This window comes from Pseudomonas putida, assembly GCF_030159595.1.
In the GTDB taxonomy this organism is placed as follows: Bacteria; Pseudomonadota; Gammaproteobacteria; order Pseudomonadales; family Pseudomonadaceae; genus Aquipseudomonas; species Aquipseudomonas putida_AC.
Genome location: NZ_BSKJ01000005.1, coordinates 269,797 through 381,524, shown reverse-complemented (window position 1 = coordinate 381,524; position 111,728 = coordinate 269,797). Strand labels below are relative to the sequence as shown.

The 111,728-nt window shown below is 62.6% G+C and carries 109 protein-coding genes and 1 pseudogene (2 of these 110 only partly in view); 71 read left to right on the top strand and 39 right to left on the bottom strand.

Annotated elements, in window-relative coordinates:
• The 3 genes in view from QQL85_RS14130 to QQL85_RS14120 are tightly spaced (at most 10 nt apart) and all read left to right on the top strand, a layout consistent with a single transcriptional unit that may run on beyond the window.
• A protein-coding gene (locus tag QQL85_RS14130; RefSeq protein WP_284354171.1) for an SH3 domain-containing protein crosses the window boundary here: on the top strand, positions 1–37 show its end. The gene continues 824 nt to the left of window position 1, outside the view; 37 of the gene's 861 nt are visible here — the last part of the coding sequence; its start codon lies off the left edge, out of view; its stop codon occupies positions 35–37.
• A gap of 8 nt (positions 38–45) precedes the next feature.
• Positions 46–1,941, top strand: a complete 1,896-nt coding sequence (locus tag QQL85_RS14125) for a hypothetical protein (RefSeq protein WP_284354170.1) — start codon at positions 46–48, stop codon at positions 1,939–1,941.
• A gap of 10 nt (positions 1,942–1,951) precedes the next feature.
• Positions 1,952–3,160, top strand: a complete 1,209-nt coding sequence (locus QQL85_RS14120) for a hypothetical protein (protein ID WP_284354169.1) — start codon at positions 1,952–1,954, stop codon at positions 3,158–3,160.
• Positions 3,161–3,238: 78 nt separating this feature from the next.
• On the opposite strand, the gene QQL85_RS14115 is transcribed toward QQL85_RS14120, so the two are convergent.
• A complete protein-coding gene (locus tag QQL85_RS14115; RefSeq protein ID WP_284354168.1) occupies positions 3,239–3,856 on the bottom strand; it encodes a LysE family transporter in 618 nt (205 codons plus the stop codon).
• A 190-nt stretch (positions 3,857–4,046) separates the two neighbouring features.
• Here QQL85_RS14115 and QQL85_RS14110 point away from each other — a divergent pair, with 190 nt between their 5' ends.
• The 4 genes from QQL85_RS14110 to QQL85_RS14095 all read left to right on the top strand — a co-directional run bounded on the left by QQL85_RS14110 (position 4,047) and on the right by QQL85_RS14095 (position 7,615).
• On the top strand, positions 4,047–4,238 hold the full coding sequence (locus QQL85_RS14110) for a YhfL family protein (RefSeq protein ID WP_003254720.1): 192 nt from the start codon (positions 4,047–4,049) through the stop codon (positions 4,236–4,238).
• A 327-nt stretch (positions 4,239–4,565) separates the two neighbouring features.
• Positions 4,566–6,203, top strand: a complete 1,638-nt coding sequence (gene mqo / locus QQL85_RS14105) for a malate dehydrogenase (quinone) (protein WP_284354167.1) — start codon at positions 4,566–4,568, stop codon at positions 6,201–6,203.
• Positions 6,204–6,365: 162 nt separating this feature from the next.
• A complete protein-coding gene (locus QQL85_RS14100; protein ID WP_284354166.1) occupies positions 6,366–7,004 on the top strand; it encodes a hypothetical protein in 639 nt (212 codons plus the stop codon).
• Positions 7,004–7,615, top strand: a complete 612-nt coding sequence (locus tag QQL85_RS14095; RefSeq protein ID WP_284354165.1) for a helix-turn-helix transcriptional regulator — start codon at positions 7,004–7,006, stop codon at positions 7,613–7,615. Before QQL85_RS14100 ends, QQL85_RS14095 begins: the two co-directional genes overlap by 1 nt.
• Before the next feature lie 3 nt (positions 7,616–7,618).
• Here the strand turns inward: QQL85_RS14095 and QQL85_RS14090 are convergent, their stop codons facing one another.
• Positions 7,619–7,954: an ArsR/SmtB family transcription factor gene (locus QQL85_RS14090; protein WP_284354164.1), complete on the bottom strand. Its 336-nt coding sequence runs from the start codon at positions 7,952–7,954 to the stop codon at positions 7,619–7,621.
• Positions 7,955–8,003: 49 nt separating this feature from the next.
• On the opposite strand from QQL85_RS14090, the gene xenA reads away from it, so the two are divergent.
• A complete protein-coding gene (gene xenA / locus QQL85_RS14085) occupies positions 8,004–9,095 on the top strand; it encodes a xenobiotic reductase XenA (RefSeq protein ID WP_284354163.1) in 1,092 nt (363 codons plus the stop codon).
• 33 nt (positions 9,096–9,128) lie between these two features.
• On the opposite strand, the gene QQL85_RS14080 is transcribed toward xenA, so the two are convergent.
• The 5 genes from QQL85_RS14080 to QQL85_RS14060 form a co-directional block, all read right to left on the bottom strand.
• Positions 9,129–10,376, bottom strand: a complete 1,248-nt coding sequence (locus tag QQL85_RS14080) for an NAD(P)/FAD-dependent oxidoreductase (RefSeq protein ID WP_284354162.1) — start codon at positions 10,374–10,376, stop codon at positions 9,129–9,131.
• 2 nt (positions 10,377–10,378) lie between these two features.
• Entirely contained in the window at positions 10,379–11,956 is a 1,578-nt protein-coding gene (locus QQL85_RS14075; RefSeq protein WP_284354161.1) for an aldehyde dehydrogenase (NADP(+)), read from the bottom strand.
• Between the two features lie 108 nt (positions 11,957–12,064).
• Positions 12,065–13,012 carry a dihydrodipicolinate synthase family protein gene (locus QQL85_RS14070; protein WP_284354160.1) on the bottom strand — a complete coding sequence of 316 codons (948 nt, stop codon included), beginning with the start codon at positions 13,010–13,012 and terminating at the stop codon, positions 12,065–12,067.
• A 45-nt stretch (positions 13,013–13,057) separates the two neighbouring features.
• On the bottom strand, positions 13,058–13,984 hold the full coding sequence (locus QQL85_RS14065; RefSeq protein ID WP_284354159.1) for a 4-hydroxyproline epimerase: 927 nt from the start codon (positions 13,982–13,984) through the stop codon (positions 13,058–13,060).
• 23 nt (positions 13,985–14,007) lie between these two features.
• A complete protein-coding gene (locus QQL85_RS14060) occupies positions 14,008–15,621 on the bottom strand; it encodes an APC family permease (protein ID WP_284354158.1) in 1,614 nt (537 codons plus the stop codon).
• Between the two features lie 377 nt (positions 15,622–15,998).
• Here QQL85_RS14060 and QQL85_RS14055 point away from each other — a divergent pair, with 377 nt between their 5' ends.
• Positions 15,999–16,781: an AraC family transcriptional regulator gene (locus tag QQL85_RS14055; protein ID WP_284354157.1), complete on the top strand. Its 783-nt coding sequence runs from the start codon at positions 15,999–16,001 to the stop codon at positions 16,779–16,781.
• Here QQL85_RS14055 and QQL85_RS14050 read toward each other — a convergent pair.
• Complete coding sequence (locus QQL85_RS14050; protein ID WP_284354156.1) at positions 16,769–17,656, bottom strand: LysR family transcriptional regulator; 888 nt, start codon at positions 17,654–17,656, stop codon at positions 16,769–16,771. The genes QQL85_RS14055 and QQL85_RS14050 overlap by 13 nt on opposite strands.
• 141 nt (positions 17,657–17,797) lie before the next feature.
• On the opposite strand from QQL85_RS14050, the gene moaB reads away from it, so the two are divergent.
• Entirely contained in the window at positions 17,798–18,337 is a 540-nt protein-coding gene (moaB, locus tag QQL85_RS14045) for a molybdenum cofactor biosynthesis protein B (protein ID WP_119369119.1), read from the top strand.
• A 130-nt stretch (positions 18,338–18,467) separates the two neighbouring features.
• On the opposite strand, the gene QQL85_RS14040 is transcribed toward moaB, so the two are convergent.
• Both QQL85_RS14040 and moaA read right to left on the bottom strand, forming a co-directional pair.
• Complete coding sequence (locus QQL85_RS14040; protein ID WP_284354155.1) at positions 18,468–19,367, bottom strand: bestrophin family protein; 900 nt, start codon at positions 19,365–19,367, stop codon at positions 18,468–18,470.
• A 20-nt stretch (positions 19,368–19,387) separates the two neighbouring features.
• A complete protein-coding gene (gene moaA, locus QQL85_RS14035; protein ID WP_016711953.1) occupies positions 19,388–20,392 on the bottom strand; it encodes a GTP 3',8-cyclase MoaA in 1,005 nt (334 codons plus the stop codon).
• Between the two features lie 346 nt (positions 20,393–20,738).
• Between moaA and QQL85_RS14030 the strand changes: the two genes are divergently transcribed.
• Positions 20,739–23,069 (top strand): FdhF/YdeP family oxidoreductase, encoded by a 2,331-nt coding sequence (locus QQL85_RS14030; protein WP_284354154.1) that lies wholly within the window; start codon positions 20,739–20,741, stop codon positions 23,067–23,069.
• A 117-nt stretch (positions 23,070–23,186) separates the two neighbouring features.
• On the opposite strand, the gene QQL85_RS14025 is transcribed toward QQL85_RS14030, so the two are convergent.
• The gene (locus QQL85_RS14025; protein ID WP_016498365.1) at positions 23,187–23,648 is read right to left on the bottom strand and encodes an Lrp/AsnC family transcriptional regulator; all 462 of its coding nucleotides are present in this window, start codon (positions 23,646–23,648) and stop codon (positions 23,187–23,189) included.
• A 91-nt stretch (positions 23,649–23,739) separates the two neighbouring features.
• On the opposite strand from QQL85_RS14025, the gene QQL85_RS14020 reads away from it, so the two are divergent.
• Positions 23,740–24,921: a trans-sulfuration enzyme family protein gene (locus QQL85_RS14020; protein WP_284354153.1), complete on the top strand. Its 1,182-nt coding sequence runs from the start codon at positions 23,740–23,742 to the stop codon at positions 24,919–24,921.
• A 61-nt stretch (positions 24,922–24,982) separates the two neighbouring features.
• Here QQL85_RS14020 and QQL85_RS14015 read toward each other — a convergent pair whose 3' ends face one another.
• A complete protein-coding gene (locus tag QQL85_RS14015) occupies positions 24,983–25,219 on the bottom strand; it encodes a YdcH family protein (RefSeq protein ID WP_284354152.1) in 237 nt (78 codons plus the stop codon).
• A 252-nt stretch (positions 25,220–25,471) separates the two neighbouring features.
• Between QQL85_RS14015 and QQL85_RS14010 the strand changes: the two genes are divergently transcribed.
• The 4 genes from QQL85_RS14010 to QQL85_RS13995 all read left to right on the top strand — a co-directional run bounded on the left by QQL85_RS14010 (position 25,472) and on the right by QQL85_RS13995 (position 29,602).
• Entirely contained in the window at positions 25,472–27,109 is a 1,638-nt protein-coding gene (locus tag QQL85_RS14010; RefSeq protein ID WP_284354151.1) for a phosphoethanolamine transferase, read from the top strand.
• Positions 27,110–27,243: 134 nt separating this feature from the next.
• Positions 27,244–28,377, top strand: a complete 1,134-nt coding sequence (gene rnd, locus QQL85_RS14005) for a ribonuclease D (RefSeq protein ID WP_284354150.1) — start codon at positions 27,244–27,246, stop codon at positions 28,375–28,377.
• Positions 28,374–28,667 (top strand): YcgL domain-containing protein, encoded by a 294-nt coding sequence (locus QQL85_RS14000; RefSeq protein ID WP_284354149.1) that lies wholly within the window; start codon positions 28,374–28,376, stop codon positions 28,665–28,667. The genes rnd and QQL85_RS14000 overlap by 4 nt, the downstream gene beginning before the upstream one ends.
• 2 nt (positions 28,668–28,669) lie before the next feature.
• Positions 28,670–29,602, top strand: a complete 933-nt coding sequence (locus tag QQL85_RS13995) for a D-2-hydroxyacid dehydrogenase (protein ID WP_284354148.1) — start codon at positions 28,670–28,672, stop codon at positions 29,600–29,602.
• Between the two features lie 130 nt (positions 29,603–29,732).
• Here the strand turns inward: QQL85_RS13995 and QQL85_RS13990 are convergent, their stop codons facing one another.
• Positions 29,733–30,326 carry a nitroreductase family protein gene (locus QQL85_RS13990; protein ID WP_284354147.1) on the bottom strand — a complete coding sequence of 198 codons (594 nt, stop codon included), beginning with the start codon at positions 30,324–30,326 and terminating at the stop codon, positions 29,733–29,735.
• 143 nt (positions 30,327–30,469) lie between these two features.
• Between QQL85_RS13990 and QQL85_RS13985 the strand changes: the two genes are divergently transcribed.
• The 8 genes from QQL85_RS13985 (at position 30,470) to QQL85_RS13950 (ending at position 40,170) form a co-directional block, all read left to right on the top strand.
• Positions 30,470–30,919, top strand: coding sequence for a YcgN family cysteine cluster protein (locus QQL85_RS13985; protein WP_284354146.1), 450 nt, complete (start codon positions 30,470–30,472; stop codon positions 30,917–30,919).
• Between the two features lie 41 nt (positions 30,920–30,960).
• The gene (locus QQL85_RS13980) at positions 30,961–32,169 is read left to right on the top strand and encodes a hypothetical protein (protein ID WP_284354145.1); all 1,209 of its coding nucleotides are present in this window, start codon (positions 30,961–30,963) and stop codon (positions 32,167–32,169) included.
• 253 nt (positions 32,170–32,422) lie between these two features.
• Complete coding sequence (gabP, locus tag QQL85_RS13975; protein WP_284354144.1) at positions 32,423–33,820, top strand: GABA permease; 1,398 nt, start codon at positions 32,423–32,425, stop codon at positions 33,818–33,820.
• Positions 33,821–34,090: 270 nt separating this feature from the next.
• Positions 34,091–34,807 carry a GntR family transcriptional regulator gene (locus QQL85_RS13970; RefSeq protein ID WP_284354143.1) on the top strand — a complete coding sequence of 239 codons (717 nt, stop codon included), beginning with the start codon at positions 34,091–34,093 and terminating at the stop codon, positions 34,805–34,807.
• 60 nt (positions 34,808–34,867) lie between these two features.
• Positions 34,868–36,187 (top strand): NAD(P)/FAD-dependent oxidoreductase, encoded by a 1,320-nt coding sequence (locus QQL85_RS13965; protein WP_284354142.1) that lies wholly within the window; start codon positions 34,868–34,870, stop codon positions 36,185–36,187.
• Between the two features lie 183 nt (positions 36,188–36,370).
• Positions 36,371–37,699, top strand: coding sequence for an MFS transporter (locus QQL85_RS13960; protein WP_284354141.1), 1,329 nt, complete (start codon positions 36,371–36,373; stop codon positions 37,697–37,699).
• A 73-nt stretch (positions 37,700–37,772) separates the two neighbouring features.
• Entirely contained in the window at positions 37,773–38,666 is an 894-nt protein-coding gene (locus QQL85_RS13955; RefSeq protein ID WP_284354140.1) for a dihydrodipicolinate synthase family protein, read from the top strand.
• Positions 38,667–38,679: 13 nt separating this feature from the next.
• Positions 38,680–40,170, top strand: coding sequence for an aldehyde dehydrogenase (locus QQL85_RS13950; RefSeq protein ID WP_284354139.1), 1,491 nt, complete (start codon positions 38,680–38,682; stop codon positions 40,168–40,170).
• Between the two features lie 74 nt (positions 40,171–40,244).
• Here QQL85_RS13950 and QQL85_RS13945 read toward each other — a convergent pair whose 3' ends face one another.
• The gene (locus tag QQL85_RS13945; RefSeq protein WP_016711941.1) at positions 40,245–40,715 is read right to left on the bottom strand and encodes an RNA methyltransferase; all 471 of its coding nucleotides are present in this window, start codon (positions 40,713–40,715) and stop codon (positions 40,245–40,247) included.
• A gap of 71 nt (positions 40,716–40,786) precedes the next feature.
• A complete protein-coding gene (locus QQL85_RS13940) occupies positions 40,787–41,158 on the bottom strand; it encodes a YajD family HNH nuclease (RefSeq protein WP_016488597.1) in 372 nt (123 codons plus the stop codon).
• A gap of 132 nt (positions 41,159–41,290) precedes the next feature.
• On the opposite strand from QQL85_RS13940, the gene QQL85_RS13935 reads away from it, so the two are divergent.
• Complete coding sequence (locus QQL85_RS13935; protein ID WP_284354138.1) at positions 41,291–41,569, top strand: hypothetical protein; 279 nt, start codon at positions 41,291–41,293, stop codon at positions 41,567–41,569.
• Positions 41,570–41,614: 45 nt separating this feature from the next.
• Here the strand turns inward: QQL85_RS13935 and QQL85_RS13930 are convergent, their stop codons facing one another.
• A complete protein-coding gene (locus tag QQL85_RS13930) occupies positions 41,615–43,657 on the bottom strand; it encodes a S9 family peptidase (RefSeq protein ID WP_284354137.1) in 2,043 nt (680 codons plus the stop codon).
• 92 nt (positions 43,658–43,749) lie between these two features.
• Between QQL85_RS13930 and QQL85_RS13925 the strand changes: the two genes are divergently transcribed.
• The 3 genes from QQL85_RS13925 to QQL85_RS13915 are packed head-to-tail and all read left to right on the top strand — an operon-like array spanning position 43,750 to position 45,566.
• Complete coding sequence (locus tag QQL85_RS13925; RefSeq protein WP_284354136.1) at positions 43,750–44,247, top strand: MFS transporter; 498 nt, start codon at positions 43,750–43,752, stop codon at positions 44,245–44,247.
• A 14-nt stretch (positions 44,248–44,261) separates the two neighbouring features.
• The gene (locus QQL85_RS13920) at positions 44,262–45,035 is read left to right on the top strand and encodes a class II glutamine amidotransferase (protein ID WP_284354135.1); all 774 of its coding nucleotides are present in this window, start codon (positions 44,262–44,264) and stop codon (positions 45,033–45,035) included.
• A gap of 9 nt (positions 45,036–45,044) precedes the next feature.
• Complete coding sequence (locus QQL85_RS13915; protein WP_284354134.1) at positions 45,045–45,566, top strand: DUF2937 family protein; 522 nt, start codon at positions 45,045–45,047, stop codon at positions 45,564–45,566.
• Positions 45,567–45,700: 134 nt separating this feature from the next.
• Here QQL85_RS13915 and QQL85_RS13910 read toward each other — a convergent pair whose 3' ends face one another.
• Positions 45,701–46,612, bottom strand: a complete 912-nt coding sequence (locus QQL85_RS13910) for a LysR family transcriptional regulator (protein ID WP_284354133.1) — start codon at positions 46,610–46,612, stop codon at positions 45,701–45,703.
• 130 nt (positions 46,613–46,742) lie between these two features.
• On the opposite strand from QQL85_RS13910, the gene QQL85_RS13905 reads away from it, so the two are divergent.
• From QQL85_RS13905 to QQL85_RS13890, 4 genes are read left to right on the top strand one after another with little or no spacing between them, the layout of a single operon-like run.
• Entirely contained in the window at positions 46,743–48,029 is a 1,287-nt protein-coding gene (locus QQL85_RS13905; protein WP_284354132.1) for an MFS transporter, read from the top strand.
• 9 nt (positions 48,030–48,038) lie between these two features.
• A complete protein-coding gene (locus QQL85_RS13900; RefSeq protein ID WP_284354131.1) occupies positions 48,039–48,818 on the top strand; it encodes a 5-oxoprolinase subunit PxpA in 780 nt (259 codons plus the stop codon).
• Positions 48,815–49,501: a 5-oxoprolinase subunit PxpB gene (gene pxpB / locus QQL85_RS13895; protein WP_284354130.1), complete on the top strand. Its 687-nt coding sequence runs from the start codon at positions 48,815–48,817 to the stop codon at positions 49,499–49,501. Before QQL85_RS13900 ends, pxpB begins: the two co-directional genes overlap by 4 nt.
• Positions 49,498–50,415, top strand: a complete 918-nt coding sequence (locus QQL85_RS13890; protein ID WP_284354129.1) for a biotin-dependent carboxyltransferase family protein — start codon at positions 49,498–49,500, stop codon at positions 50,413–50,415. The genes pxpB and QQL85_RS13890 overlap by 4 nt, the downstream gene beginning before the upstream one ends.
• Positions 50,416–50,529: 114 nt before the next feature.
• Here QQL85_RS13890 and QQL85_RS13885 read toward each other — a convergent pair whose 3' ends face one another.
• Positions 50,530–51,708, bottom strand: a complete 1,179-nt coding sequence (locus QQL85_RS13885) for a vWA domain-containing protein (protein WP_284354128.1) — start codon at positions 51,706–51,708, stop codon at positions 50,530–50,532.
• 12 nt (positions 51,709–51,720) lie between these two features.
• Positions 51,721–52,566, bottom strand: a complete 846-nt coding sequence (locus QQL85_RS13880; RefSeq protein ID WP_012273667.1) for an AAA family ATPase — start codon at positions 52,564–52,566, stop codon at positions 51,721–51,723.
• 222 nt (positions 52,567–52,788) lie between these two features.
• On the opposite strand from QQL85_RS13880, the gene cysK reads away from it, so the two are divergent.
• The 4 genes from cysK to QQL85_RS13860 all read left to right on the top strand — a co-directional run bounded on the left by cysK (position 52,789) and on the right by QQL85_RS13860 (position 56,187).
• Positions 52,789–53,763 (top strand): cysteine synthase A, encoded by a 975-nt coding sequence (gene cysK, locus QQL85_RS13875; protein WP_284354127.1) that lies wholly within the window; start codon positions 52,789–52,791, stop codon positions 53,761–53,763.
• 173 nt (positions 53,764–53,936) lie between these two features.
• Positions 53,937–54,872: an aspartyl/asparaginyl beta-hydroxylase domain-containing protein gene (locus QQL85_RS13870; protein WP_284354126.1), complete on the top strand. Its 936-nt coding sequence runs from the start codon at positions 53,937–53,939 to the stop codon at positions 54,870–54,872.
• Positions 54,873–55,029: 157 nt separating this feature from the next.
• Positions 55,030–55,191, top strand: coding sequence for a hypothetical protein (locus QQL85_RS13865; RefSeq protein WP_284354125.1), 162 nt, complete (start codon positions 55,030–55,032; stop codon positions 55,189–55,191).
• A 114-nt stretch (positions 55,192–55,305) separates the two neighbouring features.
• Positions 55,306–56,187, top strand: a complete 882-nt coding sequence (locus tag QQL85_RS13860; RefSeq protein WP_284354124.1) for a DMT family transporter — start codon at positions 55,306–55,308, stop codon at positions 56,185–56,187.
• Positions 56,188–56,190: 3 nt separating this feature from the next.
• On the opposite strand, the gene QQL85_RS13855 is transcribed toward QQL85_RS13860, so the two are convergent.
• Positions 56,191–56,649 carry a DUF4265 domain-containing protein gene (locus QQL85_RS13855; RefSeq protein WP_284354123.1) on the bottom strand — a complete coding sequence of 153 codons (459 nt, stop codon included), beginning with the start codon at positions 56,647–56,649 and terminating at the stop codon, positions 56,191–56,193.
• 13 nt (positions 56,650–56,662) lie between these two features.
• Positions 56,663–57,538 (bottom strand): DMT family transporter, encoded by an 876-nt coding sequence (locus QQL85_RS13850; protein ID WP_284354122.1) that lies wholly within the window; start codon positions 57,536–57,538, stop codon positions 56,663–56,665.
• A 126-nt stretch (positions 57,539–57,664) separates the two neighbouring features.
• On the opposite strand from QQL85_RS13850, the gene aceK reads away from it, so the two are divergent.
• On the top strand, positions 57,665–59,374 hold the full coding sequence (aceK, locus tag QQL85_RS13845; protein ID WP_284354121.1) for a bifunctional isocitrate dehydrogenase kinase/phosphatase: 1,710 nt from the start codon (positions 57,665–57,667) through the stop codon (positions 59,372–59,374).
• A gap of 129 nt (positions 59,375–59,503) precedes the next feature.
• Here the strand turns inward: aceK and QQL85_RS13840 are convergent, their stop codons facing one another.
• Positions 59,504–60,364 (bottom strand): DUF6279 family lipoprotein, encoded by an 861-nt coding sequence (locus QQL85_RS13840; protein ID WP_284354120.1) that lies wholly within the window; start codon positions 60,362–60,364, stop codon positions 59,504–59,506.
• A gap of 147 nt (positions 60,365–60,511) precedes the next feature.
• Here QQL85_RS13840 and QQL85_RS13835 point away from each other — a divergent pair, with 147 nt between their 5' ends.
• The 4 genes from QQL85_RS13835 to QQL85_RS13820 all read left to right on the top strand — a co-directional run bounded on the left by QQL85_RS13835 (position 60,512) and on the right by QQL85_RS13820 (position 65,475).
• Positions 60,512–61,030 (top strand): sigma-70 family RNA polymerase sigma factor, encoded by a 519-nt coding sequence (locus tag QQL85_RS13835; protein WP_284354119.1) that lies wholly within the window; start codon positions 60,512–60,514, stop codon positions 61,028–61,030.
• Entirely contained in the window at positions 61,027–61,968 is a 942-nt protein-coding gene (locus QQL85_RS13830; RefSeq protein WP_284354118.1) for a FecR domain-containing protein, read from the top strand. The genes QQL85_RS13835 and QQL85_RS13830 overlap by 4 nt, the downstream gene beginning before the upstream one ends.
• A gap of 108 nt (positions 61,969–62,076) precedes the next feature.
• The gene (locus tag QQL85_RS13825) at positions 62,077–64,530 is read left to right on the top strand and encodes a TonB-dependent siderophore receptor (protein WP_284354117.1); all 2,454 of its coding nucleotides are present in this window, start codon (positions 62,077–62,079) and stop codon (positions 64,528–64,530) included.
• Positions 64,531–64,638: 108 nt separating this feature from the next.
• Positions 64,639–65,475, top strand: a complete 837-nt coding sequence (locus QQL85_RS13820; protein ID WP_284354116.1) for a CvfB family protein — start codon at positions 64,639–64,641, stop codon at positions 65,473–65,475.
• Between the two features lie 5 nt (positions 65,476–65,480).
• Here the strand turns inward: QQL85_RS13820 and QQL85_RS13815 are convergent, their stop codons facing one another.
• Together QQL85_RS13815 and QQL85_RS13810 are read right to left on the bottom strand one after the other, a co-directional pair.
• Positions 65,481–65,861, bottom strand: coding sequence for a hypothetical protein (locus tag QQL85_RS13815; protein ID WP_060498687.1), 381 nt, complete (start codon positions 65,859–65,861; stop codon positions 65,481–65,483).
• A gap of 117 nt (positions 65,862–65,978) precedes the next feature.
• A complete protein-coding gene (locus tag QQL85_RS13810) occupies positions 65,979–67,451 on the bottom strand; it encodes a NosD domain-containing protein (RefSeq protein WP_284354115.1) in 1,473 nt (490 codons plus the stop codon).
• Positions 67,452–67,694: 243 nt separating this feature from the next.
• On the opposite strand from QQL85_RS13810, the gene QQL85_RS13805 reads away from it, so the two are divergent.
• The 3 genes from QQL85_RS13805 (at position 67,695) to def (ending at position 69,523) form a co-directional block, all read left to right on the top strand.
• On the top strand, positions 67,695–67,874 hold the full coding sequence (locus QQL85_RS13805) for a CsbD family protein (protein WP_284354114.1): 180 nt from the start codon (positions 67,695–67,697) through the stop codon (positions 67,872–67,874).
• A 156-nt stretch (positions 67,875–68,030) separates the two neighbouring features.
• Positions 68,031–68,990 (top strand): YihY/virulence factor BrkB family protein, encoded by a 960-nt coding sequence (locus QQL85_RS13800; RefSeq protein ID WP_284354113.1) that lies wholly within the window; start codon positions 68,031–68,033, stop codon positions 68,988–68,990.
• Complete coding sequence (def, locus tag QQL85_RS13795; protein ID WP_284354112.1) at positions 68,987–69,523, top strand: peptide deformylase; 537 nt, start codon at positions 68,987–68,989, stop codon at positions 69,521–69,523. Before QQL85_RS13800 ends, def begins: the two co-directional genes overlap by 4 nt.
• Here the strand turns inward: def and QQL85_RS13790 are convergent.
• Positions 69,478–69,846, bottom strand: a complete 369-nt coding sequence (locus QQL85_RS13790; RefSeq protein WP_284354111.1) for a GNAT family N-acetyltransferase — start codon at positions 69,844–69,846, stop codon at positions 69,478–69,480. The genes def and QQL85_RS13790 overlap by 46 nt on opposite strands.
• 357 nt (positions 69,847–70,203) lie before the next feature.
• Between QQL85_RS13790 and QQL85_RS13785 the strand changes: the two genes are divergently transcribed.
• From QQL85_RS13785 to QQL85_RS13755, 7 genes are all read left to right on the top strand, one after another.
• The gene (locus QQL85_RS13785; protein WP_016711914.1) at positions 70,204–70,461 is read left to right on the top strand and encodes a DUF2790 domain-containing protein; all 258 of its coding nucleotides are present in this window, start codon (positions 70,204–70,206) and stop codon (positions 70,459–70,461) included.
• A 139-nt stretch (positions 70,462–70,600) separates the two neighbouring features.
• On the top strand, positions 70,601–70,855 hold the full coding sequence (locus tag QQL85_RS13780) for a type II toxin-antitoxin system HicA family toxin (RefSeq protein ID WP_284354110.1): 255 nt from the start codon (positions 70,601–70,603) through the stop codon (positions 70,853–70,855).
• Positions 70,852–71,184 carry a type II toxin-antitoxin system HicB family antitoxin gene (locus QQL85_RS13775; RefSeq protein WP_284354109.1) on the top strand — a complete coding sequence of 111 codons (333 nt, stop codon included), beginning with the start codon at positions 70,852–70,854 and terminating at the stop codon, positions 71,182–71,184. The genes QQL85_RS13780 and QQL85_RS13775 overlap by 4 nt, the downstream gene beginning before the upstream one ends.
• A gap of 154 nt (positions 71,185–71,338) precedes the next feature.
• Positions 71,339–71,764 (top strand): YybH family protein, encoded by a 426-nt coding sequence (locus QQL85_RS13770; protein WP_104835366.1) that lies wholly within the window; start codon positions 71,339–71,341, stop codon positions 71,762–71,764.
• A gap of 44 nt (positions 71,765–71,808) precedes the next feature.
• On the top strand, positions 71,809–72,153 hold the full coding sequence (locus QQL85_RS13765) for a YciI family protein (RefSeq protein ID WP_284354108.1): 345 nt from the start codon (positions 71,809–71,811) through the stop codon (positions 72,151–72,153).
• A gap of 20 nt (positions 72,154–72,173) precedes the next feature.
• Positions 72,174–72,659, top strand: coding sequence for an SRPBCC family protein (locus tag QQL85_RS13760; RefSeq protein WP_284354107.1), 486 nt, complete (start codon positions 72,174–72,176; stop codon positions 72,657–72,659).
• Entirely contained in the window at positions 72,659–73,897 is a 1,239-nt protein-coding gene (locus tag QQL85_RS13755; protein WP_284354106.1) for an RNA polymerase sigma factor, read from the top strand. The genes QQL85_RS13760 and QQL85_RS13755 overlap by 1 nt, the downstream gene beginning before the upstream one ends.
• A gap of 126 nt (positions 73,898–74,023) precedes the next feature.
• Here QQL85_RS13755 and QQL85_RS13750 read toward each other — a convergent pair whose 3' ends face one another.
• Together QQL85_RS13750 and QQL85_RS13745 are read right to left on the bottom strand one after the other, a co-directional pair.
• Positions 74,024–74,494 (bottom strand): MaoC family dehydratase, encoded by a 471-nt coding sequence (locus tag QQL85_RS13750; RefSeq protein WP_016711909.1) that lies wholly within the window; start codon positions 74,492–74,494, stop codon positions 74,024–74,026.
• A gap of 34 nt (positions 74,495–74,528) precedes the next feature.
• On the bottom strand, positions 74,529–75,473 hold the full coding sequence (locus QQL85_RS13745; protein WP_284354105.1) for an alpha/beta hydrolase: 945 nt from the start codon (positions 75,471–75,473) through the stop codon (positions 74,529–74,531).
• A gap of 218 nt (positions 75,474–75,691) precedes the next feature.
• On the opposite strand from QQL85_RS13745, the gene fadD2 reads away from it, so the two are divergent.
• Complete coding sequence (gene fadD2, locus QQL85_RS13740; RefSeq protein WP_284354104.1) at positions 75,692–77,380, top strand: long-chain-fatty-acid--CoA ligase FadD2; 1,689 nt, start codon at positions 75,692–75,694, stop codon at positions 77,378–77,380.
• Between the two features lie 297 nt (positions 77,381–77,677).
• On the top strand, positions 77,678–79,375 hold the full coding sequence (fadD1, locus tag QQL85_RS13735) for a long-chain-fatty-acid--CoA ligase FadD1 (RefSeq protein ID WP_284354103.1): 1,698 nt from the start codon (positions 77,678–77,680) through the stop codon (positions 79,373–79,375).
• Positions 79,376–79,501: 126 nt separating this feature from the next.
• Here the strand turns inward: fadD1 and QQL85_RS13730 are convergent, their stop codons facing one another.
• Positions 79,502–80,809 (bottom strand): NAD(P)/FAD-dependent oxidoreductase, encoded by a 1,308-nt coding sequence (locus QQL85_RS13730; protein WP_284354102.1) that lies wholly within the window; start codon positions 80,807–80,809, stop codon positions 79,502–79,504.
• Positions 80,810–80,833: 24 nt separating this feature from the next.
• Positions 80,834–82,198, bottom strand: coding sequence for a glutamine synthetase family protein (locus tag QQL85_RS13725; protein WP_284354101.1), 1,365 nt, complete (start codon positions 82,196–82,198; stop codon positions 80,834–80,836).
• Positions 82,199–82,735: 537 nt separating this feature from the next.
• Between QQL85_RS13725 and hrpA the strand changes: the two genes are divergently transcribed.
• Both hrpA and QQL85_RS13715 read left to right on the top strand, forming a co-directional pair.
• Positions 82,736–86,641, top strand: coding sequence for an ATP-dependent RNA helicase HrpA (hrpA, locus tag QQL85_RS13720; protein ID WP_284354100.1), 3,906 nt, complete (start codon positions 82,736–82,738; stop codon positions 86,639–86,641).
• Positions 86,642–86,814: 173 nt separating this feature from the next.
• A complete protein-coding gene (locus QQL85_RS13715; RefSeq protein ID WP_284354099.1) occupies positions 86,815–87,936 on the top strand; it encodes a beta-ketoacyl-ACP synthase III in 1,122 nt (373 codons plus the stop codon).
• A gap of 200 nt (positions 87,937–88,136) precedes the next feature.
• On the opposite strand, the gene QQL85_RS13710 is transcribed toward QQL85_RS13715, so the two are convergent.
• On the bottom strand, positions 88,137–89,381 hold the full coding sequence (locus QQL85_RS13710) for a putative porin (protein ID WP_284354098.1): 1,245 nt from the start codon (positions 89,379–89,381) through the stop codon (positions 88,137–88,139).
• A 262-nt stretch (positions 89,382–89,643) separates the two neighbouring features.
• On the opposite strand from QQL85_RS13710, the gene QQL85_RS13705 reads away from it, so the two are divergent.
• Positions 89,644–90,771 (top strand): GNAT family N-acetyltransferase, encoded by a 1,128-nt coding sequence (locus QQL85_RS13705; protein WP_284354097.1) that lies wholly within the window; start codon positions 89,644–89,646, stop codon positions 90,769–90,771.
• Positions 90,772–90,895: 124 nt separating this feature from the next.
• On the opposite strand, the gene QQL85_RS13700 is transcribed toward QQL85_RS13705, so the two are convergent.
• The 4 genes from QQL85_RS13700 to QQL85_RS13685 all read right to left on the bottom strand — a co-directional run bounded on the left by QQL85_RS13700 (position 90,896) and on the right by QQL85_RS13685 (position 95,092).
• A complete protein-coding gene (locus QQL85_RS13700; protein WP_284354096.1) occupies positions 90,896–92,728 on the bottom strand; it encodes an ABC transporter ATP-binding protein in 1,833 nt (610 codons plus the stop codon).
• A 63-nt stretch (positions 92,729–92,791) separates the two neighbouring features.
• Entirely contained in the window at positions 92,792–93,349 is a 558-nt protein-coding gene (locus QQL85_RS13695) for a peptidylprolyl isomerase (protein ID WP_284354095.1), read from the bottom strand.
• Positions 93,343–94,155, bottom strand: a complete 813-nt coding sequence (locus QQL85_RS13690) for an alpha/beta fold hydrolase (RefSeq protein WP_284354094.1) — start codon at positions 94,153–94,155, stop codon at positions 93,343–93,345. Before QQL85_RS13690 ends, QQL85_RS13695 begins: the two co-directional genes overlap by 7 nt.
• 13 nt (positions 94,156–94,168) lie before the next feature.
• Complete coding sequence (locus QQL85_RS13685; protein ID WP_284354093.1) at positions 94,169–95,092, bottom strand: LysR family transcriptional regulator; 924 nt, start codon at positions 95,090–95,092, stop codon at positions 94,169–94,171.
• Between the two features lie 48 nt (positions 95,093–95,140).
• On the opposite strand from QQL85_RS13685, the gene QQL85_RS13680 reads away from it, so the two are divergent.
• From QQL85_RS13680 to QQL85_RS13665, 4 genes are all read left to right on the top strand, one after another.
• Complete coding sequence (locus QQL85_RS13680) at positions 95,141–95,455, top strand: 3-phosphoglycerate kinase (RefSeq protein WP_284354092.1); 315 nt, start codon at positions 95,141–95,143, stop codon at positions 95,453–95,455.
• A 109-nt stretch (positions 95,456–95,564) separates the two neighbouring features.
• Positions 95,565–96,164, top strand: coding sequence for an FMN-dependent NADH-azoreductase (locus QQL85_RS13675; protein ID WP_284354091.1), 600 nt, complete (start codon positions 95,565–95,567; stop codon positions 96,162–96,164).
• 183 nt (positions 96,165–96,347) lie between these two features.
• Entirely contained in the window at positions 96,348–97,223 is an 876-nt protein-coding gene (locus tag QQL85_RS13670) for a carboxylate/amino acid/amine transporter (RefSeq protein ID WP_284354090.1), read from the top strand.
• A 1-nt stretch (position 97,224) separates the two neighbouring features.
• A complete protein-coding gene (locus QQL85_RS13665) occupies positions 97,225–98,160 on the top strand; it encodes an AEC family transporter (protein ID WP_284354089.1) in 936 nt (311 codons plus the stop codon).
• A 124-nt stretch (positions 98,161–98,284) separates the two neighbouring features.
• On the opposite strand, the gene QQL85_RS13660 is transcribed toward QQL85_RS13665, so the two are convergent.
• The gene (locus tag QQL85_RS13660) at positions 98,285–99,583 is read right to left on the bottom strand and encodes a mechanosensitive ion channel family protein (RefSeq protein WP_284354088.1); all 1,299 of its coding nucleotides are present in this window, start codon (positions 99,581–99,583) and stop codon (positions 98,285–98,287) included.
• A 103-nt stretch (positions 99,584–99,686) separates the two neighbouring features.
• Between QQL85_RS13660 and QQL85_RS13655 the strand changes: the two genes are divergently transcribed.
• The gene (locus QQL85_RS13655) at positions 99,687–101,048 is read left to right on the top strand and encodes a DEAD/DEAH box helicase (protein ID WP_284354087.1); all 1,362 of its coding nucleotides are present in this window, start codon (positions 99,687–99,689) and stop codon (positions 101,046–101,048) included.
• Between the two features lie 63 nt (positions 101,049–101,111).
• On the opposite strand, the gene QQL85_RS13650 is transcribed toward QQL85_RS13655, so the two are convergent.
• On the bottom strand, positions 101,112–101,384 hold the full coding sequence (locus QQL85_RS13650; RefSeq protein WP_284354086.1) for a hypothetical protein: 273 nt from the start codon (positions 101,382–101,384) through the stop codon (positions 101,112–101,114).
• Positions 101,385–101,540: 156 nt separating this feature from the next.
• Here QQL85_RS13650 and QQL85_RS13645 point away from each other — a divergent pair, with 156 nt between their 5' ends.
• From QQL85_RS13645 to QQL85_RS13615, 7 genes and pseudogenes are all read left to right on the top strand, one after another.
• A complete protein-coding gene (locus tag QQL85_RS13645; RefSeq protein WP_284354085.1) occupies positions 101,541–102,305 on the top strand; it encodes an SDR family NAD(P)-dependent oxidoreductase in 765 nt (254 codons plus the stop codon).
• 98 nt (positions 102,306–102,403) lie between these two features.
• Entirely contained in the window at positions 102,404–103,636 is a 1,233-nt protein-coding gene (gene eutH / locus QQL85_RS13640; RefSeq protein ID WP_284354084.1) for an ethanolamine utilization protein EutH, read from the top strand.
• An 86-nt stretch (positions 103,637–103,722) separates the two neighbouring features.
• The gene (locus QQL85_RS13635) at positions 103,723–104,523 is read left to right on the top strand and encodes a helix-turn-helix transcriptional regulator (RefSeq protein WP_284354083.1); all 801 of its coding nucleotides are present in this window, start codon (positions 103,723–103,725) and stop codon (positions 104,521–104,523) included.
• A gap of 56 nt (positions 104,524–104,579) precedes the next feature.
• Positions 104,580–104,768, top strand: a pseudogene (locus tag QQL85_RS13630) (BrnT family toxin); the annotation flags it as partial.
• Positions 104,746–105,000 (top strand): BrnA antitoxin family protein, encoded by a 255-nt coding sequence (locus QQL85_RS13625; protein ID WP_284354243.1) that lies wholly within the window; start codon positions 104,746–104,748, stop codon positions 104,998–105,000. The pseudogene QQL85_RS13630 and the gene QQL85_RS13625, both read left to right, overlap by 23 nt.
• A 112-nt stretch (positions 105,001–105,112) precedes the next feature.
• On the top strand, positions 105,113–105,508 hold the full coding sequence (locus QQL85_RS13620) for a transcriptional regulator (protein ID WP_284354082.1): 396 nt from the start codon (positions 105,113–105,115) through the stop codon (positions 105,506–105,508).
• A gap of 105 nt (positions 105,509–105,613) precedes the next feature.
• A complete protein-coding gene (locus QQL85_RS13615; protein WP_284354081.1) occupies positions 105,614–106,540 on the top strand; it encodes a DMT family transporter in 927 nt (308 codons plus the stop codon).
• On the opposite strand, the gene QQL85_RS13610 is transcribed toward QQL85_RS13615, so the two are convergent.
• Positions 106,537–107,697, bottom strand: coding sequence for an MFS transporter (locus tag QQL85_RS13610; RefSeq protein ID WP_284354080.1), 1,161 nt, complete (start codon positions 107,695–107,697; stop codon positions 106,537–106,539). The genes QQL85_RS13615 and QQL85_RS13610 overlap by 4 nt on opposite strands.
• Positions 107,698–107,803: 106 nt before the next feature.
• Between QQL85_RS13610 and ptrR the strand changes: the two genes are divergently transcribed.
• Both ptrR and QQL85_RS13600 read left to right on the top strand, forming a co-directional pair.
• Positions 107,804–108,697, top strand: coding sequence for a putrescine utilization regulator PtrR (gene ptrR, locus QQL85_RS13605; RefSeq protein ID WP_284354079.1), 894 nt, complete (start codon positions 107,804–107,806; stop codon positions 108,695–108,697).
• A 124-nt stretch (positions 108,698–108,821) separates the two neighbouring features.
• Positions 108,822–108,950, top strand: a complete 129-nt coding sequence (locus QQL85_RS13600; RefSeq protein ID WP_009683677.1) for a PA1414 family protein — start codon at positions 108,822–108,824, stop codon at positions 108,948–108,950.
• A gap of 63 nt (positions 108,951–109,013) precedes the next feature.
• Here the strand turns inward: QQL85_RS13600 and QQL85_RS13595 are convergent, their stop codons facing one another.
• Together QQL85_RS13595 and speB are read right to left on the bottom strand one after the other, a co-directional pair.
• Complete coding sequence (locus QQL85_RS13595; RefSeq protein ID WP_284354078.1) at positions 109,014–110,393, bottom strand: sodium:solute symporter; 1,380 nt, start codon at positions 110,391–110,393, stop codon at positions 109,014–109,016.
• Positions 110,394–110,525: 132 nt separating this feature from the next.
• Positions 110,526–111,476 carry an agmatinase gene (speB, locus tag QQL85_RS13590; protein WP_003254586.1) on the bottom strand — a complete coding sequence of 317 codons (951 nt, stop codon included), beginning with the start codon at positions 111,474–111,476 and terminating at the stop codon, positions 110,526–110,528.
• 226 nt (positions 111,477–111,702) lie between these two features.
• Here speB and QQL85_RS13585 point away from each other — a divergent pair, with 226 nt between their 5' ends.
• Positions 111,703–111,728, top strand: the beginning of a protein-coding gene (locus QQL85_RS13585; RefSeq protein ID WP_284354077.1) for a LysR family transcriptional regulator. The gene runs 868 nt beyond the window's last position; only the first 26 of its 894 coding nucleotides appear in the window; the start codon lies at positions 111,703–111,705; its stop codon lies off the right edge, out of view.

Genomic DNA, 111,728 nt, shown 5'->3' with positions numbered 1-111,728 from the left:
CTGCAAACAAGCCAACGGCACCTGGGAACTGATCTGAGGAACTCCATGAAAAAGCACGCGCTCGCGCTGGCTGTGATCGGCGCTTGTGGTCTGGTACCGCAGGCGTTCGCCCACGAGCTGGCCTTCTCGAAAAAAGAAAACATCAAGGTCGAAGTACCTGGGGACGCCACCACCTGGTGCAAACCCGAGGTCGAGCTGACCATCACCCGTCCGGCCTGGGACAAACAGGAGCTGCTGTCTGGCCTGCTGACCAAGCTGCCGTTCGTGTTCGCCAAGGACTGCTCGACCGCCAAGGTGAGCTGGAAAGCCGTGGATGCCAAAGGCAACCTCTACGCCAGCGGTTCGGGCAATGCCAGCAATCTGGGCCTGGTGACCCTGGCCGCCGCGCCTGCCGCTGTCGCTGCTGCTCCGGCACCTGCTCCCGCTGCGCCAGCCCCGGCACCTGCAGATGCACCGGCTGAAGCCCCGGCGGCCGTTGCTCCAGCCCCAGCGCCTGAGCCAGCGCCTGCGGTAGTTGAATCAGCACCCGCGAAAGTAGAAGCAGCTCCTGCTCCTGCTCCTGCTCCTGCTCCAGCCCCGGCCGTTGCCGCAGAGCCCGCACCAGCACCAGCAACCGAAACCCCGGCCGCAGCGCCTGCTGCTCCGCCCGTCGCAGCGCCTGCCGCCGCAGTAGCCGCAACCCCCACCTCGGATTTCGGCCGCGCCGTGGTCCTGGAGAACCGCAACCTGATGCAGGTCACGGACGGTTCAGGCTGTAAATGGGTACTCAGCCGAGAGATCATCAGCAACGGTGACACCCTGTCGTTCGGCACCACCCCGGCCATGCCGTGCCCGGCGTCCGGCTTTGGCGAAGGCAACTTCGAAAAAATCAGCTGGAAGGCCGTGGGCACCTACCGTGGCGATAACTGGAACCGCGTATACGTTCACCCGAGCGGCTTGATCTTCAACAAGACCTTCGAGCCCGCGGTCAAGGACAAGGCTGTTTCCTACCTCACGGCGGACGCTGGCCAGGCTGCATTCCTGGTTGGCGAGATCCCCGGCCGGCAGATGAAGGTGTACCTGACCTTCACCCGCGGCAGCTACGGCGTGCTGCGCCCGTTCGGCAGCGACCCCTACTATGTGGCAGTAACCCCGGACGAGTCGTTCGCCCTGGACGCGGCCAAGTACAAGGAAGCCGCGCTGGAAATCTTTGACCTGATCAAGACCACCTCGCCGACCACCACCGATGTGGCCAACCTGCTCATTGTCAAAGACCTCTCGGCGATTACGAACAACATGTGGGGCAACGACGCTCAGAAAATCACCCGCAACCGCATTGGCATCAACCGCCAGGGCTTGTTCTTCGATGTGCGCGATGGTGCGAACTGGGCCGTTCAGCGTGAAGAGCAGCGCGTGCGTGAGGCGCGTCAGCGTCAACAGGAACTGGCCCGCGTCCACACGCGTGTGCTGGAGCGCTACCAGCAACTGCAAGACGGCATGAGCGAGTTCAAGGGGCGCGAAACCGAAGCCCTGGCACAAATGGCCGGCATCAAGGTGCGCTTCGCTTCGCCGTTGGAGCAGCAAAACCCGGCGACCTCGGCCCGCGTGGCGCCGATGATGGTGCATGTCACCGGCAAGCAGGGCGACTTCTACGCCATCGACTTCCCGAGCAAGGGCCGCCTGGTGGCGGACGAGGAATACAGCGAAGGCTGGTATGTGGCCCAAGTGGCCAACGCCACGCCGTACTACCCGCTGGACGATGGCCGCGCCGTGCCGACTTACCGTGCCTACAACGCGGGCGAGCCCCAGGCGTGCAAGCAGGACAAGTGTGCCGACCTCGTGTCGTTCGGCGCCGTGCTGGCCAAGGAATTCCCCAACGCCGGTATCGATTTCAGCTGGACCCCCGAGGTCTCCCAAAAGTATGTGAACGACTGGAACAACGCTTCCGCGATGGTCCAGTGAGGCAAACACCATGATCAAACAGATGAACAAGAAGCAGCTGCTGATTGGCGGTGTGGCCGCAGCGGTGCTGGTGCTCGGCGGTGGCTACGCGATGCTGTCCAGCTCGGGCAAGAAGGCTGCGATGGCCTACTACGATGACTTCAAGGAGCGCTACTTCCTTGAGGACGTGCTGTCTGAAGGTGACATTTCCTACTCGGCGTTCTCTGGCAACCTCACCGTCGCTGACCCTGAGATCCGCGTGGCGGCCGCGCAGACCAACGGTGCCCAGCAGTTCATGCGTGGCCTGACGGGCCTGATGGAGTCGGTTCGCGGTAGCTCGGTGGAAGAAGGCCTGGCCGGCTGGGCCAAGTACCAGCTCAACGCCAGCGGCAACGTTGCAGGCGTCTACCTGAAGGCCGATGCGCTGAAGCTGGCGCACGATGGTGACAGCAAGGACGGCACGATCCACATCCAGCTGCTTGGTATGCAGATGGGCAACCCTTTCGTGGCCAGCAAGGGTGCCGAAGTGGTGCTGGTGTCTGATGTCAGCGACGAGATCCAGCCGCGTGCCGAACTGGCCGCCAATGGCCGGGCCACCCAGTCCGACTTCGACTGGGGTAGCAACATGGCGGTGCGTCAGCCAATGACCGGCGCGTTTCTGGTCAGCAGCACGGGTGATTTCGGCACCACGGTAGACGTGGACTTCACCCTCAAGCGCTCCAGCGACGGTGAAGGCTCGATGGAGTTCGTCGTGACCCACCGCAACGACGGCTCCAAGGTAGGTGAGATCGTGCGCAAGGCCGAGTTCCAGTCACTGCCGGAGCTCGACGATGTCGAAACCCAGCTCAAGAGTGCACTGAGCGCCATGCTGATCGGGGCGTACAGCTCGTACAGCGGCCAGGCTGTACTGGTCGAGGCGGTGAGTGGTTTTGCACGCAAGGCCAAGGTGGAGAACTACACCGTGAGCTACAAGGGCTTCAAACCGCTAAAAGAGGCTTACAGCGACTACCAGCAGAATGTACCGAAGGCGAAGTTCGCCGCCTTCTGTGAACAGGTCGGGCTGTCGACGTGGAGCAGTGACTTCGGTGCCAAGGGCAAGAACCACAGCGACTCGGAATGTGCCATCGGGCAGAGGCTGGTCGAGGATGGCAAGTTTGAAGAGCAGTACACCTTCAAGGAAGGCAAGAGCCTGTTTGCGGCGTTGTTCGTGAGCAAGGCGTATCAACTGGAAACCAATTGATGGGTTGATCGTTGATAAACAAAGCCCCCGGGAACGATAAGTTGCCGGGGGCTTTTTCAATTCTGCGAGTCAGCGGTGTCAGCGCATTGCCGCCAGCTTGATGCCGAACCCTACCAGGCAAGCGCCGGCGAGCCGCTCGAACATATTGGTAATCCGAGGGTTGGCGCGCATGCGTTCGGCCAGCCGGTGGGTCAGCACCACGGCAATCAACCCGTACAGGAAAGTCACCACCGCCACAGTGGCGGCCATGAAGCCGAAGGTCACCAGCCCCTGATGCTTCACCGGGTCGATGAACAGCGGGAAGAATGCCATGTAGAACATGATCGCCTTGGGGTTGAGCAGGGTGATCAACATGGTCTGGCGCAGGTACTGGCCGTTGTCCATGCGGCTGGCGCGCGGTGCGTCACCCGGTTTGCTCAGCAGCATGCGCAGGCCCAGGTAGGCCAGGTACGCGGCGCCGGCCCATTGCACGATGTGGAAGGCCGCAGGGTAGGTGGCCAGCAAGGTGGCGACGCCGGCTACCGCCAGCCATAACAGCACCTGGTCGCCTACGATCACCCCACAGGTCGCGGCCAGTCCTGCCTTGATACCGCCCTTGCCGGTGGCGGTAATCAGCGCGAAATTGCCCGGGCCGGGGATGGCCAGAAGAATGATGAAGGCGATGACGAATGCGCCGTAGTCGGTGACGCCGAGCATGGTGAACTCCTGTTGGGCAGTGCAAAGGCGGAGTTCATGACTATCGTCGCCAACTGCATGCTTTACAACCTGTTGTTGCACATTCGCAATTCATCATTGCCCAGCGCGACTTGGATCCAATGCCCGATTTCTGTATCATCCCGCCGCCATCAGACGATGGCCGAAGATGATTTATTTAAAGGACTTAGTAATGAAAAAGCTGTTCAAGGCCACCGTAGCCGTTGCTGTTGTTTCGGGTGTTGCCCTGCTGTCGGGTTGCACTGGCCAGGTTTACAACCAGCCTAAAAACTGCACCTACGACTACCTGTTCCACCCTTCGGTTTCGATCTCCAAGATCATCGGTGGCTGCGGCCCGATCGATAAACTGCCTCAGCAGCAGTAATCTTGGCGGTACCCTGATCGCGACGCTTGCGGCGTGATCCAAGGCCCCCGGTCATGTACATGGCCGGGGGCTTTTGTTTTTGGCGTGACAATCTGCCGCTGGGGCAAACCGTCGTCTTGACGCCTGGGCGGGCAATTTGTTTGTGCTGGCATTTCATATACAATCAGAAAAACGATTCAGCGTTGTCGGTCAATTCGACAAAGGGCTGGGTCGTTTTCTGGTTCTCTGGCTGCTGAACAATGATCAACAACAAGCCTGCGCTGAAGAACATGTGACACCTGGGCCAGCCACAGGCCCGCCCTCTGTTCTCCTCACTGGAATTGATCAATGTTCAAGAAAGCTGGCAAGACCTTGCTGGGTCTGGCTGTCGCTGCAAGCGTCATGCAAGCGCACGCCGCAGAAACCAAGAAAGTAGACGTGCTGCTGGTCGGCGGCGGCATCATGAGCTCCACGTTGGCCGTGTGGCTGCACGAGCTGGAGCCAAGCTGGTCGATGGAAATGGTCGAGCGCCTGGATGGCGTGGCTGAAGAAAGCTCCAACGGCTGGAACAACGCCGGTACCGGCCACTCCGCGCTGGCCGAGCTGAACTACACCCCGGAAGACAAAGACGGCAACGTCAACATCGCCAAGGCCATCGAAATCAACGAAGCCTTCCAGATTTCCCGCCAGTTCTGGTCGTGGCAGGTACGCCAGGGCGTGCTGAAGAACCCGCACTCGTTCATCAACACCACCCCGCACATGAGCTTCGTGTGGGGCGATGACAACATCAAGTTCCTGAAGAAGCGCTACGACGCGCTGCAGGCCAGCCCGCTGTTCCGCCCGATGCAGTACTCCGAGGACCACGCGCAGATCGCCAAGTGGGTCCCGCTGATGATGGAAGGCCGCGACCCGAACCAGAAGCTGGCCGTGACCTGGACGCCGATCGGCACCGACGTGAACTTCGGCGAGATCACCCGCCAGTTCGTTGGCCACCTGCAAACCCAGAAAGGCTTCGACCTGAAGCTGTCCAGCGAAGTGCAGGACATCACCCGCAACAAGGACGGCTCCTGGCACGTCGAGTACAAGAACCTGAAGGACGGTACCGAGTCGGCCACCGACGCCAAGTTCCTGTTCATCGGTGCCGGCGGCGGCGCACTGAAGCTGCTGCAGAAGTCGGGCATTCCGGAAGCCAAGGAATATGCCGGTTTCCCGGTGGGTGGTTCGTTCCTTGTGACCGAGAACCCGACCGTGGCCATGCAGCACATGGCCAAGGCCTACGGTATTGCTTCGACCGGTGCACCGCCCATGTCGGTACCGCACCTGGACACCCGCGTGCTGGACGGCAAGCGCGTGATCCTGTTTGGCCCGTTCGCCACCTTCTCGACCAAGTTCCTGAAGAACGGCTCGTACCTGGACCTGCTGAGCAGCACCACTACCCACAACGTGTGGCCAATGACCAAGGTCGGTATCGAGCAGTACCCGCTGGTCGAGTACCTCGCTGGCCAGCTGATGCTGTCGGATGATGACCGCTTCGAAGCCCTGCGCACCTACTTCCCGAATGCCAAGAAGGAAGACTGGCGCCTGTGGCAGGCCGGCCAGCGTGTGCAGATCATCAAGCGTGATGCCGAGAAGGGCGGTGTGCTGAAGCTGGGCACTGAAGTGGTGGCATCGCAAGACCGCACCATCGCCGGCCTGCTGGGTGCATCGCCAGGCGCCTCGACGGCTGCGCCGATCATGCTGAACGTGCTGGAAACCGTGTTCAAGGAGAAGGTTGCTACTCCTGAGTGGCAGGCCAAGATCAAAGAGATCGTACCGAGCTACGGCACCAAGCTGAACGATTCGGCGGCGGCCACCCAGAAAGAGTGGAATTACACCGCTGAAATGTTGCAGCTGGAGAAGCCGCCGGTGATCGACGCCAGCGTTGACTTCGGTGGCGATGTGAGCAAACCGGTTGAGAGCAAGCCCGAGAACGACATGGCGCTGTAACTGGCCATAGTTGTGACAGAAAAGCCACGCGGGAGACCTCGTGGCTTTTTTGTTGCCTGCACAGGAGAGCCATTGATCGGAAACCCGATGAGAGACCAATAAAAACATATTTTGATGCTTAAATTAATCTTGTCAGTCGATCCCCTCCAGGAGGGTGCTGTCATGAACATCAAGATTGCCGCACTACTGCTGCTCGCGCTGTGCGCCCAGCCGGCATGGAGCCAGAGCTACTCAACCCCACCCACCGCCGCCAAACCTGCAGATTCCGCTTCAATGACCACGCGCATGGCCCTGCGCGACCTGTGGGTCGAGCATATCTTCTGGGTTCGTAACTATGCCGTAGCCAACCAGGCCGGCAACGCCAAACAAGCTGAAGTCGCCGCCAATGAGGTGGTCAGCGACGCCACCCGAATCGCCAACAGCATCGCGCCGTTGTATGGGCAACCCGCTGCTGACCAGTTGCTGAAACTGCTGGCCGGCCACTGGGGTGCGATCAAGCACTACAGCGATGCCACCGTGGCCAAGGACAAGAAGGGTCAGCAAGCCGCCGTCGATGAGCTGACCAGCAATGCCAAGGCTATCGCCGCGTTCCTGGCCAACGCCAACCCGAACCTGCCCGAGCCGACCCTGCTGACGCTGCTCAGCGCCCATGGCGGCCACCATGTGGCGCAGATCGATCAGCTGGCTGCCGGTGATTACGCAGGTGAGGCGCGTACCTGGGGGATGATGCGCGAGCATATCCTGACCCTCTCCGACGCCCTGGCCGCGGCGTTGGTCAAGCAGTTCCCGGGCAAGTTCTGATGCTCGAAGGCCTGGGCCGTACCCAACAGGACCTGCTCCACGCGTTATTGCACCAGCCAGCCGGCATGAGCATCGACGACCTGGCGCAGGCCCTGGCCATCACCCGCACGGCGGTGCGCCAGCACCTGGCCGCGCTGGAGCGTGATGGCCTGGTCAAGCGGGGCGCTACCCGGCCTACCCGGCGGCGCCCGGAACAGCTGCACGAACTGACCGATCTGGCGCGTGAGCAATTCCCCCGCCAGTACCCGCTGCTGGCCAACCTGCTGATTGGTGAAGTGGCTGGCTTGCTCGGGCAAGAAGCGCTACTCGCGCTGATGCGTCAGTTGGGGCGCAAGCTGGCCGCAGACCTGGAACATGAGGTGGTGGATGAAGCGCGCATTGTCGAGCACATGAACACTGCCGGTTACGAGGCGCAGGTGTTCTTCCGCTCGTCAGGTGAACCCGAGATCGTCGCGCACAATTGTGTATTCCATCATTTGGCCAAGGCGCATCCGGTGGTCTGTGAGCTGGACCTGGCGCTGATCGGGGCCTTGGGCGGGGCTGATGTCAGCCATGAGGAATGCATGCTTAGGGGAGGGCAGGTGTGCCGGTTTGCCCTGCTCAAGGAGTAGGCATTACCGCTGCTGCAGGATGCACCCCAACAATCCCGGAAACCGCTCGTCCAGTATGTCGCTACGCAGCGAATTCATATGGGTCGTCCCCACATTACGCGTATGCACCAGCCCCGCATCACGCAAAACTCGAAAGTGATGGGACATGCTTGACTTCGGCCGGCCCCCGTCCAGCTCGCCGCAGCTGGCTTCGGCCACGCCTGCCAGGTGGCGGACGATTTCCAGGCGTACAGGGTCGCTGAGCGCATACAGCAAGCGTTCAAGGATCAGGTCTTCAGGGTTGGGATGTTTATAGGCTCGCATGACCGACATGATAACGGGGGTTTCATTAATTGCCATAGTTCGATTATGATCGAACAACAGTATTCAGATGAATCCGGAGTTTCCCATGTCCGCATTGTTCGAACCGTACACCCTCAAGGACGTCACCCTGCGTAACCGTATTGCCATTCCGCCGATGTGCCAGTACATGGCCGAGGATGGCATGGTCAACGACTGGCACCATGTGCACTACGCTGGGCTGGCCCGTGGCGGTGCCGGCCTGCTGGTGGTCGAAGCCACGGCGGTGGCACCGGAAGGGCGCATCTCCCCCGGTTGCGCCGGTATCTGGAGCGATGCCCACGCGCAGGCCTTCGTGCCGGTGGTGCAGGCGATCAAGGCTGCAGGCTCTGTGCCGGGCATCCAGATCGCCCACGCCGGGCGCAAGGCCAGCGCCAACCGCCCATGGGAGGGCGACGACCACATTGCCGCCGACGACGTGCGCGGCTGGGACACCATCGCCCCGTCTGCCATTGCCTTTGGCGCGCACCTGCCGAAAGTGCCACGCGAAATGACCTTGGACGACATCGCCCGAGTCAAGCAGGACTTCGTCGATGCCGCCCGCCGTGCGCGTGATGCCGGCTTCGAGTGGATCGAACTGCACTTCGCCCATGGCTACCTGGGCCAGAGCTTTTTCTCCGAGCACTCCAACAAGCGTACCGACGCCTACGGTGGCAGCTTCGACAACCGCAGTCGCTTCCTGCTGGAAACCCTGGCAGCGGTACGTGAGGTGTGGCCAGAAAACCTGCCGCTGACCGCACGCTTTGGTGTGCTGGAATACGACGGCCGCGACGAGCAGACCCTGGAAGAGTCGATCGAGCTGGCACGCCGCTTCAAGGCGGGTGGCCTGGACCTGCTGAGCGTGAGTGTCGGTTTCACCATTCCCGAGACCAACATCCCGTGGGGCCCAGCGTTCATGGGGCCGATTGCCGAGCGTGTGCGCCGTGAGGCGAAGCTGCCGGTGACCTCGGCGTGGGGCTTTGGTACGCCGCAACTGGCTGAAGCCGCGTTGCAGGCCAACCAGTTGGACCTGGTGTCGGTAGGGCGTGCGCATTTGGCTGATCCGCACTGGGCGTACTTTGCGGCCAAGGAGCTGGGGGTGGAGAAAGCGTCCTGGACCTTGCCGGCGCCGTATGCGCACTGGCTTGAGCGCTATCGCTGAGTGATGCCGGGGGCCGCAAAGCGGCCCTCGAATCTAAAACCGATCCAACCGGTAGGCCCCCCTCTCAGGCTCACTGGCCAGCTCAGCCAACCGCCCCACCCACTCCGCCGTCACCGCTGCCTGGGTCAGCCCTAAATGCTGATGCCCAAACGCCAACAGCACCCGCCCATCACACACCCTGTCGATCACCGGCAACGAGTCTGGCAACGAAGGCCTGAAGCCCATCCACGGCGTAGCCCCTTCGGCATTCAAGTCTTGCCGGAACAACCCCTTGCTCAAATGGTGCAACTGCCAGGCGCGTTGCATGCTCGGCGGTGCCTCCAGCCCGGCGAATTCCACCGTGCCGGCCAGGCGCAATCCGTCGGCCATGGGCGTCATGATGAACTTGCGTTCCAGCGACGTGACCGCAAACGGCAGGCGCTGATGCTCCCCCGGCAGCATCAGGTGGTAACCGCGCTCCGTGTCCAGCGGCACCCGTTTGCCCGTCAGAGCGGCGGTCAGTTTCGCAGAGTGCGCACCACAGCTGATCAGCACCTGACGGGAATTGAACGTGCCATGGTCGCTGACCAGGGTGACCCCGCCGCTGTGCAACCGGCCACCCTCGACCTGCGCCTGGGCAAACCGTACGCCACTGGCTTTGGCCGCTTCGAACAGCTCGCACACCACTCGGTACGGATCGATGAAATGACCAGTCTTCGGAAAGAACAGCCCACCCAGCAATGACGGGTTCAACTGCGGTGCCGCTTCGCGTACGGCCTCAGCCGACCAGAAGTCCACCGGCACCGCCTGCTGTTGCATGCGTGCGCGCAAGGCCTCCAGGGCCTGGCGTGATTCAGGCTTCTCGAACACCAGCAACGAGCCATCTTCATGGAACAGCTCGCTGCGCCCGATCGAGCCCAGTAGTCGCCGCCAGGCACCCAGGCTGCCTTCGTTCAGTGTGCGGATGCCGGCCACGCTGCGCTGGAACGGCGCCGGGCGCAGGTTGAGCAGCAGGCGAGTGAACCACGGCATGGCCTTGGGCAGGTACTTCCAGTCCAGGCGCAACGGGCCCATCGGGTCCAGCAGCATGCGCGGCAAGCGCTTGAGGATCGACAGGTCGGCGATCGGGAACACCTGCTCGGTCGCCAGGTGCCCGGCATTGCCATAGGATGCGCCCTGGCCGGGCGCCTGACGGTCGACCAGCAGCACTCGGCGGCCCTGACGGGCCAGTTGCAGGGCGCAAGCGACGCCGACAATGCCGGCGCCAACCACCGCGATATCGGTTTCAGCGGTTTCGAGCATGCTCAGCCTTCCCGTTTACCGTCAAGCAGGCGCCGCAGCTGCAGCGGGTTGCCGTGCTGCAACGCCGACGGCAGCAGGGTCTCGGGGAAGTCCTGGTAGCACACCGGGCGCAGGAAGCGCAGGATCGCCGCCGTGCCCACCGAGGTGGTGCGGGCATCGGAGGTGGCCGGGAACGGTCCGCCGTGGACCATCGCATCGCACACCTCAACGCCCGTCGGCCAGCCATTGACCAGAATGCGCCCGGCCTTGCGTTCAAGGGTCGGCAGCAGGGCGCGGGCGCTGGTGATGTCGGCATCGTCCAGTTGCAGCGTAGCGGTCAGCTGGCCTTCCAGATGCTCGGCCACCTGGCGTACCTGTTCATCGTTCGCGCAGGCCACGACCAACGATGCAGCACCGAACACTTCGGCCTGCAACGCCGGGTCGGCCAGGAAGGCTTCGGCCTGGGTCACGAACAACTGTGCCTGGCATTGGTTGGGGCCTTGCCCGGCTTGACCACTGGCTGCCGCCTTGGCATTGGCGTTTTTCGCCAGGGCACCGACACCGGCCTGGTAAGCACTGAAGATGCCCGGGGTGAGCATGGTCTGCGCGGCGGCCTGTTGTACATGTTCGCAGGCGGCAGCGATGAAGCGCTGCAACGCGGGCCCTTGCCGGGCGATCACCAGGCCGGGGTTGGTGCAGAACTGGCCAGCACCTTGGATCAACGAGGCGACGAAGCCTTGCGCCAGCGCTTCGGCGCGGGCCTGCAGAGCGGCCTCGAAGAGGAATACCGGGTTGATCGAGCTCATTTCGGCGTACACCGGGATCGGCTCCGGGCGTACCTGAGCGGCTTGGCACAGTGCGACACCACCGCTACGCGAGCCGGTAAAACCTACTGCCTTGATACGCGGGTCGCTGACCAGGGCGATGCCCACTTCTCGGCCAGCGCCGTACAACAGCGAGAACACGCCGGCCGGCAAACCGCACAGCTTCACTGCTTGCGCCACGGCCTGGCCGACCAGTTCGCTGGTGCCAGGGTGGGCGCTGTGGGCCTTGACCACCACCGGGCAGCCAGCGGCCAATGCCGACGCGGTGTCGCCACCGGCTACCGAAAATGCCAGCGGAAAATTGCTGGCGCCGAACACGGCCACCGGCCCCAGGGCCACCTGGCGCTGACGCAGGTCGGCGCGGGGCAGGGGCTGGCGTTCGGGCTGGGCATTGTCGACCCGCACATCCAGCCATTCACCAGCCCGCACCACCCGGGCGAAGGTGCGCAACTGGGTGCAGGTACGGCCCCGTTCACCCTGGATGCGCGCTTTGGGCAGGCCGGTTTCGGCCACGGCGCGGTCGATCAGGGCATCGCCGAGGGCTTCGATCTGCGCGGCGATGGTTTCGAGAAATTGTGCCCGTTGTTCGAGCGAGGTTTCGCGGTAGGCATCGAACGCCGCCCAGGCCAGGGCGCAGGCTTGGGCCACATGTTCGCCGGTGCCGCCGAGGTAGGCCGGCTCCAGCGTTTGGCAGGTAGCCGGGTTGATGGCGCGGATGGCTTCGCGGCTGCCGGTTACCGGCGTCTGGCCGATCAGCAGGTTGCCTGTGAGGGGCATGTAGCCTCCTTGGAATCAAATACGGGTATCAAGGGAAACCGCAGCCCCTGTAGGAGCGGCCTTGTGTCGCGAAAGGCCGCTCCTACAAGAGTCCGCGCAGGACTAAAGTCAGGCAACGTTCTGTTCGGCCGACCAGTTGGCATACCAGCTACGGAACAGCGCGTACTGCTGTTCGGCATAGTTGCGCTGGGCATCGGTCAGCACGTCGGTCTCGTTGAAGTGCAGGCTGTATTCGCGGTCACCGTTCAGCACCATCAGGTGCTTGTAGTACAGCACCAGGTCGCAACCTTCATCGAACGACGACAACACCGCCAGTGCCGCTTCCAGCTCGCGTGCCAGGCGGCGGGCCTTGGCGTCACCCTTGGCCGCCTGCTTGCTCAGGCTCACCAGGTGCAGCACCTCACGCGGCAGGGCGTTGCCGATGCCGGTGATGGCACCGGTGGCGTTGCAGTTGACGAAGCCATGCACCACCTGGGTGTCCACGCCAACCATCAGGGTTACGTCGTCATCCTTGGAGGTGATGTGCTCGGCGGCATAGCGCAGGTCGGCGCCACCGCCAAACTCCTTGAAGCCGATCAGGTTGGAGAATTCGCGGCGCAGTTCGAAGAACAGGTCGGCACGGGTGGCGAAGCCGTAGTAAGGGCTGTTGTAGATCACTGCCGGCAGTTTCGGCGCGGCGGCCAGAATGGCCGAGAAGTGGTGCTTCTGGGCGATCAGCGAAGCGCCACGGCTAAGCACGCGGGGGATGACCATAAGGCCAGCGGCGCCGACCTTGGCCGCATGGGCAGCGTGGGAAACGGCTTCGCGGGTGTTCACCGCGCCGGTGCCGACGATGGTCGGAATGCCAGCGGCCACCAGGCGTGCCACGCCTTCCTGGCGCTCGGCCTCGGTCAGCAGCGGCCAGTCGCCCATCGAGCCGCAGTACACCACGGCGCTCATGCCGGCCTCGATCAGTTCGCGGCCCTTGCGCACCAGGGCGTCGAAGTCCGGTTTGCGCTCGGCGGTGCACGGGGTCATCAGGGCGGGCATGGTGCCGGTGAAGATGTTGTCAGTCATTGTTGTTACTCCTGGCGCTATTAAATTTTTCGAATAAGCCGAGGGTCAGATGCCCCAGGCGAACGGGTCTTGTTCGTCGATCAGCAGGGTGCTGTCGGCGGTCATGTAGGCGCGGCCGGTGATGAACGGGCGAATGTGGTCGCCGTCGCGCTCGTAGCGGCCATGGAACTGGCTGCCGGTGATGCTGGCCTGCACCCAGGTCTGGCCTTCGGCAAGCTTGCCGTCGGCGGCCAGGCAAGCCTGCTTGGCGCTGGTGCCGGTGCCGCAGGGCGAGCGGTCGTAGGCTTTGCCGGGGCACATCACGAAGTTGCGGCTGTCGGCGTTGGCGTCGTCGGCGAACAGCTCGATGTGGTCGATGGGCGCGCCGTTTTCACCCGTGATGCCCTGGGCTCCGAGGGCCTTGAGCATGGCCCAGGTGTACTCGGTCAGCGCTTCTCGGTTATCCAGCTCGATGCGCTGGCCGTGTTCGGAAACCAGAAAGAACCAGTTGCCGCCCCAGGCAATGTCGCCGCGCACTACGCCGTGCCCGGGCACATCCACCGCCACCTGCTGGCGGTAGCGGTAAGAGGGCACATTGCCGACGGTGATGGCCCCGTCGTCATGCAGGGTGGCGCTGACCTGACCGACCGGGGTGTCTATCTTGTGCACGCCGGGCGCGATCAGGCCCAGGTGCTGCAACGAGGCGACCAGGCCGATGGTGCCGTGGCCGCACATGTTCAGGTAGCCGGCATTGTTGAAGAAAATCACCCCGCAGGTGGCGTCGGCAGACACGGGTGGGCAGTACAGCGCGCCAACCAGTACATCGTTACCGCGTGGCTCCAGCAGGCAGGCGCGGCGCCAGTGATCGTGCAGCTCGCGCAGTTCGTCGCGCTGCTCGGCCATGCTGCGGCCATGCAGTTGCGGGAAGCCCTTCATCACCAGGCGGGTCGGTTCGCCGCCAGTGTGGGAATCGATGACGTGAATCTGTTTCATGGGCTTGTCCCTTGCGTAAAAGATCAGGAGGCGACGGCGGCAGGGCGGCCGGCATAGGTGTCAGCGGTGGTTTCGCTTTCGTCCTCGCCTTCCAGGCGCACCAGGTGGGCAGGCACGCCAGTGGCCGCTCCCCAGTAGTAGATGCCCAGGGCACAGGCAGCCACGGCCACGGTGTCGAGCGGGTGGCCGATGACTCCCAGGCCGCCGAAGCTGCCCAGCCACGACAGCAGGATGGTTACTGCGTAGAAGCCGATCAGCCATGCCGACGAGCGCACTTGCTGGGCCAGCGACAGGTGCTGGGTGGGCACGAAGCGACCGCACAGCAGGTACAGCACGAACATCACGATCTGCAGGGCCAATAGCCACGACACGGTATTCCAGCCGGACCAGTACACGATCAGCGCGGCGATGATGAACGACAGCGGGCCGAGCACGCCCATGCCCTTGACCCGGAACGGGCGCGGCATGTCTGGCGCATTGCGGCGCAGGGCGGCGACGGTGACCGGGGCCACGGCGTAGCTCAGTACCAGGGCAGCGGATACCACGTTGATCAGTGCTTCCCACGATGGGAATGGCAGGGTCCAGAACACCGACAGGCCAAACGTCAGCCACAGCGCTGGGCGCGGGATGCCGGACTCTGCATCGATGCGGGTGAAGTACTTGAAGAAGGTGCCGGTCTGCGCCCAACCGTAGATCACGCGCGGGGTGGCGTTCATGTAGATGTTGCCGCAGCCGCTGGGCGAGATCACCGCGTCGGCCACCACCAGGTAGGCCAGCCAGCCCACACCCAGTGCAAGGGCGATGTCACGGTAAGGCAGGGCCAGTTCCTTGGTCACGCTGGCCCAGCCGTTGGCGAGCATCTCGGTTGGAATGCTGCCGAGGAAGGCCAGTTGCAGCAGGGCGTAGATGGCGGTGGACAGCAGCACCGAAAGAATCAGCGCAATCGGGATAGTGCGCTGCGGGTTCTTCACTTCGCTGGCCACCGAAATGATCGGCGTCAGGCCCAGGTAGGCGAAGATGATGCCGCCCGCCGACACGGCCATTTCCACCCCGGACAGGCCGAACGGGGCAAAACCGTGGACCTCGAAGTTTTCTGGCTTGAAGAAGGTGAACAGCACACCAATCACCAGCAGCGGCACGATGAACTTGAACACGCTGACCAGGTTGTTGGCCTTGGCGAAGGTTTTCACGCTGCGGTAATTGAGGAAGAAGAACAGCCCCAGCAGGGCGAACTGCACCAGCCAGCCGAGCACGGTCGGGTCGCTTGAACCGGTTTTGGTCAGCCCGGGGAACCAGGCGGCGGCGTACTGGCGTGACGCGACCACTTCGATGGCGATCAGGCTGGAAAAGGCGATCAGGGTGATGAAGCCCATCAGGTAGCCCAGCAGCGGGCCGTGCGAGTACACCGGGTAGCGCACTACACCACCTGCGCGGGGCAGGGCGGCGCCCAGTTCGCAGTAGACGATGCCCAGCAGCAGTACGGCGAAACCGCCGAGGAACCAGGACAGGATGCCCGCCGGGCCGGCGATGGCCGAGACGTGGCTGGCGGCGAACAGCCAGCCGGAGCCGAAAATGGCCCCTAGGCCGATGAAGGTGAGGTCCAGCAATGACAACTGTTTCTTGAATTTGCCTGACATGGGTTCGCCTTTTTGTTGGTTATTGGATAGGCAGGTCTGATGTCACGAGATGCGGCTTTTTGGGCCGCGCTCTTGTAGGACTTGGGCGGCTTGCGTGGGGCATAGAGTGAACCGGTCGGGGCGACGGTTCTTGATGGTTTTCTGCAGGGGGGATGACGAAATCGGCACAGTTGCAAAAAATGCTGGCGGCGAGGGTGGAGTGCTGGATAGGCTGTAGGCCTTAGCGAATAAGGGCTGTAGAGATGTGTTGGTAGTGCTGGCCTCTTCGCGGGCATGCCCGCTCCCACAGGTACAGCGCACGATTCGGCATGTGTGGAGGACCTGTGGGAGCGGGCGAGCCCGCGAAGAGGCCGGCACAGCCAGCAGAGAACCGACAGATGACAGACAATCCCCTGGCAACGCTTTACCAATCTCTGGACCAGCACCGCCCCGCCACCCTGGAGGCCCTGCTGGCCAGCGTTTCCCTGCTGCTGCCGATCCTCGACGCTATCCCCAACGCTGCAATATTCATCAAGGACCCGGCCGCCCGCTATGTGCTGGCCAACAACACCCTGGTCCAGCGTTGCGGCCTCAAGCGCTTGCAGCCGTTGCTGGGCAAGACCAGTGCCGAAGTGTTCCCGGCGCAGCTTGGCCCCGGCTACACCGAGCAGGACCGTCGTGTGCTCAAGGAAGGCTTGGTGCTGGCAGACCAGTTGGAGCTGCACCTGTACGGCAGCCGCGAGCCCGGCTGGTGCCTGACCCACAAGCGCCCGCTGTACAACCAGGCGGGTGAGATCATTGGCCTGGTCGGCATTTCGGTCGACCTTCAATCAGCCGCCGACACCCACCCCGCCTATCAACGGCTGGCTGCGGTGGACGAGCACATTCGCCAGTATTTCCACCAGCCGATCAGCATGGGTGAACTGACCCGCATCGCCGGCATTTCCGTGGCTCAACTGGAGCGCTACTGCAAGCGGGTGTTCCACCTGACGCCCCGGCAGATGATCCACAAGGCACGCCTGGAGCACGCCCACCGCCTGCTGCATTCGGACCTGCCGATCACTGACGTGGCGATGCGTTGCGGCTACACCGACCACAGCGCCTTCAGCCGCCAGTTCAAGCAACTGACCGGCTTTACCCCGCGTCAGTACCGGCAGGCAACCAGCGATCAGGTGGCTTGAAACAATGCCCGCGCCTCGGCAAAGCACTGCTCTGCAATCGCCGAACGCGGCTCGCTGCGGCGCAGCAGCAGGCCGACCGGGCTGTGGATGGCGGCGTCGGCCACCGGCAGGATGCGCAGGTGCTCGCTGAGGTCTTCCAGGCCGCAGCCCAACGGCATGATCGCGCAGCACATGCCGGTGTTGATGGCCTGGATCAGCTGGAAGGTCGAGTCGCTTTCCAGCACGGCATTCGGCTCCAGGCCGCGGCTGCGGAAACTCAGGTCCAGCGATTGGCGGTAGTGCATGCCCTTGCTCAGCAGGCCCAGCGGAATGTCGCTGAGCGCGTCCCAGCGCAGGGTGTCGCTGGCGAACTGGAAGTGCCGGGTATCGTGCAGCAGGCCCATGGTGGTGGTGCCCAGTTCCAGGACTTCGAAGAAGCTGGTGTTGACCTGGTCCAGGTAGCAGATACCCAGGTCGAGCTGGTTGCGGCTGAGCCCGTCGATGACCTGCTCCGAGCTCAGCGAGCTGAGCTGGAAGTGCAGTTCGGGGTATTTTTCGCGCAGCGGCAGCAGCAGGTGCATGGGGTTGAAACTGGCCAGCGGCACCGTGCCCAGGCGCAGGCTGCCAACCACCTGGCCACGGCAGCTGGCGGCCTCGGCCTGCAGGCCGTCATGGGCGGCGAGCAAGGTGCGGGCCCAGGCCAGTATGCGTTCGCCAGCCTCGGTGAAGCCTTCGAAGCGCTGGCCGCGTTTGACCAGTACCAGGTCCAGCTCGTCCTCCAGGTTACGCAGGCGCATGGACAGCGTAGGCTGGGTAATATGGCACAGCGCCGCCGCCTGGCCGAAGTGGCGGGTCTGGTCGAGGGCGATGAGGAACTTGAGCTGCTTGATGTCCATGGAGGTGCCTGGCGTCTGGTTGTGCAGACCTTAACCCACGTCTGCGATAGATGTCATTGATCGGCCGGTAAGCCATAACGATTGGACGCCCCCGAGCCACGCCTCTAGCGTGGTGACAATGCCATTCAAGGAGCTTTTACCGTGCGCGTCCAACCCGATGCGGTCTTCGTACCGCTCAACATCGCCGTGCTGACCGTCAGCGACACCCGTACCTACGACAACGATACCTCCGGCGAGCTGCTGGCCAGCCGGTCGGTCGAGATCGGCCACCGGCTGGTGGCGCGGGCGTTGCTCAAGGACGACCTGTACAAGATCCGCGCCCAGGTCGCCACCTGGATTGCCGACGAGCAGGTGCAGGTGGTGCTGATTACCGGCGGTACCGGCTTTACCGGGCGTGACAGCACACCCGAGGCGGTCGAGTGCCTGCTGGACAAGCGCATCGATGGCTTTGGTGAACTGTTCCGGGCGTTGTCGATTCTGGATATTGGCAGCTCGACCGTGCAGAGCCGGGCGCTGGCCGGGTTGTCCAACCGCACGTTGGTGTGCTGCTTGCCGGGCTCTACCGGGGCCTGCCGCACGGCGTGGGAGGGGATTCTGGCGGAGCAGCTGGATGCGCGGCACCGGCCGTGTAACTTCGTCAAACACCTGTTGCCGATAGAGGCCTGTGCAACCCGGGGTTGATCTTCAGCCTGTACCGGCCTCTTCGCGGGCAAGCCCGCTCCCACAGGTACAGCACAGGATTCGAAGTGTGTGAGGTCTCTGTGGGAGCGGGCTTGCCCGCGAAGAGGCCAGAACTGGCAACCTCACACTGTCAGCTCAACACATACCCCACCGGCAACAATGCCGGCGGCAACTGCGTCTCCCCCAACCCCGCCAGCACATCCCGCTCCACCGTCCGCACCATGGCATCGGTCGGCAGGTCGTTCTCATCCCGCCCGAACGGGTCTTCCAGCTCGTTGCCAATCGCATCCAGCCCAAAGAAGGTGTACCCCACGATGGTGGTGAACAGCGGCGCCAGCCAGCCCAGCGGCTCGGCCAGGGCAAACGGCAGCAGCAGGCAGAAGATGTAGATGGTGCGGTGCAGCAACAGCGTGTAGGGGAACGGCAAAGGTGTGAACTTGATCCGCTCACAGGTAGCCTGCACCTCGGTCAGGCCTACCAGCCGCTGTTCCAGCAGGCTGTAGCGCCAATCGCTGATGTGCTGTTGCTCTGCCAACCGCGAGCAATGCTGGCCAATGTCGCGCAGGATGCCATCGCACACGTTATGCGGGCTGATCGCCTCTGGCCGGGCCAGCCAGGGCCGGGCGGCCGCCAGGTCGTCCTCGTTACGCAGACGGGCATTCAGCGCATGGGCATAGCCACACAGGCTGCGCAGCAGCTCTGCGCGCAGCGCTTGGTCGGCAATCACCACGCTTTCGCGCACGAACGAGCGGGTTTCGATGATCAGCTTGCCCCAGGCCTTGCGGCCCTCCCACCAGCGGTCGTAGCAGGCGTTGTTGCGAAAGCTCATGAAGATCGACAGCGACAGGCCCAGCAACGTAAACGGCGTGGCACTGACCGGGTAGAAAAACGCGGGGAAATGGCGCTCGACCAGCACGATCAGCGCGGCCAGCAGGGTCACCATCAGGCAGCGCAGGGCGATGCGCTTGACGATCGACCCCTTGAGGGTGAACAGCACACGCAGTACATCGGGGTTTGGGTGGACAATCATGGAAATCCAGAGACGGCCGTTCAGCCGCCGGTCATGTTCATGAAGCGCAGGATCTGCACATCGCCACCCACTTCGAAGTGGTGGCGGTAGGGCTTGAGGTGCAGGGAGTCGCGGATGGCCTTTTCCAGGCGCTCGCGGTTGCCTGGGTGAGCACGCAGCACATGCTTCAGGTCTACCGAGTGTTCGTTGCCCAGGCACAGCAACAGGCGGCCTTCGACCGTCAGGCGCACGCGGTTGCAGGTGGCGCAAAAGTTGTGGCTGTGCGGCGAGATGAAACCGACCCGGGTGTTGGCGGCTTCGGCCAGGCGCCAGTAGCGGGCAGGGCCCTGTGATGATTCGGTGGACTCCACCAGGGTGAACTGTTCTGCCAGGCGCTCGCGTACTTCGTCGCTGGAGCAGAACGACTCGCCGCGCTCGTGTTCGCTGATTACCCCCAGCGGCATTTCTTCGATGAAGGTGATGTCCAGCTCGCGATCGATGGCAAAGCGCACCAGGTCGACCAGTTCGTGGTCGTTGCGGCCTTTGAGTACTACACAGTTGAGCTTGATGCGTTTGAAGCCGGCCTGGCGTGCGGCGTCGATACCGGCGATGACCTGGTGCAGGTCGCCGGTACGGGTCAGCTGCTTGAAGCGTTCGGTATCCAGGCTGTCGAGGCTGATGTTCAGGCGCGACAGCCCTGCGTCGAACAGAGGCTGCGCCAGGCGCCCGAGTTGCGAGCCGTTGCTGGTCATGCACAGCTCGCGCAGGCCAGGCAGGGCGGCAATCCGCCCGCACAGCTCGACGATGCCCTGGCGTACCAGCGGCTCGCCGCCGGTCAGGCGGATCTTGCGGGTGCCCAGGGCGACGAAGCGCTCGGCTACCTGGAACAGTTCTTCGAGGCTGAGGATTTGCTGGCGCGGCAAAAACTGCATGTCTTCGGCCATGCAGTACACGCAACGGAAGTCACAGCGGTCGGTGACCGACATCCGCAGGTAGTCGATTTTCCGGTTGAAGCCGTCGATCAGGGCCCGGCTGTTCTGTTCCACGTTCGCGCTCGAATGGGGTGGGTTCACTCCAAGCTATAACCTGGCCGCAGGGCCGTCAAATTGCTTTGCCCGACTGGTTGATCGATGGTTTCTATCACGGCTGCAGGCCAGGAATTTCAAAGCCGGACCGCGTCGCCTCATTCGCGGGTAAACCCGCTCCCACAGGTACTGCGCAGGCTTCTAGACCTGTGTGATCCCTGTGGGAGCGGGTTCACCCGCGAAGGCTACAACGCGGTTTCAGCCCATGATCGAAACCGCTTATCACGCCGTAAGATCTTTCGATTGGACGCCCCACCCCCACGCTCAATAGGCTGGAAAAAAGCATCGAAGCGTGAGGATTCATCGCATGAGCCAGGACGAACACATCAGGGACTACAAGGGCGCCGCCGCCGGCTGGGGGGCGCTCAAGAGCGTCACCAAAAGCTGGCTGGGCAGCGAAAACGCCTTCAAGAACCTGCGGGCCATGCTCAAGACCAACCAGAACGGCGGCTTCGACTGCCCCGGCTGCGCGTGGGGCGAGTCGCCGGAAAGCGACATGGTCAAGTTCTGCGAAAACGGCGCCAAGGCAGTCAACTGGGAAGCGACAGGCCGCTCGGTGGACCCGGCGTTCTTTGCCAGGTACAGCGTCAGTGCGCTGAAGGACCAGACCGACTACTGGCTCGAATACCAAGGCCGCCTCACGCACCCGATGCGCTACGACGCTGCCACCGACCACTATGTCGAAACCACCTGGCAGGAGGCCTTCGAGCTGGTCGCCAGGCACCTGCGTGCGCTGCAGTCGCCCGACGAGGCCGAGTTCTACACCTCGGGCCGGGCCAGCAACGAGGCGGCGTTCCTCTATCAGCTGTTCGTGCGCGCTTACGGCACCAACAACTTCCCCGATTGCTCGAACATGTGCCACGAAGCCAGCGGGGCAGGCATGTCGGAAACCCTCGGGGTGGGCAAAGGCACTGTCGTGTTTCACGACCTGGAGCTGGCCGACGCGATCTTCGTCATCGGTCAGAACCCAGGCACCAACCACCCACGCATGCTTGAACCACTGCGCGAAGCGGTGAAGCGCGGGGCTCAGGTGGTGTGCTTCAACCCGCTGAAAGAGCGTGGCCTGGAGCGCTTCCAGCACCCGCAGCACCCGTTCGAAATGCTCAGCAACGGCTCCGAGCCGACGTCCAGCGCCTACTTCCGCCCGGCCTTGGGCGGCGACATGGCGGCCATGCGTGGCATTGCCAAATTCCTGTTGCAGTGGGAGCGCGAAGCCCAGGCCAACGGTGAGCCGGCGGTGTTCGACCATGCCTTCATCGCCGAGCACACCAGCGGCGTCGATGACTACCTGGCAGCGGTGGACGCCACCTCCTGGGAACACATCGTCAAACAGTCGGGCCTGACCCTGGCCGAGATCGAGCTGGCCGCACGCATGTACCGTAAGGCCGAGCGGGTAATCATGTGCTGGGCCATGGGCGTCACCCAGCACCGTCATTCGGTGCCGACCGTGCAGGAAATCGTCAATCTGCAGCTGCTGCGCGGCAATGTCGGCAAACCCGGCGCTGGCCTGTCGCCGGTGCGTGGCCACAGCAACGTGCAGGGCGACCGCACCATGGGCATTGACGAGAAGCCTAAGGCGGCACTGCTCGATGCCATCGAAAAACGCTTCCAGTTCCGTGTGCCGCGTGCCCATGGGCACAACGCGGTGCTGGCGATCAAGGCCATGGAAGAGGGGCGGGCCAAGGTGTTCGTCGCCCTGGGTGGCAACTTTGCCCAAGCCACCCCGGATACCCCGCGCACCCACGCGGCGCTGCAGAACTGCGCGTTGACCGTGCAAATTTCCACCAAACTCAATCGCTCGCACCTGGTCACCGGCCGCGATGCGTTGATCCTGCCATGCCTGGGGCGTACCGAAATCGACCTGCAGGCCGAAGGGCCGCAAGGCGTGACCGTGGAAGACACCTTCAGCATGGTGCACATCTCCAACGGCCAGTTGCGCCCGCGTTCGCCGCACATGCGCTCGGAGCCGTGGATCATCGCCGGCATGGCCAAGGCCACGCTGGGCAATCAGCCGATCGATTGGGAGTATGCGGTGGCCGACTACAACCGCATTCGTGACATGATTGCCGACGTGATCCCTGGTTTCACCGGCTTCAACGAACGCCTGCATAGCCCGGGCGGTTTCCACCTGGGCAACACTGCCGCCGATCGCAACTTCCGCACGGCCACGGGCAAGGCACGGTTCATGCCCCACGCACTGCCAGAGGAACTGATCAACGCCAAAGTGCTGGCGCGGGGTGACAAGCCCGACCTGATCCTGCAGACCCTGCGTTCGCACGACCAGTACAACACCACCCTGTATGGCCTGGACGACCGCTACCGTGGGGTGTTCGGCCTGCGTGAAGTGGTGTTCGTGAACGAGGTCGACATCCGCCGCCTGGGCTTCGAGCCGGGTGAGCAGGTGGACCTGGTGTCGCTGTGGGAGGATGGCGTCGAGCGGCGGGTGTCGGGGTTCCGCCTGGTGGCGTATGACGTGCCTGAAGGGCAGGCGGCGGCGTATTACCCGGAGACCAATCCGCTGGTGCCGTTGGAGAGCTATGGCGTGGGCACCTATACGCCGACGTCGAAGTTTGTGGCGATCAAGGTCGAGAAAGCCAAGGCGGGGAACCGGATTGCGGCGGTGTTGGCCTCGGATTGATGGGTTGCCTGTGCCGGCCTCTTCGCGGGCAAGCCCGCTTCCACAGGGACCCCACAGCTCTTGAGTTTGTGGTGATCCTGTGGGAGCGGGCTTGCCCGCGAAGAATCCAGCACCGATTCAGGATCGATGCACCGGGTACGCCGTGGTGTACTTCATCTGCTCCATGGCAAAACTGGACGTAATGTTAGACAGCCCGTCGGTACGGGTAATCAGCTTTTTGTAGAACCGGTCATACGCCGCAATATCCCCCACCACTACCCGCAGCATGTAATCCCAGTCGCCGGACATGCGGTAGAACTCCATCACTTCCTCGAACCCGGTCACGGTCGCGGCAAACTGCTCAAGCCAGGCGCTGTCATGGCGCTGGGTCTTGAGCTGGACGAACACCGTCAGCCCCAGGCCAAGCCGTTCGGGGTCGAGCAGGGCGACGCGGCCAAGAATGTAGCCTTCTTCTTCCAGGCGCTTGACCCGTTTCCAGCAGGGCGTGGTGGACAGGTTGACGGCCTCGGCCAGGTCCTTGAGCGATATCGAGGCATCGCGCTGAAGCAAGGTAAGAATGTGCTGGTCGAAACTGTCCATATCGCGCGTGGGCCGTGAAGAAAATTTTTCACAGATTACCCCAAGGCCAGAACATTTGGGTTGTGCGATAGTTGCAGCCTTCACTCTGCCAATGGGCCTGACCATGTCCGACAAGCCGCGCAATTTCGCCACCCGTACCATTCACGCCGGCGAGCAGTTCAGCGTCGCTGAAAATGCCATTTTCCCGGCCATCGTCACCGCCAGCTCGTTCACCAAACGCAGCCTGGACGACAAACCGGAATACTCCTACAGCCGCGTTGGCAACCCCACACGGCATGCCTACGAAACCTGTGTCGCCGCGCTGGAAGAGGGCGTGGGCGCGGTTGCCTGTGCCTCGGGCGTGAACGCTACAGCGACGGTGCTGGAGCTGCTGCCCAAGGATGCCCATGTCGTGGTGATGAACGGCGTGTACGGCGGCACCTTCCGCATCATGGAAGACTACCGCAGCCGCACCTCGGGCCTGACCACCACCTATGTCGACCTCAACGACCTGGAGGCCGTGGCCGCCGCCATCAAGCCCCAAACCCAGCTGATCTGGATCGAATCGCCGACCAACCCGCTGCTGCACCTGGTCGACATCAAGGCCGTGTGCGACCTGGCCAAGGCCCGGGGCATCCTCACCTGCATCGACAATACCTTCTGCTCGCCGTGGAACCAGCGCCCGATCACCTTGGGCGTGGACCTGGTGATGCACTCGGCCAGCAAGTACATCGGTGGCCACTCCGACCTCACCGGTGGTGTGGTGGTGGCGGCCAACGATGCACTGCTGGCGCGCCTTCGCCGCATCAGCATGGCAATTGGCGCGGTGCAGGGGCCGTTCGACTGCTACCTGGCCCTGCGTGGCCTGAAAACCCTGGATGTGCGCATGGAGCGCCAGTGTGCCAATGCCCTGCAGGTGGCGCGCTTCCTCGAAAGCCACGCGCAGATCGAGCAGGTGTATTACCCAGGGCTGGAAAGCCACCCGCAACACGAATTGTGCAAACGCCAGATGCGCAGTGGCGGGGCGGTGGTGGCGATGAAGGTCAAGGGCGACCGGGCCGCGCTCAACCGCCTGGTGGAGGCGCTGCAGATCTTTGTGCTGGCCGACTCGCTGGGCGGGGTGGAGAGCATGATCAACCACTCATGGAGCATGTCGCACTGCTCACTGAACCCAGAGCAGAAAGGGGAGATGGGGATCAGCGAGAACCTGCTGCGGTTGTCGATGGGGATCGAGGATTACCGCGACCTGATCGAAGATCTGGATGGCGCATTGAAGGCTTTGGCAACTGTGTAAGGGCTGCTGGCCTCTTCGCGGGCTTGCCCGCGAAGAGGCCAGTGAATTCAGTACATTTCCATCAGGATTTCGGCGGATGAATGATCCGTTCAATCTTGTCCTTGATCAGCAACCTTTCCTTGCGCAGGCGGTTGACGGCCTCGTCGTTGGTACCGTTGCCTTCGGCGGCGACCACCTCCTTGTCCTTGGCGTTGTAGTCCTTGTGCAGCGCGTGCAGCGTCTGGTCCTTGTCAATGAGCGCCTGGAATGCGTCAGCGGTAACGTGCAGGTCAGCGAGCAGATCATGCGGAACTGGCATTTCTTCACCTCTGTCAGGGTTGTCGGTAAGGTCCTGACCTCTGAGAATAGTCGCCTTTGCGCAGGCCGGTGACGGCGTCCAGGCTGAATGGCAGCTGAATGAAGCGCAGTTGATCACCGAAAGACGCATCCTCACGAAATTGTTACCAACTTTTTCACAAAAAATTGATGCCGCGCTTTCTAGAGTTCGCCCAACTTTCCCACAGTGCCATCCGGCCTGGGGGTTGATAATCACTCTTGATTGTGAACGCTGATGCTCAACTTCAAATCCCTGCGGACTGAATGGGTCACGCTGCTGGCCAGCCTTTACCTGCTGATCGGCCTGAACATGTTCCTTTGGGGGCACTTGCAAGAGGTGGTGCCCGCCGGCCTGTCAGGGCTTTGGCTGACCCTGGCGTTTGCCGTGCTGATGCTGTTCGCTTTCAACCTCATCCTCACGTTAGTTGCTTTCCGTTATGTATTGAAGCCAATACTTATCGTGTTGTTCATGAGTGGCGCGGGCGTGGCTTACTTCATGAACCAGTATGGCGTGCTTATCGACTCGGGCATGTTCCGCAATATTGCAGAAACCAACGTGACCGAAGTACGCGACTTGCTCTCGCTGAAGTTTGCCTTGTATATCCTGGGCTTGGGCGTGGTGCCTTCGGTGCTGCTGTGGAAGGCGCCCATCGCCTACCGTGCCTGGCACCGCGAACTGCTGGGCAAGCTGGTGGTCAGTGGCGCCTGCGTGGTAGCCCTGGGGTCGGTGGCGCTGGTCAACTATCAAGGCTTGTCGTCGCTCTTTCGCAACCACCACGAACTGCGCCTGATGCTTACCCCCAGCAATATCGTCGGTGCGTCCATCGGTTATGTCAGCGAACGCGTCGGTACAGCGTCGCGTCCTTTCCAGCACTATGGCGAAGATGCCAAGCGTGATGCCGCCTGGCAGAAGCATGAGCGCAAGTCGTTGACCGTGCTGGTGGTGGGTGAAAGTGCGCGGGCAGATCACTTCGGGGTACTGGGCTATGACCGCGATACCACGCCGAACCTGGCCAAGGAGCAGGGCCTGGTGGCGTTTTCCGATGTGCATTCGTGCGGCACGGAAACGGCTGTCTCGGTGCCGTGCATGTTTTCTGGCATGACGCGCAAGGAGTACGATGCCCGCGTAGCCAAGAACCGCGAAGGGCTGCTGGATATCCTTCAGCGTGCCGGCCTGGCCGTGCAGTGGCGCGACAACCAGTCTGGCTGCAAGGGCACCTGCGACCGCGTGCAGTTTGTCGATGTCAGCAACCTCAACGACCCGCAGTTGTGTGCCAATGGCGAATGCCATGACCAGATCCTGCTGCAAGGCCTGGACGCGCTGATCGACAATCTCGACAAGGACACCGTGCTGGTGTTGCACCAGATGGGCAGCCACGGCCCTGAGTACTTCAAACGTTACCCAAGTGACAGTGAGCGCTTCACCCCTGTGTGCCAGAGCAATGCGCTGAACCAGTGCAGCGAGCAGGACATCATCAACGGCTACGACAACACGCTGGCCTATACCGACAAGGTGCTGGCTTCGCTGATCGACACCCTGCGCAGCAAGCAGGACAAGGTCGACACCGCGATGATCTACCTGTCCGACCATGGCGAGTCGCTGGGCGAGTACAACCTGTTCCTGCACGGCACGCCTTACGCCATTGCCCCGGAGCAGCAGAAGCATGTACCGCTGCTGACCTGGTTCTCCGACAGCTACAAGGAGGACTTCGGCGTCGACACCGACTGCCTGGCCAAGCTCAGCGATGCCCCGTTGTCGCAGGACAACCTTTTCCACTCGATGCTCGGTCTGCTGCAAGTGCATACCGAGGTGTACCAGCAGTCTCTGGACATGTTCGCCAGCTGCCGGCCGTGGTTGGCGGCCAAGCGCTGACCTTGTCAAACCCATTCGCGGGCTTGCCCGCGAATGGCCAATACTCACCGTTTATCTATTCCAGGGATGGCGCAGGTTTCACCCGCAGTGCCCGCGCCGTATATACTGCGCGCCAATGTTAGTGGGAGAGCCTTGTGGCCATCGAAATTCACTGGATCCGTGACGACCAGAGCCTGGCCGAACACTGCCGCGACTGGCACCAACTGCCGTTCGTCGCCGTCGATACCGAATTCATGCGGGTCGACACCTTCTACCCGAAAGCCGGGCTGATCCAGATCGGCGACGGACAGCGGGCCTTCCTGATCGACCCGCTGCTGATCGGCAACTGGCAACCCTTGGCCGACCTGCTGGACGACAGTGGCGTGGTCAAGGTGCTGCACGCCTGTAGCGAAGACCTCGAAGTGCTGCTGCGCCTGACCGGCAAGCTGCCGCAGCCGCTGTTCGACACCCAGCTGGCTGCCGGTTACCTGAACCTGGGCTTCTCCATGGGCTATTCGCGCCTGGTGCAGGAAGTGCTGGGCATCGAGTTGCCCAAGGGCGAAACCCGTTCCGACTGGCTGCAACGCCCGCTCTCCGATACTCAGGTCAGCTATGCCGCCGAGGATGCCGTGCACCTGGCCGAGCTGTTCACCGTCTTGCGCCCGCGCCTGAGCGACGACAAGTACGCCTGGGTGCTGGAAGACGGCGCCGAGCTGGTGGCCGCGCTGCGCCGTGAAGTCGAGCCCGAAACCCTGTACCGCGACGTCAAGCTCGCCTGGAAGCTGGCCCCCCAGCAACTGGCGGTGCTGCGTGAGTTGTGCGCCTGGCGTGAACGTGAAGCGCGTAGCCGCGACGTGCCGCGTAACCGCATCCTCAAGGAGCACTCGCTGTGGCCCATGGCCAAGAGCCAGCCGAACAACCTGTCGGCGTTGGCCAAGATCGACGAGATGCACCCGCGCACCATTCGTCAGGATGGCGAGTTCCTTCTCCAGCTGATCCAGCGCGCTGCCAGCCAGCCTGCCGAGCAATGGCCCCAGACGTTGCCTGAGCCGCTGCCGATCGAGGCCGCAGGCATCCTCAAGCAGCTGCGTGCAATCGGCCAGGCCGAAGGCGAGCGCCTGGGGATTGCCCCTGAACTTATGCTGCGCAAGAAAGCCCTGGAGGCGCTGCTCAAGAGCGGCTACCCCAACGGCCCATATCAACTGCCCGATTCGCTGCGCGGCTGGCGCCGTGAGCGCATGGGCCAGGCCCTGCTGGATAACCTGGCAGGTGCCGGAGAGACCCGATGAAACGCATTTGCTCGATCTACAAGAGCCCTCGCAAGAACGAAATGTACCTGTATGTGCTCAAGGCCGATGGCCTGGAGCGCGTGCCCGAAGGCCTGCTGCCGTTCTTCGGCACCCCCATGCACGCTTTCGACCTGGTGCTCAGCCCTGAGCGCAAACTGGCCCGCGAGGACATCGCCAAGGTGCTGGAGAACCTCGATAACCAGGGCTACCACCTGCAGATGCCGCCGGTGGAAGACGAGTACATCGAGCACCTGCCGGAAGAGTTGCTGCGCCGTAACGACCCGGTCTGACCATGCGAGTACTGATTGCTGAGCATGACCATGCTCGATATGCAGGGCTTGTGCGCGAAGCGGCGCCGGAAGTGGAAATCCTGACCAGCGGTGACTCCGCCGAACTGGCCCGTCATGCAGCGCAGTGCCCGGTGTGGCTGGGCCAGCCGGACCTGTTGGCAAGCTTGCTGCGCCAAGGCCACAAGCCGGACTGGATGCAATCGACCTGGGCCGGCATCACGCCGTTGCTGGCCGACGGGCTGCCGCGTGACTATCGCCTGACCCGAGCGGTAGGCATTTTCGGCCAGGTGATGGCCGAGTACATGCTCACCTACATGCTTGGCCATGAGCGCGAGGTGCTGTCGCGCCTGGTCAGTCAGGTCGAGCGGCGCTGGGATGACCGCCCGGGGCGCACGCTGGAAGGACGCAAGGTGCTGATTGTCGGCACCGGCGACATTGGCCAGCGTGTGGCCGAGTTCCTGCAACCATTTGGTGTGGTGCTGTACGGGGTTGCCAGCAGTGCCCGTGAACAGGCACCGTTCGTCGAGGTGGCGGCGTTAGCCGACCTGCCGCGCATGGTTGGCCAGGTCGACTATGTACTCAACCTGCTGCCGGATACCCCGGCTACTCATGACCTGTATGACGCGGCGCTGTTCAAGTGCTTCCAGGCCACGGCGTTGTTCATCAATGCCGGGCGTGGCGCGGCCGTGGTCGATGCCGACCTGGTAGAGGCGCTGAAAGAAGGCCATCTGGCCGGTGCGGTGATTGATGTGTGCCGCCAGGAACCACTGCCTAAACAGCACCCGTTCTGGACCGCCTGGGGCTTGCTGCTGACCGGACACAGCTCGGCACCCACCTCGCCGGCGGCGATGGTGCGGCTGTTTGTCGAGAATATGCAGGCGTATGAAGCGGGGCGGGGCTTGCGGGGTGAAGTGGACTTTGCCAAGGGCTACTGATTTGTAGTGCCTGCACTGGCCCAATCGCCGGCAAGCCAGCTCCCACAAGTACCCCACAGTTTTCAGATTCTGTGCAGTACCTGTGGGAGCTGGCTTGCCGGCGATTGGGCCGGTACAGGCGACACAAGGCTTACAGGCTGAAATCACCCTCGGCAGCCAGCTCGCTCAGCGGCTTGCGCGGGCTCGGCACTTCACGCGACTGTAGCGCCTCGTCCAGGCTGGCCTTGTCACCCAGCTTGCCGATCGCAACCATGGCATGCAGCACATAGCCTTCAGGCACTTTCAGTTCCTGCCGCGCCAGGTCCTGGTCAAAACCGGCCATGCCATGGGTATGCCAGCCGCTGATGCTGGCCTGCAGGGCCAGGTGGCCCCAGGCGGAGCCGGTGTCGAAGGTGTGCCACAGCGCCGGTTTTTCTTCCGTGGCGCCCGGGGCGGCGAAGGTGGTCTTGGAAATAACCAGCACCAGTGCCGAGGCCTGTTGCGCCCAGCTGCGGTTGAATGGCACCAGCAGGTTCAGGTAACGCTCCCAGTTTGGCGTGTCGCGGCGGGCATACAGGAAGCGCCAAGGCTGCGAGTTGTACGCCGACGGTGCCCAACGGGCGGCTTCCAGGAAGCTCAGCAGGGTTTCTTCGCTGATCGGCTCGGCGGTGAAGGCGCGTGGCGACCAGCGGTTGATGAACTGCTCGTTGATGGCGTAATCGGCAATGCGAGGGTTGGCGCTCATGACAGCTCCTGCAAAAGGACGGGAAACCCGCACGCTACTGCGTCCCGTCGCGACTGACAAGCGGTCTGGCTTTGCGCAAGGTCAGGCTCTAGACTGGCGCCGCCGCGCGCCGTGGCCCAAAGATGAATGCAGGAAACCGTGTGATGATCGCTGAAAACGCGCCGTTCTGGCGGCGCAAGACCCTCGAACAACTCAGCCCGCAAGAGTGGGAGTCGCTGTGCGACGGCTGCGGCTTGTGCTGCCTGCAAAAGCTTGAAGACGAGGACGACAACAGCGTCTATTACACGCGTATCGCCTGCAAGCTGCTGGACCTGCAAACCTGCCAGTGCAGCGACTACCCCAACCGCTTCGCTCATGTACCGGACTGCATCCAGCTCACCCCGGGCAAGGCCGACCAGTTCACATGGCTGCCGAGCACCTGCGGTTATCGCCTGGTCAGCGAGGGCAAGGACCTGCCGGCCTGGCATCACCTGGTCTGTGGCGATCGCCAGCAGGTCCATGAACAGCGCATTTCCCAGTCGGGGCGTATGCTCAGGGAGCAAGATGTGCACGAAGATGACTGGGAAGACCACCTGATCTTCCGCGCCAGCTGAACGGCGCGGCCCGCTGCCACGGGGAAACAAGGAGTTTCTGTATGCGTTGCCAGCTGTTTTTGCTGTTGGGCCTGATGGCCAGTTCGCCAGCCTGGGCGAAAAAGGTCGACCTTGACTACCAGGTGCGCCTGTTGCCCGCCAGTGGCCAGGCGGAAGTGCGCCTCACCTTGGCTGAAGGCAGTGCCGTGCGCAGCCTCGACTTCGACCTGGGCAAGGCCGGAGCCTTCAGCGGCTTCCAGGCCGATGGCCAATGGCAACTCAAGGGCCAGCGTGGCGTGTGGCAGCCGGCGGCCGGCAAGACCAGCCTCAGCTACCGCGTGCAACTGGACCAGAAGCTTGTCAGCGGTGCCTACTCTTCGCGTATCACCCCGCACTGGGCGCTGTTCCTTGGCGACCAGCTGGTACCGCCTGCACGGCTTGACCAGCAGGATGGCACCGAGCTGGTGGCGCGCCTTGCGTTCGACCTGCCTGAGGGCTGGAAGAGTATCGAAACCTCGTGGCCGCGCATCGGCAAGGACAAGTTCCGCATCGACAACGTTTCGCGCCTGTTCGATCGCCCGACCGGCTGGATGCTGGCCGGTGACCTGGGTAGCCGCCGTGCTCGCCTGGGCGATACCGAGGTGACCGTAGCCGCACCGGTGGGGCAGGGCATGCGGCGCATGGACAGCCTGACCCTGCTGACGTTCGTGTGGCCGCAGTTGCAGGCGGTGTTCCCGCGCAACCCGCCAAAACTGTTGTTGGTGGGGGCGCGTGACGGCATGTGGCGCGGTGCAATGGCTGCACAGGGGTCGCTGTACCTGCACAGCGCCCGGCCAATGGTGAGCGAGAACGGCAGCAGTCCGTTGCTGCGCGAAGTGGTGCAGCTGTTCGCGCAGATCCATGGGCGTGACGGCAGCGATTGGCTGGTAGAAAGCCTGACCGACTATTACGCCAGCGAGCTGCTGCGCCGTTCGGGCGGGGTGAGCGATGACCGTTACCAGGCCTGGCAGGCACGCCTGAGCAAACAGGGCGCCAAGGTCACCCGGCTCAAGGGTGAACGCGCCAGCCCTGCCCAGGTGGCGCGCGGGGTGATGTTGCTGCAGGCACTGGACAAGGAAATACGCATCCACACCCAGGCCAAGCGTTCACTGGACGATGTGGTTCGCGGGCTGATGCGCCTGCCCAGTGTGAACACCGAAGATTTCGTGCAGATCAGCGAGAACGTGCTGGGGCGCAAATCCGAGGTGTTGCAGAGCAAGACGTTGCGCTAGGCATCCCTGTCGCCCGTGCTGGCCACTTCGCGGGTGAGCTTGCTCCTTCGGACACGGCGAGGTTTACCTCGAAGGCTCTGCCGTGCGTCTTTCAACAGTCCCAATGTCATTTATGGTCAAGTCCGTGGCGGATTCAGGCAACTTGACTGCCCCCTCGCTGGCGTACCGTGACCGGGCGCGAAGCTCATCCACGCTGGGTTTCGATCCAGGAGCTTCACGTCCCCCCACAAAGAAAACAAAAGCAGGGATCAGGATGACAATGACAAGCGCGAGTGGCGCCGGCAATCAGCTGGCGCAAGGCTTCAAGCAACGCCATGTGACCATGCTCTCCATCGCCGGGGTAATCGGTGCCGGGTTGTTCATCGGCTCCGGGCACGCCATCGCGGCAGCTGGCCCTTCGGCCATCGTTGCCTACGCACTGGCCGGCGCGCTGGTGGTACTGGTGATGCGCATGCTCGGGGAAATGGCCGTTGCCAGCCCCGATACCGGCTCCTTCTCCACCTATGCCGACCGCGCCATTGGCCGTTGGGCCGGCTTTACCATCGGCTGGCTGTACTGGTGGTTCTGGGTGCTGGTGATTCCCATCGAAGCCATCGCCGCTGGCGTGGTGCTCAACAACTGGTTCCCGCACATCGATGCCTGGTTCTTCGCCCTGAGCATGACCGTGCTGCTGACCGCCACCAACCTGTTCAGCGTGGCCAAGTACGGCGAGTTCGAGTTCTGGTTCGCCATGCTCAAGGTGATCGCCATCGTTGCCTTCATCGCCCTGGGCGCGGCGGCCTTGGCCGGTGTGTTGCCGGGCCGTGAAGTCAGTGGCCTGCCGCTGTTGCTGGAACAGCAGGGCGGCTTCATGCCCAATGGCTGGACGGCGATCATCGGCGCCTTGCTCACCACCATGTTCAGCTACCTGGGTACCGAAGCGGTGACCATTGCCGCCTCCGAGTCGAAAGACCCGGCGCGCAACATCGCCAAGGCCACCCGCTCGGTGATCTGGCGCATCAGCGTGTTCTACCTGCTGTCGATCTTCGTGATCATTTCGGTGGTGTCGTGGAATGACCCGCTGTTGCCGGTGCAAGGTTCGTATCAACGGGCACTGGAAATCATGAACATCCCTTACGCCAAGCAACTGGTGGACATCGTCGTCCTGGTGGCGGTAGCCAGTTGCCTGAACTCTTCGATCTACATTTCCTCGCGCATGCTCTACTCGCTGAGCAAGCGTGGTGATGCACCGGGTTTCATCCAGCGCACCTCGAAAGTGGGTGTGCCGCGCGCGGCGGTCATCGGCAGCACGTTGATCGGCATGCTGGCGACCATCGTCAACTATTTTGCCCCGGCCGAGGTGTTTGCCTTCCTGCTGGCCAGCTCCGGCTCGATCGCCTTGCTGGTGTACCTGGCAATCGCCTTCTCACAACTGCGCATGCGCGCCATCCTGCAGAAGCAGAATGTCGAGATCGCCTTCCGTATGTGGCTGTACCCTTGGCTGACCTATGCGGTGATCGGCTTCATCATCTTTGCCCTGGGCACCATGTTCGTCATGCCCAAGCACCGTATGGAGGTGTCGCTGACCCTGGCGTTGGCGCTGGTGATCCTGGTGTTGGGGGTGATCACCAGCAAGCGGCATGCGCGGCGGGAGGCGCTGGCAACTGCTTAGAGCGCTTTGTGTGAATGAAAGGGAGCCACCTGCCTGCAGGTGGCTTTTTTGTTTGTGCTTTTGTCAGGTCTGGATAATTACCTGTCCGGTTTGGCAATGCAGCCTCAAGGGTGTTTAATTCCACCCCTGTAACCCGCTAGAACCCTTTAAAACAGGGGCCTAAACAGATTTCACCGTTCATCGAAAATGCTGTAGACACATTGTCTAACAGTGCCCTATAGTCGTTATACAAATAGTAGACATAGCGCTATGACAACAAAGAAGGCCGCCATGAAAGCCACCGTTCAACCACTCGCTGCAGACGTGCCGCCGGACCGCAAAGCCGTCCTGGCCGAAGCGCTGCGCCGCCGGATCCTCAGCATGGAACTGGCCCCGGGCGCGGTGGTGGACGAACTGGCCCTGTGTGACGAATTTGGCCTCTCGCGCCCTCCGGTCCGTGAGCTACTGCGCCAGATTGCCGCCGAAGGCTACATCGAGCTGGAAGCCAACCGCGCGCCACGTGTCGCCGCCATGAACCACGAGTCGCTGCACAGCTTCTACGTTGCCGCGCCGCTTATCTATGTGGCCACCACCCAGTTGGCCGCCACCTACGCCAGCACTGAAGAAATCGAAGTGCTCAAAGGCATCCAGGCCCAATTCCGCCAGGCCATCGAAGAGCGCGACGTGGAAAACCGCGTGCTCTACAACGACGCCTTCCACCTGGAAATCGGCAAGATGGCGCACAACGACTACCTGCTGCCAAGCCTGCGCCGTCTGCTGATCGACCACACCCGGCTGGGCAAGATCTTCTATCGCCACCCGACGACCGATGACATGCAGCGCGACCTCGAAATCGCCTGCGAGCAGCACGAGCAGATGATCCAGGCCATCGAGCGCCGCGACCCGCAAGCTGCCGGCCAGCTGGTGCGCGACCACTTCGAGCTGTCGCGTCGGCGCATGGCCGAGTACGCCGCACCGCAAGGGCTGGATGTACCGATCCAGATATGAATGACCAAGGTCAGGCCGCCGGCATTGACCACCCTCGACAACAAGATCCAGGTTAGTGACATGACAAGAATAAGTTCGTTACCTGCCGATGATGCCACCTGTGGTTGGTACCACCTGAGCACACCGCGTACGCCAAGGCCGGCCCACAGTGGGCACAGCCAGGCGCGCTGGGTAGTGGTGGGTGCAGGCTTCACCGGCCTGGCTGCTGCACGGCAGCTGGCAACGAACTTTCCGCATGACGAGATCGTGCTGGTCGAGGCCCAGGAGGTCGGTTACGGCACCTCCGGGCGCAACGCCGGCTTTGCCATCGACCTGCCGCACGATATCGGCGCCGAGGATTACATTGGCGACATCGACATCGCCAAGACCGTTCTCAAGCTCAACCTGGGCGGCCAGCAGTACCTCAAGGACCTGATCGAGCGCTACGACATCGAGTGCCAGTTCCGCCACTGCGGCAAGTATCAGGCGGCCATCGAAGACCGCGGCATTGCCGTGCTGGATGCCTACCGCCGGGGCCTGGACAAGCTTGGCCAGCCGTACGAAGTGATCGAAGGCCGAGACCTGCCCGATCACATCGGCACCCCGTTCTACCGCAAGGGCCTGTTCACCCCGGGCACGGCCTTGCTGCAACCCTCGGCACTGGTCAAAGGCCTGGCCGACAGCTTGCCGTCGAACGTTTCGCTGTATGAACGCACACCGATCACCGACGTCGAGTACGGCGACAAGGTGGTGCTGCGCCACGCCAATGGTTCGATCACCGCCGACAAGCTGGTGCTCACCACCAATGCCTTCGGCATGAGCTTCGGTTTCCTCAAGGGCCGTATGTTGCCTGTCTTCACCTACGGCAGCATCACTCGCCCGCTGACTGAAGAAGAGCAGGCGCGCCTGGGCGGCAAACCTTACTGGGGCGTCATCCCTGCCGACCCGTTCGGCACCACCATGCGCCGCACCGTCGACAACCGCCTGCTGATCCGCAACAGCTTCAGCTACAACCCCGATGGCCGCAGTAACCGCAAATACCTGGAGCGCTTTGTCGAGCGCCACCGCGATTCGTTCGCCCGGCGCTTCCCGATGTTGCCGGGTGTGAACTTCGAATATACCTGGGGCGGTGCACTGGCACTGTCGCGCAACCACATGGGTTTCTTCGGCAAGTTGGCACCCAATGTGGTGGGTGCACTGTGTTGTAACGGCCTGGGTGTAACCCGTGGCACCGTCACCGGCAAGTTGCTGGCCGACTGGCTGGCCGGCGACAAGAACGAACTGATCGAATTCTTGCTCAATGCCCCCGGGCCTTGTGCGAACCCGCCGCAGCCCCTGGTTTCCCTGGGGTTGAACGCCAACCTGATGTGGGGGCAGTTCCGCGCTGGCAAAGAGAGCTGATCGTTACCTGAGTTAGGCCATAGAACATTTTTCGTCGGCGTAAGTTGGCCGGCACGGGCGCGGCTTGCCCGAATTTGATGATCGAGATGCGTCGTCCGGTCACCCGGGGCTGAAGGCGGTTTTCAGTTTCGCGGACGCGCTCGCCTTGAAAATGTGCATGTAGCAGACGTGGTAGGAACAACAATGACAAATCCGAATGTTTCGATTGAAGATGTACCGATCAACAACTTTCACCAGTTGCTGACCCTGCGTTCCGGTGGTGGTTCGTTCGTCGATGGCTATGTACTGAGCATCATCGGCGTGGCCATGGTGCAGATGTCCGCAGGCCTGGGCCTGACCAGTTTCTGGCAGGGCATGATCGCCGCTTCTGCGTTGATCGGCATTTTCTTCGGTGGCTTCTTCGGCGGTTGGTTGACCGACCGTTTCGGCCGCAAGCGCGTGTTCTTCGTTGGCCCGACCCTGTTCATCCTGGCCTCGGTCGCGCAGTTCTGGGTCGAATCGGCGCTGGCGTTGTTCCTGCTGCGGTTCGCCATCGGTATCGCCGTGGGCATCGAATACCCGGTTGCCACCTCGCTGCTGGTGGAGTTCTTGCCCAAGAAGAACCGCGGCCCGCGCCTGGCTACCTTGACGGTATTGTGGTTCGCCGGTGCCGCCACCGCCTATCTGGCCGGTGAAGCCATCCTGCGCCACGGTGGCGACGATGCCTGGCGCCTGGTGCTGGCCAGTGCTGCGGTCATCGGTGCGTTGCTGTTCGCCATTCGCCTGGGTACCCCGGAGTCGCCACGCTGGCTGATCAGCAAAGGCCGTTCGGCCGAGGCTGAACAGGTAATCAAGCGCGTCTACGGCAACGGCTTCTCGTTGAAGAACCTGCCGGAAGAGCCCAAGACACGCAAGCTGTCGTTCCTCAGCCTGCTGCACTCTGGCTACGGTAAACGCATGTTGTTCGTCACCATGTTCTGGACCTGCTCGGTCATCCCGGTATTTGCCGTGTACGCGTTCGCCCCGAAGGTGCTGGGCGCGCTGAACCTTAAAGGTGACTGGGCATCGATCGGTTCCATCGCCATCACCTTCCTGTTCGTGGTCGGCTGCATCGTCGGCACCCGCCTGCTCAACACCATCGGCCGTCGCACCACGCTGCTGCACAGCTTCTTCTGGTCAGGGCTGGCGCTGCTGGGCCTGGGCGCCTTCAGCAACGGCAACGAGATGCTCATCCTGGTGCTGTTCGGGGCCTATGCGTTGTTCATCGGTGGCGCCCAGGTGCTGCAACTGGTGTACCCCAACGAACTGTTCCCCACCGAGATCCGCGCTGGCGCCGTAGGCGTGGGCACTTCCATGTCGCGGGTCGGTGCCGCAGTCGGCACCTGGCTGGTGCCCATCGCCCTCGACAGCTACGGCATCGGCGCCACCATGTATGCCGCTGCCGCCGTGACCTTCGTCGGCCTGGCCTTCTCGGTCGCCCTGGCCCCGGAAACCCGTTCGCTGAATCTGCAACAAGCTGCTTCGCTTGGCTGAAGCCTTACAACCCACCGCCGCGTCGTTGCGCGGCGGCCTTTACAACACTGAGCAACGCACTGGAGAACCTACCGTGAAATTCGAAGGCATCTACACCCCGGCAATCACTCCGCTGGCTGCGGACGGCTCGATCGACAAGGCAGCGTTTGCCGAGGTCCTCGAATACCTGGTCGAGTCGAAAATCCACGGTGTCATCATTGGTGGCTCTACCGGCGAGTACTACGCCCACACCACCCAGGAGCGCATCGAACTGGCCGCCCAGGCCAAGGACGTGCTCAACGGCCGCCTGCCGCTGATCGTCGGCACTGGTGGCATCCGCACCGAAGACGCGGTGGCCTTCGCCCAGCACGCCAAGGAAATCAAGGCCGACGCGCTGCTGGTGGGCACCCCGCCGTACGCGCTGCCGACCCAGCAGGAAATCGCCCTGCACGTCAAAGCGGTCGACGCCGCCGCCGGCCTGCCGATCATGCTGTACAACTACCCAGGCCGCATGAGCGTAAGCATGGGCGAAGAATTCTTCGATGCCGTGGCTGATGTGAAAAACATCGTCGCCATCAAGGAAAGCTCCGGTGACATGGCCCAGCTGCACCGCCTGGCCATCAAGCGCCCGAACATCCAGCTGTCGTGCGGCTGGGACGACCAGGCCCTGGAGTTCTTCGCCTGGGGCGCCCAGAGCTGGGTGTGCGCCGGTTCCAACTTCATCCCGCGCGAGCATGTGGCCCTGTACGAGGCCTGCGTGATCGAGAAGGACTTTGCCAAAGGTCGCAAGATCATGGCTGCCATGATGCCGCTGATGGACTTCCTGGAGGGTGGCAAGTTCGTCCAGGCCATCAAGAACGGCGTGGCCCTGAATGGCCTGAAAACCGGCGGCGTGCGCAAGCCGCTGTACGACCTGGACGACGCCGAGAAAGCAGAACTCAAGCGCGTGGTCACCGAACTGAAGGCCACCATCGCCCTGATCAAATAAGGAGGCTGGAAAAATGGCTGAATTGCTGAGCAAGGAACAATACGCGGCCATCGCCGCCGAACTGCAACTGCGGACCAAGGCCTTCATCGACGGTGAGTTCCGCGATGCCATCTCCGGCCGCACGTTCGTCACCACCAACCCGGCCACCGGCAAGCAACTGGCCGAAGTGGCGGCCTGCGACGTCAACGACGTCAACGTGGCTGTGGCGGCTGCCAAGCGCGTGTTCGAAGCAGGCACCTGGTCGAAGATGCAACCGAACGACCGCAAGCATGTGCTGCAGAAGTTCGCCCAGTTGCTGGAAGACAACGCCCATGAACTGGCCGTGCTGGAAGCGCTGGACAGCGGCAAGCCGGTCAGCGAGTGCCAGAACGTCGACGTGCCGGAAACCATCCACACCATCCGCTGGCACGCCGAGCTGATCGACAAGATCTACGATGCCACGGCCCCGACCGGCAACGCTGCCGTGACCATGGTGGTGCGTGAAGCCATCGGCGTGGTCGGCCTGGTGCTACCGTGGAACTTCCCGCTGCTGATGCTGGCCTGGAAGATCGCCCCGTCGCTGGCCGCTGGTTGCTCGATCGTGGTCAAGCCGGCCAAGGAAACCACCCTCAGCGCCCTGCGCGTGGCCGAACTGGCCCATGAAGCCGGCATCCCGGCCGGTGTGTTCAACCTGGTACCAGGCGGTGGCCGCGAAGTGGGCGAGGCCATCGGCCGCCACATGGACATCCCGATGGTCAGCTTCACTGGCTCGACCGACACCGGTCGCCTGTTCCTGAAGTACGCCGCCGAGTCCAACCTCAAGCGCATCGTGCTGGAGCTGGGGGGCAAGAACCCGGCCGTGGTCATGAATGACTGCGAAGACCTGGACGAAGTGGCCCAGTTCGTTACCGCCGGTGCGTTCTGGAACATGGGCGAGAACTGCTCGGCTTCTTCGCGTCTGATCGTGCACAAGGACGTGAAGGACGAGCTGCTGGGCTTGATGGCCAAGCACCTGAAGGACTGGAAGCTGGGCGACCCGATGGACCCGGACAACCGCCTGGGCGCCATGGTCAGCAAGTCGCACTTCGAGAAGGTCAAGTCGTACCTGGAATACGCTGCCGAGCAGAAGCTCAGTATCGTCCAGGGTGGCGAGACCGAGGAAGGCGTGTTCGTGCAGCCGACCATCGTCGACAACGTAGGCCGCGACAACAAGCTGTTCGTGGAGGAAATCTTTGGCCCGGTGCTGAGCGTGACCAGCTTCGAGACCCTCGATGAAGCCATCGAACTGGCCAACGACACCGTCTACGGCCTTGCGGCTTCTGCCTACACCGGCAGCCTGCGCAATGCGCTGCGCCTGTCGCGTGAAATCCGCGCGGGTGTGGTCACGGTCAACTGCTTCGGCGAAGGTGATGTCACCACGCCGTTCGGTGGCTACAAGGAGTCTGGCTTTGGTGGACGCGACAAGTCCATCTGGGCACACGACCAGTACACGGAGCTGAAGACCATCTGGATCAACGCTTCGTGATCTGAGCAAGACCGGTGCTGTTCTGACGGAGTTCGGCACCTGGCCGCCCTGCTATCGCAGTGGCGGCCTTTTTATTACTTGAACTTGGGCCCTGACCGGGTGTTCAGCCCCTTGGCCATGCGGTCATACAGCACCACATTCACCGTCGCCGCCAGGTTCATGCAACCTTCGGTCGGTATGTAGATGGTTTCTTCACACCACCCCCGCACATCCTCGCTCAACGAGCCATCCTCAGGCCCGAAGATATAGATAGCCCGGTCCGGGTGGGTGTATTCCGGCAATGGCCGCGCCCCTTCCACCAGCTCCACCGCCACCGGCGTGCAGCCCAGCGGGATGATGCGTTGCAGGTCATCGATGCCGATCAGCGGAATGTCGTAATGCACGCGCTTGGTGTCGGTGACGAAGTCACGCGCGCGTTCGTAGCGTTTACCTGTGTAGAACACCGAATTGACGCCATAGCAGCCCGCCGCGCGCATCACCGAGCCGACGTTTTCTGGCGACTTGGGGTTGAACAGGCCGATGCAGCTGTATCGTTTGTTTGCCACGTACCGGGGCCCTTCGCGAAAAAAGCGCGATTATACGGGCTGCCCGGTAGCAGCGGGGGGCGAATCGATGGTCAGTCTTTCTTCAACATGCCTGCCAGTGCGGCGAACGGGTTGTGGGTGGCCTTGGCGATGCTCGGCGTGCTGGTGGAGCCTTCGCTGAAGTACTGCTGGTCGGTGTAGCGCGAGTGCTCGTTGTCGTGGCAGTACAGGCACAGCAGTTCCCAGTTGGAGCCGTCCTGCGGGTTGTTGTCGTGGTTGTGGTCACGGTGGTGCACGGTCAGCTCGCTCAGGCGCTTGCCGGCGAATTCGCGGGCGCAGCGGCCGCAGACGTGCGGGTACATTCTCAGGGCCTTGTCGCGGTAGCCCATTTCCTTGTCACGCTTGGCATCGGCCAGGATGCGATCGAGGCGCGCGGTGGCGGCGGCGGAAGAGGTGGAGCTCATGGTGTTTCCTTTGTTCTGATCAGGCAAATGACGGTTATGCCATTGAGTCTAGCGCGCTTGCAGGGCAGGCGGACAGGCGAAAGCTTTGATTTAGGCGTAGCCTGTAGGAAGGTTCCCGACAGGAGGTTGCTGATGTTTCACGCGATCCTCACCGCGCTGTTGCTGGCTGGTTTGCCCATGGCCGAAGCTGCCAGCACGCCACCCCGACTCACTACACCGGTACCCGGTGCACCCGGTACGCCCACGCCCACGCCATACCCGCAGATAACCCCTAGTACGCCGCCCAAGGCCTACGACAACCAGCCTGGGGCGCCGTTGCTACCGCCCATGCCTGTGCCGGGGCCACCGAAGGACCAGCCACTGCCGGGGCTGCGGCAGGACCCTCCGAAGCCGGTGGTGGATGATGATTGAGCACTGGCGGCTTGCACCGGCCCTGTGGGGGCTTGAAACTGGGCTTTACGCCACCCCCAGCTCGCCAAACACGAACGCATATTCCAGGGCCACATCCTTCAACCCCTGATACCGCCCGCTCATCCCGCCATGCCCAGCCCCCATCTCGGTCTTGAGCAGCAGCAGGTTGCTGTCGGTCTTGCGCGTGCGCAGCCGCGCCACCCACTTGGCCGCTTCCCAATACTGCACGCGGCTGTCGTTGTAGCCCGCCACCACCAGCATCGCCGGGTAGGCCTGCGCTTTCACGTTCTCATACGGCGCATAGGCCTTGATCCGCTCATACACCTCCGGCTCCTCGGGGTTACCCCATTCGTCGTACTCGGTCACGGTCAGCGGCAGGTCGGGGTCGAGCATGGTGTTGAGCACGTCGACGAACGGCACCTCGGCAATCGCGCAGCGGAACAGCTCGGGGCGCAGGTTGAGTACCGCGCCCATCAGCAGGCCGCCGGCGCTGCCGCCACTGATGGCCAATCGGTCAGAGGCGGTCACGCCTTCGGCGATCAGGTGCTCGGCGCAGGCGATGAAGTCGCTGAAGGTGTTGGGCTTGTGCTCCTGCTTGCCGGCGCGGTACCAGGCTTCGCCCAGTTCGCCGCCGCCACGCACATGCGCGATGGCAAAGGCCACGCCGCGATCCAGCAGGCTCAGGCGGGCATGGGAGAACCACGGGTCCAGGCTTTCGCCATAGGCGCCGTAACCGTACAGGTACAGCGGCACGGTCTTGCCCAGGTCCTGACGGCGACGCACCAGGCTGATCGGCACCCGGGTGCCGTCCGCTGCGGTTGCCCACAGGCGCTCACTCACATAGTCATCGGCATCGAATGCACCCAGGACTGGGGTTTGCTTGAGCACGGCCTGGGCACCCGTGGCCAGCTCCAGCTGGCGCACCTGGGCCGGGCGGTTGAGCGCTTCGTAACGCAGGCGTATGCGGGTGCTGGCGAACTCCAGGCTGTCCTGCACATACAGGCTGTAGGCCGCGTCGGGGAGTTCCACGCGGTAGGCTGGCAGCCCTTGCGGGCGGACTTCGATGATCGGCAGGCCGCCTTCGCGCAGACTCAGGGTCAGGGCGCTGGCGTTCAGGCTGAGGCCTTCGAGCATGATCGCATCGCGGTGCGCCACCAGCACCTGCCATTGCTCACGGCTTGGCACCGGCGCAACCGGCGCGTGGTACAGGGCGAAGTTGATGCCGTCCTGGTTGGTGCGGATGAACCAGCGCCATTCGCCGTCCAGCTGGCCATGGTCGGGGAAGTACTCGTGGCCTTCGACACGCGGTGCCAAGCAGGTGAACGGCGCCTGCGGTGTTTCGGCGTCCAGTACCCAGGCCTCGCTGGTGGTCTTGCTGTTGAGCAGCAGCACCAGCTGGCGCTCGGAACTGGTGCGGTAGCAGTGCAGGAAGAAGCGCCCGTCGGGCTCTTCGAAAACGGTCTGTGCATCGTCGCCACCCAGCGTGTGGCGCCGCAGCCTCCAGGGTCGGTGAGTGTCGTCCAGTTCGGTGAAAAACAGCGTCTGGCTGTCGTTGGCCCAGGTCAGGCTGCCGTCGCAGTCGTCGAAGGGCAGGGCAGTGACGTTGCCGCTGGCCAGGTCCTTGACGTACAGGGTGTAGATTTCGTCACCGCTGGTGTCGAGGCTGTAGGCCAGCAGACGATGGTCGGGGCTGACGTTGAAGGCGCCCAGCGACAGGAAGCCGCCATTGGCCAAGGCGTTGGGGTCGAGCAGCAGTTGTTCCTGGCTTTCATCGACGGTATTGGCGTCGTCGGCCGGGCGCGGGCAGCGGTAGTGGCGCGGGTACTCGTCGCCCGCCGTGGTGCGGGTGTAGTACAGGTAGGGGCCCCAGGGTGCCGGCAGCGACAGGTCGGTTTCCTGGATGCGGCCCTTGATCTCTTCGAACAGTTGTTCGCGCAGGCGCGCCTGCTCGGCCAGACAAGCTTCCTGGTAGGCGTTTTCGGCTTGCAGGTAGGCGAGGACCTCGGGGGTGTCGCGTTGTTGCAGCCAGGCGTACGGGTCGGCGGCGTTGTCGGCGTGGGCGATGGGCGGCTGGGGCTTGTTGGACATTGGTGATCTCTTGGCTAGGGACAGGCAAACACTGTCTGCGCCCGGAAAAGTGTTTATCATAGGCATCTCTTTGCCTGGCTTGCACGAACACCATGACCGAGAACGACTACACCCTTCTCTGGGGCCTATACGCTGTGGCCGCCCTGGGCTGCCTGCTGGTGGGCTTCAAGCTGACCGGCTGGATGTGGCGCTGGCTGCGCGAACCGCTGCGGGTAGTGCTGGCGGTACTGCTGCTGACCCCGACCGTGGTCGACCCGGTCAAGGACAGCTTCGCCCCGGCCATCGCCATCACCGCCCTGGATGTCGCCTTCAAGGTCGGCAACAACGCCTGGCGCGCGGTGTCCGACTTCGCCATGTACGGCATGATCGCCTTTGGCCTGTATTTCCTCTTCGTGTTGCTGCGCTGGCCACTGGAGAAGCGCGCCCGCGAGCGCCGCGAGCAAGCCGAGGCCGCCGCCCAGCGCCAGGCTGCCGAAGATGACCAGCTCGCCGCCCGGGCGCCCTTGGCCGCCGAACGCGGTGACCGTTACCGTGACGACCCACGCCCTGCCGCACCGCGCGGCAATGGCCGGGTCGAGCCCCGTCTGTAAACGGAGACACGCCTATGTGCGAACTGCTGGGCATGAGTGCCAACGTCCCCACCGATATCGTTTTCAGCTTCACTGGCCTGATGCAACGCGGCGGGCGTACAGGCCCGCACCGTGATGGCTGGGGCATCGGCTTTTACGAAGGCCGTGGCCTGCGCCTGTTCCAGGACCCGGCAGCCAGCAGCGAGTCGGAAGTGGCCAACCTGGTGCAGCGCTACCCGATCAAGAGCGAAGTGGTGATTGGCCATATCCGCCAGGCCAACGTCGGCCGGGTGTGCCTGTCCAACACCCACCCGTTCGTACGCGAAATGTGGGGCCGTAACTGGTGCTTCGCGCACAACGGCCAGCTGGGCGACTTCACGGGGCAGGCCAGTTTCTACCGACCCGTGGGCGACACGGACAGCGAAGCGGCCTTCTGCGACCTGCTCAACCGCATCCGCAGCGCCTTCCCCGAGCCGGTGCCCGTGGAACAGCTGCTGCCGGTGCTGGTCGAAGCCTGCGCCGGCTACCGTAGCCAGGGCGTGTTCAACTGCATGCTCAGCGATGGCGACTGGCTGTTCTGTTTCTGCTCGACCAAGCTGGTGCACATTACCCGGCGCGCGCCATTTGGTGCCGCACGCTTGAAGGATGTCGACTTGATCGTCGATTTTCATACCGAAACCACCCCCAACGACGTAGTCACGGTGATTGCCACCGAGGCCCTGACCGAGAACGAGACCTGGCACCGTTACGAGCCAGGTCAATGGGGCCTGTGGCGGCACGGCGAGTGCGTGGCGCACGGCCAGAGCTAAGGACGCTGCATGTTCAGAAGTTACCTGCGGTTGCTGTTGTTCACCTTCGGCCTGCTGGCCGGTATCCAGGTCCCGGGGCTGGTCAAGGATTACAGTCAGCGGGTCGAGGCGCACCTGTTCGAATCACGCGAGGCGCTGGATGGCTTCCGGCAAACGGCCGAGCGCTTTTTCAAGGGCGACTTGCAGGCATTGCTGCAGCATTACCGCAGCAGTGACGACCTGGTGTTCAACAGTGATGCCAACAGCATCGAAAGCCTGATGATCCGCAATGAACTGCTGGAAAGCGAATGGCAGGCGCTGCAAGGGCCGTGGGCCCAGCGAACCTGGCATGTGCTGGTGCAGGCTGATCCGCAGCTGCGCGAAGAAACCCTCAATGGTTACAGCTACCAGATTCTGCTGGTGCCCGAAGCCGTTGGCTGGGGCGTTGGTGCCGGTTTTGTGCTGGCCTTTGTGGTTGAAAGCCTGTTGCTGGGGATTGGCTGGGTGATCCTGGGCGGGCGGCGCAGGGCGGTCAAAGAGAGCTGGCGCTGATTTTCGTAGTGCCTGTACCGGCCCTTTCGCGGGCAAGCCCGCTCCCACAGGATTACCACAGGCCTTGAGGGCTGCGCTGTACCTGTGGGAGCGGGCTTGCCCGCGAAAGGGCCGGTACTGGTACAGCTAGCCAGTCAGACCAACACAATCCGTTGCCCACCCACATCTCGGCCATACCCCTCCAGCACCTGCCGGCAAACCCCGACCACTTCATCCACCAGCGCCACCCCGGTCTGCCAGGCCACCACCAGCTCCAGGCTGGGCGGGGGTTGTAGCCCTTCCAGCAACACCAATTCACCCCGGCCCAACTCGGCATCCACCAACGCTGGCGGTAACGCGCCAATACCAAACCCATCGCGCAACAGCCGGGTAATCGCCGCCACCGAGTTCACGCAGTTCAGCCGCGGTGCCTCAGCCCCCGCAGCTTGCAGCAGGCTCAGTACCTCCTGGTGTGGTCGCGAATTTTTTGAAAAGGTGATGATACGCTCGCGCCCAAGCTCGGCCAGCGACGCATAGTCCCGGTGCTGGTGCGAGCCTGCAGCCACCACCCAGCCCATCGGGTAACGCGCCAGGTCGAGGCTGCGGATGGACTGCTCGCGCAGCAGGTCGGTCTGCAGGATCACGTCGAGAAAGCCCTTCTGCAACTGCTCGCGCAGGTTAAGCGCGGTGTCGGCCACCAGTTCGATTTCAACCTGCGGGTAGCGCTCGGTCAGCTCCGCTACCAGCGCGCTCATCCAGGTGTGAATCACCGTGTCCATCACCCCGATGCGTATGCGTCCGACCTTGGTCCGGTCGCTGTCCAGCGACTGCTTCATGGCCTTGGCGGTTTCCAGCATGCGTTCGGCATATTCCAGCACCTTGCCGCCTTCCGGGGTCAGGCTCACCCCGCGTGAGTCACGCAGCAACAGCTTCACGCCAAGGTCTGCCTCCAGCGCGGCAATGCGGCTGGACACCGAGGCTTGGGTGGTAAACAGCTTTTCTGCCGTCAGGCGGAAGCTTTTCAGCCGGGCGACCCAGACGAAGGTTTCGAGGAAGCGAAGGTTCATGATCAGTTTTTCTTGTTCCAGACCGGCGGTTTTTATCGTTGGACTCAATCCTCGCGGGCTCTGAACAATGGCGCCCAGGCCGCGACGCTTTATGTCGCCCATAAAACAATACCAACAAGCCGAGGCATCCATGAACCCCACCGGCGTGCAGCAGCAGGTCAGTTCTCCACCTTCGTCCGGGCCTTTCGCCTGGTACCGCGATATCGACAAACAGCAACGGCGCACCTTCTGGAGCTGCAAGATCGGCTATGGCCTGGACGGCATGGACACGCAGATGCTCAGCTTCGTCATCCCCACGCTGATCATGCTGTGGGGTATCACCACCACCGAAGCCGGGTTGATCCATACCAGCACGTTGATCGCCTCGGCCGTGGGTGGCTGGGTGGCCGGTATCCTCTCCGACCGTATCGGCCGCGTGCGCACCCTGCAACTGACGGTGCTGTGGTTCGCCTTTTTCACCTTCCTGTGCGGCTTCGCCCAGAACTACGAACAACTGCTGATCGCCCGCACCCTGATGGGCTTTGGCTTCGGCGGTGAATGGACCGCCGGCGCGGTGCTGATCGGCGAGGTGATCCGCGCCCAGGACCGTGGCAAGGCGGTGGGCATGGTGCAATCCGGCTGGGCCATCGGCTGGGGCCTTACGGCGATTCTCTACGCGCTGCTGTTCTCCTGGCTGCCGCCAGAGCAGGCATGGCGCGCCTTGTTCCTGCTGGGGCTGGTGCCGGCGGTGTTCGTGATCTTCGTTCGCCGCCTGGTCAAGGACCCTGAGGTCTATCGCGAAGCCAAGGCAGTAGAAAACGCCGAGGCACCCTCGCGCTTCTACGAAATCTTCGCCCCGGGCATGCTCTGGACCACCGTGCGGGCGTCCCTGCTGACCACCGGCGCGCTGGGTGGCTACTACGCCATCACCTCGTGGCTGCCGACGTTCCTGAAGAATGAGCGAGGCCTGAGCGTGCTGGGCACGGGTGGCTACCTGGCCATGGTGATCGTTGGTTCTTATGTGGGCTATGTGGTCAGCGCGTACCTGTCCGACCTGCTGGGGCGCAAGAAGAACTTCATCCTGTTCGCCGTGGGCTCGTTCGTCATCGTGCTGCTGTACACGCAGATGCAGGTCAGCGATGGCGTGATGCTGTGGCTGGGCTTCCCGCTGGGTTTCTTCGCCTCGGGCATCTTCAGCGGCATGGGGGCGTTCCTGACCGAACTGTTCCCTACGCGCATTCGCGGTTCGGGGCAGGGCTTCTGCTACAACATCGGCAAGGTCATTGCGGCACTGTTCCCGTTGCTGATCGGCATGCTCGGCCAGAACATGCCGCTGGGCCTGAGTATCGGCATGTTCTCTGCGGTGTCCTACGGGATTGTGATCGTGGCGGCCTTGAGCCTGCCGGAAACGCGCGGCAAACAGCTGCAGGCGCGGTAAGGTAGGCCTATGAACAACAACAAGGGAGACCGCGTGGTGGAACGCCTGCTACTCAATTGCGACATGGGCGAGAGTTTTGGCAGCTGGCGCATGGGCCTGGACGCCGAGGTGATGCCCTACATCGACTGCGCCAACATCGCCTGCGGCTACCACGCCGGCGACCCCGGCATCATGCGCCGCACCGTGGCCCTGGCGCTGGAACACGGGGTGACCATCGGCGCGCACCCGGCCTACCCGGACCTGGTCGGCTTTGGCCGCCGCTCCATGGCGTGCAGCCCAGAGGAAATCCGTGACCTGCTGCACTATCAGATCGGTGCGCTGGACGGCATCTGCAAAGTGCTGGGTGGCCGCGTGGCGTATGTGAAGCCCCATGGTGCGCTGTACAACGACATGATGGCCGACCCGCTCAAGCTGCGCACGGTGCTGGAGGCCGTGGCAGCCTACGACAGCAACCTGCCGTTGATGCTGATGGCCACTGCCGACAACCGTGCCGCTCAGGCCTTGGGCGATGAAGTCGGTGTGCGGCTGTGGTTCGAGGCATTCGCTGACCGCGCCTACACCGCCAGTGGCCACCTGGTGTCGCGGCGCCTGCCCGGTGCGGTGCACCACGACCCGGCACTGGTGGTGGACCAGGCCGTGCGTCTGGCCCGGGGCGACACCCTGGTGGCGGACGATGGCAGTGCCCTGCGCCTGCAGGCCGGCACCCTCTGCGTACATGGCGACAACGACAGTTCGGTGGCGGCAGTGCGGCAGATACGCCAGGCCCTCGACGCTTTGGAGGCACGATGAAGCCGCGCATCGAAGTGGTGGCCATCGACAGCCTGATGGTGCGCCTGTTCGACTGTATCGACGAGGCCAACATGCCGTGGATGCTCGCCGCCAGCCAGCGTCTGAGCACCGCGTTCGGTGAGCACCTGCTGGATCTGGTGCCGTCCTACACCACATTGATGGTGCAATTCGCCCTGCCGCCAGGCGAGGCGAGGGCGCTGATCGCCCAAGCGCTGGAGGGTTTGCAGGCAGATACCGGCAACGCTGGCCGGCGCCATGAAATCCCGGTGTGGTATGACGCCAGCGTCGGCCCTGAACTGCCTGTGCTGGCGGCCCGAAGCGGCTTGAGTGAAGCGGAAGTCATCCGCTTGCACAGCGAGCGCGACTACCCAGTATTTGCCCTGGGCTTTGCCCCCGGTTTCGGCTTCATGGGCCTGGTGGATGAGCGCCTGGCCTGCCCGCGTCTGAGCACCCCGCGCAAGCGCGTGGCCGCCGGAAGCGTCGGTATTGCCGAACGCCAGACGGCGGCCTATCCGGCCGTATCTCCGGGCGGCTGGAACCTGATTGGTCGTACGCCGTTGCGCCTGTTTGATCGTGATCGTGAAGGCTACAGCCTGTTGCAACCTGGTGACCGGGTGCGCTTCGTGCCGGTTTCGCGCAGCGAGTTCGTGGCCTTGGGTGGTGATGTGGAGGCGCAGGGATGAAGCAGTTGAAGATCGAGGCCAGTACGCCGTTGTGCCAGTTGCAGGACGCCGGGCGCTTTGGCGTGCGTCACCTGGGCGTGACACAGGGCGGTGCGCTGGACTGGGTGGCGATGCACTGGGCCAACTGGCTGCTGGGCAACCCGTTGGCGGCGCCGGTGGTTGAAGTGGCGCTGGGAGGGTTCTGCGTGGTGGCCGAACAGGATTGTGTGCTGGCCCTGGCCGGTGCCGACCTGGATGCGCGGGTTGACGATCAGCCTGTCGCGCCTTGGCGCAGCTTTGCCCTGGCCAAGGGGCAGCGCTTGACCCTGAAACAACCCAAGCAGGGCGTACGGGCCTACCTGGCGGCACCAGGTGGATTTGTAGGCGAAGATGTACTGGGCAGTTGTGCCACCGTGGTATGTGAAGCGCTGGGTGGCATCGATGGCCAGGGTACTACGCTCGGTAAAGGTCAGTTGCTGGCATTTGCCGGTGCTTCGGCATCCCTGCGCGAGATGCCGCAAGCGTTGCGCCCGCAGTACGCGCAAAAGCCTGTGCTCGACCTGGTGATCGGCGCGCAGATTGGCGACTTCAGCGGTACCAGCCTGTTCGAGGCCTTCAACAGTGACTGGACGCTGGACAGCCGTGCCGACCGCATGGGCATACGTCTGTTGGGACCTCAGTTGGTCTACCAGGGCGCGCCGATGATTTCCGAAGGTATACCGCTGGGGGCGGTGCAGGTACCGCCGGATGGGCAGCCGATCGTGTTGCTCAATGACCGGCAGACCATTGGCGGCTATCCGCGGCTGGGGGCGTTGACGCCGTTGGCGCTGGCGCAACTGGCGCAGTGCATGCCGGGGGCGGTGGTGCGGTTCAGGGCGGTGGTGCAGGATGAGGCCTGGCGGGAGCACCAGGTTTACCTGGGCCGTTGGTTATAGGGCTGCTGGCCTTTTCGCGGGCAAGCCCGCTCCCACAGGTCCGCCACAGGCCTTAAGGCTTGCGCAGTACCTGTGGGAGCGGGCTTGCCCGCGAAGAGGCCGGTACAGGCCACATCACTTGGACAGATACCGCATCCCTTCCTCCAACCCCTGCAAGGTCAGCGGGTACATCTTGTCCTCGATCAAATCCCGCACCAGATGGGTTGAAGCGGTGTAGTCCCAGGCCTGCTTCGGATACGGGTTGATCCAGATGATCTTCCTGAACTTCTCCATGAAGCGCTGTATCCACACATATCCGGCCTCTTCATTCCAGTGCTCCACGCTGCCACCCGGCTGGGTGATTTCGTAAGGTGCCATGGCTGCGTCGCCGACAAACACCACTTTGTAGTCGTCGCCATACTTGTGCAGCAGGTCGAAGGTGGAATACCGCTCCGAGGTGCGGCGCAGGTTGTTCTTCCACACCGATTCGTACACGAAATTGTGGAAGTAGTAGTACTCCAGGTGCTTGAACTCGGTCTTGCACGCCGAGAACAGCTCCTCGCAAACTTTGATGTGCGCGTCCATCGAGCCGCCGATGTCGAACAGCAACAGCAGCTTCACCGTGTTGCGCCGCTCGGGGCGCATCTGGATGTTCAGCAACCCGGCGTCACGCGCGGTGTGGTCGATGGTGCCGTCGATGTCCAGCTCTTCGGCGGCGCCTTCGCGTGCGAACTTGCGCAGCCGGCGCAGGGCCAGCTTGATGTTGCGCGTGCCGAGTTCCACCTGGTCGTCCAGGTTCTTGTACTCGCGCTGGTCCCACACCTTCACCGCCTTGCCCTGGCGTTTGCCGGCTTCGCCTACGCGAATGCCCTCGGGGTTGAAGCCACCCGAGCCGAACGGGCTGGTGCCGCCAGTGCCGATCCACTTGTTGCCACCGGCGTGGCGCTCCTTCTGCTCTTCAAGGCGTTTCTTGAATTCTTCGATCAGCTTGTCCAGTCCGCCAAGGGACTGGATCTGCGCACGCTCTTCGTCAGTGAGCGAGCGCTCGAATTCCTTGCGCAGCCAATCTTCGGGGATCAGTGCCTCGATGTGCCGGTCGAGGTTTTCCAGGCCCTTGAAGTAGGCGGCAAAAGCCCGGTCGAACTTGTCGAAATGGCGTTCGTCTTTCACCAGGATGGCGCGGGCGAGGTAGTAGAATTCGTCCATGTCGGCGAACACCACATGCTTTTGCAGGGCCTGGTGCAGGTCCAGCAGCTCGCGCACCGATACCGGTACCTTGGCCGCGCGCATTTCATTGAACAGGTTGAGCAGCATGGCCGGCTCCTGTCAGCGGTTGCCGCGCCGGCTCATGAAGGCCAGGCGCTCCAGCAGCTGCACGTCCTGCTCGTTTTTCACCAGCGCGCCGGCCAGCGGCGGGATGGCCTTGGTCGGGTCGCGTTCGCGCAGCACCGCTTCACCAATGTTGTCGGCCATCAGCAGTTTGAGCCAGTCGACCAGTTCGGAGGTTGAAGGCTTTTTCTTCAAGCCTGGCACCTTGCGCACGTCGAAGAACACATCCAGTGCCTCGCTGACCAGCGACTGGCTGATGTTCGGGTAGTGCACGTCGACGATCTGCTGCAGCGTGGTGCGGTCGGGGAAGGCGATGTAGTGGAAGAAGCAGCGGCGCAGGAAGGCATCCGGCAGTTCTTTTTCGTTGTTGGAGGTAATGATGATGATCGGGCGTTGCTTGGCCTTGATGGTCTCGTCGATTTCGTAGACGTAGAACTCCATCTTGTCCAACTCTTGCAGCAGGTCGTTGGGGAACTCGATGTCGGCCTTGTCGATTTCATCGATCAGCAGGATGACCCGCTCTTCGGCCTCGAAAGCCTCCCACAGCTTGCCCTTTTTCAGGTAGTTGCGCACATCGTGCACCTTGTCCACGCCCAGTTGCGAGTCACGCAGGCGGCTCACCGCGTCGTACTCGTACAGGCCCTGATGGGCCTTGGTGGTGGATTTGATGTGCCAGGTGATCAGGCGCGCGCCGAACGAGGCAGCCAGCTGCTCGGCGAGCATGGTCTTGCCGGTGCCGGGCTCGCCCTTGACCAGCAGCGGGCGTTCGAGGGTGATGGCCGCGTTCACCGCCAGTTTCAGGTCGTCTGTGGCGACGTAGTCGCGGGTGCCTTCGAACTTCATGGGGTTGTCCTCTGTTGTAAGCCTGTACTGGCCGCTTGGCCGGTACAGGCAACACCTGTTTGTAAGTTGTTACCGACTATAACGCGGGGTCAGGCAGCTGCAAACGCAGACCGGGTATTCAGTCCCTGAATGCCCCGTCACATCTGCAGGCTTTACGGGCCTCGGGGGCAGGCTTACCCTTGAGGTCTTTCCCTGCTCTTTTTCATGCCAAGGACCCCTGCCATGAGCCGTATCTTTGCAGACAACGCCCACTCCATCGGTAACACGCCGCTGGTGCAGATCAACCGCATCGCCCCACGTGGCGTGACCATCCTGGCCAAGATCGAAGGGCGCAACCCGGGCTACTCGGTCAAGTGCCGCATCGGTGCGAACATGGTCTGGGACGCCGAGAGCAGCGGCAAGCTCAAGCCGGGTATGACGATTGTCGAGCCCACCTCGGGCAACACCGGTATCGGCCTGGCCTTCGTCGCCGCTGCCCGTGGTTACAAACTGATGCTGACCATGCCCGCTTCCATGAGCCTGGAGCGCCGCAAGGTGCTGAAGGCACTGGGTGCCGAACTGGTGCTGACCGAGCCGGCCAAGGGCATGAAGGGCGCCATCGAGAAGGCCAACGAAATCGTCGCGTCCGACCCGGCCCAGTACTTCCTGCCGGGCCAGTTCGAAAACCCGGCCAATCCGGCCATCCACGAGAAAACCACCGGCCCGGAAATCTGGAACGACACCGACGGCGCAGTCGATGTACTGGTCGCAGGTGTGGGCACCGGCGGCACCATCACCGGCGTATCGCGCTATATCAAGCACACCCAGGGCAAGGCCATTCTGTCGGTGGCCGTTGAGCCCGTTTCGTCGCCGCTGATTACCCAGACCTTGGCCGGCGAAGAACTCAAACCCAGCCCGCACAAGATCCAGGGCATCGGCGCCGGTTTTGTGCCAAAAAACCTTGACCTGTCCATCGTCGACCAGGTGGAAACGGTAACCGATGAAGAATCCAAGGCCATGGCCATCCGCTTGATGCAGGAAGAGGGCATCCTCTGCGGTATCTCCTGTGGCGCAGCCATGGCTGCCGCTGTGCGCCTTGCCGAAAAACCGGAAATGCAGGGTAAGACCATCGTCGTAGTCCTGCCGGATTCGGGCGAGCGTTACCTGTCCAGCATGTTGTTCAGCGACATGTTCAGCGAGCAGGAAAACCAGCAGTAATCGGCCTTGCCGCTGACCCGGCGCAACGATCGGTGGCCTGGTTTATTGCAAAATCTTCATGAATGCGATCCTGCTCGGGTTGTTTTTACCTCGGCGGGATCGGTTTATGATGGCAGGATGATTTTCAGGAGAGCAGGACGCGCAGCCCTGGCTCTTCCCCAAGGAGTGAAAGCATGACCTTTTCCTTTGCAGCCAAGGCGGGTGTCTTGCTGGTGTTTTTTGGCAGCGTGCTGTTCGTGCACTTGCGCGGCAAGGCTCGCTTGCCGGTGTTGCGCCAGTTCGTCAACCATTCGGCGCTGTTTGCCCCTTACAACGCGTTGATGTACCTGTTCTCTGGTGTGCCGTCCAAGCCCTACCTGGACCGCCAGCGCTTCCCTGAGCTGGACGTGTTGAAGGACAACTGGCAGGAAATCCGCGAAGAGGCCATGCGCCTGTTCGACGAGGGCTACATCCGCGCCGCCGAGAAGGACAACGACGCCGGTTTCGGCTCGTTCTTCAAGAAAGGCTGGAAGCGTTTTTACCTGAAGTGGTACGACAAACCCCTGCCTTCGGCCGAAGCCCTGTGCCCGCGCACCGTCGAGTTGGTCAGCAGCATCCCCAACGTCAAGGGCGCGATGTTCGCCCTGTTGCCCGGCGGCAGCCACCTGAACCCGCACCGCGACCCGTTCGCCGGTTCCCTGCGCTACCACCTGGGCCTGTCCACCCCCAACTCCGATGCTTGCCGCATCTACGTCGATGGCGAGGAATATGCCTGGCGTGATGGCGAAGACGTGATGTTCGACGAAACCTATGTGCACTGGGTCAAGAACGAGACCGACGTTACCCGCGTTATCCTGTTCTGCGACATCGAGCGCCCGCTGAGCAGCTCGCTGATGACCCGCGTCAACCGCCAGGTCAGTGCCTTCCTCGGTCGCGCCACCGCGCCACAGAATACCGATGACGAGCGCGTGGGCGGGATCAACCAGGCGTATGCCTGGAGCAAGCGCTTCAGCAACAAGATCAGCGGCCATGTGAAGCAGTTCAAGCGCGCCAACCCCAAGGCCTACCGCGTGCTGCGGCCGGTACTGGCGGTGGTGGTGGCTTATTTGCTGTACCGCTGGTTGTTCTGATTTTTTGTTGCCTGACCCGGCCTCTTCGCGGGGCAAGCCCGCCCCCACAAGTTCTCCTCATCCTTCGAGGACGATGGCGCTCTTGTGGGAGCGGGCTTGTCCCGCGAAGAATCTCCCGCTATATTCCAGTGCATTCACTTCCTCGAAGACCCTGTTCATGCCTGCCATCCCTTCCACCACACGCTTTGCCATCGCGCCAGTCGCGGGCATGGTCGTGCGTGGCAGCCAGCAGCCGGTCATGATCAGTCATTACCCACCACCTGTCAGTGGCGTTGTAGGCGGCGTAGCGCCGCCTCCTTGCGTGGTCGTGCTGGGCTGATCGGCTTCTGGCCGCATTCCTTCGCACACGCAACCTACTGAACACGGTCGGCTACTTCCCCAACTGAAGTCTACGCCCACCGTTCGGCTTATTTGCCCGAATACAGGTGCCTACATGTCTGTCTTTTCCAAAGCTTCCGTGGCCTCGGCGGCCACTACCAGCCTGTTCGTCCTGCTGTGGAGCAGCGGAGCGATCGTCTCCAAGCTGGGCCTGGCACATGCCAGCCCGTTTGCCTTCCTGCTGTTGCGCTCGGCGCTGGCGCTGACGGGCCTGCTGTTGATCGGCCCGTTGCTGGGGCTGCGCTGGCCGCGTAGCCGTGGGGCCATTCTGCGTGCCCTGGGCACCGGGTGTGTGCTGCTCGGCGCCTACCAGATCTTCTATTTGCTGGCGCTCAATACCCATGTCACCCCGGGCGTCATGGCCACGGTGATGGGGGTTCAACCCATCCTTACCGTGGTGCTGATGGAGCGGCAACGTTCCTGGAGCCGTCTGTTCGGCCTGGGGCTGGGCTTGGCTGGCTTGATCATGGTGGTCTACCAGGGCATCAACCTGGGCGGCGTGTCGCTGGCGGGGATGCTGTTCGCCCTGCTGGCGCTGGCCAGCATGACCTTGGGTTCGATCCTGCAGAAGCGCATCACCGACAACCCCATGGGCACGCTGCCGCTGCAGTACTTGGCCGGTTTTGCCATGTGTGCGCTGTTCGCACCTTTGCAACCGCTGCAGGTCGAGTGGACTGGCGGCTTCATCGGCGCGCTGCTGTGGATGGGCCTGGTGGTCTCGTTGCTGGCGACCCTGCTGCTGTACCGGCTGATCGCCAAGGGTAACCTGGTCAATGTCACCAGCCTGTTCTACCTGGTGCCGGCAGTGACCGCAGTGATGGACTTCCTGATCTTCGGTAACCGCCTGGCACCGCTCAGCCTGCTGGGCATGGGGCTGATCGTGGTCGGCCTGCTGTTCGTGTTTCGCAAGCCCGCTGCGCGGCTGGCCGAGGCGTAAGCCTTAGCGGAACTCTTCGGGGATGGCATGGCGCAGTACGCCTTCCTCGAAGTCCAGCAGGCCGGCTTCGCGCTGGGTGAGCAGGTAGTAGAGGAGGGTATCGAGTGACCGCTGCGATGGGACCTCGACCGCCAGCATCTTCACGGCCTGCTCGGTTTCGCAGTTGCAGCCGAAGTCCTGCAGGGCCGTGCGTACTTGGTCGAGGGTTTCTGGTGGCTTTACCAGCACCCGGAATACCGAGCTGCCGCTGCTGCTGCGCAGTGTATCGAACCAGGTTTCGCCGCCTTCTTCACGGGTCGCGATCACATCACCTGGGGCGATGCCGTAGACATGGAAGGGGATGTTGTCGACGGCATAGCCCCCTTCCACGGCCTTGACCCACAGGCCCTCGACCGAGGCCGGTGGGTAGCCGGTCTCGTCCTGTTCCAGGCGGAACAGGACTTTCTTGTACGCGTCGCTCATCGTCTACCCCGCTTCAGCTGCGCGCCGGGCGCAGCACCAGCCACAGTGCCACGCCAATCAGCAAGCCGCCGTACAGGTGTGCCATCGACAGCGGCTCGTCCAGCAACCACGCTCCCCACAATACGCCGAATACCGGGATCAGGAAGGTCACGGTGCTGGCCTTGACCGGGCCGATTTCCTCGAGCAGGCGGAAGTACAGGATGTAGGCGAACGCCGTGCACAGCAGACCCAGGCCCAGCAGCGACAGCCACACCTGCCAGCCACCCCAACTGGCAGGCGGCTGACTGATCGCGCTCCAGGCGAACAGCGGGCTCAGCATCAGGGTAGCGCCGAGCATGCTGCCCAGTGCCGACAGGCGGCTGTCCAGGCCGGTGACCCAGCGGCGGGCGAGAAAGCCCGCAAAGCCGTAACAGGTGGTGGCTGCCAGGCAGGCGAGGGCGCCTTGCAGCAGGGCCATGTCCAGTGCCACCGGGCCGGCGCCGCTGAGGATGCCGACGCCGAACAGGCCCAGGAAGATGCCGCAGAGCTTGGGCAGTGTCATGGGTTCACGGAAGAACAGCACGCCGATCAGTACGCCCATCAGTGGCGTGGTGGCGTTGAAAATTGCCGAATAGCCGGCCGGCAATACCTGGGCCGCTACGGAGTAGAAGGTGGCGGGGATGCCGGAGTTGATCATGCCCAGCACCAGGCAGGCGCCGAGCTTGCCTTGGAAGTCCCAGCGCACGCGGGCGGCGGCGACGATGGCCACCAGGCCCAGGCAAGCGATGGACACGCGGAAGAACGCGGTCGGCACTGTGCCCAGCTCGGGGGCGATGATACGCATGAACAGGAAACTCGCCCCCCAGACGGCGGCAAGGGTTAGCAGGCGGGCTAGGGCGATGGGGCTCACGACGGTCTCCGGAGGCAGGGCAGGGGCGCGAGTTTACGCGAGGGGGCGGGGAGATTCTTGTGCTTTCTTGCGGTGTAATCCTGTGCGGCTAAGCTGTCTATCTCACCCCGCACCGAGGTGTCCTGCATGACCCAGCACTGGCCTGCCGGCGAGATCGCCCGGATGATCCTCGATGGCTTTGACGACTATCGCGAGCATTTTCGCCGCATCACCCTCGGTGCCCGTGAGCGTTTCGAACAGGCGCGCTGGCAAGCGTGCCAGCGCGCCGCCGCCGCACGGATCAACCTGTATGAACAGAAGGTCGGCGAGGTCAACGGCTGGTTGCGGGATGCGTTCGATGACGAGGTGCTGCTGGAGGTCGGCCAGTGGCCCTTGGTGAAAAGTGCCTACATAGGCCTGATTGACCCGCGCCTGGACGATGAACTGTCGGAAACCTGGTACAACTCGCTGTTCTGCAGCCTGTTCAGCCATGACCAGATCAGCGACGGCTGCATGTTCATCCACACCACCCGGCCGTCGATCCGCAGCCACCAGCGCGCTGCACAAACCCGTACCTATTGCCCCGATGGCAGCCTCAAGGGCCTGTTGCGGGCGATCTTCGCCGACTATGCATTCGTCTATGGCGACCTGGAAAGCGACCTGTCACGCCTTGAGGAGCAGCTGCGCGAATGCCTGCCGGACTGGGTCTGCAAGGACGCGACGCTTGCGGTGGAGCTGTTTTCACCAGTGTTGTACCGCAACAAGGGGGCCTACCTGGTCGGTCGGCTTTACAACAGCGACGAGCAGTGGCCCCTGGTGATCCCGCTGCTGCACCGCGAAGGGCATGGCATCGAGGCCGATGCGCTGATTACCGACGAGGCCGAGGTGTCGATCATCTTTTCCTTCACCCGCTCGTACTTCATGGTCGATGTGCCGGTGCCGGCGGAGTTCGTCAACTTCCTCAAGCGCATCCTGCCCGGCAAGCACATTGCCGAGCTGTACACTTCAATCGGCTTCTACAAACACGGCAAGTCGGAGTTCTACCGGGCGCTGATCAACCACCTGGCGGGCAGCGACGACCGCTTCGTCATGGCGCCCGGCGTGCGTGGCATGGTCATGAGCGTGTTCACCCTGCCGGGCTTCAATACGGTGTTCAAGATCATCAAGGACCGTTTTTCACCCTCGAAAACCGTTGACCGCGCCACGGTGATCGACAAGTACCGGTTGGTAAAAAGCGTTGATCGGGTCGGGCGCCTAGCCGATACCCAGGAGTTTGCCGATTTTCGCTTCCCGCGTGACAAGTTCGAGCCGGAGTGCCTGGCTGAACTGCTGGAGGTGGCGCCGTCGACCGTGGCGCTGGAGGGGGACACGGTGCTGATCCGCCACTGCTGGACCGAGCGGCGCATGACGCCGCTGAACCTGTACCTGGAGCATGCCAGTGAAGGTCAGGTGCATGAGGCGCTGGAAGACTATGGCCTGGCGATCAAGCAGCTGGCGGCGGCGAACATCTTCCCGGGTGACATGCTGCTGAAGAACTTTGGCGTTACCCGCCATGGCCGGGTGGTGTTCTACGACTATGACGAAATCAGCTTTTTGACCGAGGTGAACTTTCGCCATATCCCGCCGCCGCGTTACCCGGAGGACGAAATGTCGGGCGAGCCGTGGTACTCGATCGGCCCGCATGATGTGTTTCCCGAAGAGTTTCCACCGTTTCTGTTTGCCGATATCGGCCAGCGGCGGTTGTTCAGCCGCTTGCACGGGGAGTTGTATGACGCGGATTACTGGAAGGGGTTGCAGGCGGCGATTCGTGAGGGGAAGGTGATTGATGTGTTTCCGTACCGGCGCAAGGCCCGGTAATCGTGCTTTACCAGGACCGGCTTCTTCGCGGGCAAGCCCGCTCCCACAAGTACAGCGCTGTGCCTGAGGGCAACTCATTACCTGTGGGAGCGGGCTTGCCCGCGAAGAGGCCAGGCCTGCTGAGCACAATTATCCCCTCAAACACTTCAACTCACTGAAATCCGTCCGCACCTTGCCCAACCTATCCTGCAAAAACCGCCGCTGTTGCGGCGTGCTTTGCTGCACCAGGTCCACCAGTAAACTCCGGGCTTGCCGCTCGGTATTCTGAAACGCCGCACGATACGCCGGCGTCCACAAACTTTCCTTGCGCTGCAACAGCGTCGCCAGGCGCGGTTCGAAGCTGGCGTCGTTGCGCTGGTTCATCGCCAGCATCAATTGCTGTTGCCAGTGGGCGCGGTTGGCGATCCATTCGCGGTTCTGGTCGCCCAGCGCCTGCGACCAGGCCTGCACCCGCTGCTTCTGCACTGGCGTCAATTCCCCCAGCCATGGCGTCAGGCGCTTTTCCATGCGTTCGGTACGGCGGTCGATCTGTTTGGCCAGCGGTGTATCCACATACTGCTTCTGCCGTTCGCTGATGTCGTTGCGCAAGGCATCGCGCATCTCCGCCACCTGGGTGTCGCTCATGCCACGCAGCAGTTCTGTGGCCGACGGGGTGATTTCTTCAGCCACCCGGCCAATCGCCTCGCGGGCCTCACGGGTGCGTTGCTGCAGGGCCTGGTCGGTGACCTGGTCATCGGCCACCATGCCGCGCACCCGGTCCAGCCAGTCGAGGTAGCCGGGTAGCTGGGTCTTGCAATGCCAGGCCAGGTGCTCGCGCAACCGGTCGTCGAGCAAGGCCTTCTGCTCGCGGTTCATGTCCAGGTAATCGCCCAGCGACCACGGCACCAGGCGGTCGAGGTTGCGGTAGGCCAGGTCGATACGGCTGCAGGCGGCCAGGGCCAGGGCGAAGCCGATGGCGATGAGCAGGGCTTTGGACAGGCGTGCAGGCATGTGCTGTTCCTTGCAGTGGCGGCCAATCGGTAGAAGTAAGGGTAGCCGCAGGGTTCCATTGCATCGCGGCAATGGCGGTTTCCTTCCATCGGCAATGCCACTATTATTGCGACTAATTCTTATCCGCATCGTTACAAGGATGATCGCGTGTACAAGGTTCCGCCTGCACCGCACGATGACATGCACTGCCTGTACCGCGACCACAGCGGCTGGCTGCAAGGCTGGCTGCGCCGTCGCCTGGGCGACCGGGAGCGGGCGGCGGACCTGACCCAGGACACCTTCGTACGCCTGATCGCCAGCACGGTGGCCCATCCCCTGCGGGAACCGCGCAACTTTCTGGCGACGGTGGCCAAGCGGGTGATGGTCGACCATTTGCGTCGTCGTTCGCTGGAGCAGGCTTATCTGGAAGCCATGGCCCTGGAGCCAGCGCTTGTAGAGGCCTCCCCAGAACATCGGGTCGTGCTGTTGGAAACGCTGCTGCAGCTTGATGCCATGCTGGATGGCCTGAACCACAAGGTTCGCCAGGCGCTGTTTCTTTCTCACCTCGAAGGCTTGAGCTACGCCGAAATCGCCGAGCGCCTGGGCGTGTCTGTCAGTTCGGTGACCAAATACATCGCCAAGGCCACCGAGCAGTGCCTGCTGTTTGCGCTGGATGCCGAACTGTGAGCGCCGCACAGCAACGCCAGGCGCTGCGTGATGCGGCGCAGTGGCATGCCCGCTTGAGTGCGGGGGCAGACTACCCGGCGCTGTATCAGCGTTGGCAGGCCTGGCATCAGGGCGACCCGGTTCATCAATGGGCCTGGCAGCGTTTGGAGGCCTTTCACGCCGAGTTGCGCAGTGTGCCGGCGGCCGTGGCGCAACGGACGCTGGTGGTGGAGCCGCCATTGGCAGGCAGGCGTACCGTGCTCAAGGGCCTGGTGCTGGGCCTTGGTGTGTCGGGCCTGGCCTGGACCGGCTACCGGCAGACGCCGTTGTGGCTGGCCGATGTGCGCACCGCCACGGGTGAGCGGCGCCAGCTGCGGCTGGAGGATGGCACACAACTGACGCTGAACACGGCCAGTGCCGTGGACATTCGCTATGACCACTTGCAACGCCTGATCATCCTGCGCGCGGGGGAGATCATGGTGACCACAGCCAAGGATGCCCGGCCACTCAGCGTGCGCAGCCAGCAGGGCGAGATGCGTGCGCTGGGTACGCGCTTTGTCGTGCGCCAGCTGGACGGGCAGACTGAACTGGATGTGCTTGAACATGCCGTTGCCGTGCGCAACCGACCAGAGGCCGAGCCGTTTCGGGTGGAGGCGGGTATGAGCCTGCGTTTTGGTTCAGGGCCATTGCCTGCGCCGCAGGTACTCGACCCCAATCGCGACGAGTGGGTCAATGGGCGGTTGGTGATCGATAACTGGCCGTTGGGCCGGGTGCTGGATGAATTGCAGCGTTATCGCCCAGGTTTCATCGAATGTTCGAAGGACGTTGCGCACCTGCGCCTTTCCGGGGCCTTCCCGCTGGACGATACGGCGCGTGCGTTGGAGGCGATTGCCCAGGCGTTGCCGGTGCGCATCGAGACACATACGCGGTTCTGGGTGCGGGTGCGGCCTTTGGGCTGATGCTGCATCGGGCTTTTTTAAAAATATTTCTCGTTTGCATTGTCGGTTTTCCGGTTTCACACGACCCCTCCTGCAAACCGCCACTACAGGCCTTTGAAGGAGCCCCCCATGCCACGCCGCGTTACCCCCCACACTTACCCCAGAAAACCCCTTGTCGTCGCCATGTTCAGTGCCGCCTTGCTGCTGCAGGCGGGTGTGGTTCATCCGCTGACCAGTGCCGGGCAGGCCAGTGCTGCCGAAGCCGCACGCAGCTACGCCATCGCCGCCGGGCCACTGGGCGCGGTGCTCAGCCGCTTTGCCAGCGATGCCGGGGTGGTGTTGTCGTTCGAGGCAGAACTGACCCAGGGCAAGCACAGCCCGGGGTTGCAGGGGACGTACAGCGTTGAACAAGGCTTTGCCCGGTTGCTGGCGGGGAGTGAGCTGCAGGTGATGGCCGCGAGCAATGGCAATTATGTGCTGTTGCCACGATCGACGGATGGGGCGCTCGAACTGGGCGCAACCAGCATCAATGCCGCAGGCTTGGGGGCCACGACGGAAGGGACCGGGTCTTACACGACCGGGGCGACCAGCACGGCGACCAAGATGAATTTGTCGATTCGTGAGACGCCACAGACCATTAGCGTCGTCACCCGTCAGCGCATGGATGACCAGCAACTGCATACGATGAGTGAAGTGCTGACACAGGCCCCCGGCATCACCATGTCCCAAGACGGTGGTGAGCGCTTCAACATCTATTCTCGTGGCAACGTGATCAGCACCTACCAGATCGACGGGGTGACCACGACCCAGGAGAACCAGACACGCACCACACCCAGCACCTTGTTGGACATGGCTCTGTACGATCATGTGGAGATCGTTCGCGGTGCTACTGGCCTAATGACCGGCGCAGGCGACCCCAGCGGTGTAGTGAACGTCATTCACAAGCGCCCGACTGCGCACTTTCAATCCTATGTGCAAGGCACAATCGGCTCTTGGGACTTTAACCGCCTGGAAGCAGATGTCTCCGGTCCGCTGATCGACAGCGGCAAGCTGCGTGGCCGCTTCGTGGCTGCCAAGCAGGACAACAATACCTTCATGGACTGGTACAGCCAGGACAAGAACATTGCCTATGGCGTCATCGAAGCCGATGTCACCGATACCACCTTGGTGCGCTTCGGTATCGACTATCAGACCTACAAAGCCACCGGTGCCCCTGGCGTACCGCTGATGTACAACAATGGCCAGCAAACCAACTTTTCGCGCTCGACCAGCGCGGGGGCACGCTGGGCCTATGATGACTATGAAACCTTCAACTACACCATCAACGTCGAACAGCAGCTTGCCAACGATTGGCAGTTGAAAGTGGCCGCGAACTACATGGACGTAGACCGGGACGTCGGCGTTGCCTACTACGCCACCAACAGCCTGACCTCCAGCCTGGACCCGGCAACCAACCGCGCCACCGGCGAGCGGGGTAAGTCGTGGGCTGATCAGACACAAAAAGGCGTGGATGTGACGCTGCAAGGGCCATTTCAAGCCTTTGGCCAGACCCATGAGCTGATATTCGGCTACAACTATCAACAATACGACAATACGCACTTTTCTTACTCGGGTGGCACCCAGAGCTTCGACTTCGATACCTGGGATAACGAACTTCCGAAACCGGCCAGCTATACACCATTACTGGACTTCAACATAAACTCGCGGCAAAGCGGATACTTCGCCGCAACGCGCCTGAATTTCACCGATCATCTTCACTTGATCCTGGGGGCTCGTGGCAGCAACTACGAATACAACTACTATTCGAAAGTACTCAATGCCGTTCCCGAACGGGACCCCACTGTATATGGGATGCGCGAACGTGGCGTGGTCACACCTTATGCTGGCATCGTCTACGACTTGACGCCTGAGCAATCGGTTTATGTCAGCTACACCGATATTTTCAAACCGCAATCGAACCGGGACATCGACAACAAGCCACTGGCCCCCGTGGAAGGCACCAACTACGAGGCCGGCTGGAAAGGCGAGTTCTTCGACAGCCGCCTCAATGCCAACGCCGCGATCTACTACATCAAACGCGACAATCTGGGTGTCGCCACGGGCGAGACGATTCCAGGTACCAGCGACATCGCCTATAAAGCTGTCAGCGGTGCCGAGACCAAAGGTGTCGACCTAGAACTTTCCGGCGAGGTACTGCCAGGCTGGAACGTACAGTCCAGTTACAGCTGGTCCCGTACCGAAGACGCCGACGGGAACCGCCAGCTGTCCCAATTACCCTCAGATACGGTGCGTTTCTGGACCACCTACCGCCTGCCTGGCGAATGGGACAAGCTCACCGTCGGCGGTGGCGTCAACTGGAACTCGGGTACGTCACTGTACTTTACCCGCTACCAGACCCGGGCAAAGCAGGATGACTACTATGTGGCCAGCTTGATGGCGCGCTACCAAGTCACCGACCACCTCAGCACGACCCTCAATATCAACAACCTGTTCGACGAAAAGTACTATGCAGGCTTTGCCGGCAACTACGGCCACTACGGTGCTCCGCGTAACGCCATGTTGAACCTGCGCTACGATTTCTGAGGATTTCCCCCCCCTAGTGCAATTGGCATAGGGGCAACCGTCCGGAAGCTTTGACACCACCCCATGTCTGTCCGGAAAATAGCCCCCTTGTCTTGAGGATCTTCAGAAATGGCTCTGCTTGGGCGTTACAACAGTTTGCAAATCGTGAAGCATGTGGACTTCGGTCTGTACCTGGACGGTGGCGCCGATGGCGAGATCCTGCTGCCCGGGCGCTACATCCCGAAAAACGCCGAAACCGAGGTGGATGACTGGCTGAACGTGTTCATCTACCTGGACAGCGAAGACCAGCTGATCGCCACCACCGAGAAGCCCAAGGTGCAGGTCGGCGAATTCGCCAGCCTCAAGGTCAAGGACATCAACGGTGCCGGCATCTTCCTGGACTGGGGCCTGTCCAAGGACCTGATGATGCCGTACTCGGAAGAAGCACGGCAGCTGAAGATCGGCGATTACTGCGTGGTGCACGTCTACCTCGACAAGCGCACCCGCCGCATCACCGCTACTTCACGCCTGGACCGCTACCTCGACGTCACCCCGGCTGACTACAAAGTCGGGCAACCGGTCGAGTTGTTGGTGGCCGGCGAAACGCCGATGGGCTTCAAGGCCATCATCAACAACCGTCACTGGGGCCTGATCCACAAGAACGAGGTGTTCAAGTTCCTGCGTTCGGGCATGCACGAGAAGGGCTTCATCAAGGAAGTGCGCCACGACGGCAAGATCGCCCTGAGCCTGCAGCCGGTGGGTGCGGCCCTGGCCGATAGCCTGCAAGAGCAGATCATGGCGCGCCTGGAGGCTGAAGGTGGGGTGTTGGCCGTGTGCGACAAGAGCGACCCGGCGCTGATCAGCAAGCTGTTCAACGTCAGCAAGGGCAACTTCAAGAAGGCCATTGGCGCGCTGTTCAAGCAGGGCTCGATCGTCATCCATGACGATCGTATCGAAAAGGTCTGACGGCCTTACGCCTGCACGAAGTTGCGGAAGTCCAGCTGCTCGCCACCCGGACGGGTGTCGCGCAGCAGCGAGTCGCGGTCAGCGCTGAGGGCCAGGCTGATGGTCGAGCGGCGCTTGCCGGGCTTGCGCACTTCCATCTGCTCCAGGTGAGCCTTGAGGAAGTTGGTGGGCACCTTCAGGTGCTGCAGCTCATCGCTTTCCGGCGTGTGCAGCAGCAGGTTGACCCAGTCGGCCTGGCCCTTGCCCAGCAGCTTCACGGGCACTTCGAACCACCACAGGTTGCGTTTGTTGTCCAGGATGGCGAACAGGGTGTTGTTGCTGTTCAGCACCGGCTTGGCCAATGCTTCGTTGCGCCGGGCGATGGCGGCGGGTTTGTCGAGTTTCATGCAGGTTCCTGCGGGTTGACGCTATGAAGGCCTGCATTGTGAGGGGTGGCACGGGGCGGGGCAAGGTTTGCCTGTGCTGGCCTCTTCACGCGGTCACCCGCGAAGAGGCTGGTAGCCTTAACGCCTAACCGGCAGGCTCAATTCCGAAGTAGCCCCATCTGCGGTAGTCACGGTCGCAGTAAAGCTGCGCAGCCCACCGATATTCTCCAGCACCTGGGCAAACCGCGCCTGCCCCTGCTTGTCACTGTTCACCAGCACCTCCCCGAGGTACTGCTGCGCCTCGGTGCCATCTGCCTCGGCATTGCCAAAGAACTCCACCCGCAGCAGGCTCGACCCCGGCCCCTGCACTTCACCGCGCAACACATTGCCCTCCAGCGCAATCAGCCGTGGCGCCTGTTGATTGTGGTTGGGCAGCGGCTGGCAAGGCTTGGGCTCACCTTTGGTATCGCAGATGATTGCCTGGTCCTGTTTCGCCAGGTCGGCCCCCACCCCGCGCGACCCCACATACAGCGCATGCGCCTGCGCGGGTACGCCAAACACGATGGCGCCGGTCCGTTGGTTGGGCACGCAAGAGCCGCCTGCCTCGCAGCGGCGGATGTCCTGGCTGTTCCCCCAGATACGGTTGGCGCTGAGGCGCGTGGCGGTTGTGTCCGGCTCCGGACGCAGGGCCACGCCGATGCGGTTGCCGTGGATCAGGTTGCCGTCGAGGATGTTGCCCTCGCCGGTAACGCTGACCCCGATCGAGTTGCCGCTGAAGGTGTTGGCCGCCAGGTAGTTGCGCTTGCCCCAGTTGATCTGCAGGCCGTCGGAGTAGTTCTCGAAGCGGTTGCGCACCACGCTGTTGTCGTTGCCCAGCAGAATCTCGATACCCTGCGAGGGCTCGGGGTTGGCGGGCGTGGAGCGGAACAGGTTGTCGGCCACCAGGTTGAACGCCGCGCCGCGGGTCAGCTCCAGGCCGTCACCGTTGTCGATCAGCTGGTTGCGCAGCACCTTGTTGTTGTTCGTGGTGGTGGCGGTGGGGTTACCGGCGCCGTCATCACCGGTCAGCATGATGCCCGCTCCGCCTTTGTTGGCGACGATGCGGTTATCTTCGATCACGTTGCCACTGGCGCGGTTGACCAGGATGCCGATGCAGAAGTTGCGCACCTCCAGCCCGCTCAGGTGCACGCCTTGGGTATCACGCAGCACCAGCCCGGGGTTGGTGGTGGTGCGCACGTTTGTGCCGAACTGGCCGGGCAGGGCGCCGGGGCAGGTGCGTACGCCCTGGTCCTTGATGTACGCCGAACCGTCGATGGCGATGTATTGGCCGTCGTGCGCCCAAGGCAGGCCGGTAATGCGTACCGGGCCTTTGATTTCCGGCAGCGCGCGGCTGGGGCGGATAACGTAGGGCGGCTTGCCGACCGCCGCGATGTCGATGCGGTAGTGGCCGGGGTTCTGGTTGCTGGTTTCGATGGCCCAGCGCAGCGAGCCGGGCTGGCCGTCGTCGGTGTAACGCTCGACACGCAGGGTTTCGGGGCTGGTCGGTGTGGCGGCCAGGGCGGGCAAGGGAAGCAGTGGCAGCAAGGCCACCAGCGCAGGCATCAGACGCATGGGTGCGGGTATCCGGAAAACATTGTTTTTATGAAGTGCCAGCCTGCTTTGGGCGGACGTTTGCGGGGATTCTAGGGCAGGGCTGATGGCATCGCGCGGGCGAAGGGCCGATTCGGTGCGGTATTCGCCCGCAGTTTTACCGCTCGGTTCAAGCGTTACAAATCCGTTGAAACTCCTGACGAGGGCGTTGGGTCAACCCACTGTCGACACGGTTCACGTGTCTCCCATTGCAGGAGTTTTGCCATGAGCGGTACTACAGACAAAGCGAAAGGCCTGGCCAACGAAGCCGTCGGCAACATCAAGCAGGGCGTCGGCAAGGTGACCGACAACGACAAGCTGCGGGCCGAGGGCAAGGCGCAGGAGCTGAAGGGCGAGGCGCAGCAGATCAAGGGCAATGTGAAGGATGCGCTGAAAAAGCCTTGATTTGATGCATCCTGACCCTGCCTCTTCGCGGGCAAGCCCGCGAAGAGGCAGGGCCTGTTGTAAGCAAATTCTTCAAGCATGGCCGGGAGCAGCACAGCAAGCACATGGTCTATTAGACTTGTCTGTTGAAATGATCAAGCGGCGAAAGGAGACGCTATGATTTTCCCCGACCTGCGCGGCCTGCCCCTGCACCGCGTGCTGGTACGCACCGTCAAGGAATTCCTTGACGACGAAATGTCTACCTATGCCTCCGCGCTGGCTTACCAAGCGCTGTTTTCGCTGTTCCCCTTCCTGTTGTTCCTGATTGCCCTGATCGGCTTTCTGCACCTGCCAGACTTCTTCTCCTGGTTGCGCCTGCAGACCGAACTGGTGCTTCCCCCTCAGGCACTGGAACAGGTGAACCCGGTCATCGACCAGTTGCAGCAGTCCAAGGGCGGGCTGCTGTCGGTGGGTATCGTGATCGCTTTGTGGACCGCCTCGGCCGGCGTGCGCCTGATGATGAGTGCCATGAATGCCGCCTATGACGTACCTGAAGGCCGACCGGTATGGAAGCGCATACCGCTTTCCATCATCTATACCGTGGGCCTTGCCGGCATGCTGCTGGTGGCTGCTGCGCTCATGGTGCTTGGCCCGCAGGTGATGGAGTGGATCGCTGCGCAGGTGGGCATGCAAGAGTTCATCGTCACGCTGTGGACCATCTTGCGCTGGCCGGCAATCATCATGCTGCTGATGGTGGCGGTGGCCGTGATCTACTATGTGATGCCTGACGTGAAGCAGCAGTTTCGCTTCATCACACCCGGCTCGGTGCTGGCGGTGGTGGTGTGGATCGTGGCCTCGCTGGGCTTTGCCTACTATGTGAAAACCTTTGCCGACTACAACGCCATGTACGGCAGCATCGGTGCAATCATCGTGCTGTTGCTGTATTTCTATATCTCCGCCGCCGTGTTGTTGCTGGGCGCGGAAATGAACGCGGTGATCGAGCACATGTCGAGCGAGGGCAAGAACCCTGGCGAGAAGGATTTTGAAGGGCACAAAGCCCCGCAAACCATTACCGTGCTGGGCCATGAGCACCCGCAACCGACCCAGCCCCAACCGTCCGAGCCCAACCCCAGATGATCCGTGACATTCTCAAGATGGGCGACGAACGCCTGCTGCGCATCGCCCCGCCCGTGCCCGAACACCTGTTTGGCACTGCCGAACTGCAGCAACTGATCGACGACATGTTCGAAACCATGCGCCATGTGGGCGGTGTGGGCCTGGCAGCACCCCAAATCGGTATCGACCTGCAACTGGTGATCTTCGGTTTCGAGCGCAGCGAGCGCTACCCGGATGCCGAAGCGGTGCCGCAGACCATTTTGCTCAACCCGGTCATCACCCCGACGTCCACCGAAGTGGAGGACGGCTGGGAAGGTTGCCTGTCGGTGCCTGGCCTGCGTGGCGTGGTGCCGCGCTTCAAGCACATCTGCTACGAAGGGGTCGACCCCCAGGGCAACCCGATCAGCCGCTTTGCCGACGGTTTTCATGCACGGGTGGTGCAGCACGAGTGCGATCACCTGATCGGGCGGCTATACCCGTCACGCATTCAGGACTTCGCCAAGTTCGGTTACACCGAGGTGCTGTTCCCTGGGCTCGACGTCAGCGACGACTGAGCTCGCTCCAGCGCTACCAGGCGTTTGCTGCGCTGGTAGCGCAGCAGGCGGCTTGCCAGGCTTTCGGGCAGTTGCCCTGCCATGTGGAAACCCAGGCGCTGATAGAAGGGGGCCAGGTCCGGGTGGCAGAACAGCCAGGTCGGCCCCTTTGCCTGTTCATGCGCCGCTTCGATCAGTTGCCCGGCCACCCCTTGGCTGCGGTGTAGCGGGTCGACAAACAGCCCGGTCAGCCAGAAGCCATCGCCCACGCGGCTCAGGCTCAACCCGGCAATGATGCCTGGGGCCCTCGCCACCCACAGTTCTGCATCGCTCGCAGCGCGCATGCGCGAGCCGTGCTGGCGGTAAAAATGGTCCAGCAGCCGGCGCTCTGTGGCCGAGAGTATCGAGCAGTGAAGTTTTTTTAATGAGATGGCGAATCCTGCCCTGATAGCTGGCCAAAGGCTCTGGCCTGATAGTTAGCGGCCAATTTGACGCAGATTGTTGCAAAACCGGCAAGGGTGAATATCCGACTACGGGGTTCAACTATTGCCAGCCGGGAGTAGACTTTTACACATCCCCCCTGGCAGTACGAAGCGGGATCGGTACTTCGTGCCATCTTCACCGTAGATGGCAACTTCTCCGCGCCGTTCACGGCAATAGAAGTCAATCGATCAGCTTGAACGCTCAAAAGGCAAACCCACATGAAACCATTACTGATTCTTGCATTGGTCGGTATGTCCTCGTTCGCCCTCGCCGATGAGGCCACACCCGTCTCCAGCCAGCCTGTGGCCCAGCAGTATGACTACTCCATGAACCTGGACATCAAACGGGTGATCAACCTGTCGACCATCCCCAATGTCTGCGAAGTGGTACCTGCGACCATGACCTATGAAGACCACCAGGGCCAGGTGCACACCATCCAGTACCGGGCCATGGGTGAAGGTTGTCAGCAGGGCTGATCAGGCCTTGGTAGGGTATTGATGGCCCTCGCACCATCCTATGGCTAGGGGGCCATCCGCTTTCTTGCAGCTCAACCGATGAAAAGTCCTGAATGAATATCGTGGAAAAAGTGCTATCTTAATTTGATAGCATTTTTCGATGAGCACTCGATACCGCAAAATTCGTGAAGCTATTTTCCGAACGCCGACCACGGCGTCGTTGGCGTTCTCCGAGATTGAGGCATTGGTACTCCACCTAGGTGGCCAGGTGCAGGAACGGCAAGGCTCCAGGGTCAAGCTGATGCTGGGTGACCACTTTTGGAGGTGTCATCGGCCTCATCCAGGTAAAGAAACCAAGCGGTATCAGATTGAAGAAGCCCGCGAATTCCTGTTGCGGGCAGGAGTCAGGACATGAGTTGCATGCGCTACAAAGGCTATGCCGCGCGTATCGAGTACGACGAGCGTGATGACATCTTCGTTGGCCGTGTGCTTGGTATGCGAGACATCATCAGTTTTCACGCAAGCTCGGTGCCCGAGTTGCATGAGGCGTTTCGCGATGCGTTGGAAGATTACCTGGCCGATTGTGCAGAGCAGGGTATTGCGCCGCAGAAGCCTGCCTCGGGTAAGGTCATGCTGCGAATCCGGCCTGAGGTTCATGCTGCCGCGAGTGTTGCTGCCCGAGCTGCCGGCAAAAGCTTGAACCAGTGGGCCGACGAAGTTTTTGAACAAGCCGCAATGGCTTAAGCCAGAAAGCGTCCGTGCTTTTTCGGCGCTACTCTGTCAACGCTAAAGCAGATTAATTTCCAACGCCTGTCGATTCCTCCGTTCTCCGTTCGACCATAGGTGAAGCACGCTGCACACCGTGCCCAAACCCTATGACCTGTCGGAGGAACCCCCGATGAGCACCGCAGCCGAAACCGAGATCCGTCAACTGATCGAGCGCTGGATGCAGGCCGTGCGCGATCGCGACATCCCCAACATCACCGCCCCCTATGCCGATGACATCGTTGCCTTCGATGCCATCCAGGCCCTGCAATTCAAAGGCAAGGCTGCCTACACCGCGCACTGGGAAATGTGCATGGGCATGTGCACCGGCCCCATGGTTTTCGAACTGGCCGAACTCACTGTACACGCCGCTGGCGACCTGGCCCTGGCCCACTGGCTGAACCGCTGCGGCCCGGGCGATGACGAAAGCCAGTGCGGCTTCATGCGTGCCACCGTGGGCTATCGTCGTCAGGGTGGCCAGTGGCAGGTCATCCACGAACACTGGTCGGCCCCCTTCGACATGGAAACCCAGAAAGCCCTGTTCGATCTCAAGCCCTGAGCCGTTATCGCCAAACGCACTTTGCCAATGCCCTGGAGGCGACCATGAAATACCTGTGCCTGGTCTATTGTGACGAGGGGCTGCTGCACAGCCTGCCCGACAGCCCGGAAGACGCCGAATGCATGGCGTATGCCGAAGCCATCCACGGCTCCGGGCGAATGCTGGCGGCCGAGGCGCTGAAGCCGGTGCAGACCGCCACCACGGTACGCGTGCGCAACGGACACATGAGCCTGACCGACGGCCCGTTCGCCGAAACCAAGGAGCAACTGGCCGGCTTTTACCTGGTGGAGGCCCGCGACCTGAACGAAGCGCTGAACATCGCCAAGGGCATCCCCGCCGCACGGGTCGGCAGTGTCGAAGTGCGACCGGTGCGCGAACTGCAACCCTGACCGCTACGGAGAACAACAGCATGAGCCTTGCTCCCACTGCGCAAGCGCAACACGAGTTGTCCATCAGCCGCCTGATCGATGCACCACCGGCCAAGGTGTTTCGCGCCTGGACCGAACCCCAGTGGCTGATGCAGTGGTGGGGGCCGCACGGCATGACCACCCCGGAGTGCGAGATGCAGTTATGGGCCGGCGGCCTGTTCCGTACCCTGATGCGTGCGCCGGATGGCAGCGAGTACCCGAACCAGGGCGTGTTTCTGGAAATTGCCGCGCCGCGCCGGCTGGTGTTCACCGATGCCTTCGGCCCCGGTTGGGTGCCGTCGGACAAGGCCTTCATGACCGCCGTGATCAGCTTTGACGAGGAGCACGGCAAAACCCGCTACACCGCCCGCGCCTGGCACTGGAATGCTACGGACTGCCGGGCCCATGAGGAAATGGGTTTCTACCAAGGCTGGGGAGAAAGCCTGGACCGCCTGGTGGAGGTGGTGACCCAACGGATGCCTGACTGATGGTGGCATTGGCGCAGGTGCGCGCCGAAGTCGAGGCGGTGTACCGGCGGGAGTCGCGGCGCATTCTGGCAACGCTGATCCGCCTGCTGGGTGATTTCGACCTGGCCGAGGAGGCCATGCATGATGCCTTCTTCATCGCCGTCGAGCGTTGGCAGCGCGACGGAATCCCTGATAACCCACGGGCGTGGCTGGTTTCCACCGGGCGCTTCAAGGCCATCGATGCGCTGCGCCGGCGTGCCCGCTTCGACCGCTCCCAGGCAGACCTGAGCATGCTGCTGGACGGGCAGGTACAAGACCCGAGCGAAGACGAGTTGTTGGCGGATGACCGCCTGCGGCTGGTTTTCACTTGCTGCCACCCGGCACTGTCTGCCGATGCCCAAGTGCCGTTGACCCTGCGCGAAGTCTGCGACCTGACCACCGAACAGATCGCCCGCGCCTTCCTGCAAAGCCCGGCCACCATCGCCCAGCGCATTGTCCGCGCCAAGGCCAAGATCCGCGACGCTGGCATCCCATACCAGGTACCGGAGCTGAACGAACTGCCCGAGCGCCTGGAAAGCGTGCTGCGGGTGATCTACCTGGTGTTCAACGAGGGGTATTCGGCGTCATCGGGCGAGGCGCTGCTGCAGCAGGACCTGAGTGATGAGGCCATCCGTCTGGCACGGCTGTTGGTGCAGTTGCTGCCCGATCCGGAAGCGGTCGGCCTGTTGGCCTTGATGTTGCTGCAAGCGTCCCGGCAGCGGTCGCGAACCGATGCCCAAGGCAACCTGGTGGTGCTGGAGCGGCAGGACCGCAGCCTGTGGGACCGGCAACGCATTGACGAGGGCTGTGAGCTGGTACGCCAGGCGCTGCAAAGTCGCGCATTTGGTGCCTATACCGTGCAGGCAGCGATTGCTGCGGTGCATGCCGAAGCGGCGACGGCAGAGGAGACTGACTGGGCGCAGATCGTCGGGCTGTATGACGTGTTGCAGCGGCATTGGCCGTCAGCAGTGGTGGAGCTGAACCGGGCGGTGGCACTGGCCAAGAGGGATGGACCGGAGGTTGGCTTGCGGGTGGTCGAGGGGATTCTGGCGCGGGGGGAGTTGCTGGACTATCACCTGGCGCATGCGGCGCGGGCCGAGTTGCACTATCAACTGGGGCAGGTGGAGGAGGCGCGTGAGGCCTGGCAGCAGGCATTGGCCTTGACCCGGCAGCTGCCGGAGCGGCGGTTTATCGAGCAGCGGCTGAAGGTTATCGAGTGATGTTGGCAGTACCGGCCTCTTCGCGGGCAAGCCCGCTCCCACAGGTACTGCACAGGCTTCAGCCCTGTTGCGATCCTGTGGGAGCGGGCTTGCCCGCGAAGAGGCCGGTACGGGCTACATCAATCTTCAGCTAGCCACAAAGTTCGGCGGCGACACCAGCTCGACCGTCTGCTGCTTGCGCGGTGCCAGGATCTCGGCCTCGCCCTCGACCACCAGCTCATCGTTCTGGTTGTACACATTGGTGGCAATGCGCACCTTGAACTTCGGCAGTTTCTCAAGAATTTCCAGGCGCACGGTCAAGGTATCGCCAATTTTCACCGGCTTCTGGAAGCTCATTTGCTGGCCCAGGTAGATGGTGCCAGGGCCAGGCAGGGTGCAGGCCACTGCCGCACTGATCAGCGCGCCGCTGAACATGCCATGGGCAATGCGCTCGCGGAACATGCTCTTGGCTGCGAACTCGGCATCCAGGTGCACTGGGTTGTGGTCACCGGACATCGCAGCGAACAACTGGATATCGCGTTCTTCAACGGATTTCTTGTACTCGGCCTTCTGGCCGACTTCGAGGGCTTCGTAAGGCGTGTTGGTGACCTGGGACATCGGTGCTTCCTTAAGCGTTGGGCGAGGGCGGCTATCATTCACTGCGCACGGGGCGGCCAAGGGCCAGCGCCTGTTCAAGCCAGCCGAGAATATCGGCGGTGACCTCGTCACGGTTGGTTTCGTTGAGTACTTCATGCCGCGCCTCAGGATAGACGCGCAGCTGTACATGTCGATTGCCGGTCGCGCGCAGGGCGTCGGCCAGATGGGTGAGACGCTTGCCGGCACTGACCGGATCACATTCACCCCCGATCACCAGCATGGGCAGGTTCGGATCGATCTGCGCGAGGTTACTCGGCTGGCTGATCTGCGCCAAGCCTTGCAGCAGGTCAAGCCACAGCTGGTTGCTGCAGCGAAAGCCGCACAACGGGTCGTTGACGTACAGGTCGACCTCGGCCGGGTCGCGGCTGAGCCAGTCGAATGCCGTGCGGTTGGGCTTGAATGCCTTGTTGAACGCGCCGAACGACAACCACTCGATCAGTGCACTGTTGCCCAACGGCCCCTGGCGCCAGGCTTCCAGCCGGGCAATCTGCCGGGCCACGCGGTACAGCGTCGCCGGCTGGTAGTTGGAGCCACTGAGAATGGCCCCGTGCAGGCTGGCGCTGTGGTGCAGCAGGTAGGCCTGGGCGATGTAGCTGCCCATGCTGTGGCCGAACAGGAACAGCGGCGTGCAGGGGTACTGCTGACCGATGTGCTGGGCCACCCGGCCGAGGTCGTTGACCACGGCATTCCAGCCATGATGGCGGGCGAACAGGCCGAGGCTGCCCAGTTCGGCAGTGCGCCCGTGGCCGCGCTGGTCGGCCGCGAGCAGGGCAAAGCCGGCCTCGCTCAGGGCCTGCCCCAGGCGCTGGTAGCGCCCGGCATGCTCGGCCATGCCATGGGCCAGCAGCACCACGGCTTTCACCGGTTTGGCCGGCAGCCATTGGTGCACATACAAGCTGCAGTGCTCGCTGGCGGGCAGCCAGAAGGCGTCGTGGGGCATGGCGGGTCCTTGTGCGCACAGGTACCCGAACAGTGTATGCACAACCGGCCGGATTGCAGGAAGGGCACAAATAAGATTCACAATGTTAATGGCGGCACTTGGCGTATATGCCACCTTGGACTTACCTGCTAACGTCGGATCAACGCCTTTTCGCCAGCAGGCGATCAGGTAAAGGACTAAAGGACGCAGTGCAGGTCCAGGCAGAGGAACAATAATAAATGCAAGCCGACTTCTGGAATGACAAGCGCCCCGCAGGCGTGCCTTCCACCATCGACATCAATGCCTACGCCTCGGTCGTCGAGGTGTTCGAGCGCTCCTGCAAGCGCTTTGCCGACCGCCCGGCGTTCAGCAACCTGGGCGTGACCCTGACCTACGCGGAGCTGGAGCGCCATTCGGCCGCCTTCGCCGGCTGGTTGCAGCAGCACACCGACCTGAAACCGGGCGACCGCATCGCGGTGCAGATGCCCAACGTGCTGCAATACCCCATCGCCGTCTTCGGTGCCATGCGCGCCGGCCTGATCGTGGTCAACACCAACCCGCTGTACACCGAGCGCGAAATGCGCCACCAGTTCAAGGACAGCGGCGCACGTGCGCTGGTGTACCTGAACATGTTCGGCAAGCGTGTGCAGGAGGTACTGCCCGACACCGGCATCGACTACCTGATCGAGGCGAAGATGGGCGACCTGTTGCCTGCTGCCAAGGGCTGGCTGATCAACACGGTGGTCGACAAGCTGAAGAAGATGGTGCCGGCCTATCATCTGCCTCAGGCCGTATCGTTCAAACAGGTGCTGCGCCAAGGGCGCGAGCTGTCGCACAAACCGGTGCCGCAGCGTTTGGACGACATCGCCGTGCTGCAGTACACCGGCGGTACCACTGGCCTTGCCAAAGGCGCGATGCTCACCCACGGCAACCTGGTGGCCAACATGCTACAGGTCCTGGCCTGCTTCTCGCAGCACGGCCCCGATGGGCAGAAGCTGCTCAAGGATGGCCAGGAGGTGATGATCGCGCCGCTGCCGCTGTACCACATCTATGCCTTTACCGCGAACTGCATGTGCATGATGGTCACCGGTAACCACAACGTGCTGATCACCAACCCGCGGGATATCCCAGGCTTCATCAAGGAGCTGGGCAAGTGGCGTTTCTCCGCGCTGCTGGGGCTGAATACCCTGTTCGTTGCGCTGATGGACCATCCCGGTTTCCGTCAGCTGGATTTCTCGGCGCTGAAGGTCACCAACTCCGGCGGTACGGCGCTGGTCAAGGCCACTGCCGAGCGCTGGGAAGCGCTTACCGGCTGCCGCATTGTCGAAGGCTATGGCCTGACTGAAACCTCGCCGGTGGCCAGTACCAACCCCTATGGCCAGTTGGCGCGGCTGGGCACCGTAGGTATCCCGGTGGCGGGTACCGCGTTCAAGGTGATCGACGATGAGGGCAACGAGATGCCGCTGGGCGAGCGGGGCGAGCTGTGCATCAAGGGCCCGCAGGTGATGAAAGGTTACTGGCAGCAGCCCGAGGCTACAGCCCAGGCCCTGGATGCGGACGGCTGGTTCAAGACCGGCGACATTGCGGTGATCGACCCGGACGGCTTCACCCGCATCGTTGACCGCAAGAAGGACATGATCATCGTCTCGGGCTTCAACGTGTACCCCAACGAGATCGAGGACGTGGTGATGGGCCACCCCAAGGTCGCCAACTGTGCAGCCATCGGCGTGCCGGACGAGCGTTCCGGCGAGGCGGTGAAGCTGTTCGTGGTGCCGCGTGAAGGTGGGGTTAGCGTGGATGAGCTCAAGGCCTACTGCAAAGCCAACTTCACCGGCTACAAGGTGCCCAAGCACATCGTGCTGCGCGAGTCGTTGCCGATGACGCCGGTGGGCAAGATTCTGCGACGGGAGTTGCGCGACATCGCGTAAATGCTGTGCTGGCTTCTTCGCGGGTGAGCCCGCGAAGGCCTTTAAACGGCTCTAACAGGCTAATTACAGCCCGATCTGCGACATTTTGGTTAAAAACTCTAAAAATGACCTGTATTGTTCATTGAGTCATTTTTGTGACTATAAGGCCTGTTTTGGCCTCTAGGCGACCCCAGGCAAAGCTGTTACTCTCGGCCCGCTTTCAGACGATCCGGTTTGCAACGAACCGCCGTCTCATATCAATAATAAGCGCATCGACGCGCCAATCGAACTTCGCTGTTGCTGAAGGAGTGGGCTTCCATGATCGAACATTTTTGGAAGGATAAGTACCCAGCCGGGATTACGGCGGAAATCAATCCTGACGAATTCCCCAATATCCAGGCGGTACTCAAGCAATCCTGCCAACGCTTTGCCGACAAACCGGCCTTTAGCAACCTGGGCAAGACTATCACTTATGGCGAACTGTATGCGCTGTCGGGGGCATTTGCCGCCTGGCTGCAGCAGCATACCGACCTCAAGCCGGGTGACCGCATTGCCGTGCAACTGCCCAATGTCCTGCAATACCCGGTGGCGGTATTCGGTGCCATGCGTGCCGGGCTGATCGTGGTCAACACCAACCCGCTGTATACCGCCCGGGAGATGGAACACCAGTTCAACGACTCTGGCGCCAAGGCCCTTGTGTGCCTGGCCAACATGGCCCACCTGGCCGAGAAGGTGGTACCCAAGACCCAGGTCAAACACGTCATCGTCACCGAAGTGGCCGACTTGCTGCCGCCACTCAAGCGCCTGTTGATCAACAGCGTGATCAAGTATGTGAAGAAGATGGTGCCGGCCTACAGCCTGCCGCGTGCCGTGCGCTTCAACGACGCCCTGGCACTGGGCAAGGGCCAGCCGGTGACCGAGGCCAACCCGCAGGCCAACGACGTGGCCGTGCTGCAGTACACCGGTGGCACCACCGGCGTGGCCAAGGGCGCCATGCTCACCCACCGCAACCTGGTGGCCAACATGCTGCAGTGCCGGGCGCTGATGGGGTCCAACCTGCACGAAGGTTGCGAGATCCTCATCACCCCGCTGCCGCTGTACCACATCTATGCCTTTACCTTCCATTGCATGGCGATGATGCTGATCGGCAACCACAACGTGCTGATCAGCAACCCGCGTGACTTGCCGGCCATGGTCAAGGAACTGGGCAAATGGAAGTTCAGCGGCTTTGTCGGCCTGAACACCCTGTTCGTTGCCCTGTGCAACAACGAGGCGTTCCGCGCCCTGGACTTCTCGGCGCTGAAAATCACCCTGTCGGGCGGCATGGCCCTGCAACTGAGCGTGGCCGAGCGCTGGAAGGCCGTTACCGGCTGCGCCATCTGCGAAGGTTACGGCATGACCGAAACCAGCCCGGTGGCGGCGGTGAATCCGTCAGAGGCCAACCAGGTGGGCACCATCGGTATTCCGGTGCCTTCGACCCTGTGCAAGATCATCGACGACGCTGGCAATGAGCTGCCGTTGGGCGAGGTGGGCGAGTTGTGCGTCAAGGGCCCGCAGGTGATGAAGGGCTACTGGCAGCGTGAAGACGCCACCGCCGAGATTCTCGACAGCGAAGGCTGGCTGAAGACCGGTGACATCGCCCTGATCCAGGCGGACGGCTACATGCGTATCGTCGACCGTAAGAAGGACATGATCCTGGTCTCGGGCTTCAACGTGTATCCCAATGAACTGGAGGACGTGCTGGCGGCCTTGCCGGGCGTGTTGCAATGCGCGGCCATTGGTGTTCCGGACGAGAAGTCGGGTGAAGTGATCAAGGTGTTCATCGTGGTCAAGCCGGGCATGACGGTGACCAAGGAGCAGGTGATGGAGCACATGCGTGCCAACGTTACCGGCTACAAGGTGCCGCGCCAGATCGAGTTCCGTGATTCGCTGCCGACCACCAACGTGGGCAAGATCCTGCGCCGCGAATTGCGCGATGAAGAGCTGAAGAAGCAAGGCTTGAAGAAGATCGCCTGACCTTCTGAATCGCCGCTGGCTTAACTGGCCTCTTCGCGGGTAAACCCGCTCCTACATGTACAGCGTAACCCTTGGGTTCGCGCGATAAATGTAGGAGCGGGTTTACCCGCGAAGGGGCCTGTGAAATCAGCGCAGCTTTTCCAGCATCTGGTAGTACCACATCCCCGCCGCCAGCAGCGGGTTCCCCAGCAAGTCCCCCATCGGCACCCGCACATGCTTGCATTGCGCGAAGGTGTCGAACTTTTCCAGCGTCCCGGTCAATGCCTCGGCCATGATCTCGCCCATGATGTGGCTGGTGGCAATGCCGTGCCCCGAATAGCCCTGGCAGTACCACACGTTATCCGACAGCTTGCCCAGCTGCGGGATGCGGTTGACCACGATGCCCATGGCGCAGCTCCACTGGAACTCGATCGGCACGCCCTTGAGCGCCGGAAAGGTGCGTTCGATGCACGGGCGCAGCTCGCCTTCGATGTCGCGTGAATCCTTGCCCGAGTAATTGGCGCCGCCGCCAAACAGCAGGCGCTTGTCGGCCGTGAGGCGGTAGTAGTCGAGCACGAAACGGCAGTCATACACCGCCAGGTCCTGCGGGTTGATCTGCTCGGCCAGCTCTCCCAGTGGTGCGGTGGTGACGATGCCGCCCATGGCCGGGAAGATCTTGCCCTTGAGCTGGCGCTTTTCCAGTTTGTGATACACATCGCCGGCCAGCATCACCTGGCGTGCCTCGACCCGGCCGTGAGCGGTGACCACTGCCGGGCGCGGGCCGTGGACGATGTCCAGCACCTCGGCGTTTTCGAAAATCAGTGCACCCAGGCTGTGGGCAGCGCGGGCCTCACCCAGGCACAGGTTGAGCGGATGCAGGTGCAGGTTGCGCAGGTTCTTCAACGCGCCCAGGTACAGCGGGCTCTGCAGGTGCTCGGCCACTGCAGCGCGGTCGAGCAGTTGTACCTGCTCGCCCATGCCCCGGCGCTGGGCCTCGGCCTCGAAGGCGCGCAGTTCGTTCATGTGCGAGGGCTTCATCGCCGCATGCAGGTGGCCGTGCTTGAGGTCGCAGTCGATGCCATAGCGCGCCACGCGTTGTTCGATTACCTGGTGCCCACGCCAGCGCAGGTGCCAGATGAAATCGTCGACTTCGGCGCCCAGGTGGCTACGCATTTGCGTGCGCATGGCCTCGTCGCCCGACAGGCTGCCGGTGACCTGGCCGCCATTGCGCCCGCTGGCACCCCAGCCGATGCGGTTGGTTTCGACGATGGCCACCTTCAGGCCTCGCTCGGCCAGCTCCACCGCCGTGGCGACGCCGGTGAAGCCGCCGCCGATGATGGCCACATCCACTTGCACCGTGCCTTTGAGCTGCGGGTACTCGGTGTGGTCGTTGAGGGTGGCGCTGTAATAGGACGGCGCACGCTGTGCCGGGCCTTTGTTCAATGCTGCGTTCATGGGGGTTCCTTGTTAGGTAGGGGCTCAGGCCTGGTGCAGGTACCAGCGCCAGTCCTGCTCGCTGACTTCGGCCATGAACTGGCGGTACTCGGCGCGCTTGACCTTCAGGTACACGCCAAGAAAGTCTTCGCCCAGGGCTTCGCGCGCCCAATGGGAGTTCTGCAGGGCGTCGAGGGCGGTCAGCCAGTCGGTGGGCAGGTGCTCGGTGGCCTGCGCATAGCCGTTACCTTCCACGGGAGCCCCCGGGTCCAGTTCCTCGCGGATGCCGCGATGGCTGGCGGCAAGAATTGCCGCAGCGGCCAGGTAAGGGTTGGCATCGGCGCCGCAGATGCGGTGCTCCACATGCCGGCTGTTGGCCGGGCCGCCGGGCACGCGCAGGCTCACGGTGCGGTTGTCCACGCCCCAGGTCGGTGCCAGCGGCGCATAGCTGTTGGCCTGGAAGCGGCGGAACGAGTTGGCATTAGGGCAGAACAGCAGCAGCGAGTCGCGCAGGTGACGCAACATGCCGGCCACGGCCTGGCGCAGTAGCGGGGTGCCAGCCTTGTCTTCGCTGGCAAACAGGTTGTTGCCGGCGCTGTCGGCCAGGCTCAGGTGCATGTGCATGCCGGTACCGGCCAGGTTGGCAAAGGGCTTGGCCATGAAGCAGGCCTGCATGCCGTGGGCATGGGCCACGCCTTTTACCAGGCGCTTGTAGCGCACGGCCTGGTCCATGGCCTCCAGCGCATCACCATGTTCGAGGGTGATTTCCACCTGCCCAGGTGCGTATTCCGAGATCGCCGTGCGTGCCGGGATGCCCTGGGCCTTGCAGGCGGCGTACAGGTCGGCCAGGAACGGTTCGATCTGTTCCAGTTCACGCAGGCCATAAACCTGAGTGGAGCGCGGTCGGCCACCGTCGTTGTCCAGCGCCGGTTGCGGGCGGCCCTGGGCATCGCGTTGCTGGTCGAGCAGGAAGAATTCCAGCTCGCAGGCCATCACCGGGTGGTAGCCGTCGGCTTTCAGTGCTTCGATGGTGCGCAGCAGCACATGACGTGGGTCGGCGATGCTGGCCGGCAGGCCCTCGCTCGGGTGCATGCTGACCTGCACCGCGGCGGTTGGCACCCGGCGCCAGGGCAGGCGCACCAGGCTGCCTTCAAGCGGGTAGGCGCGGCAGTCGATGTCGCCTACATCCCACACCAGGCCGGAGTTTTCAACGTCGTCGCCGTTCAGGGTCAGGCCAAGGATGGTGCTGGGCAGCGGCCGGCCGGTCTGGTACACGGCGAGCAGTTCATCACGGTGCAGCAGCTTGCCGCGTGGTACGCCGTTGGCGTCGAGGATGAACAGCTCGAACAGCTCGATATCGGGGTTGTCGGCCAGGAAACGGGTAGCCTGCTCTACAGGTGCAAAGTGCATGATGGATTCGCTCACGGGCGCACAGGACTTTCGCGCAAAAAGCGCGGTCCAGTTGAGTCAAACGGCCAGACGATGGCCGGGTTTGGTCACAATGGCGTGAGCGACGTGTCCGGTGGGCGCGCGTGGCGGCAGTGCCACAGGGCCCAGAAGGCGAGGATGATGTGCACCAGCGGATTTTCACCTGCACGGCTCCGGGCCTTCGGTAGCGAAGGGCGGGACGACGGTGGGGCGATAGGCTGGACGAGAGTCATGCCTTTGATACTCACATGCGGCGTAAGGTTGATTAAAGCAGTGAATGGCAACCTTTACATCGCGGTTGGCTAAACATTTGTGCCGCTGCAGCTGGCCTCTTCGCGGGCAAGCCCGCTCCCACAGGGACCCCGCAGGTTCCAGCCCTGATGCGATCCTTGTGGGAGCGGGCTTGCCCGCGAAGAGGCCGGTACAGGCAGCAGAAAACCGGCAAATCTGCGACAATCGCCCGACTTTCCGAATGCCGATCATGAAAAAGCAGGCCCACCTGCATCACTAAAAAGCCCCATGACTGACCACGCCATCGACAAACTGCTGCAAAACCTCGACCACGCCATGATCGCCGACCGTCATCGTCTGCGCCGGCAACTGCACGAACTGCGCAAGCGCCCCGACGAGGCGAAGCTTTCGCAGTGGGTGGAAAAGGTCCAGGCTTCCTGCGCCCAGGTCACCGCACGCCAGCAGAGCGTGCCGACCGTGCGCTACGACGACAGCCTGCCGATCGCCGCCAAGCGTGACGAAATCAAGAAGGCCCTGGCCGAAAACCAGGTACTGGTGATTGCTGGCGAAACCGGGTCGGGCAAGACCACCCAGCTGCCGAAGATCTGCCTGGAGCTGGGCCGTGGCAGCCATGGCCTGATCGCCCACACCCAGCCGCGCCGGATCGCCGCGCGGAGCGTGGCGGCGCGGGTCGCCGAAGAACTGGGCACGCCGTTGGGCGGGCTGGTCGGCTACCAGGTGCGTTTCGAAGACCAGAGCGACTCCAACACCTTGGTCAAACTGATGACCGACGGCATCCTGTTGGCTGAAACCCAGCATGACCGTTTCCTGGAACGCTACGACACGATCATCGTCGACGAAGCCCACGAACGCAGCCTGAACATCGACTTCCTGCTCGGCTACCTGAAGACCCTGTTGCACCGCCGGCCGGATCTGAAACTGATCATTACATCGGCCACCATCGACCTGGAGCGCTTCTCCAAGCACTTCGATGGCGCGCCGATCATCGAGGTGTCCGGGCGTACCTTCCCGGTGGAAACCTGGTATCGCCCGCTCACCAGCGAGCAGGACGAAGAAGGCAACCAGATCGAGGACGACCTCACCGTCGACCAGGCGATTCTCGCCACCCTGGATGAGCTGGCGCAGCATGAGCGCAGCGAGGGCAAGGGGCCGGGCGATGTGCTGATCTTCTTGCCGGGCGAGCGGGAAATCCGCGATGCCGCCGAAATCCTGCGCAAGGCGCAATTACGCCATACCGAGATCTTGCCGCTGTATGCGCGCTTGTCACCGGCCGAGCAGCAACGCATTTTCCAGTCGCACACCGGGCGCCGGGTGATCCTGGCCACCAACGTCGCCGAAACCTCGCTGACCGTGCCCGGCATCCGCTATGTGATCGACACGGGTACCGCGCGTATCAGCCGCTACAGCTACCGCGCCAAAGTGCAGCGCCTGCCGATCGAAGCCGTGTCCCAAGCCAGCGCCAACCAGCGTAAAGGCCGTTGCGGCCGGGTCGAGCCGGGCATTTGCGTGCGCCTGTACAGCGAAGAAGATTTCAACGGCCGGCCAGCGTTCACCGACCCGGAGATCCTGCGTACCAACCTGGCGGCGGTGATCCTGCAGATGCTGCACCTGCGCCTGGGCGAAATCGGTGCCTTCCCGTTCATCGAACCGCCGGATGGCAAGGCCATCAGCGACGGCTTCAACCTGTTGCAAGAGCTGTCGGCGGTCAACCGCGAGAACCAGCTGACCCCGATTGGCCGCCAGCTGGCGCGCCTGCCCATCGACCCGCGGCTGGGCCGCATGCTGCTCGAAGGCGCCCGCCAGGGCAGCCTGCAGGAAGTGCTGATCGTTACCAGTGCGCTGTCGGTGCAGGATCCACGCGAACGCCCGCCAGAGCGCCAGCAGGCCGCCGACCAGGCCCACGCGCAGTGGAAGGACGTGGACTCCGACTTCGCCGCGCTGGTCAACCTGTGGCGCGGCTTCGAAGAGCAGCGCCAGGCGCTGACGGCCAACCCGCTGCGCAACTGGTGCCGCAAGAATTTCCTGAATTACTTGCGCCTGCGCGAGTGGCGCGATGCCCACCGCCAGCTGGCGCTGATCTGCCGTGACCTGCAACTGACGGTAAACAAGGAACCGTCCGACTACCAGAAGATGCATAAAGCCATCCTCAGTGGCCTGCTCAGCCAGATCGGCCAGAAGACCGAAGAGGGTGACTACCAGGGCGCCCGCCAACGGCGCTTCTGGGTGCACCCGTCGTCGGGCCTGGGGCGCAAGCGCCCGCAGTGGGTCATGGCCGCCGAACTGGTTGAAACCACCAAGCTGTACGCACGCATGGTGGCCAAGATCGAGCCGGACTGGATCGAGCCGCTGGCCGGTCACCTGGTCAAGAAGAACCATTTCGAACCGCACTGGGAGAAGAAGCGCGGGCAGGTGGTGGCCTACGAGCAGATCACCCTGTACGGCCTGATTCTGGTTGGCCGCCGTCCAGTGCACTACGGCCCGATCGACCCGGTCACCTCCCGCGAGCTGTTTATCCGCGAAGGCTTGGTGGGGGGCGAAATACAGTCGCGGGCCAAGTGCCTGGCAGCCAACAAACGCCTGCTTGAAGAGCTTGATGAGCTGGAGGCCAAGGCCCGCCGGCGCGACATCCTGGCAGACGAAGAAACGCTGTACGCGTTCTACGAAGCGCGCTTGCCGGCAGAAGTCCACCAGACCGCGACGTTCGACAGCTGGTACCGCATGGGCAGCCAGAAGGACGCCAATCTGCTGATCATGCGCGAGGAAGACGTGCTGGCCCGCGAGGCCAGCGAGGTGACCGCAGCACAGTACCCCGACAGTATGCAGGTGGGCGAGCTGCGCTTGCCCCTGAGCTACCACTTCGAGCCCGGCCACCCGCGCGACGGTGTGACCGTGAGGGTGCCAGCGCCGCTGCTGCCGAGCTTGCCGGGCGAACGCCTGGAATGGCTGGTGCCTGGCCTGCTCGAAGCCAAGTGCGTGGCACTGGTGCGCAACCTGCCCAAGGCCCTGCGCAAGAACTTCGTGCCGGTGCCGGACTTCGTCAAGGCCTCGCTGACGCGCATGACCTTTGGTCAGGGCGCACTGCCGCAGGCTTTGGGCCAGGAGCTGTTGCGCATGACCGGCGCACGTGTGTCCGACGAAGCCTGGGACGAGTCGGTCAAACTGGTGGAAGGCCACCTGCGCATGAACATCGAAGTGGTCGATGGCCAGGGCAAGTTCCTTGGCGAAGGCCGCGATCTGGCCGAGTTGACTGCACGCTTTGCTGCTGCCAGCCAGGCGGCCCTGGCCGTGCCGCGCACTGAAAAGAGCGAGCAGCCGGTACAGGCCAAGGCGTTCAGCGCAGTGAAGCAGACGGCCCAGCAGAAGATCGCCGGCCTGTCGATGACCGTGTACCCGGCATTGGTGGAGGAGGGCGGCACCGTGCGCGAAGGGCGCTTCTCGACCCAGGCCGAAGCCGAGTTCCAGCACCGCCGCGCCCTGCAGCGCCTGTTGTTGCAGCAATTGGCCGAACCGGCCAAATTCCTGCGCGGCAAGTTGCCGGGGCTGACCGAGCTGGGCCTGCTGTACCGTGAAATGGGTCGGGTCGAGGCATTGGTCGAGGATATCCTGTTGGCCAGCCTGGACAGCTGTATCCTCGAAGGCGAGCAGCCTTTGCCGCGTGATGGTGCGGCCTTGGCCGGGCTGGCTGAACGCAAGCGCGGCAGCTGGGCCGAGCATGCCGAACGCCTGGCGCGGCTGACGCTGGAGGTGCTGAAGCTGTGGCATGGCCTGCAGAAGCGCTTCAAGGGCAAGATCGACCTGAGCCAGGCGGTGGCGCTGAACGACATCAAGCAACAGTTGGGCAACCTCGTGTATCCGGGGTTCGTGCGTGAGACGCCTGGGGTCTGGTTCAAGGAGCTGCCGCGTTACCTCAAAGCGGTGGAACTGCGTCTTGAGAAACTGGGTTCGCAGGTGCAGAAGGACCGGGTTTGGAGCGGTGAGCTGGCCAACCTGTGGGCGCAGTACAAGGCCCGTGCCGACAAGCATGCCCAGGAGGGCAAGCGTGATGAGCAGCTGACGTTGTACCGCTGGTGGCTGGAAGAATATCGGGTGTCGCTGTTTGCCCAGCAGCTTGGGACCAAGGTGCCGATTTCCGACAAAAGATTGAGCAAACAATGGAGTCAGGTGGAAGGCTAACCTCCATTATTTGTGGCAAACTTTGGGGAGTTCAGGGCCGCTCGCGGCCCTTCGCGGGCGAACCCGCTCCCACAGGGGTAAGCGTACGCCCCTAAATTGGCACTAAAGTGCCATTGTCCTGTCATGTTTCCAGCCAGCGCCCCGTGCGATGGCCTTTGACCAGAGGAACGACCGTGCATAACGTCGTGATCAGCGGCACCGGCCTGTACACCCCGGCCCAGAGCATTTCCAACGAAGAACTGGTGGCCTCCTTCAACGCTTGGTCGCAGCAGTTCAACCAGGACAACGCCGCCGCCATCGAGCGTGGTGAAGTCGAAGCGGCGCCGGTGTCCGACGCGGCATTCATAGAAAAGGCCTCGGGCATCAAGAGCCGCTTCGTCATGGACAAGGCTGGCATTCTCGACCCGCAGCGCATGAAGCCACGCCTGCCAGAGCGTTCCAACGACGAGCCATCGGTGCTCTGCGAAATGGCCGTGGCTGCCGCCCGCCAGGCCCTGGAGCGCGCCGGCCGCACGGCTGCCGATGTCGACGGGGTGATCGTCGCCTGCTCCAACTTGCAGCGCCCATACCCGGCCATTGCCATCGAAGTGCAACAGGCACTGGGCATCCAGGGCTTTGCCTTCGACATGAACGTGGCCTGCTCGTCGGCCACCTTCGGCATCCAGACCGCCGCCAACAGTGTGGCCTTGGGCCAGGCGCGTGCGGTGTTGATGGTCAACCCGGAGGTGTGCACCGGTCACCTGAACTTCCGTGACCGTGACAGCCACTTCATTTTCGGTGATGCCGCCACCGCGGTGCTGATCGAGCGTGCCGACCAGGCCACCTCGGCGCACCCGTTCGAGATCGTCAGCAGCAAGCTGTGGACCCAGTTCTCCAACAACATCCGCAACAACTTCGGCTTCCTCAACCGTGCGGCGGAAGAAGGTGAAGGTGCGGCAGACAAGCTGTTCATCCAGGAAGGCCGCAAGGTGTTCCGCGAGGTGTGTCCGAAAGTGGCCGAGCTGATCGGTGAGCACCTGCAGGAGAATGGCCTGCAACCGAGCGATGTGAAGCGCTTCTGGCTGCACCAGGCCAACCTCAGCATGAACCACCTGATCGTCAAGAAGCTGCTGGGGCGTGAAGTGGCCGAGGAAGATGCACCGGTGATTCTCGACCGTTATGCCAACACCAGTTCGGCGGGTTCGGTGATTGCCTTCCACCTGTACCAGGATGACCTGGCCAAGGGTTCGCTGGGGGTATTGAGCTCGTTTGGTGCGGGGTATTCGATTGGTAGCGTGATTCTGCGCAAGCGCTGATTTCTGTATCGCTTGTATCGGCCTCTTCGCGGGTAAACCCGTTCCCACAGTGACCGCACACATTTCAAGACTTGTGCAGTACCTGTGGGAGCGGGCGAGCCCGCGAAGAGGCCGGTGCATTTCTGACAGGCAAAAAAAGCGGGAAACGCCGGATGGGGTCGGCATTTCCCGCTTCAGCGTGAAGCAGAGGAGGGTGTCGCTTAGAACTTGGCTTCCAGGTCTACCTGCAGGGTGTCTACGTCAGCATCGCTGTTCGGCAGGTTGGAGTAGTCGGTCTTGGCCATCATGTAGGCCGCGCCCAGGGCGAAGTTCTTGTCGATTTCGTAACCCACTTTGAACTTGTGGCCACGCGAACCGGTGAAGCCGTTACCGAAGTCGGAGTCGGTGAACAGGCTGACTACACCGTTACGCTGCACGTCGCGGTAGTTGTAGTCCAGGCTCCAGGCTCCGATCTTGCTCTTCAGGCCGGCCAGCCACGCCTTGTCCTTGCCATCGGTGCTTTCGGTGTTCTTGACGAACTGGCCGTAAGCCGACAGCGGGATGGCGAAGCCGGTGAAGTCGACCTGACCGAAACCTTCAACCAGGTTGAACTCGTCAGTCGTGTTACCCAGCGAGCGCAGGGCAGCCGACGCCTTGTCGTTGTCGTAGCCATAAACGCTACCGCCGACGGTAACTTTGACGGTGTCAGCCGCGTTGAACTTGGTGCCCAACTGAGCCGCATACAGCTGTGCGTCGTGCTTGAACTGCACGCCGTCGCCGTCGACGTTGTCTTTCAGGTTGTAGTGGCCAATGCTGCCGAACACTTCGGCCGGGCCGAGGTTGGTCTTGTAGGTGGCCGCCACGCCTTCCGGGTTGATGTCGCTGTCCCAGATGATGTCGCCCATGCTCACCCATGGCTGCATCATCTTGCCGCCGATCAGGTGCAGGTTCGGTACGGCAGTCGGGTGCCAGTCGAGGTAGGCCAGGTCGACCCACAGCGATTTCTTCTCGAAGTAGTTGTCCAGGCTCTGGTTGGTAGAGCGGGCATCGGCGCTGCTGCCGGTGGCCACACGCACGCCGGCGTCGACCTGCGGGTTGATTTCGCTGTAGAAGCCGACGCGGGCACGTACGCGCTCACGGTCTTGGTTGCCACTGCGGGAGATCGGGTTGTCGACGTTGACGTCTTCGTAACGCAGGCGCACATCACCCTTGATCTGGGTCTTGGCGGCCCATGCCACTTTTTGTTCGAAGTTGCTCATCCGTTCGGACTGAGCTTTCTGGTCGGCCTTTTCCTTGGTTTCTTTTGCCAGGTCGCCCTGCAGCTCGTTGTACTGCGCCTGGTTGATCGAGCCGTTGGCGCGGAGCATTTCGAGCAGCTTGGCGTCGACAGCAGCACTGGCCGGGGCGCTCAGAGCCAGCATCATGCCGGTGAGGCTCACTCCGGTAAGTGTAGAAACAAGACGCATAAGGTTCTCCCTACTGAAAAAAATGGGGGAGGCTCAAGCGCCTGCCCCTGCGTTGGCATGTCTTCGGAAAGGGCCTGAATAGACAGGTTCTGGGGTTCCGGAAAACAGGCGCAAGTATTGCGGGGGCCAATGACAGATTAATGTCTAATTAGTGGCACTGTTGTTAAGTAATTGAGAATAAAAGGATCAGCCCGGCGTTCGTCATTTGAGTGCCGGGCGTTCCTTGGGGATACTGAACGTCTTCAGACAGCGAGCCGAAACCGTGACTAGCCTGTATAGCCTTGCCCATTTGCGTGATCTTCCGGCGGACACCTGGGATGCCCTGGTGCCGGCGGGCCAACCGTTCCTGCGGCATGCCTTTCTCAGTGCCATGGAGGACAGCGGCAGCGTGTCGCGCAACACCGGCTGGGCCGCCGAGCACCTGGTCCTGGAGCGTGACGGGCAGGTGCGGGCGCTGTTGCCGGCGTACCGCAAGTGGCACTCGTTTGGCGAGTATGTGTTCGATCATGGCTGGGCCGATGCCTGTGAGCGGGCCGGCATCGCCTACTACCCAAAGCTGCTCGGCGCTGTGCCGTTCAGCCCGGTCAGCGGCCCACGCCTGCTGACGGCCGACCCGGCCGACGGGCTGATGATGTTGCAGGCCCTGCCGGAGTACCTGGGCAAGGGCGGGCTTTCCGGTGCGCATATCAACTTCACTGATCCGGCGTTGGACGAACAGTTGGCGAGCCTTCCGGGCTGGATGGAGCGCCTCGGTTGTCAGTTCCACTGGCAAAACCAGGGGTATCGCGACTTCCAGGATTTTCTCGACACCCTGAGTTCGCGCAAGCGTAAGCAGATGCGCAAGGAGCGCGAGCAGGTGGCGGGGCAGGGCATCGATTTTCGCTGGTATCGCGGTGATGAGCTGGACGAGGCGCAGTGGGATTTCGTCTTCCTGTGTTACGCCAACACCTATGCGGTGCGCCGCCGTGCGCCTTACCTGACCCGCGAGTTCTTCAGCCTGCTGGCCGAGCGTATGCCCGAGGCTGTGCGTGTGGTGATGGCACGTCAGGGCGGGCGTGATGTGGCGATGGCGTTGAGTCTGGTGGGGGGCGACAGCCTGTTTGGCCGCTACTGGGGTTGCCTGGATGAATTCGATCGGCTGCATTTCGAGACGTGTTTCTATCAGGGCATGGACTTTGCCATTGCCGAGGGGTATCAGCGTTTCGATGCGGGGGCGCAGGGGGAGCATAAGCTGATACGCGGGTTTGAGCCGGTGTTGACGCGGTCCTGGCATTACCTGCTGCACCCCGGGTTGCGGCGGGCGGTGGAGGATTTTCTGGTGCAGGAGCGAGACGGGGTCAAGGGGTATGCCGAGGAGGCCAGGGGGATGTTGCCCTACCGCCGTGATTGATGGATTTGTATTGCCTGTGCTGGCCTCTTCGCGGGTAAACCCGCTCCCACAGGGACCGCACAGATCCAAACGTTTGTGCAGACCTGTGGGAGCGGGTTTACCCGCGAAGAGGCCGGTGCAGGCGTCAGTCGACCCCGACAAAGCCCCCGGTCTGGTGATGCCACAACCGGGCATACAACCCCTGCTGTTCCAGCAGCTCACTGTGGCTGCCACTCTCGACAATCCGCCCCTTGTCCAGCACCACCAGCCGGTCCATCCGCGCAATGGTGGACAACCGGTGGGCGATCGCGATCACCGTCTTGCCTTGCATCAGCGTCTCCAGGCTTTCCTGGATGGCCGCTTCTACCTCCGAGTCCAGCGCCGAGGTGGCTTCGTCCATGATCAGGATCGGCGCATTCTTCAGCAGCACCCGGGCAATGGCGATGCGCTGGCGCTGGCCGCCCGACAGCTTCACCCCGCGCTCACCCACATGGGCATCGAAGCCGGTGCGTCCCTGAGCGTCCGACAGCTGCGGGATGAACTCGTCGGCACGGGCGCGGCGCACGGCTTCAAGCAGCTCCGCCTCGCTCGCACCGGGGCGGCCATACAGCAGGTTGTCGCGGATCGAGCGGTGCAGTAACGAGGTGTCCTGAGTGATCATGCCGATTTGTGCGCGCAGGCTGGCCTGGCTCACCTCGGCAATGTCCTGGCCATCGATGAGGATGCGCCCGCCTTGCACGTCGTAAAGGCGCAGCAGCAGGTTGACCAAGGTCGACTTGCCCGCCCCGGACGGGCCGATCAAACCGATTTTTTCGCCCGGGCGGATGTTCAGGTCGAGCCCTTCGATCACGTTGGCAGCCTTGCCGTAGTGGAAATCCACGTCATCGAACCGCACCGCGCCACGGCTCACCTTCAGCGCTGGCGCATTGGGCTGGTCAGTGACGGTGACCGGCTGGGCAATGGTCTGCAAGCCATCCTGGACCATGCCGATGTTCTCGAAGATGCCGTTGACCACCCACATGATCCAGCCCGACATGTTGACGATACGGATTACCAGGCCGGTGGCCAGGGCAATGGCGCCAACGGTAATCAGCGACTGGCTCCACAGCCACAGTGCGAGGCCCGTGGTGGCGACCACCAGCAGGCCGTTCAGGGTGGTGATGACCACGTCCATGCTGGTGACCACGCGCGCCGCCAGCTGGGTTTTCTCGGTCTGTTCGCGGATCGCTTCGCGCGCGTACTGCTGTTCGTAGTCGGTGTGGGCGAACAGCTTCAGGGTGGCGATGTTGGTGTAGCCATCGACGATACGCCCCATCAGCTTGGAACGGGCGTCGGAAGAGATCACCGAACGTTCCTTCACCCTGGGCACGAAGTAGAAGAGCGCGGCGACGTAGCCGACGATCCACAGCAGTAGCGGCAGCATCAGGCGCCAGTCGGCCTCGGCGAACAGCACCAGCGAAGTGATGGCGTAGATCAGCACGTGCCACAGCGCGTCCACCGCCTGCACGGCAGAATCACGGAGCGAGTTGCCGGTCTGCATGATGCGCTGGGCAATACGCCCGGCAAAGTCGCTCTGGAAGAAGTTCAGGCTCTGCTTGAGCACATAGGTGTGGTTTTGCCAGCGGATCAGGCTGGTCATGCCGGGGTTGATGGTTTGATGCACCAGCAGGTCGTGCAGGCCGAAGAACACCGGCCGCAGCAGCAGGATCACCACCAGCATCCAGATCAGTTCGCCACTGTGCTCACTGAAGAAGTTGGCATTGGGCGTGCCTTGCGCCAGGTCGATGATGCGGCTGAGGTAGCTGAACATGGCCACCTCGATCAGCGAGGCGAACAGGCCGACCACCAGCAGTGCGAGGAAGCTTGGCCACACCTGGCGCAGGTAATACAGGTAGAACGGCCACACGGTGGTCGGTGGCGATTCACTGGGCGCTTCGCGAAAGATGTCGATCAGTTGTTCGAAACGGCGGTACAGCATGGGTAAAGACACTCCTGTTCCATCCGACCCTCAGGCGGTTTCACGTCCCTGTGAAGCCTGCGGTCAGTCGATGCGTTTGGCCGACTTGATGTAGACCGGGTCGGCCGGTACATCACGCATGCCTTTCTTGATGGTGGTCGGCGAGTTGACGATCTGGTCGACCACTTCCATGCCCTTGGTCACCTTGCCGAATACGGCGTAGCCACGGTCACGGCCCGGGTTGAGGAAGTCGTTGTCGGCTACGTTGATGAAGAACTGGCTGGTGGCCGAGTCCGGATCCGAAGTGCGTGCCATCGACAGGGTGCCGCGGGTGTTCAGCAGGCCGTTGCTGGCTTCGTTCTTGATCGGATCTTTGGTGTTCTTCTGCACCATCTGGTCAGTGAAGCCGCCGCCCTGGACCATGAAACCCGGAATCACGCGGTGGAAGATGGTGTTGTTGTAGAAGCCGCTGTCAACGTACTCGAGGAAGTTCTTGGTACTGACCGGTGCCTTCTCGGCGTTCAGCTCGATTTCGACCTGGCCGAAGCTGGTGTCCAGCAGAACGTGCGGGGTCTTGTCGGAGGCCATGACGCTGGTGGCGAAGGCGACCGAGCAGGCGGTGAGCAGGAGTTTTTTCAGCATGGGCTCAAAGATCCTTGAGAGGTGGAGGCGGCTGCGAGGAACTGCAGCAGGGTCTGGTTGAAGACCTCGGGTTGATCGAGGGGCGTAGCGTGCCGGGAATCGTCGACGACGACCAGCCTGGCGTTGGGCATCAGGGCGACATAGCGCTCTTTCAGTTGTATCGGGGTGTAATCGTGGTCGGCGGCAATGACCAGGGTAGGACAGTGGATCTGCCCGATGCGTTCCTGCACGCCCCAGTCGACGATGGCGTCGAAGCTCTTGAGGTAGGCGCGTTTGTCGTTGCGTGCCCAGCGCTGGGCCATCGTGTGCCGCAAGTCGGCCTGATGGGGTTTGGGGAACAGGCGTTCGGCCAAGCCCTTGCCGACGGTCTCGACACTGAGCAGGCGCGCCAGGCCCCAGCGTTTTAGCCACCACACCCAGTCACTGCGGGTGCGGCGCTTGACCTCGGGGGCGCTGTTGACGATGCACAGGCTACGCAGCCACTGCGGGTGGTCGACGGCAAACTGGAAGCCGACCATACCGCCCATGGACAGGCCGACGAAGTGCACCGGGCCGGTGCGCAGGTGTTCGAGCAGGGCCAGCAGGTCGGCGCTGAAGGTGGCGATCTGGTAACCATCGCGGGGTTTGTCGGAGCGGCCATGGCCGCGGATGTCCATCAGGATTACCCGATAATGCCGGCTCAGCGCCGTCACCTGCAGCTCCCAGTCCTGGCAACTGGAGCCCAGGCCGTGCAGCAACACCAGCGGTTCGCCCTGGCCATATTCCTCGTAATGCAGTGCGCATCCTTCGTGTTCGAAATAGGCCATCGGCGCGGTCCTCTCAGGCTTGTGGGGGGGCTGCGAAGGGCACGTCCAGGGGCGCGGTGTCGAAGTTGCGCAGCAGGTCGATGAGAATCTGCGTGGCCGGGCCCAGGGTCTTCTCTTTGCTCGAATAAAGGTAGAACAGTGGGTGGCGGCTGCCACCCTGGTCGAGCGGCAATGGCTTGAGCACGCCTTCGCGCAGTTCGCGCTCGATCATGTGCCGCGGCAGCCAGGCAAAGCCCAGGCCGCTGCTGACGAAGGTGGTGGCGGTACCCAGGCTGCCGACCGTCCAGCGCTGTTCGGCCCCCAGCCAGCCGACATCGCGTGGTTGCGAGCGGCCGGAGTCCCGGATCACTACCTGCAACTGGCTTTCCAGGTCCTGGAAGGTAAGCTCGCGGCCCAGTCGATGAAGGCTGTGTTCGGGGTGGGCGACGGCGACGAATTCCACCGCGCTCAGTTCGGCGCCCAGATAGCCACCGATGCTGTAGCTGCTGATGGCCAGGTCGGCGATGCCTTCGTGCATCACTTCTTCCACGCCAGACAGCACTTCTTCACGCAGGCGCACCCGGCAGCCGCGGCTTTGCGGCATGAACGCCGCCAAGGCGCGCACCAGGCGGGCACTGGGGTAGGCGGCATCGACCACCAGGCGCACTTCGGCCTCCCAGCCTTGCTCCATGTGATGGGCGAGGTCTTCGAGCTGGCTGGCCTGCTTGACCAGGTGGCGCGAGCGGCGCAGCAGCACGTTGCCCGCTTCGGTGAGCACTGCCTTGCGGCCGTCGATGCGCAGCAGTGGCACGCCCAGTTGTTCCTGCATGCGGGCGACGGTGTAGCTGACCGAGGACTGCGAGCGATGCAGTGCCTCGGCGGCCTGGGCAAACCCGCCGTGATCGACCACTGCTTGCAGGGTTCGCCACTGGTCAAGGGTCACGCGCGGCGCTTTCATCTTTCGCTCCTGTTGTCCTAAGCTGCGCTCTTTCAAGGAGAGCGGCCCATGAAGAAATGTTGTGCGGTAATACTGATGTGCCTGCCCCTCGGGGCCATGGCTTACCCCATCGATGTGGAGAAGGAACTGACCGGGGTAAAGCTTGACTACACCGCCTATGACACGGCCTACGACATTGGCGCCATCACCCTCAACAACTATGGGCAGGTGCCTGCGGCCTGCAAGGTGACCTTCCGCAATGGCCCGGAAGCACCCAGGGTACGCCGGGTGAACGTACCTGCCGGCAAAAGCGTCGATGTCACCGCCAAATTCAACCGACAGATCATCAAGCTGCGGATCGCGTTGAACTGTAGCGCGGAATAAACTGATTAATCGATTGATTGAACCCACTTTTTACGCTTTTTTATCGATAGGTCAAGCCTTAATCTCACCTCCATCGAATCGCGACCCTTTTTGCCGATGGAGGCACCCCATGTCCCGCGTACTGATCATCGAAAGCAGCGCCCGCCAGCAGGATTCCGTTTCACGTCAGCTGACCCGTGATTTCCTCCAGCAATGGCAGGCCGCCCACCCGGCCGATCAGATCACGGTGCGCGACCTGGCGGTGAACCCGGTGCCACACCTGGATGCCAACCTGCTGGGTGGCTGGATGAAGCCTGAAGAACAGCGCAGCGCCGCCGAACGGGAGGCCCTGGCCCGTTCCAACGAACTGACGGATGAGTTGCTGGCGGCTGACGTACTGGTGATGGCTGCGCCGATGTACAACTTCACCATCCCCAGCACCCTCAAGGCCTGGCTGGACCATGTGCTGCGCGCCGGCATCACGTTCAAGTACACCCCGACCGGCCCGCAGGGCCTGCTCACCGGCAAGCGCGCCATCGTGCTGACCGCGCGTGGCGGCATCCATGCCGGTGCCAGCAGCGACCACCAGGAACCGTACCTGCGCCAGGTGATGGCCTTCATCGGCATTCACGATGTCGACTTCATCCATGCCGAAGGCCTCAACATGAGCGGCGAGTTCCACGAGAAAGGCGTCAACCAGGCCAAGGCCAAACTGGCGGCGGTGGCCTGAGGCTTAACGAATTCCCAACCCTGACACCTGTTTTTGCTCCTTTGGGTGTACCTGCCCGGCCAATGGCCGGGCTTTTTTATGCCTGGGCTTCTGTGGGGGCCGGTTCAGCCCCTACATTCCTCATGGTTGAACTCATTCGCCGCAACCCGCTAAGGTCGCGGCCTTGATTCACAAGAGGCAACCATGGGCTATCTGATAATCGTCGCGCTGATCCAGGCGTTTTCCTTCAGCCTGATCGGCGAGTACCTGGCCGGGCACGTCGACAGCTATTTTGCTGTGCTCGCACGGGTGGTGCTGGCAGGCCTGGTGTTCCTGCCGCTGACCCGCTGGCGCCAGGTCGAGCCGCGCTTCATGCGCTCGATGCTGTTGATCGGCGCGCTGCAGTACGGCATCACCTACGTCTGCCTGTACCTGAGCTTCCGGGTGTTGACCGTGCCGGAGGTCCTGCTGTTCACCATCCTCACGCCACTGCATGTAACGCTGATCGAAGACGCCATGAACCGGCGCTTCAACCCCTGGGCGCTGCTGGCGGCCCTGGTTGCCGTGGCCGGTGCGGCGGTGATCCGCTTCGACAGCATCAGCGGCGAGTTCTTCATCGGCTTCCTGCTGCTGCAACTGGCCAACTTCACCTATGCCGCTGGCCAGGTGCTGTACCGCCACCTGGTCGCGCGCCACCCCAGCGATCTGCCGCATTACGCGCGCTTCGGCTACTTCTACCTGGGCGCCTTGCTGGTGGTGTTGCCGGCCTTCCTGCTGTTCGGTAACGCCCAGCACCTGCCGAGCACCAATGTGCAATGGCTGGTGCTCCTGTTCCTGGGCCTGTGCCCGACGGCGCTGGGCCTGTACTGGTGGAACAAGGGCGCGTGCCTGGTGTCTGGCGGCACGCTGGCGGTGATGAACAACCTGCATGTGCCGGTGGGATTGCTGCTGAACTTGCTGATCTGGAACCAGCACGAGCCTTTGGGACGGCTGTTCATCGGCGGTGGGATCATCCTCGCATCGGTATGGCTGAGCCGCCTGGGTGCGCGGACCCAGGCACCGCTGGCCGGCAAGGCCTGACATGCACACCCTCTTCGTCATTGTTGCGCCGATCTTCGCCCTGATCCTGGTCGGCTACCTGTGCCGCAAGACCAACAAGCTGGGCGACAAGGCGGCTGCCGAAATCAACAAGATGGTGGTCTGGCTGTGCCTGCCAGCGTTGCTGTTCAAGGTGACTGCTACCGCCACCTGGAGCGAGATCTGGCACCCGGGGTTCATCGTGGCTTTTGGTGCAGGCGCCTTGGCGATGTTCGTGGTCACGCTGGCGTGGCGGCTGTACAGCGGCCATGGTCTGGTGGCATCGAGCATCGATGGGCTCAGTGCGGGGTATGCCAATACGGGCTACATTGGCATCCCGTTGTGCCTGCTGCTGTTCGGTCAGGCGGGCTTGCAGCCGGCACTGATCTCGTCGTTGATCGTGGTGTGTCTGGTGTTTGCCATTTCGCTGACGTTGATCGAGGTCGGGTTGCAAGAAGAGCGGCATATCGGCCGCGCCATCGTGGTGGTGGGCAAGGCGCTGGCGAAGAACCCGTTGGTGATTTCGCCGCTGGCAGGGGCTGGTTGGGCCATGACCGGGATGGGACTGGCCGAGCCGGTGATGCATTTTCTCGACATGCTGGCGTTGGCCACCACGCCGTGTGCCTTGATATCGCTGGGCGCCTTCCTGGCGGAAAAACGTAGCGGGGCACAGGCCAGCCCGTGGCCGTTGGTGGGGTTGAAGCTGGTGGGGCAGCCGGCGCTGACCTGGGTGCTGGCGTACAAGGTGTTCAGCCTGCCGAGCATGTGGGCGGCTTCGGCGGTGCTGTTGGCGGCACTGCCGACCGGGACCGGGCCGTTCATGCTGGCGGAGTATTACAACCGCGAGGCGGGGCTGATATCGCGGACGATCTTGTTGTCGACCGTGGCTTCGCTGGTGACCTTGACCGGGTTGTTGTACCTGCTGGGTTATGCGGTGTAACTACTGGCCTCTTCGCGGGCAAGCCCGCTCCACAGGTACTGCACATGACTTGAGGCTTGTGCTGCCTGTTTTGGCCCTATCGCCGGCAAGCCGGCGATAGGGCTGCATGGCAGCCCCGGCAATTTCAAGCCTCGTCAAACGCTTCCAGCCGGCGCGGTAACGCTTCAAACGAGCGTCCCGCCAACCCTACCCGCATGTCATTGCCACTCGGCTGCTGATACAAGCTCAACCCGAACTCCGGCAACACGGCCAGCAAATAGTCGAAAATGTCCCCCTGAATCCGCTCGTACTCCGCCCACACCGTGGTGGTGGTGAAGCAATAGATCTCCAGCGGCACACCTTCGGCGGTGGTCTGCATCTGCCGCACCATACAGGTCATGTTCGGGTGCACGTTGGGGTGGTTTTTCAGGTAAGCCAGGGCAAACGCGCGGAAGGTGCCGATGTTGGTCAGCTTGCGGCGGTTGGCAGACAGCTCGGCAACTGGGCCCAGCGCTTCGTTCCAGTTCTGCAGCTCCTGGCGCTTGCTGGCCAGGTAGTCGCTCAGCAACTGCACCTGGCTCAGGCGCTGCTCTTCTTCGCGGGTCAGAAAGCGCACCCCAGCCGCATCGATGAACAAGCTGCGCTTTATCCGTCGGCCTCCGGACTGCTGCATGCCGCGGTAGTTGCGGAAGGACTCGCTCATCAGGCGCCAGGTCGGGATGGAGACGATGGTCTTGTCGAAGTTCTGCACCTTCACGGTGTGCAGGGTGATGTCCACCACATCGCCATCGGCACCCACCTGCGGCATTTCGATCCAGTCACCCACATGCAGCATGTCGTTGCTGGTCAGCTGCACACTGGCGACGAACGACAGCAGGGTGTCCTTGTACACCAACAGCAGCACCGCCGACATGGCACCGAGGCCGGACAGCAGCAACAGCGGCGAGCGGTCGATCAGGGTGGCGACGATGACGATCGAGGCAAAGATCCACAGCATCATCTTGGCCAGTTGCACATAGCCCTTGATCGAGCGGGTGCGGGCGTGTTCGGTGCGGGCATAAATGTCGAGCAAGGCATCCAGCAGGCACGACAGCGCCAGGGTCATGAACAACAGGGTAAAGGCCAGGGCGACATTGCCGAGGAAGTGCTGGGCGGTGTCGGACAGCTCTGGCACCAGCTTCAGGCCGAACTGCAGGACCAATGACGGTGTGGTCTGTGCCAGGCGGTGAAGGACCTTGTTGTGGCGCAGGTCGTCCAGCCACTTCAGTGCCGGTTGACGGGCCAACAGGCGGGCGCTGTGCAGTACCAGAAAGCGCGCCAGACGGCCGATGACCAGGGAAATCAGCAGCAGCACCGCCAGGCCGATGGCGGCGTGCAGCATCGGATGTTGGTCGAGGGTGCCCCACAGGTCGAGGGAGTCACGCCAGATTCGTTGAATATCCATGGGCATACATACAGTCTTGTTGCGAAACGAAGCACCATTAGAGCGCGGATGGTGTCAAAGTTGCCAAAAGAAATTCGGCTAAGCCGGCAGAAAACGTTACCCTATGCAACTGAATTTCCCGCACTTGCCTGAGGTTACCTCCGTGTTCTCCCAATTCGCCCTGCATGAACGCCTGCTTAAAGCCGTGGCCGAGCTTAAATTTGTCGAGCCAACCCCGGTGCAGGCCGCGGCCATCCCCCTGGCCCTGCAAGGGCGTGACCTGCGCGTGACCGCGCAGACCGGCAGCGGCAAGACGGCAGCCTTCGTGCTGCCGCTGCTCAACCGCCTGGTCGACCTGAGCGGGCCGCGTGTCGAGATTCGCGCGCTGATCCTGCTGCCGACGCGTGAACTGGCCCAGCAGACCCTCAAGCAGGTGCAACTGTTCTCGCAGTTCACCTACATCAAGTCGGGCCTGGTCACTGGCGGCGAGGATTTCAAGGAACAGGCCGCCATGCTGCGCAAGGTGCCGGATGTGTTGATCGGCACCCCGGGCCGTCTGCTTGAGCAGCTCAATGCTGGTAACCTCGACCTGTCCCATGTGCAGGTGATGATCCTCGACGAAGCCGACCGCATGCTCGACATGGGCTTCGCCGAAGACATGGAGCGCCTGTGCAAGGAGTGCGAGAACCGCGAGCAAACGCTGTTGTTCTCCGCCACTACGGGTGGCGCAGCCCTGCGCGACATCATCGGCAAGGTGCTGAAAGACCCTGAGCACCTGATGCTCAACAGCGTCTCGCAGCTGGCCGAAGGTACCCGGCAGCAGATCATTACCGCCGACCACGACCAGCACAAAGAGGCAATCGTGCAGTGGTTGCTGGCCAACGAGACCTTCGACAAGGCGATCATCTTCACCAACACCCGCGTGCTCGCCGACCGTATCTACGGGCATCTGGTGGCCAAGGATGTGAAGGCATTCGTCCTGCATGGCGAAAAGGACCAGAAGGACCGCAAGCTGGCCATCGAACGCTTCAAGCAGGGCAGCTCCAAGGTGTTGGTGGCCACTGACGTGGCGGCCCGTGGCCTGGACATCGATGGCCTGGACCTGGTGATCAACTTCGACATGCCGCGCAGCGGTGACGAGTATGTGCACCGTGTGGGCCGTACTGGCCGTGCTGGTGGTGAAGGCCTGGCGATTTCGCTGATCACTCACAACGACTGGAACCTGATGTCGAGCATCGAACGCTACCTCAAGCAGCAGTTCGAGCGCCGGGTGATCAAGGAAGTGAAGGGGACTTACAGCGGGCCGAAGAAGGTCAAGGCTTCGGGCAAGGCTGTTGGGGCCAAGAAGAAGAAGGTCGATAAGAAGGGCGGCGACAAGAAAGCGGTCGCCAAGCGCAAGCCAACCGCCAAGCCGAGGCCCAACGCACCGCTGGCCAGCGCTGACGGCCTGGCACCGCTGAAAAAGCGCAAGCCGGCTGCTGAGTAACATTCAGTAGCGGTGCTGGCCTCTTCGCGGGTTTACCCGAGAAGAGGCCAGTACAGCCATCCACTACTCAGCCTTCTTCTCCGCCGTTTTCAATTCCTTGATCCGCTGGTCTATCAGCTGACACTTGTCGGGCAAGTCCTTGCTCGCCGTTTCCAGCGCCATCCCCTGAAGTTCGTCATTGATCTCTTTGGCCTTCTGCGGGTTCTGTTCGGTCAACTGAGTCACCAGCCCGGCCAGTTCTTCACGTTTCTGCGTCGCTTCTTCCGGTGTGCAGGCCCAGGCGGGCAGGGCGCATGACAGGGCTGCGGCGCAGGCAATGGGTAGCAGCAGTTTCATCCTTTCTACCTCCGGCGATGGTGGTGCCCGGTGGAGGCGCGCGCCTGGCGGTTGGTTCAGTGGCTGCGACGGGTGGCTATACCCCTGGGTATATTTACCGCAGCCATCCTCGGCTCTAGTTTGAGGCCACAAACATAACAACCGAGGAACAGACCCATGGATCGATTGAAAGGCAAGGTGGCACTGATTACCGGCGGCGCTGGCGGTTGTGGCCTGGCCGCGTCGGAGCTGTTCGCCGCCGAGGGCGCCAAGGTGGTGATCCTCGACTTGCCGACCAGCCAGGGTGAAGCCGTGGCGGCGCGCATCAATGCCCAGGGTGGCCAGGCGCTGTTCGTCGCTGCCGATGTGTCCCAGGCCGACCAGGTGCACCGCGCGGTGAGCCAGGCCCAGGCGCACTTCGGCCCGGTCACCGTGCTGATGAACCACGCAGGCATCATCGCCGCCGGCCCGTTCCTGGAAACCAGCGAAGCCGAATGGGACCGGCTGATGAGTGTCAACGTTAAAAGCATGTTCCTGGTCACCAAGGCCGTATTGCCAGGCATGCTTGCCGCTGGCGGCGGCAGTGTGATCTGCACCTCGTCGATTTCGGCAGTGGTCGGCACACCGATGGAGGTGCTGTATTGCACCACCAAAGGCGCCTGCCACATGTTCGCCCGCGCCCTGGCCGTGGAATACCGCGACCAGAACATCCGCAGCAACGCCATTTGCCCGGGCTTCATCGGCACCGCCCATGGCCGCCGCGAACTTGACCTGCTGCGCGGTTACGGCGTGGACGCCTCTGACGAAGCCATCAAGACCCTGCAGGGGCGCCTGTGCGATCCGAGCGAAGTGGCCAACGCCGCCTTGTTCCTGGCCAGTGACGAGTCCAGCTTCGTCAGCGGCTCGCATCTGTTTGTCGACAACGCCTACACCGCCATGTAACGCCCGGCCGGCAATGCGCTGCCGGCCTTTAACAAGAACGACATGCAGCACCCTTCAATTCTGCCCCCAAGCCAATTCCAACAAGACAGAGGCAGCAGATGGAAAACATAGGCACTTACGTCATCTACGTGATCATGGTGTGCGCCGTCATCGGCGCGATCGCATCGATCGTCAACGCGGAATCCGAGCTGGCCAAGGAGTTCACCGCTGGCCTGCACAGCATTGGCCCGATCTTCATCCCGGTGGCGGGGATCATGGCCGCGATCCCGTTCATCTCCAGTTTCATCAGCCAGTTTATCGGCCCGCTGTTCCTGGCCATGGGGGCCGATGCCGGCATCGCCGGGCCGATCTTCATCGCTTCGGACCTGGGCGGCTACCAATTGGCCCAGGCGCTGTCGCACAGCCCTGAAGGCTGGATCCTCGGGTTGATTACCGGCTTCCAGTGTGGCTCGACGGTGATATTCGTCATCCCCGTGGGCCTGGCCATGCTCAACAAGGCCGATCACAAGTACATGGCGCTGGGCATCATGGCCGGACTGCTGAGCATCCCGATCAGCATCGTGTTCATCGCCATGGGCATGCAGGCCATGGGCCTGGGCGTGCGCCCGGATATCGCCACGGCAGGCGCGGCGACCCAGGCGCTGCACTTCACCTTGCCGACCCTGCTGCGCAACCTGTCGCCGCTGATCCTGTTCTGTGTGGCGCTGGCGGCTGCCCTGCGCTATTTCCCCAACCTCATGGTCAGCCTGTTCCTCAAGCTGGGGCAGCTGATGTATGCGGCGGTGACCCTGGTACTGGTGGCTTCGATCGTCGAGTACTTCACCGGTGCGTTCACGTCGCTGTTCGGTGGCTGGGGCTTTGCGCCGATCATCGCCGACAAGGCCGATCAGTTCCGTGCCCTGGAAATTGCCGGCTATGTGGGCATCATGCTCTGCGGTGCGTTCCCGATGGTCTACCTGATCAAGCGTTTCCTGTCGCGGCCGATCGAAACGGTGGCGTCGAAAATCGGCCTGTCGCCGGTGGGCGCGGCCGGTATCCTCGCCGCTTCGGCCAATATCCTGGCAATGTTCCGCCTGGTGGCCGACATGCCGCCAAAAGACAAGGTACTGGTGATTGCCTTCGCCGTATGTGCGGCCTTCACGTTCGGTGACCACCTGGCCTACTCGGCCAACTTCCAGCCCACGCTGATCGGGCCGCTGATCATCGGCAAGCTCGCCGGTGGCCTGCTGGGTATGCTGCTGGCCTACTGGCTGGCGGTGCCCAAGGCGCTGGAGCTGGGCCGTCAGGAACAAGAAAGCGACCTGCTGCCCGCCAGTGCAGCGTTGCACTGACCGGGCAACGCATCGTTCAATGCCGTTCGGGCTTGCACAGCCGGGCGGCATTTGCGCCTTCTCCCAACACCGTACGGGCCACCGCAATGAACAGCGACGACGCCGACCGCCTGGGCGCGGTCATTCGCAGCATCGGCAGCGATGCATTGGGCCCGGCCCTCGATGCCGCGCTCAAGGGGGTGGTGGATTTCGACATGAGCTGCGCCTACCTGTTTCGCTTCAACCAGCCTGCCTTGCTGGTTCACGACGGCTACCACCAGCGCGTGGCCGAACGCACACTCAAAGCCTACCTGCGGGGCGGTTACCTGCTCGACCCGTTCTACGTCGCTTGCACCAACCACCACCCGGCTGGCTTGTGGCGCATGAGCGAACTGGCCCCGGACAGTTTCTTCGCCTCGGGGTTTTCCATCTCTCACGACATCCATCCCTGCGTCTCGTCGCACCACGGCAGCCTGATCGAGGAGATCGGTTTCATCGTGCCGGTGCGGCCGCGCACTGCCTTGGTGTATTCGCTGATGCGTGGCCTGGACAAGGGCGCGTTCGCGGCCGAGGAAGCGCAGCGCCTGGCCGCGTTGACGCCGGTGATCGACGCCGTTTTCAGCCAGCACCTGCGTGTGGCCCACGCCGATGATCTGGCTGACCCACAGGAGTCGGACAGCCAACTGGAAGATGCCTTCGTCGATATTCTCCAGGGCCAACTGACCGAAACCCAGCGGCATGTGGCCAAGCTGATCCTGCAGGGTCACAGCAGCCAGTCGATCTCCCGCGAGCTGGGGATTTCGGAGGGCACTGTGAAGGTGCACCGGCACAACATCTGGCAGCGGCTGGGGATTGCCGGAAATGCAGAGCTGTTCCGGTTGTTTATCAACTATCTGGTCAAGCAGTAACCAGAACCGCGCCAGCCGGTTGGCCAGGCTGCTTCCGCGCGGGGTTGTAGTCCTTTTACCCGATGCTGATACGCCGCGATGACAATCCGGGCCATGACGAGGAGCGCTGGGTCAGCCTGGGTTGGCTGAAGCGTTTGATAGGCGTGGTGTATACGGAGAGGCGGGGTGATGTCATTCGAATCATCTCTGCGCGCAAAGCCACCAGGTGGGAGGCCAAACACTCTGACCAAAGCATCGAAAACTGACTGGAGCCGCTTGGCTCTGCAGGACGACCACGCTATCGATACGTCGGATATCCCCGAGCTGGATGACAATTTTTTCCGCGAGGCCGAGCTGCGTGTCCCAGCCAAGCAGACGGTGACCATTCGGCTGGATTCCGATGTCCTTGCCTGGTTCAAAGAGCAGGGTAGCGGCTACCAGACCCGCATCAATCAGCTGCTGCGCCAGTATATGCAAGCCCAGCAAAAGCTACGCTGAGCTTTGCTCAGGATTAGCAGTCGGGATTCGTCCTCTCATATTTTTGGAACACCCCTTCCGCCCACGGGTCCCAAGCTGTGTACCCATCCGTCCACAGCTGGAGCCCATCACCATGAGCATCCCCTACGACTGGGACCTGATCGAACGCTTGCTGCACGAGGTGCAGAACGGCGCTGGTCACAGCTTTACCCCACGCCCCTATGCCGAACAGCACGCCGCGGCGCTGGCCGCCAAGGGTGAGCCGGTGGGTGACCTGGACCTGTTGAAAACCCATGCCTGCGAGTACGAAAAGCTGCTGTTCAAGCGTGGCTTCATCGAAAGCCGGCCTGAAGAAGAGGGTGGCAATGGCGAAAACTTCGTGCTGACCGAGCGTGGTTTGCGCTTGATGAGCCTGATCGACAGCAGCATCCCCGGCTTCGAGCACCCGCGCCAGGTGCTGGACGAGCAGGCGGATGCGCTGGATGAGGCTACCTTCGAGCAGGTGTCGGCGAAGGCGCAGATCGCTTGAGGTCGTTTTGAGGCTGGCAAGGGCGGGTATGGAAACCGATAATCGGTACCTTCCGAAAACTGCCGAGCCTTTGACCATGCCGATGATCACGCCAGAGGGCCGCCTATGAGCGCGGTCCGCAAGAACCCTGATGCCTTCGCTTTCCAGGTAATGTTGGGGCTGTGCCTGATCTGGGGTTGCCAGCAGGTGTTGATCAAGACCGCCGCTGTCGACATCGCCCCGGTGATGCAGGCGGCACTGCGCAATGGCATCGCCGCCGTGCTGGTGGGCGTGATGCTGTGCTGGCGGGGTGGCTGGGAACAGGTCGGTAGCACTTGGCGCGCCGGGGTGGTGGCGGGCGGGTTGTTCGGCGTGGAGTTCCTGTTCATTGCCGAGGGGCTCAAGCTGACATCGGCGGCGCACATGTCGGTGTTTCTCTATACCGCGCCCGTATTCACCGCGTTAGGCCTGCATTTCCGGCTACCCAGCGAGCGCTTGCGGCTGCTGCAGTGGCTGGGGATTCTGCTGGCATTCGGTGGCATTGCCATGGCGTTTGCCGGTGGCATGTCGTTCGAGCAGATGGATGGCCGCATGCTACTGGGCGATGCCTTTGGCGTAATCGCCGGCCTGGCCTGGGGCGCGACCACGGTGGTGGTGCGTTGTTCGCGGCTGTCGGAGGCGCCAGCGACCTTGACCCTGTTCTATCAGCTGGCGGTCGGTTTTGCCGGGCTGCTGCTGATTGCCTTGCTCAGCGGGCAGATCGGTGCCGTGTCGCTGACGCCTTTGGCAATGGGCAGTGTGCTGTTCCAGGGGATCGTGGTGTCGTTCATCAGTTACCTGACCTGGTTCTGGTTGCTGCGCAAATACCTGGCGTCGAACCTGGCAGTGTTTTCGTTCATCACCCCACTGTTCGGGGTGACCTTTGGTGTGCTGCTGCTGGATGAGCCGCTTAGCATCAACTTTGTGCTTGGCGCGCTGATGGTCTTGCTGGGGGTGATCCTGGTGAGTGCCGAGCCTTGGGTGAAGAAGCAATTGCGGCGATATGTCGGCTAATGGTTGGTCTGGCAGGCGCCGCCGGCTCGCACGTTGCGAGCCATCCGCACCAGTCCCCCAGCCACTACCAACCCACACGCTGCCAGCATCAGCGCTGGTTGCAGCCCGCCACTGAAATGGCTGCTGATTGCCGCCAACAAGGGCCCGCTCAATTGCCCCAAGGCAAAGCACGCGGTCAGCAGCCCGGCATTGCGTTGCGTGGCATGTGGCGCCAGTTCCCGCGAGCGCTGCATCACCAGTTGCATGCAGGCCAGGAAAGGCCCGCCGCACAGCACCACGCCCAATGTCAGCCCGATACCCCCGCCCATCAGGCAGCTCAGCACGCCAAGCCCTTGCAACCAAAGGGTAGCGGTGAGCCAGATCGAGGTGCGGCCGCCGCGCCGTAGGCTCACCAGCAGCACACCCAAGGCCGCCGCCAGGCCAAACGCCGGCCAGAACAGGTCGGCCAGCCACTGTCCGCGAAACTGCTGGTTGGCCATTTGCGACAGGAAGGTGGCCGGAAGGATGTACCCCACGCCATACAGCGCATAAACCAGCCCCAGGCGGCCAATGCCGACGCTGCGGGTCGGGCCTTGGTGCGCTGGCGTTGGCGCAGGCTGGAGTGCCCTTGGCAGCCAAGGCCGCACGGCCAGCAGCATCACCAGCGCGGCAACGGCATAGATCAGCCACAGCGCCGCCGAGCCCAGCCCCAGCAGGTGCGCCACCAGTGCCAGCAACCCGGTTACGGCGATGCCCAGACCTGGCCCGGCGAACACCAGCGCGCCCAAGCGCTGGCGGTTGTGTGCATTGGCCACCTGCTGGCTGAGGCTCGTGATCATCACCAGCACCCAGGCACTGGCCACGCCGGTGCCAAAGCGCAGTAGCACATGGCTCCAGAACCCGTCGGCGCCCCATGAAACCAGGGTCAGCAGCACGCACAGCCACAGCCCTCCCTGCAGTCGCAGGCGCACCTGGCCGGGCGATCGGGCGAACATGGCATCTACCGCGCCCATGAAATAGCCCAGGTAGTTGGCAGCCGCGACCAACCCGGCGACCGTAAGGTCGAAATGGCCCTCGGCGATCAGTTGCGGCAATTGCGGGGTGAGGGCGAAACGGCCAATGCCCATGGCCATCATCAGCGCCACGGCGCTGGCCAGCAGTTGAATGAGTGGCGACATGACAGGTCTCCTGCACGGATCTAAGCGATGACTGGCAGGTTAGGGCGGTTTAATTTTCAATAAAATTGAATAATGATGATCAAGTTGTTCTGTTTTGGAGAATGTCGTGGAATTCAGCCAACTTCGTATCTTCCAGGCCGTGGCCGAGGAAGGGTCGGTTACCCGTGCCGCAGAGCGCCTGCATCGCGTGCCGTCAAACCTGTCGACGCGCCTGCGCCAATTGGAGGAACAACTGGGTGTTGAGCTGTTCCTGCGCGAACGCCAGCGTTTGCAACTGTCACCGGCGGGCAAGGTGCTGCTCGACTACGCTCACCGTATGTCCGCCTTGCGCGACGAAGCGCTGGCGGCTGTGCGAGGTGGCCAGCCAGCCGGAGACTTCGTACTGGGGACCATGTACAGCACGGCGGCGACCCACTTGCCGGGGTTGCTGGCGCGCTATCACCAAGCCTATCCGGCGGTGAACTTGCAGGTGCGTGCGGCGCCCAGTGGCGAGTTGCTCGAGGGCTTGCTCAGCCACAACCTGGACGCTGCCCTGGTGGATGGGCCGCTGAACCTGGCCGGGCTGGACGGCGTACCGCTGTGCGATGAGCAACTGGTGCTGATCACCAGCCCCGAGCACCCGGTGGTGCATAGCGCCAAGGATGTGGCAGGCAAGGCAGTGTTCACCTTCCGCCAGGGCTGCTCGTACCGCATGCGCCTGGAGGCCTGGTATGCCCATGCCCATACGCCCATGGGCCGGGTGATGGAGATCGAGTCGTATCAGAGCATGCTGGCCTGCGTGATCGCCGGTGCAGGCGTGGCGATGATGGCCCAGTCGATGCTCGACAGCCTGCCCGGGCGTGACCGGGTCAAGGTGCATCCGCTCCAGGCACCGTTCGATCAGGCGGTCACTTGGCTGATGTGGCGCCAGGGCATGCGCGGGGCCAATCTGCAGGCGTGGATCGACCTGCAACAAAGCGAAACGATTAACCAGTCGTCGGAATGCGGCGTTACGGCTTGATCCGGGTCAAAATGGCCCTTATCTGTAAGAGCAGAGGCATGCGTAATACAGGACATCGGGCTATGATCTGTATGAAACATCGCAGGATTGATTTGCCGTGAGGCTGACCCGTCAAGGGGGCATTATGAATAAACCACTGTCCAACTGGCTCCACGACCTGGCGGTTGCTTTGGGGCTGATTCCACCACCCTTGCAGCCGGTGCCGATCCCGACTGATGAAGAGCAGCGCAAGCGCCAGCCGCGTCGTCGCTGATAGAAAACAAAGGCCGCTGCATCCGGTTGGATGCAGCGGCCTTGTTGTTTCTGTCAGGCTTTATCAGGCCAGCTTCACCGCCGCCACCGACTTACTCGACATCAGGCTCACTACCACAAAGCTCACCAAGCCAATTACCAGGCTGTAGTAGATCGGCGTATTGGCCTCCAGCCCGTCCTTGAACATGAACAGCAGCGCAGTGGCAAAGCCCAGCGACATGCTGGCAATGGCGCCGGCGGTGGTTGCACGCTTCCAGAAGATCGCCCCGATCAGCGGGACCAGCATGCCGCCGACCAGCAGGTTGTAGGCCAGGGTCAGGGCGTTGATCACATCGTTCACTACCAGGGCGATGCCCAGTACCACCAGACCGGTCAGCAAGGTGAACAGGCGGCTAAGGGCCAGGCTCGACGGTTTGCCGCCGCGCAGTTTTGGCAGCAGGTCTTCAGTCACGGTAGTCGAGGCAGCCAGCAGGCCAGCACTGGCGGTGGACATCATGGCTGCCAGCGCTGCGGCCATCAGCAGGCCACGGATGCCATCGGGCAGGGTGGTCTTGATCATCTCGGCAAAAGCGTTGTTCGGGTTGGCCAGGTCGGGCAGCAGCACATGTGCGGCCATGCCGATCACCGCGCAGGCCAGGCCGTACAGCACGCAATACACACCCGCAGTGGTACCGGCACGTTTGCAGACCTTGTCGTCACGCGCGGTGAACACCCGCTGCCAGATGTCCTGGCCGATGAGGATGCCGAAGAAGTAGATCAGGAAGTAGGTGATGATGGTGTCCCAGCCAATGGTGGTCAGCTGGAAGCTGGCAGCCGGCAACTTGGCCACCAGGGTGTCCCAGCCACCCGCCTTGTACAGGCACACCGGCAACAGGATGAACATAAGGCCGACGGTCTTGATCACGAACTGCACGATGTCGGTGAGGGTCAGCGACCACATGCCGCCAATGGTGGAGTACAGCACCACCACACCGCCGCCGAGCATCAGCGAGGCCCAGAACGGCAAGTCCAGCAGCACTTGCAGTACGGTGGCCATGGCCAGGGTCGAGGTGACGCCGATCATCAGCGCATAAGCCAGCATGATCACGGCGCTGGCCTGGCGTGCGGTAGGGTTGTAGCGCTGCTCAAGCACCTGGGTCACGGTGAAGATGCGCAGGCGCAGCAAGGGTTTGGCCAGGAACAGGTTGATGGCGATGATGCCCAGGCCCAAGGCTGCACACAGCCAGAAGCCGGAGATGCCGTGGACATAGCCCAGGCGTACGGTGCCGACGGTGGAAGCGCCACCGAGCACGGTGGTGGCCATGGTACCCATGTACATCACCGGGCCGAGGTTGCGCCCGGCTACCAGGTAGTCTTCTTGGGTTTTTGCGCGCCGCATGCCATACCAGCCAAGCCCGAGCATGCCGGCGGTATAGATCATTACAACAATGATGTCCAAGGCCATTGGGGGTCTCCCGATTATCTTTATTATGGCGAGATCGACCACCCGGGCGGGTTCACGGCCCGGGTGGTCTTGTCGTGTTGTTGGCGGGCCTCTGTGGCCCTCCCTCATGGCTCCTGCCGGGGTGTAGCGGTATTAACGACGCACTACACCAGGTAGCACGCAGAGCATCTCGAACAGCAGGTTGGCACCGAGCAGCGAGGTGTTGCCGGTGGTGTCGTAAGGCGGGGAGACTTCGACAAGGTCACAGCCGATCAGGTCCAGGCCGTGGCAGCCGCGAATGATCTCCATCGCCTGGATGGTGGTCAAGCCGCCGATTTCCGGGGTGCCGGTGCCTGGCGCCCAGGCCGGGTCGATACCGTCGATGTCGAACGACAGGTACACCGGGCCGCCGCCGACCTTTTCCCGCACTTCGGCCATCAGTGGCTCCAGCGACTTGTGCCAGCACTCCTCGGCCTGCACCACGCGGAAGCCCTGGCGACGGCTCCAGTTGAAGTCATCGGCGGTATAGCCCTGGGCGCGCAAGCCGATCTGCACGACGCGGTCGCAATCGAGCAGGCCTTCTTCCACGGCGCGACGGAAGGTGGTGCCATGGGCGATCTTCTCGCCAAACATATGGTCGTTGACGTCGGCGTGGGCATCGATGTGCACCAGGCCGATCTTGCCGTGTTTCTTGTGCAGTGCACGCAGGATCGGCAGGGTGATGGTGTGGTCGCCACCCAGGGTCATGGGGATGACGTTATGCTCGACGATCTCGTCATACGCTTCTTCGATGATGCGTACGGCGTCCAGCAGGTTGAAGGTGTTGATTGCCACGTCACCGATATCGGCCACCGACAGCGAGTCGAACGGGGCGGCACCGGTGGCCATGTTGTACGGGCGGATCATCACCGACTCGGCGCGGATCTGCCGTGGGCCGAAGCGGGTGCCGGAGCGCAGCGAGGTGCCGATGTCCAGCGGAACGCCGATAAAGGCGGCATCCAGGCCTTCGGCGCTTTGCAGGTGGGGGAGACGGAGCATGGTGGCGATGCCGCCGAAACGCGGCATTTCGTTGCCGCCCAGTGGTTGGTGGAGAGTCTTGTCCACGGTGGGCCTCATCAGTCGGTCGATTGTTCTGTTTGTTCGAACCTGTGCCGCCGCGCGCCATGTGAAGTGTGGTTTTGCCGGCGGGCAGGGACATTTCGGCCAAGTCTGCTGAAGGTAGTGCCGGGGAAGAATCGCTACCGACAAATACTTAGTTCAGGAATTTCTGAACTAAAGGCGGGCAGAGCGGTTAGACTGCGCGCAAATACCCCAGCGGAACCGTTGCACCATGGCCTCGACCTTGCCCGACCTGAA

Coding starts and splice junctions, on each gene's coding strand:
- QQL85_RS14095 (WP_284354165.1), top strand. CDS start 7,004: ATGCTCGAAGGCCTGGGCCGTACCCAACAGGACCTGCTCCACGCGTTA.
- QQL85_RS13760 (WP_284354107.1), top strand. CDS start 72,174: ATGAGCCTTGCTCCCACTGCGCAAGCGCAACACGAGTTGTCCATCAGC.
- QQL85_RS14020 (WP_284354153.1), top strand. CDS start 23,740: ATGGGCCTGACCATGTCCGACAAGCCGCGCAATTTCGCCACCCGTACC.
- QQL85_RS13880 (WP_012273667.1), bottom strand. CDS start 52,566: ATGAAGTTCGAAGGCACCCGCGACTACGTCGCCACAGACGACCTGAAA.
- QQL85_RS14060 (WP_284354158.1), bottom strand. CDS start 15,621: ATGTCAGGCAAATTCAAGAAACAGTTGTCATTGCTGGACCTCACCTTC.
- QQL85_RS13930 (WP_284354137.1), bottom strand. CDS start 43,657: ATGTCCAACAAGCCCCAGCCGCCCATCGCCCACGCCGACAACGCCGCC.
- QQL85_RS13680 (WP_284354092.1), top strand. CDS start 95,141: ATGAAGAAATGTTGTGCGGTAATACTGATGTGCCTGCCCCTCGGGGCC.
- QQL85_RS13635 (WP_284354083.1), top strand. CDS start 103,723: ATGAACAGCGACGACGCCGACCGCCTGGGCGCGGTCATTCGCAGCATC.
- QQL85_RS13960 (WP_284354141.1), top strand. CDS start 36,371: ATGACAAATCCGAATGTTTCGATTGAAGATGTACCGATCAACAACTTT.
- QQL85_RS14025 (WP_016498365.1), bottom strand. CDS start 23,648: ATGGACAGTTTCGACCAGCACATTCTTACCTTGCTTCAGCGCGATGCC.
- QQL85_RS13615 (WP_284354081.1), top strand. CDS start 105,614: ATGAGCGCGGTCCGCAAGAACCCTGATGCCTTCGCTTTCCAGGTAATG.
- QQL85_RS13710 (WP_284354098.1), bottom strand. CDS start 89,381: ATGCGTCTTGTTTCTACACTTACCGGAGTGAGCCTCACCGGCATGATG.
- QQL85_RS13900 (WP_284354131.1), top strand. CDS start 48,039: ATGAACAACAACAAGGGAGACCGCGTGGTGGAACGCCTGCTACTCAAT.
- QQL85_RS13750 (WP_016711909.1), bottom strand. CDS start 74,494: ATGTCCCAGGTCACCAACACGCCTTACGAAGCCCTCGAAGTCGGCCAG.
- QQL85_RS14080 (WP_284354162.1), bottom strand. CDS start 10,376: ATGCTCGAAACCGCTGAAACCGATATCGCGGTGGTTGGCGCCGGCATT.
- def (WP_284354112.1), top strand. CDS start 68,987: ATGATCCGTGACATTCTCAAGATGGGCGACGAACGCCTGCTGCGCATC.
- QQL85_RS13610 (WP_284354080.1), bottom strand. CDS start 107,697: ATGTCGCCACTCATTCAACTGCTGGCCAGCGCCGTGGCGCTGATGATG.
- QQL85_RS14070 (WP_284354160.1), bottom strand. CDS start 13,012: ATGACTGACAACATCTTCACCGGCACCATGCCCGCCCTGATGACCCCG.
- QQL85_RS14040 (WP_284354155.1), bottom strand. CDS start 19,367: ATGATTGTCCACCCAAACCCCGATGTACTGCGTGTGCTGTTCACCCTC.
- QQL85_RS13980 (WP_284354145.1), top strand. CDS start 30,961: ATGCGTTGCCAGCTGTTTTTGCTGTTGGGCCTGATGGCCAGTTCGCCA.
- QQL85_RS13865 (WP_284354125.1), top strand. CDS start 55,030: ATGCCTGCCATCCCTTCCACCACACGCTTTGCCATCGCGCCAGTCGCG.
- QQL85_RS14000 (WP_284354149.1), top strand. CDS start 28,374: ATGAAACGCATTTGCTCGATCTACAAGAGCCCTCGCAAGAACGAAATG.
- QQL85_RS14100 (WP_284354166.1), top strand. CDS start 6,366: ATGAACATCAAGATTGCCGCACTACTGCTGCTCGCGCTGTGCGCCCAG.
- QQL85_RS14125 (WP_284354170.1), top strand. CDS start 46: ATGAAAAAGCACGCGCTCGCGCTGGCTGTGATCGGCGCTTGTGGTCTG.
- QQL85_RS13860 (WP_284354124.1), top strand. CDS start 55,306: ATGTCTGTCTTTTCCAAAGCTTCCGTGGCCTCGGCGGCCACTACCAGC.
- QQL85_RS13800 (WP_284354113.1), top strand. CDS start 68,031: ATGATTTTCCCCGACCTGCGCGGCCTGCCCCTGCACCGCGTGCTGGTA.
- QQL85_RS13595 (WP_284354078.1), bottom strand. CDS start 110,393: ATGGCCTTGGACATCATTGTTGTAATGATCTATACCGCCGGCATGCTC.
- QQL85_RS13910 (WP_284354133.1), bottom strand. CDS start 46,612: ATGAACCTTCGCTTCCTCGAAACCTTCGTCTGGGTCGCCCGGCTGAAA.
- xenA (WP_284354163.1), top strand. CDS start 8,004: ATGTCCGCATTGTTCGAACCGTACACCCTCAAGGACGTCACCCTGCGT.
- QQL85_RS13970 (WP_284354143.1), top strand. CDS start 34,091: ATGAAAGCCACCGTTCAACCACTCGCTGCAGACGTGCCGCCGGACCGC.
- QQL85_RS14115 (WP_284354168.1), bottom strand. CDS start 3,856: ATGCTCGGCGTCACCGACTACGGCGCATTCGTCATCGCCTTCATCATT.
- QQL85_RS13780 (WP_284354110.1), top strand. CDS start 70,601: ATGAGCACTCGATACCGCAAAATTCGTGAAGCTATTTTCCGAACGCCG.
- QQL85_RS14010 (WP_284354151.1), top strand. CDS start 25,472: ATGCTCAACTTCAAATCCCTGCGGACTGAATGGGTCACGCTGCTGGCC.
- QQL85_RS13665 (WP_284354089.1), top strand. CDS start 97,225: ATGCACACCCTCTTCGTCATTGTTGCGCCGATCTTCGCCCTGATCCTG.
- QQL85_RS14015 (WP_284354152.1), bottom strand. CDS start 25,219: ATGCCAGTTCCGCATGATCTGCTCGCTGACCTGCACGTTACCGCTGAC.
- QQL85_RS13820 (WP_284354116.1), top strand. CDS start 64,639: ATGGCTCTGCTTGGGCGTTACAACAGTTTGCAAATCGTGAAGCATGTG.
- fadD2 (WP_284354104.1), top strand. CDS start 75,692: ATGCAAGCCGACTTCTGGAATGACAAGCGCCCCGCAGGCGTGCCTTCC.
- QQL85_RS14120 (WP_284354169.1), top strand. CDS start 1,952: ATGATCAAACAGATGAACAAGAAGCAGCTGCTGATTGGCGGTGTGGCC.
- fadD1 (WP_284354103.1), top strand. CDS start 77,678: ATGATCGAACATTTTTGGAAGGATAAGTACCCAGCCGGGATTACGGCG.
- QQL85_RS13985 (WP_284354146.1), top strand. CDS start 30,470: ATGATCGCTGAAAACGCGCCGTTCTGGCGGCGCAAGACCCTCGAACAA.
- QQL85_RS13885 (WP_284354128.1), bottom strand. CDS start 51,708: ATGCTGCTCAACCTGTTCAATGAAATGCGCGCGGCCAAGGTACCGGTA.
- QQL85_RS13765 (WP_284354108.1), top strand. CDS start 71,809: ATGAAATACCTGTGCCTGGTCTATTGTGACGAGGGGCTGCTGCACAGC.
- QQL85_RS13690 (WP_284354094.1), bottom strand. CDS start 94,155: ATGGCCTATTTCGAACACGAAGGATGCGCACTGCATTACGAGGAATAT.
- QQL85_RS13770 (WP_104835366.1), top strand. CDS start 71,339: ATGAGCACCGCAGCCGAAACCGAGATCCGTCAACTGATCGAGCGCTGG.
- hrpA (WP_284354100.1), top strand. CDS start 82,736: ATGACTGACCACGCCATCGACAAACTGCTGCAAAACCTCGACCACGCC.
- QQL85_RS13815 (WP_060498687.1), bottom strand. CDS start 65,861: ATGAAACTCGACAAACCCGCCGCCATCGCCCGGCGCAACGAAGCATTG.
- QQL85_RS14075 (WP_284354161.1), bottom strand. CDS start 11,956: ATGCCCCTCACAGGCAACCTGCTGATCGGCCAGACGCCGGTAACCGGC.
- QQL85_RS13810 (WP_284354115.1), bottom strand. CDS start 67,451: ATGCGTCTGATGCCTGCGCTGGTGGCCTTGCTGCCACTGCTTCCCTTG.
- QQL85_RS13650 (WP_284354086.1), bottom strand. CDS start 101,384: ATGAAACTGCTGCTACCCATTGCCTGCGCCGCAGCCCTGTCATGCGCC.
- QQL85_RS13995 (WP_284354148.1), top strand. CDS start 28,670: ATGCGAGTACTGATTGCTGAGCATGACCATGCTCGATATGCAGGGCTT.
- QQL85_RS14065 (WP_284354159.1), bottom strand. CDS start 13,984: ATGAAACAGATTCACGTCATCGATTCCCACACTGGCGGCGAACCGACC.
- QQL85_RS13940 (WP_016488597.1), bottom strand. CDS start 41,158: ATGAGCTCCACCTCTTCCGCCGCCGCCACCGCGCGCCTCGATCGCATC.
- QQL85_RS14030 (WP_284354154.1), top strand. CDS start 20,739: ATGAGCCAGGACGAACACATCAGGGACTACAAGGGCGCCGCCGCCGGC.
- QQL85_RS13950 (WP_284354139.1), top strand. CDS start 38,680: ATGGCTGAATTGCTGAGCAAGGAACAATACGCGGCCATCGCCGCCGAA.
- QQL85_RS13645 (WP_284354085.1), top strand. CDS start 101,541: ATGGATCGATTGAAAGGCAAGGTGGCACTGATTACCGGCGGCGCTGGC.
- QQL85_RS14090 (WP_284354164.1), bottom strand. CDS start 7,954: ATGGCAATTAATGAAACCCCCGTTATCATGTCGGTCATGCGAGCCTAT.
- QQL85_RS13805 (WP_284354114.1), top strand. CDS start 67,695: ATGAGCGGTACTACAGACAAAGCGAAAGGCCTGGCCAACGAAGCCGTC.
- QQL85_RS13855 (WP_284354123.1), bottom strand. CDS start 56,649: ATGAGCGACGCGTACAAGAAAGTCCTGTTCCGCCTGGAACAGGACGAG.
- QQL85_RS13890 (WP_284354129.1), top strand. CDS start 49,498: ATGAAGCAGTTGAAGATCGAGGCCAGTACGCCGTTGTGCCAGTTGCAG.
- QQL85_RS13700 (WP_284354096.1), bottom strand. CDS start 92,728: ATGCTGTACCGCCGTTTCGAACAACTGATCGACATCTTTCGCGAAGCG.
- QQL85_RS13725 (WP_284354101.1), bottom strand. CDS start 82,198: ATGCACTTTGCACCTGTAGAGCAGGCTACCCGTTTCCTGGCCGACAAC.
- QQL85_RS13825 (WP_284354117.1), top strand. CDS start 62,077: ATGCCACGCCGCGTTACCCCCCACACTTACCCCAGAAAACCCCTTGTC.
- mqo (WP_284354167.1), top strand. CDS start 4,566: ATGTTCAAGAAAGCTGGCAAGACCTTGCTGGGTCTGGCTGTCGCTGCA.
- QQL85_RS13745 (WP_284354105.1), bottom strand. CDS start 75,473: ATGCCCCACGACGCCTTCTGGCTGCCCGCCAGCGAGCACTGCAGCTTG.
- QQL85_RS13925 (WP_284354136.1), top strand. CDS start 43,750: ATGACCGAGAACGACTACACCCTTCTCTGGGGCCTATACGCTGTGGCC.
- QQL85_RS13670 (WP_284354090.1), top strand. CDS start 96,348: ATGGGCTATCTGATAATCGTCGCGCTGATCCAGGCGTTTTCCTTCAGC.
- QQL85_RS13905 (WP_284354132.1), top strand. CDS start 46,743: ATGAACCCCACCGGCGTGCAGCAGCAGGTCAGTTCTCCACCTTCGTCC.
- cysK (WP_284354127.1), top strand. CDS start 52,789: ATGAGCCGTATCTTTGCAGACAACGCCCACTCCATCGGTAACACGCCG.
- QQL85_RS13655 (WP_284354087.1), top strand. CDS start 99,687: ATGCAACTGAATTTCCCGCACTTGCCTGAGGTTACCTCCGTGTTCTCC.
- QQL85_RS13790 (WP_284354111.1), bottom strand. CDS start 69,846: ATGCGCGCTGCGAGCGATGCAGAACTGTGGGTGGCGAGGGCCCCAGGC.
- QQL85_RS13675 (WP_284354091.1), top strand. CDS start 95,565: ATGTCCCGCGTACTGATCATCGAAAGCAGCGCCCGCCAGCAGGATTCC.
- eutH (WP_284354084.1), top strand. CDS start 102,404: ATGGAAAACATAGGCACTTACGTCATCTACGTGATCATGGTGTGCGCC.
- QQL85_RS13920 (WP_284354135.1), top strand. CDS start 44,262: ATGTGCGAACTGCTGGGCATGAGTGCCAACGTCCCCACCGATATCGTT.
- QQL85_RS13730 (WP_284354102.1), bottom strand. CDS start 80,809: ATGAACGCAGCATTGAACAAAGGCCCGGCACAGCGTGCGCCGTCCTAT.
- QQL85_RS13620 (WP_284354082.1), top strand. CDS start 105,113: ATGAGCATCCCCTACGACTGGGACCTGATCGAACGCTTGCTGCACGAG.
- QQL85_RS13965 (WP_284354142.1), top strand. CDS start 34,868: ATGACAAGAATAAGTTCGTTACCTGCCGATGATGCCACCTGTGGTTGG.
- QQL85_RS13915 (WP_284354134.1), top strand. CDS start 45,045: ATGTTCAGAAGTTACCTGCGGTTGCTGTTGTTCACCTTCGGCCTGCTG.
- QQL85_RS14110 (WP_003254720.1), top strand. CDS start 4,047: ATGAAAAAGCTGTTCAAGGCCACCGTAGCCGTTGCTGTTGTTTCGGGT.
- aceK (WP_284354121.1), top strand. CDS start 57,665: ATGACCCAGCACTGGCCTGCCGGCGAGATCGCCCGGATGATCCTCGAT.
- pxpB (WP_284354130.1), top strand. CDS start 48,815: ATGAAGCCGCGCATCGAAGTGGTGGCCATCGACAGCCTGATGGTGCGC.
- QQL85_RS13990 (WP_284354147.1), bottom strand. CDS start 30,326: ATGAGCGCCAACCCTCGCATTGCCGATTACGCCATCAACGAGCAGTTC.
- QQL85_RS13755 (WP_284354106.1), top strand. CDS start 72,659: ATGGTGGCATTGGCGCAGGTGCGCGCCGAAGTCGAGGCGGTGTACCGG.
- QQL85_RS13935 (WP_284354138.1), top strand. CDS start 41,291: ATGTTTCACGCGATCCTCACCGCGCTGTTGCTGGCTGGTTTGCCCATG.
- QQL85_RS13785 (WP_016711914.1), top strand. CDS start 70,204: ATGAAACCATTACTGATTCTTGCATTGGTCGGTATGTCCTCGTTCGCC.
- QQL85_RS13775 (WP_284354109.1), top strand. CDS start 70,852: ATGAGTTGCATGCGCTACAAAGGCTATGCCGCGCGTATCGAGTACGAC.
- QQL85_RS14050 (WP_284354156.1), bottom strand. CDS start 17,656: ATGGACATCAAGCAGCTCAAGTTCCTCATCGCCCTCGACCAGACCCGC.
- QQL85_RS13695 (WP_284354095.1), bottom strand. CDS start 93,349: ATGCTGAAAAAACTCCTGCTCACCGCCTGCTCGGTCGCCTTCGCCACC.
- QQL85_RS13600 (WP_009683677.1), top strand. CDS start 108,822: ATGAATAAACCACTGTCCAACTGGCTCCACGACCTGGCGGTTGCTTTG.
- QQL85_RS13660 (WP_284354088.1), bottom strand. CDS start 99,583: ATGGATATTCAACGAATCTGGCGTGACTCCCTCGACCTGTGGGGCACC.
- QQL85_RS13840 (WP_284354120.1), bottom strand. CDS start 60,364: ATGCCTGCACGCCTGTCCAAAGCCCTGCTCATCGCCATCGGCTTCGCC.
- QQL85_RS13685 (WP_284354093.1), bottom strand. CDS start 95,092: ATGAAAGCGCCGCGCGTGACCCTTGACCAGTGGCGAACCCTGCAAGCA.
- QQL85_RS13870 (WP_284354126.1), top strand. CDS start 53,937: ATGACCTTTTCCTTTGCAGCCAAGGCGGGTGTCTTGCTGGTGTTTTTT.
- gabP (WP_284354144.1), top strand. CDS start 32,423: ATGACAATGACAAGCGCGAGTGGCGCCGGCAATCAGCTGGCGCAAGGC.
- QQL85_RS14055 (WP_284354157.1), top strand. CDS start 15,999: ATGACAGACAATCCCCTGGCAACGCTTTACCAATCTCTGGACCAGCAC.